This is a genomic window from Pseudomonas spartinae (genome assembly GCF_965197125.1).
Classification (GTDB): Bacteria; Pseudomonadota; Gammaproteobacteria; order Pseudomonadales; family Pseudomonadaceae; genus Aquipseudomonas; species Aquipseudomonas composti_A.
Genome location: NZ_CBDAMB010000005.1, coordinates 55526 through 167944 on the forward strand (window position 1 = coordinate 55526; position 112419 = coordinate 167944).

The following is a 112419-nucleotide window of genomic DNA, read 5'->3' on the forward strand; positions in this document are numbered from 1 at the left end:
TGTCGGCGCCGGAAACTTCGATGATCTTGCGGATCAGCGAGTAGCCGTTGGAGTGCGGGCCGGAGGACGGCAGGGCGATCAGGGCGTCGCCAGTGACGACCTTGGAGCCGTCGATGATCTCGCTCTTTTCCACCACGCCGACGCAGAAACCAGCCAGGTCGTAGTCTTCGCCTTCGTACATGCCCGGCATTTCGGCGGTTTCACCCCCGACCAGAGAGCAGCCGGCCAGTTCGCAACCGGCGCCGATGCCGGTGACCACGGTGGCGGCGACGTCGACGTTGAGCTTGCCGGTGGCGTAGTAGTCGAGGAAGAACAGCGGCTCGGCGCCGCAGACCACCAGGTCGTTGACGCACATGGCGACCAGGTCCTGGCCGATGCTGTCATGCTTGTTCAGGTTCAGCGCCAGGCGTAGCTTGGTGCCGACGCCGTCGGTGCCGGATACCAGCACGGGCTGCTTGTAGCCGGCCGGGATCTCGCACAGGGCGCCGAAGCCGCCCAGGCCACCCATGACTTCCGGACGGGCAGTGCGCTTGGCCACGCCTTTGATGCGTTCGACCAGGGCTTCACCGGCATCGATGTCGACGCCTGCGTCCTTGTAGCTGATGGAGGGTTGCTTGCTCATAGATCCGGGCCTTTGGATGGGGAGTTCGTGTAGGCGCCGACGTGGCGCAGGCTCATCCAAGGAGCCCGGCGCGCGTACCGGCTGGCGAAGGCGCGCGATTTTATCAGGCTTGCCCGGTAGCGGCCACTCGCGTGCATGCGCTTCGTCGCAGGCGTGGGCTCTGGTTGCCGGGGCGCAGGCGGCTGTTTAAGGTATAGGCCTTTGCGCACGCCGTCAGGCATTTGAAAAACCAGCCGCGTTGCCATTGCTGCGTTGAAAACAGGTTCGTAATCCTCGTTTGCAACCCGTCAGGTCGAGTCCGACCCGATCGTTGCTCGCCTGTTTGATGCGTTGGCGCCCCCCCCATCGGGCCAGTCCTAGGCTGTGAACCCCGTTGGCCGTGGCGCCTTGCACTGGCTGCCTCGCCCAGGTTTTTCAGAGGTCGGCAAGCGTGCCGCCATCCTTCGCGAGAGCCCGCCCCATGCGTCTGTCTGTCCGCCTGCTGTTCTTCTGTCTGTCGCTCCTGAGCCTGTCGGCATTGGCCGCGCCGGTTACCGATCTGTATCAGGTGCGCGAGCCTGTGGCCGATCAGCAGCCGGAAAGTCGCGACGTCGCCATGCAGAAGGCTCTGCAGACGCTGGTGCTGCGTCTGACCGGTGATGCCAAGGCGGTGCAGAACGCCGGGCTGGAAGGGTTGCGCAAGGATCCGCAACAGATCGTCAGCCAGTACGGCTACGAAGGCGATGCACTGCTGGTCGAGTTCGATCCGGGCAGCACCGAGCGCCAGCTGCGCCAGGCCGGCCTGGCGCTGTGGGGCGCCAATCGTCCGGCCATCCTGACCTGGTGGCTCAACGATTCGCCCGAAGGCAGCCAACTGGTTGGTGAAAGCCAGAGTGCGTCGGCGCTGCTGCGCGCCGCCGCTCAACATCGTGGTCTGCCACTGCGTTTGCCGCTGGCGGACCTGAGCGAGCAGGCGCTGGGCACTGCCGATGCGCTGCTGGCCAACGATCCGCAGGCCCTGCGTGAGGCTTCCGAACGCTACGCGGCCGACGCCTTGCTGGCCGTGCAGGCCACCGAAAGCGGCGGCAGCTGGCAAGCGACCTGGCGTCTGTGGCTGGGGGACGAGCGCGAGCAGGGCAAGGCGGAGGCCGCCGACCAGGCTGCACTGGCCGATGCCGTGATGCTGGCGGTGGCCGAGCGCCTGGCGCCGCGTTTTCTGGTCAAGCCGGGGGCCGCGCAAAGCCTGACGCTGGTGGTCGAAGGCGCCGATCTGGCGCGTTTCGCCGCGCTGGAGCGTCTGCTCGAACCCTTCGCCGCACGTTTGCAGGAAGTCGATGGCCAGCGTCTGGTCTATCAGGTCAGTGCCAGCCCGGAGCAACTGCGCGCGCAGCTGGCATTGGGGCAGCTGCAGGAAGTCAGTGAGCCGCTCGAGGCGACCGAGCCTGCAACCAACCCGGAGGCCGGCGCAACCGAGGCGCCGCAGGTGAAACCGAGCACCGATCAGCTGCGTTTTCGCTGGTAAGCTCTGCAGCGGCTGAATCAAGGCCCAGTTACGCGGCGCCTTCAAGGCGCCGTTTCGCATCGAGGACGCGAGCATGACCGATTCCACCCGTTGGCTATGGATGGCTGGGCTGTTTCTGCTCGGCTGGTTGCTGTACCTGCTGCACCCGATTCTTTCCCCATTTCTGATCGGCATCCTGCTGGCCTACATGGGCGACCCGCTGGTCGACCGGCTGGAGCGCCACCGGCTGTCACGCACCGGTGGAGTGATCGTGGTGTTCACGCTGTTCGCGCTGGTACTCCTCATCCTGCTGCTGGTGCTGGTGCCCATGCTGGGGCGGCAACTGGTACGTCTTTATCAGCTGGCGCCGGAAATGCTCGATTGGCTGCAGGGCACGGCCTTGCCCTGGTCACAGTCGCACCTCGGTTTGCAGAATGACCTGCTGCAGGTCGATCAGCTCAAACAGGTGTTCACCGACAACATCGGTAAGACCACCGATGTGCTCAAGGCGGTGCTGGCCCAGGCGACATCCTCCGGGCTGGCACTGCTGGGCTGGCTGGGCAACCTGCTGCTGATTCCGGTGGTGAGTTTCTACCTGATGCGTGACTGGGATGTGCTGGTCGAACGTGTGCGTCGGCTGCTGCCACGTCAGCGCGAAGGCCTGGTGGTCAAGCTGACTGGCGAATGCCACGAGGTGCTCGGCGCCTTCTTGCGCGGACAGCTGTTGGTGATGCTGGCGTTGAGCGTCATCTATGCCAGCGGGCTGATGCTGGTTGGGCTGGAACTGGGGCTGTTGATCGGTGTGTTGGCGGGCCTGGCGAGCATCGTGCCTTATATGGGCTTTATCGTCGGTATCGGTGCGGCGTTGACCGCTGCGCTGTTCCAGTTCGGCCTCGAGCCGTATCCGCTGATCGGTATCGGCGTGGTGTTCATGATCGGACAATTGCTCGAAGGCATGGTCCTGACGCCCATGCTGGTGGGGGATCGCATTGGCCTGCATCCGGTCGCGGTGATCTTCGCAATCCTCGCTGGCGGCCAGCTGTTTGGCTTTACCGGCGTGCTGCTGGCCCTGCCAGTTGCCGCTGTGATCATGGTTTTGCTGCGCCATGCCCATGATTTGTATAAACTTTCCGGCCTTTACGGAGAGACCAGCGGTTCCGACGAGCCCCCTGCATGAAACCAATCCAGCTGCCTCTGGGGGTGCGTCTGCGTGATGACGCCACCTTCGCCAACTACTATCCCGGCGCCAATGCCGCGGCCTTGGGCTATGTCGAGCGTCTGTGCGAGGCGGATGCCGGCTGGACGGAAAGCCTGATCTACCTGTGGGGCGCCGAAGGCGTCGGCCGCAGCCACTTGCTGCAGGCCGCCTGTCTGCGCTTCGAGCAGCGTGGCGAAGCCGTGGTGTATTTGCCACTCGGCGAGGTGGTGCAACATGGCCCTGAGTTGCTCGACAACCTTGAGCTGTGTGAGCTGGTCTGCCTCGATGACCTCGATGCGATAGCCGGACGCAGCGACTGGGAAGAGGGGTTGTTCCATCTGTTCAACCGCTTGCGTGACAGCGGCAGACGTCTGTTACTGGCCGGCACCATGTCGCCGCGCGAGCTGCCGATTCAACTGCCTGACCTGAAGTCGCGACTGACCCTGGCGCTGGTCTTCCAGCTGCATGAGCTGTCCGACGAAGACAAGCTGCGTGCCCTGCAGTTGCGCGCCTCGCGCCGTGGCCTGCAGATGAGCGACGAGGTCGGCCGATTCATCCTCACCCGTGGCGAGCGCAGCATGAGTGCGCTGTTCGAGTTGCTGGAGCGCCTCGACCAGGCCTCGTTGCAGGCTCAGCGCAAGCTGACCATTCCTTTTCTCAAGGAAACCCTGGGCTGGTAGACGCAAGAGGGGCGAGGTAGCGAAGTGACCTCACCCTTGTCGCGTTTCATCCGGCGCCTGTTCCGCCATGAAGGTGCGAATCGCTGCCGCGCAGGCTTGTGCTTGCGTCTGCAGGATGAAGTGCGGGCCTTTCAGGCGCACCTGACGCAAGTCGTCGCAGTGCTCGGCCAGGCTCTTGGCGCTATGGGGCGTGACCAGTCGATCCTGCTGTGGCCACAGATGCAGGGCCGGTAGGGCGAGGCGCTGTTGCGGGGCGTGCAGTGTTGCCAGGCTGGCGAGGCGAGCACGTAGCAGCGACCGATCCAGACGACGGATTTCCCCTTGTACAAGCCTGAGCGTTTCGTCGTTGGCCCCGTCGCCGAGGCACAGGGTGCGGAGCATCCAGGGGCGCGTCGCCAGAGCCAGGGGGATGGGCAAGTGCCTGAGCAATGCCAGAGGTGCGAAAGGGTTGCTCAGAAATGACGCCGCGAAGATAACGCCGCGCAAACCTTCGGGGTTTCGTAACGCCAGGCGATAGGCCAGCGGGCCGGAAAAGGACTCGCCCAACAGCATGAAAGGCCTGTTGCCCAGGTGTTGGATCAGCATGTCGGCCAGGCTGTCGTAGTCCTGCGGCCCGTGATCAGGCAGGCTCAGGGCCTGGCAATCGATGTCCTGGAGTTCGTCGAGCAGTGGTGCGAAGAGGTGGCTGCTGCCGTTCAGACCGGGCAGCAGCACCAGACGCATCAGGCTTCCCCAGCCAACTTGCGGTCGTACTGGAAGCGCCAGCGGGTGTAGAGCAGGGCGCAGCAGAACAGGCCGAAGCTGATCACCGCCTCCAGTGCGCCGAACAATGCACGCGCCGGGTCGATGGCGGCGAGTACGCCCTGGATGAAGTAGAGGTTGACCACGAAGCAGACCCAGGCATGAGCGCGGGCGTTGCCCATCAGTATTCCGGGGGCGAGCAGCGCAAGTGGCAGCAACTGGATCGCCAGCACCACGCCAATCCGCGCGCCATGCAGGTCGGCGAAGGCCAGGTTCCACACCAGCAGCAGGGTCAGCAGGGCGATGAAGCTGAACAGGCTCAGCGCTCGGCTGAGTTTTACCCGCGGCTGCAGCCATTCGAGACTGGGCAAGGGTTTCTTCGCTCGGGCCACGTTCAGCGCTCCAGTTTGCTGGCTGTTTGCGCCAGGCGTTGACCCAATGCACGGCACAGGGCGATTTCATGTTCGTCCAGCGCACGTTTGCCGTCGCCGCCGGCATGATGGCTGGGGCCGTAAGGCGTACCACCACCACGGGTTTCGAGCAGAGCCGCTTCGCTGTAGGGCAGGCCGCAGACCAGCATGCCGTGGTGCAGCAGCGGTAGCATCATCGACAGCAGGGTGGTTTCCTGGCCGCCATGCAGGCTAGCAGTGGAGGTGAAGACACCGGCTGGCTTGCCGACCAGCTCGCCGGTCAGCCACAGGTTGCTGGTGCCGTCGATGAAGTACTTCAGCGGCGCAGCCATGTTGCCGAAACGGGTCGGGCTGCCCAGCGCCAGGCCCGCGCAGTTCTTCAGATCGTCCAGGGTGGCGTACATGGCACCTTCTTCCGGCACGCTCGGCGCTACGGCTTCGCATTCGCTGGAGACTGCCGGTACGGTGCGCAGGCGAGCTTCCAGGCCGGCCATTTCGACACCACGGGCGATCTGTCTGGCCATCTGCGCGGTGGCGCCATGGCGGCTGTAGTAGAGCACCAGGATGTAGGGCGCACTCATGCCAGCAGCTCCAGCACGTTCTCCGGTGGGCGACCGATGACCGCCTTGTCGCCAGCGATCAGGATCGGGCGCTCGATCAACTTGGGATGCTTGACCATCGCCTCGATCAGCTGCGCTTCGCTCAAGCTGGCGTCGGCCAGGCCCAGTGCCTTGTATTCGTCTTCACCCGTACGCAGCAGGTCGCGCGCAGCGATGCCCAGCTTGCCGAGCAGGCTCTTGAGTTCAGCGGCGCTGGGGGGCGTTTCCAGATAGCGCACTACCTTCGGTTGCAGGCCGCGTGCTTCCAGCAGCTCCAGAGCACCGCGGGATTTCGAGCAACGCGGGTTGTGATAGAGGGTCAGGTCGGTCATGGGGACTCGCATCCGGCTTGAGGTGGCGGCTATTCTAACCGCCTGATAGGCAGATGCACGCATAGCGCTAACGGGCTGTTGCTGCGACCTTTTCACGCGGTGCACTGTCTGAACGGTTTTGGGGCTAAGGAGAGGTCATGCGGGGGCGATTGAAGGACTGGCTGGGTTTCTGGGTGTGCCTGTATCAGCGTTTCATGGAGAACCGCGGTGCAGGTAACGCGGCAGCCTTGACCTATACCACTCTGTTCGCCGTGGTGCCGATGATGACCGTGACCTTCGCCATGCTGTCGGCGATTCCGGCGTTCCAGGGCGTGGGCGAGGAGATCCAGGGTTTCATCTTCCATAACTTCGTGCCCTCCACCGGTGAAACGGTGCAGGAGTACCTGCGTGAGTTCACCTCCCAGGCCCGGCAACTGACCTGGTTCGGCGTCGGGTTGCTGGCCGTCACCGCCTTTCTCATGCTGGTCACCATCGAGAAGACCTTCAACGTGATCTGGCGGGTGCGTCAGCCGCGCCGCGGTATGTCCAGCTTCCTGCTGTACTGGGCGATTCTCAGCCTCGGGCCGCTGCTGCTGGGGGCCGGTTTTGCGGTGAGCACCTATATCGCTTCGCTTTCACTGATCTCCGGGCCGGATGCCGTGGTGGGCGCCAAGACCCTGCTTGCGTTCGCGCCATTGTTATCCAGTATCGCGGCGTTCACCTTGCTTTATGCGGCAGTTCCCAACACCCGGGTACCCTTGCGCCACGCACTGCTCGGCGGCCTGTTCAGCGCCGTGCTGTTCGAGGTGGCCAAGGCGCTGTTCGGCCTCTACGTGCGCCTGTTTCCCGGTTATCACCTGATCTATGGTGCCTTCGCCACGGTCCCGCTGTTTCTGGTGTGGATCTATCTGTCCTGGCTGATCGTGCTGCTGGGCGCCGAGCTGGTGTACGGCTTGTCGCAACCACGGCACTGGCGCCGCGAGCCGATCCCCAAAGGGCTGATTCTGCTGGTGGTGCTGCGGCTTATGCTCAAGCGTCAGCAGAAGGGCGAAGCCCTGCATTACGGCGATATGCAGCGTGCTGGTTGGCGCTTGCCTGAGGACGAGTGGGCTCAGGTGATGGATTTTCTCGAGCGCGAGCGTCTGGCGTGCAAGGCCAGTGGCGGCGGTTGGGTGTTGAGCCGTGATCTGCACGCTTTTTCCGTACATCAGCTGTTCGAGTGCAGTCCCTGGCCGTTGCCGAGCCTGTCACAGTTGCCTGCCAAGCTCGATGAGCCCTGGTACCCGGCGTTGCGCGAGGGATTGGAACATTTGCAGGCCGAGCGTGAGCAGCAGTTCGGCGCCAGCCTGGCCGAATGGTTGCCGGGCAAGGGTTGAGCGCAGTGGATTGAGGCCGCCTGGCATTGGTCTGCTCGGTGTGACAAAAAACGTCAGTTTGCGGCGTCATCCCACCGCCTTGTGGCGTTGCGGCAAGACTGGGCGTCACTGATGGCGCTTTTAACGGGCTGGCACGCTTTTGGCAGTTGCAGGATCAGTTGCTATCGAACTGCCAGCAGGGCAGGGATCGCTGAGGACTCAGGCAGTAATGACGGGCAAGAACAAGGTCATCCACCTTCACCGGCGCGATCCGCAGGAAGCGCTCACGCGGCTCAACCGAATCACCGGGCTGCGTTTCGCGCGCTGGCCGGAGTCGCTGCTCGAGCATGTCGCTGCGGATGATCTGCAGCGTGATGCCGACGACTCAGCGGCGCAGCCTGCGCCCAGCCCAGGCATTTCCTCCGGCTAAAACGAAAACCCCGCGTCGATGCGCGGGGTCTTCGTTGCCGTTGAGGTTCAGGCCATGGCCTGCAGGCTCTCGCTGTTGGACAGTTCGACGGCCTGCACGAAGAATTCCTCGACTACCAGGCTCTGCGCCGGCACCGCCGAGCGCAGGCGTACCTGCATGTCTTCGATTTTATGCCGCACCGGCATGCGCGCGATGCCGGAGAGCAGGATCTTGCCATGGGCATTGACCTTGCCGTGGTCGACACTGACTTCGCGGCGTTTGTCACCGTCGCGATAGCTGATCAGCAGCGATACCGGCAGGTTGGCCAGGCCGGGCAATTGCAGCCAGGTAGCGACGTTGTATTCGGCCACACGGCCCTCGTAGGGCGTTACCAGCAGGCGAGCGACGTCGACGATGCGCGAGGGCACGGAGCCAATCAGCTTGTCTTGCACATGGGACATGGTGGAGTTCCAGGCTGGTGAGACTTCAGTGCCAGGAATTATAAGCAGCCACCTGCTGGTGAAACTGTGCACTCGGCAGACAGAGCGCGTGATTGGGGTCGCAGTTTCGCATATCAGGCCAGACGCAGAGGATGGCGGCTCACCGATGAGGTCTGCAGGTTGCTCTCGGGCAGCGGCAGGATCGCCTGGTTATTTACGCTGGCGAGCTGCAGCCAGAGATGTTCGCCGTAGGTGAACTGGCCATTGGGCAGCCATAGGCCGTGGTGCCAGCCATTACCCGGAGCGGGGGTGCTCTGCAGCACACCCGGGTGAGTCTGGGCATTGGGCGCACGGCGCAGCCACACCGGCCGTGGCAGGCCTTTGAGGTAGCGCAATCCCAGATGCAGGCCTTCGGTATTGAGGTGGCGCCAGCGTACCAGGGCGAGCGTCGGCGTGCCGTTGGTGAGCAGCAGGACCAGTTGCCCTACCTGCAGTTGCCCACCTTCGTCGGCGTTGCACAGCAGGCGCGCGCCGCCTGGGCTGGCATCGAGCAACTGCGCCTCGGTACGCTGCGGCAGCTTGTCCAGCAGTTGCGCATGGATGGCGGGCAGGCCAACCACCAGGCTGCATTGCCCGTCCAGCTCGGCGCGCTCATGGCGACGTTGCTGGCGTCCCAGCCAGTGCTGGCGTACGCGTTCGAGCAACTGGCGTTCCTGGGCACTTTGCAGGGGGGCCGGTTCGTGCAGGGCGATCAGCAACGCACCCAGTTCGAAGCGACGCAGATTGGCCGCTTCGCCTTCCACCGGTTGCTCGAAGCCCAGGCAGGCCTGCGATTCGCTGAGGTCGACTATCGGGCCTTCGCTTTCGTCCTCCTCGTCCCAGGCTTGCAGCCTGGCCAGCCCAGCTAGTGGAGCCAGTGCACCGAACAGCGTCAGGCATTCGCCTTCGTCAAGGTGGAAGGGATTGCTCAATGCCAGCAGCAACATCTGCTGGTACAGCCCGCGCAGGTCGCTGGCCGGCTTCGGCTCGAAGGCGGCAGCCACTGGCTCGTCCAGGCACTGCTGGTGCTCGCCGATCCAGTACAGCAGGTGGCTGTCGCGCCACAGTGCCGCCGGTGGCTCCTGATATAGCTGGTAGTGGCGCAGCAACTGCTGGGCGAGAAAATGCTGGGCCATGTACAGGCACCAGGCCAGGTGCGGCAGCGACGGCTGGCGACCTTGCAGGATTTGCAGCAGCAGGCGCTTGAAACCAGTCGCCAGCTCGCCGCACAGGCGCACGAACAGCGCGCTCGGCGAGTGCTGGTGAATGGCAAGGCTGGCGTAATGACGATACTCGTCACTGAAATTTTGCAGCGCACGCTGCCTTTCCAGTAAGGTCAGGCCGCTGCGATTGAGCGAAAACAACAGGCCGAGCACTTGTTGCAGGCCATGTTCGGGCTCCAGGTGGCGAGCTGCCGCGAGTCGCTGGGCGACCTCCGCTGGCGATACGCTGTTGTCCTCGCGGATGTCCGGTACTTCCAGGCGCAGGGCATCCAGCGTCATATCAACCCCGAGTGGACGAGGATCGAGTACATGGGCTTAGGGCTCCGGAATGTCGGCAAGGCTGTTTTGGGTATCTGCGCCGGTCTGCTGCTGACGGCTTGTGCCGAAGATTTCGGCCCTGATCAGCATGGACGAAAGGTAACGGCTGACAGCCTGGATGGCCAGTGGCTGGTCATTAATTATTGGGCCGAGTGGTGCGCGCCGTGCCGCACGGAAATTCCCGAGCTCAACGCGCTCGAGGAAAAACTGAAAAACCAGTCGGCGCGTGTGATCGGCGTCAACTTCGATGCCTTGCAGGGCGAGGACCTCAAGCGGGCGGCGGACAGCTTCGACATCCGTTTCACCGTGCTGGCGCAGGACCCGGCGGCGCGCTTCGAGCTGCCGCACAACGATGTGTTGCCGGTGACCTACATCGTCGATGCTGACGGCAAACTGCGCGAACGCCTGGTGGGCGAGCAGACCTCCGCAGGGCTGCAGGAGCACCTCAAGCGCTTGCGCGGCCAGTAGAGAGACGACGAAAACCACTGCGGTGGGCGGTCGCATCAATAGGTAGCATGCTAAGCTTTTGCTCCGGCCGAACCTGCGCCGTGCTTCATGAGTCTGCCTGATGTCCGCTACCCATCTCACCCGCGGCAGCGCCGGTTACCGGCGCGCCACTCTGGCGTTGTTCTGCGCCGGCTTCGCCACTTTCGCCATGCTCTACTGCGTGCAGCCGCTGCTCCCGCTATTGGCGGCGCACTTTCAGGTTTCTGCTGCCAGCAGCAGTCTGGCGCTGTCGCTGACCACCTTGAGCCTGGCGCTGTGCCTGCTGGTATCCGGCGCGCTGGCCGAGAGCTGGGGGCGCAAGCCGGTGATGGCTGCGGCGCTGGGGCTGGCGGCGATACTGGGGATCGCCTGCGCACTGGTGGAGGAGTGGGGCAGCCTGCTGTTTCTACGGGCGCTGTTGGGTTTGGCTCTGAGCGGTTTGCCTGCGTTGGCCATGGCCTACGTTGGCGAGGAGTTCGATCCCGAAGCGCTGCCGGCCGCCATGGGCCTCTACATCGGCGGTACGGCGCTGGGTGGGTTGCTCGGGCGTCTGCTGGCGGGCCTGCTCAGTGACCTGGGCGGTTGGCCCTGGGCCCTTGGCGGCATTGCCGGGCTCGGTCTGCTGGCGCTGGGGCTGTTCCTCTGGCTGTTGCCGCCGTCGCGGCATTTCACCGCGCAGGCGCTTTCCGTGCCTGGCTTGCTGCGCAACTTCGCCCAGCACCTGAGCAACCCGCGACTGCGCGTGCTGTTCGCCCTGGCGTTCCTGCTCATGGGCGGCTTCGTTGCCATGTTCAATTACGTCGGCTTTCGCCTGGCGAGTGCGCCATTCAATCTGTCGGCGACGGTAATCGGCCTGCTGTTCACCGTCTACCTGCTGGGTATCTTCAGCGCTGGTTGGGCTGGGCGTCTGGTCCCGCGTTTCGGCGCACGTCAGGTCCTGCACGGCGGTATCGGGCTGATGCTGCTGGGGGTGGCGCTGTGTGCGATGCCCTGGTTGAGTTCGGCGGTAATCGGTCTGGCACTGTTCACCCTGGGGTTCTTCGCCGCCCATGCGGTTGCCAGCGGGCAGGTCGGTATCCATGCGCAAGGGGCCAAGGCGCAGGCCTCGGCACTGTACCTGTGTGCCTATTACCTCGGCTCCAGCCTGGTGGGCTACGTGGGAGGGTATGTCTGGGAGCACGCCGGCTGGCTGGCGCTGCTGGCCGTTCTGGCTTCGTTGTTCGTTGTCGCAGGGGCTCTGGTACGGCGTATTTAGGCTGTTCGCCAGCCGTTCAGTGCAGGTTCAAGGAGGATTCAGCGGGTATTCAGTAGTCTTCCCGCAGACTCGTTGCCGAGTTGATCAAAACTGCAACGAGAGGAAGGATTCAATGAAAATCACCCTGAACCGTATTGCATTGGCAAGCTGCCTGGCGCTGGGCACAAGCGCTGCCCAGGCCAACGACAATTTCCTTGGGCTGACCTGGGGGCAGACTGACAACAACATTCAGAAGTCCAACGCGCTGAATGCCAATCTCGGCAATCCCAAGTTGGACAAGGTGATCAACGGCGAGGGTACCTGGGGCCTCCGTGCCGGCCAGAAAAGCGCCGATGGTCGCTATTACGCGACTTATGAGAATGTCTCGGACAGTCACAATGGCTACAAGCTGCGTCAGCAGAACCTTCTCGGCAGCTACGACATGTTCGTACCGCTGGGGGACAACAACACCAAGCTGTTCGGTGGTGTAACCGCCGGTCTGGTCAAGCTCGAGCAGGAAAGCCGCGGCTTTTCCCGCGACAGCGACATCGGATTTGCCGCGGGTCTGCAGGCCGGTATCCTGCAGGAACTGAACAGCAATACATCGATCGAAGCCGGCTATCGTTACCTGCGTACCAACGCCAGCACAGAAATGGCACCGCAGGGTGCAGGCAAGGCCGGGTCGCTGGATCTGCACAGCAGTTCGCAGCTCTACCTTGGCGCCAACTTTGCCTTCTAACGAGGGCTTCGCGTTACCGGGCCGGGCATCAGTCCGGCCTTCGTACTATTGAAAGGGGGAGTCTCATGAAATTGCTGGTGGTGGAGGATGAGGCGCTGCTGCGTCACCATCTGTTCACTCGCCTCAGCGAAAACGGGCACGTGGTGGATGCCGTACGCACCGCCGAAGAAGCACTGTATCGCGCTGAGTCCTTCAATCATGATCTGGCCCTGGTCGACCTTGGTCTGCCTGGCATGAGCGGTATCGACCTGATCCGTCAACTGCGCAGCCAGGACAAGAACTTTCCGATTCTTATCCTCACCGCGCGTGGCAACTGGCAGGACAAGGTCGAAGGCCTCTCCTGTGGTGCCGACGATTACGTGGTAAAGCCGTTCCAGTTCGAAGAGCTGGAAGCGCGCCTGAACGCGTTGCTGCGCCGTTCCTCCGGGTTCACCAAGTCGACCATCGAGGCCGGTTCGCTGGTGCTGGATCTCAACCGCAAGCAGGCCACGGTAGACGAGCAATCGTTGCAACTGACCGCTTATGAATACCGCATCCTCGAGTACCTCATGCTGCATCACCAGCAGGTGGTGGCCAAGGAGCGCCTGATGGAGCAACTCTACCCAGGCGATGACGAGCGCGACCCCAACGTCATCGAGGTACTGGTCGGTCGTCTGCGCCGCAAGCTCGAAGGGGTGATCGGCGGCAAGCCGATTGAAACCGTGCGCGGCCAGGGCTACATGTTCAACGAGCGCTGCAAGTGAGCCGAGCGCGCGTGGTTCTGCGCAAGCTGCGCATGCGTTTTCGCTCGTTGCGCCTGCGCCTGATGCTGGCCAGCGCAGCGCTGGCGATGCTGTTCATGCTGTTGCTGATGCCGGTGTTGCAGGGTGTGTTTCTCATGGCCCTGGAGCAGACCGTGGAGAAGCGTCTGGCCTCCGATGCGGCCGCGTTGATTTCTGCTGCGCGCATCCATGACGGCCAGCTGCATATGCCGGACAAGATGCCGGACGAGGAATTCGACAACCTCGATTCACACCTGCTGGGTTTCATCTTCGACCGTGACGGGCAGATGATCTGGCGTTCGCGCTCGTCCACCGACGAGCTGGTGCGCTACCTGCCGCGCTACGATGGTCGTGGCCACGAGTTCATCCGCATTCGCGATGACGGCGGCCAGGAATACTTCGTGTATGACATCGAGGTGGATCTGCTGCGGGGTGATGAAACCGCCCTGAGCATCGTCACCATGCAGCCCACGCGCGAGTACCAGGGGCTGTTCAACGGCTTTGCCTGGCAGCTGCGCTTGTGGCTGGGTATCGCCTTGCTGGTGTTGCTGGGCCTGCTCTGGTTTGGCCTGACCTGGGGCTTTCGCAGCCTGCGCGGTCTTAGCGACGAACTCGACGGTGTGGAGGCAGGCACTCGGCAGCGCCTGAGTGACGAGCATCCACGCGAACTGCTGCGCCTGACCAACTCCCTCAACCGCTTGCTCGACAGCGAGCGGCGTCAGCGCGAGCGTTATCGCGATTCGCTGGAAGATCTCGCCCATAGCCTGAAAACGCCACTCAGCGTGCTGCAGGGCATCGGTGAAACCCTCGCCGTGCACTCGGAGAATCGCGAGCAGGCGCAGCTGATGCAGGCGCAGATCGAGCGCATGAGCCAGCAGGTTGGCTACCAACTGCAGCGCGCCAGCCTGCGTCGCAGCGGCCTGGTGCGTCATCGTGAGCAGGTCTGGCCGCTGCTCGAAGGCTTGTGCCGTTCGCTGGACAAGGTCTATCGCGACAAGCGCGTGGAAGCGACGCTGGAAGTGCCCGAGCACAGCCAGATCACCATGGAGCGTGGCGCGTTGATGGAGCTGCTCGGCAACCTGCTGGAGAACGCCTACCGCCTTTGCCTGCGTCATGTGCGCGTCAGGCTGCAGCCTCAGGTCGGCGGTTGCCTGATCACCATCGAAGACGACGGTCCTGGCGTGCCACCGCATCAGCGTGCGCGGGTGCTGCAGCGCGGCGAGCGTCTGGACGTGCAGAATCCGGGGCAGGGCATCGGCCTGGCGGTGGTCGAAGATATCGTCGAAAGCTACGACGGCGAGCTGAGCCTGGAAGACTCCGAGTTGGGCGGCGCCTGCTTCAGGGTGCGTTTGTACGACTGAGCCGCAACGGCACTAACTTCATCCTTCCTGAGCTCGATAGGCCCCCGGCGTCAGCCCTGTCCATTTCTTGAAGGCGCGGTGAAAGGCCGAGGGTTCGGAGAAGCCGAGCTGCTCGGCGATATCCTGAATCGCCAGCTCGTCGCGGCCCAGGTGGTAGATGGCGAGGTCGCGGCGCAGGTGGTCCTTGAGTTCCTGAAAACTGGTGCCTTCTTCACGCAGGTGGCGACGCAGCGTCTGTGGGCTGGTGTGCAGTTGCTGGGCCGTGTGTTCCAGGTCGGGCCAGGTGCGGCAGTCGCGACCGAGCAGGCGACGAATCTGGCTGATCAAACTGTCGCCGCCGTCGGGCCGCGCCAGCAGGTCGGCAGGGGAGTGCTGGAGGAACTGCTTGAGGGTGCGTTCGTCCTGCAGTAACGGCATCGTCAGGTAGCGCGCGTGAAACAGCAGGCTGGTCTGCCCGGCAGCAAAACGGCGGCTGCAGGGGAACAGCAGTTCGTACTCGGCGGCGTGCTCGGGTTCGGGGTAGGCGAAGCTCGCTTCTTCCAGGCGGATACGCTGGCCGATCAGCCAGCTGCCGAGGCGATGCCAGATCACCAGCAGGCTCTCCAGCAGAAAATGGTCCGGGTCCCACAGCGTGCTGTCGTCCACGCTCAGTCGTGCCCAGTCGCCTTCGCGTTGCAGGCGGATTCTCGGTGCATCGGCGAACAGTCCATAGAACATCGCGCCGCGGCTCAGGGCTTTTTCCAGGTTGTGGCAGTGGATGATGGCGTGGCCCATCATGGCGAAGGTGCCGGGTCTGCTCGGCTGACGGCCGAAACCCAGGTACTCGTCGTCCAGTGTTTCCCACAACAGCTGCATCAGTCGGGCGAACTGCTCGGGGGCGATGCGCGCGCGCGGCTCGACCAGTACGGCGGGCTGAATGCCGGCCTGACGCAGAATCGCCTCGCAGGCCAGGCCGCGGCGATTGGCACCGCGCAAGGCGGCGCGGACGAAGTGGCTGGCGATGGTGCGTTCGCGCATGCTGGGCTTCCGCTGTCGAGGGAGGTCGATGGTAGGCAGTTGCTCTCGGCCACGGCAAGCCAGCCGAGCGATTGGGTCAAGCGAGGCTGAGCGTATGGGTCATTGAGGGAGGTAGGCGTGGCACTTAACCTCAGCGCCATAACAACAGCGGAGGACCCGCCTCATGCAACGCAACCATTTCGACACCGAGCACAACCTGTTCCGCGATGCCTTCGCGACGTTTTTGCAGAAGGAAGTGGTGCCCCATCAGCAGGCCTGGGAAGAGGCCGGCATGGTGGATCGCAGCGTGTGGCGCAAGGCTGGCGAGATGGGGTTTCTGTTGCCTTGGGCGGATGAGGAATATGGCGGCGCGGGGCTCAAGGATTTTCGCTACGAGCAGATCATGTGCGAGGAGTTGGCGCGCATCAATGAGCCCGGTTTCATGATTCCGTTGCACTCGGCGCTGTGTGGGCCCTATATCGCCGAATACGGCAATGCTGAGCAGAAAGCGCGGTTCATGCCAGGCATCATCAGCGGTGAGACCATCCTCGCCGTGGCCATGACCGAGCCTGCGGCAGGCTCGGACCTGGCCGGCATGCGCACCACGGCAGTGGACAAGGGCGATCACTGGCTGCTCAACGGTTCCAAGGTATTCATCTCCAATGGCTATCTGGCCGATGTGGTGATCGTTGCGGCCAAGACCGATCCAGCCAACAAGCACGCCATGGGCCTGTTCCTGGTGGAGCGCGGCATGCCGGGTTTCGAGCGCGGCAAGAAGTTGAAGAAACTTGGCATGCACAGCCAGGACACCGCCGAGCTGTTCTTCAACGAGGTCAGGGTGCCCAAGGAAAACCTGCTGGGCGACGCCAAGGGTGGCTTCTTCTACCTGATGAACATGCTCGCCCAGGAGCGTCTGACCAATGCCTGTGGTGCGGTGGCCGGCGCCGAGGCGGCGCTGCAGACCACCATCGAGTACGTCAAGGAGCGCCAGGCCTTCGGCCGCTCGGTGGCGCACTTTCAGAACACTCGCTTCAAACTCGCGGAGATGCGTACGCAGATCGATGTGGCTCAGGTGTTCACCGACCGCTGCGTGATGGATCACAACCAGAAGAAGCTCACCCCGGAGGTGGCCGCCGAGGCCAAGCTGTTCACCACCGAACTGCTCGGCAAGGTGGTGGACGAGGGCGTGCAGCTACACGGCGGCTGGGGCTACATGTGGGAATACCCGATCTGCAAGATGTACGCGAATGCGCGGATTCAGCGGATCTTCGCCGGCACCTCGGAAATCATGAAGGAGATCATCAGTCGCGCAATGAAGTTGTAGGTTTGCGCACGGTTGCGCCATCGAGGTCTATCGTCATAACGCTTACACCCCGATGACCTGGAGAAATCCAATAACAAGAAGATGCCTGGCCCAGGCCCTGCAACGGCCTCACACGTGTTTCAACCAGCTGCCGGCGGTCAAGGGCGTCCTGCATGACTGCCGCTGGTGCCAGGTCGACGGTCTGGGGGCGGGCTGATCGGCGCTACGTCATTCTTTGCAATCTGGAGTCGCCATGTCCGGTCCTTTGTCATCGCTGAAGATTCTCGATTTTTCCACGCTGCTGCCAGGGCCGTTCGCGTCACTGCTGCTGGCGGATATGGGCGCCGAGGTGCTGCGGGTGGAGTCGCCCACTCGCATGGACCTGGTGCGCGAGCTGCCACCGCACGATGGCGGCGTCTCCACCAGCCATGCCTATCTCAACCGCAACAAGCGCAGCATCGCCCTCGACCTCAAGCGGCCGGCAGCGGTGGAGGTGGTCAAGCAACTGGTCAGTGAGTACGACATCGTGCTCGAACAGTTTCGACCCGGTGTGATGGATAAGCTGGGTGTCGGCTATGAGGCGCTCAAGGCGATCAACCCACGGCTGATCTATGTCTCGATCACCGGCTACGGGCAGAGCGGACCTTATCGTGACCGTGCCGGACACGACATCAACTACCTGGCGCTGGCCGGCATCGCCAGCTACACCGGGCGTCGCGACAGTGGCCCGCTGCCCCTCGGCGTGCAATTGGCCGACCTGGCGGGCGGCTCGCTGCATGGCGTGATCGGCTTGCTCGCCGCTGTGGTGCAGCGCCAGGTCAGCGGTTTGGGTCAGCAGGTCGATGTGAGCATGACCGATTGCGCCTTCAGCCTGCATGGTATGTCCGGGGCGGGCTATCTCGGTGCCGGAGTCGAGCCGCAGATGGAAAACCAGGCGCTCAATGGTGGCAGCTTCTACGACTACTACCGCACCCGTGACGGTCGCTGGTTCTCCGTGGGCAGCCTGGAGCCGCAGTTCATGCAGCAGTTCTGCGCCGCCCTTGGTCGCCCCGAGCTGGCGGCGCGGGGGCTGTCGCAGACGCCCGGGGATCAGCAGGCGCTCAAGCGCGAACTCGAGATCGAGTTCGAGAGACGCGATTTCGCCGAATGGTGCGCGATCTTCGCTGAACTGGATGCCTGCGTCGAACCCATGCTGGCGCTTTCCGAGGCGGTCGAACATCCGCAGGTCAAGGCCCGTGGGCTGGTCGTCGAAGTGCCGCGCGAGGGTTTGCCGGCGCAGTCGCAATTAGCCTGCCCGCTGAAGTTCTCCGCAGGCTTGCCGCCTCCACGGCATGTCGGCACGGCAGTTGGTGCGCATACCGCCGAAGTGCTGGCGGAGCTGGGTTATGACACCGAGCGAATTGCGGCGCTACGCGAGGCCCGGGTGTTCGGTTGAACCCGCTATGGGGCCGGCTTAGGATGGGCGCCTTTGTCGCGGTGGAGCGTCATGTATGAAGGGAGTCGCAGGGAGGGTGCCAGGCATCGCGGGATGGATCTTGGCGGCGGGATTGGCCGTTGCCCTGATGCCAGTGCAGGCTGCTGAGGACCCAGACGATCCGTGCCAGCAGGGTAGCGCCATGGCGGCTTTCATGTGTCAGGGACCGGCCTGGAAGGCCGCCGAGCAAAGGCTGCAGGATACCTACGAGCGCGTGATGGCCTCGCTCAAGCAGTATGATCCGGCGCTCGCCAATGAACTACGGGACGCCCAGCGCCTGTGGATCAAGCTCCGTGAGCAGGATTGCAGCCTGTACGCTCGCAGCCGAGTGCAAGGATCGCCCTGGACCGGGTTCTGGGAGTCGGAGTGCCACGCGCAGCAGGCGCAAGCACGTACCCGCTGGTTGGAGTCTTTCGAGCCCTAGGCGCCGCTCTCGCTGCCTGCGCGCAGCGCATCACGCCTGACGCTGCTCCCCAGTGAAGGTCAGCGTCACCTTGCAGCGTCGGCAGTAATAGCGACGGCCCTTGGCGACCAAGGCGTGGCGCTGGGCGGAGAAGGGGAACTCTCCATCGGGGCAGCTGCAGCGGTAGATGAAGCGCTTGACCTCGCGTCGTTCGACTTCATAGCTGTGGCAGCGATGCGGGGGCAATTCGTAAACGCCGCGCATGATCAATTGCCACTCCTCGCCATGTGGCTGAATGCGCGGACCGAATAGCTGGTGGGCGATCATGTGGGCGACTTCGTGCGGCACTGTCTGGCGCAGGAAGTCCTCATGATTGGCTTGGTACAGCTGCAGATTGAAGCGCAGCTTGTTTTCCGTCAGGTGGGCGACGCCCGCCTTCTGCCCGCGCAGCTTGAAGCTGACCTCGGGGCGGGCAAAGCGTTGCTTGAAGAAGGCCTCGGCCTGTTGGTAGCAGGCTTCGACGCGGGCATGAATCTGTTCGGGCATGGCAGGTAGCGGCTGCGGTTCGACGGGGGATTATGCCGCAAGCGTCAGGGATACGGGGAAGTTGCCCTGACCTTCGGGCCGCACCGTCTTCCCGGCCGACGAATGGTTGCCCACATGCAAAAAGGGCCGACATCGCTGCCGGCCCTTCCGGTCGACGCGCGTCAGCGTTAGCTGGTGTAGACCGGACCGACCCCCATGCCCCAGAGGATCACCGAGCTGGCGATCATCGCCACCAGTACCACCAGACCAACTGCCAGCACCGAGCTGGAGAACATGAAGCCCTCGTCCTCGGGGATGTTCATGAAGGTCGGTATACCGACATAGAGCAGGTAGACGGTGTAGCAGATCGCCACCGTGCCGACGACCATCCCCAGCCACAGGTGTGGATATAGCGCTGCCAGGCCGCCGATGAACAGCGGGGTGGCGGTATAGGCCGCGAATACCACGCACTGGGTCAGGTTGGGATTGGCATCGTAGGTGCGCGCCATCCAGTGGATGAAAGCGCCCATCACGGCCACGCCAGCGAGCATCGCCAGGTAGGACATGATGGTCATCACCACCGCACTGCCTTCGGTGAGCATTACAGGTGCTCGGTCACCAATGGCCCAGCCAACCTGGGTGGTGCCGATGTAGGCTGAAATTGCGGGAACCGCTGCGAGAACCAGTACATGGGTCAGGTACATGTGACTGATGGATTCTTCCTCGCCACGGATTTCTTGCCATTCTTGGTCGGGATGGGTGAAGAGCCCCCAAACGTGGTGGATCATGCCAGACACCTCCTCATTCTTATGACGGTCGCCCCCCAGCGGACGCCCGGCGCGCGTGTACAGCGCTACCGGGTGTCAGGCCGAATCTATGCGACCTTATGTCGCAGTATAGGCAGGCCCTGGAGCAGGCGTGGTGTCTGGCTTTAGAGCAAATCGCTCTCTCGGGCCTAGCGGTAATAGCGCTCCAGAATTTCCATGGCCAGATTGATCGACTGCAACCGCTCTGTGCTGCCGCCTCGGTCCGGATGGTGCTCGCTGACCATCTGTCGGTAGCGCTGCTTGATACGGGGCAGATCGAGCAGCTGTTCATCGCTCAGTTCGAACAGTTCGAGCGCCGCCTGCTTCTCTTCGCCGCCTTGCATGCGCGTCCAGAAGCTGGTCAGCAGGCGTTCGACGTCACGCTCGTCGGTGTCTTGCAGGTTGCGCATGTCCAGGTAGTAGTCGCGCAGTTCGTCACGCTCGCTGAGCGCCGCGCTGCCTGGCTGGTAAGGCAGCAAGCGGATGCTCAGCGGGCTGATCTGCAGCAGGTGCGTGCGTTGTTGCCAGAGTTGGTCGCGCAGGCGATACAGGGCGTTGAACAGCAGGAAATGCGTGCGAAACAGCACCAGCTTGTCGGCCAGCGGCAAATTGGGGATGTGGCCGCTGTGGCGCTCCTTCAGCTGCTGGATCAGCGCGTATTCGGCAAGCCCCTCGGGAGCGGCTTGCAGCAATTGCAGCACCTGCTCGGCGAGGTCATGAGTGGGGTTTAGGTCGTCATTCATCGGCCGAGCCTAGCATTTCGTTGCTGGTGGGGTAGGGGCGAGACGCCATTGTGCGTAAAATGTCGCGCTTTCGTTCCCACTCCCTCGGATTTCGACGCACCATGGGCACCCTCTCGGTCAACCAGAACAAACTGCAGAAGCGCATTCGCCGCCTGGCCGGCGAAGCCATCACCGATTTCAACATGATCGAGGATGGCGACAAGGTGATGGTCTGCCTGTCCGGCGGCAAGGACAGCTACACCATGCTCGACGTGCTGCTGTATCTGCAGAAGGTGGCGCCGATCAAGTTCGAGATCGTTGCGGTGAACATGGACCAGAAGCAGCCCGGCTTCCCCGAGCACGTGCTGCCGGCCTATCTCGAAGCCCTCGGCGTGCCGTATCACATCATCGAGAAGGACACCTACTCGGTGGTGAAGGAAAAGATCCCCGAGGGCAAGACCACCTGCTCGCTGTGTTCGCGTCTGCGTCGTGGCACGCTGTACACATACGCCGACGAGATCGGCGCGACCAAGATGGCGCTGGGGCATCACCGCGACGACATTCTGGAAACCTTCTTCCTCAACATGTTCTACGGTGGCACGCTCAAGGCCATGCCGCCCAAGCTGCTGTCCGATGACGGCCGTAACGTGGTGATCCGCCCGCTGGCCTACTGCGCCGAGGCCGATATCGAGGCTTACAGCCAGCTCAAGGAATTCCCCATCATCCCGTGCAACCTCTGCGGCTCGCAGGAGAACCTGCAGCGCCAGGTGGTCAAGGAGATGCTGCAGGAGTGGGAGCGCAAGAGCCCGGGCCGGGTCGAGATCATGTTCCGTGCGCTGCAGAACGTGCACCCCTCGCAGCTGGCCGACCGCAACCTGTTCGACTTCAAGAGCCTGAAGATCGACGACAGCGCCACGCCGCGCTTTCTCGATGTGATGAGCCTGTAGGGTGGATCAAGCTTCACCGATCCACCGGTATGGGGATTGGTGGATGTAAAAGGCGACATCCACCCTACGCCCTGCACGAACCGTGGGAGGGGCTTTAACCGCGACGCTTGCCAGGCCGCAAAGGCCTGGAGTATGGTTCGGCCATCGCTTTGGAGAATGCCATGTCCACCAGTCTCAATCTTCTGTCCATGCTGCAAGCCGGTGCCTCGCGCGCCGCGTTGGCGCGTGCGCAGGTGTGCGTGGCGGCGGCGTATTATTTCTTTGGGTATTGGTTTAGCCACAGGCGCGCCTGATACCCACAGGCGGCCTGAGACACCAGGGTCGCCACCAGAGACGTTTTCCAGAAAACCCCCGGTCGGCAACCCGACCGGGGGTTTTGTTTTTTCCGGCCGAAAACGGCCACAGACCGAGGATTCACAGATGAACCGTTATTACCGCAACTACCGCTATGACTGGCGATTTAGCAGCGTCACCACCGCCCTGACACCTTTGCAACGAACACTCAGTTAGCGCCGCGCGGCGCAGACCGCGCCGGCCAAGGAACCGCCAGATCATGAACAGCTCCGCTCAACTCGCATCCACCGTCACCTCCATCGCCCGCCGCAGTGCTCAACCGCTGCCCAGTCCCGCCTTACTACGCCAACGCCTGCCACTGTCTGCGGCACTTGCCGAACGTATCGCCGCCGACCGCGACGCCATTCGCGCCGTGCTCGATGGCCGTGACCCGCGCCTGCTGGTGGTGGTCGGCCCCTGTTCCCTGCACGACCGCACCTCGGCCCTCGAATACGGCGAGCGCCTGGCCGAGCTGGCGCCACAGGTCGATGACCAACTGCTGCTGGTGATGCGCGCCTACGTGGAAAAACCGCGCACGACCGTGGGCTGGAAAGGGCTGTTGTACGACCCGCATCTCGATGGCAGTGGTGACATGGCCGAAGGCCTGCGCCAGTCGCGGCAACTGATGCTGGACATCCTCGAACGCGGCCTGCCGCTGGCCACCGAGCTGCTGCAACCGATGGCCGCCGGTTACTTCGATGATCTGCTCGGCTGGGCGGCGATTGGCGCGCGCACCAGCGAGTCGCAGGTGCACCGCGAGATGGTCAGCGGCCTGGATCTGCCGGTGGGCTTCAAGAACGGCACCGACGGCAGTGTCGGCATCGCCTGCGATGCCATGCGTTCGGCGGCGCATCCGCATCGGCACTTCGGCATCGACGATCTTGGCCACCCGGCGCTGCTGCACACCGCTGGCAACCCGGACACCCATCTGGTGCTGCGCGGTGGTCATGGCGCGCCGAACCATGATGCGGCCAGTGTTGCCGCCGCACGTGAGGCGTTGCAGCGTCAGGGCATCGAGCCGCGCATTCTGGTCGACTGCAGCCACGCCAACAGCGGCAAGGATCCGCTGCGTCAGCCGGCCGTACTGGACAGCGTGATCGAGCAGCGTCTGGCCGGTGATGCCAGCCTGCGTGGGGTGATGCTGGAGAGTCATCTGTTCGACGGTTGCCAGGCGCTTTCCGGCGAGCTGCGTTACGGCGTGTCGATCACCGACGGCTGCCTGGGCTGGAGTGGTACCGAGCTGGCGCTGCGTCAGGCGGCTGAGCGTTTGCGCGCTTGAGTCTTGCGAGAGGTGGGCATCTGCGTGCAGGCTTCGTCGTCCGTTTCATGAAGGATTCGATTCATGCGTGATTACAAGTGGCTGCACGAGTTCTGCCTTAATCGCTTCGGCTCGGCCAAGGCGCTGGAGGCCATGCTGCCGCAGCCGCGCAGCGATGCCGAGCTGCGCGCGTTGAGCGATGACCGCTACCTGTCGTTGATCAGCCTGCGCATCTTCCGCGCTGGCCTCAAACACAGCCTGGTGGACGCCAAGTGGCCGGCTTTCGAGGAGGTGTTCTTCGGCTTCGACCCGGAAAAGGTGGTGCTGATGGGCGGCGAGCGCCTGGAGAACCTGATGCAGGATGCGCGGCTGATCCGCCACCTGGGCAAGCTCAAGAGCGTGCCGCGCAACGCTCAGTTCATCCTCGATGTGCGCCGCGAGAAAGGAAGCTTTGGCGCGCTGATCGCCGATTGGCCGGTCAGCGACATCGTCGGTCTGTGGAAGTACCTGGCCAAGCACGGTAGCCAGCTTGGCGGCCTGTCAGCACCGAGGTTTCTGCGCATGGTGGGCAAGGACACCTTCATCCCCACCGATGACATGGTCGCCGCGCTCAAGGCGCAGGACATCATCGACAAGGCGCCGACCAGCTTGAAAGACCTGGCGGCAGTGCAGGCGGCATTCAACCAGTGGCAGGCCGAGAGTGGTCGACCGCTGTGTCAGCTATCGGTGATGCTGGCGCATACGGTCAATCATTGAGCGATTGCTGCAAGGCCTCCAGCCACTCCTTGGGCACATCGCGCTTCATCGCCAGTTGGCATTGCTGGCTGTCAGGGTCGAAAACGATCACCGCCTCGGCCTTGTCCAGAGCGCGGCGTACGCGCTGCACGCGGGTTTCCAGCGGGGTTTCATCGCCGTTGTCGGTACCGTCGCGGGTGACGAAGTCTTCGATCAGCGCAGTGAGAGTGTCGGCTTGCAGCAGGTCAGCGGGGATCAGCACAACGTATGACTCCAGTGTTAGCAGGCGGGTGAAAAACTACCTCGGCTTTGGCCTCCTGCATTCATGCAGTCGTCGCCTGGGTTTTTCAGCGGCCTGTTGGGCGCCCATGATAGAGCCATAGGGCGCCGCGCTGCGAGTGCGCTCAGTGCAAGTCGCTGGTGCGTTTGAGGTGGCGTTCCAGTGTGCTGTAGAGCAGCCCGCTATCCAACGGCTTACCGAGAAAGTCATCCATGCCGGCGTCCAGGCCGTGCTGGCGGTGCTCTTCGAGGATATGCGCGGTCAGCGCGATGATGGGCACGGCGGCCAGTTGCTGGCTGCGTTCCAGGCGGCGGATCTGCCGCGTGGCTTCGAAACCGTCCATCACCGGCATCTCGCAATCCATCAGGATCAAATGCACTGCAGCCGGGTCGCGGCCGTATTCCTGCACGGCCGCCTGACCGTCGGTTACCAGGCGCACGCTGTAGCCACGTTTCTTCAAGAAGCCCTGAACCACCAGCTGGTTCACCGGGTTGTCCTCCGCCACCAGGATGCAGGGGGCGCTGCTGTTGTCGTTGCGTATTTCTCTGACCAACTGATGTACCTGTGCTCTGGGTTCTTCGTACAGCTCGCTCAAGGCCTGCCGCAGTGCGTTGATCGCGACTGGCTGGGCCAGGTGTTGCAAACGCAGGCCGTGGCGCGCTGGCAGATGTTGGCAGGCCTCGGGTGGACAGACCAGTAGCACGCGTTGTTGCGGTTGCAGCTGGGGCCTGAGTGAATCGAGCCAGTGACTGACGCCGCCAGGCCAGGGCGCCATCAGCACCAGCAGCGGCGGTGCGGTGAAGTCCTCCAGATAATCCAGCAGTCGCTCCGGCGTTTGACAGCGCTCGGTGCGCATGCCCCAGCGCCCAAGCAAGCGGCTCAAGGCATCCAGCCCCAGGCCATCGAGAGAGGCGAGCAGGGCGGTACGTCCGGCCAACAGGCCGCCCAGCTCGTCGGGCGTATCCTGCTCGGCCAGCAGCGCTATGTCGAAGGCGAAGCGAGTGCCCTGGCCCAGGGTGCTCTGCACCTCGATTCTACCGCCCATCATCTCCACCAGCTCCTTGCTGATGGCCAGGCCCAGGCCGCTGCCGCCGTAACGACGGGTCGTGCTGGAGTCCCCTTGCGCGAAGGATTCGAACAGTTGCGCCAGGGCCTGCTCGCTGATGCCGATACCACTGTCGCTGACGGCGAACACCAGATGCGGATTGCCATGGCTGTCGCTGCGACGGCTGACGCTGACTGCCACATGGCCTTCTGCGGTGAATTTCAGGGCGTTGCTGAGCAGGTTCATCAGGATCTGCTTGAGCCGTGTCGGGTCGCCCTGAATGCGCCGCGGCACCCCGTTCTCCAGGCTGACGTAAAGGCGCAGGCGCTTATCCAGCGCCTGGCCGGTGAACAGGCTGAGCGTCTCGGAAATCATGTCTTCCAGGTCGAACTCGATCTGCTCCAGGCTGAGCTTGCCGGACTCGATGCGAGCGTAGTCGAGGATGTCGTTGATCACAGCCATCAGCGAACTGCCGGAGCTGGAGATGGTGTCGACATAGAAACGCTGGCTGCGATCCAGGCGGGTTTCGCGCAACAGTTGCAGCATGCCCAGCACGCCGTTGAGCGGCGTACGGATCTCGTGGCTCATCTTGGCCAGGAAACGGCTCTTGGCCTGGCTTTCGAACGCCGCCTGCTCGGCGGCGCGGCGCGACTTGAAGCCTTCTTCCTTGAGCAGGTTGATGCGGTCGGCCAGGCCGATTGACAGGGTGATCAGCTCGATGGTGACGCCGATCTTCACTACCGTGGCACCGAATACGCCGAACACCTCCAGGCCCAGCGAACCGGTGGTGGCCTGGATGAAGGCGAACAACAGAATGGCCCAGGCCAGGGTGTAGTAGGAGCCGTAGCGCACGCCCCGGCGCCAGATGTAGATACCTGTGAGCAGCAGAATCAGCGACACCACGGAGACGGTGACGCTGGCCAGGATGTTCCAGGCGGCGAAGCCGATCAGCGGCACCGACAGCAGGCAGCCGACGCAGATCAGCATCAGCAGGCGCAGGCCGGTGTCCAGGCGCGGGAAATACTGGCGTGCGTGCAGGAAATGGCGGCTGAACTGGATGGCCGTGAGGCAGTGCACATACATCAGGATGTAGATGCTGACCGACTGCAAGGCCACGTGCTCGGGCAGCAGTTTGAACAGCATGCCGTCGAAGCAGGCTGCCAGCAGGCCGACGTTGAGGTTGTAGGCCAGGTACCAGAGGTAGGCCGATTCACGTAGTGACAGATAGAGGAACAGGTTGTAGCAGAACATGGCGAACAGCACGCCATAGAACGCGCCGTTGAAGCCCATCAGGTTTTCCTGCGCAGCCGCGCTGGCGCCGTAGGTGGCGAAGAACAGCGGCACGAACACCGTGCTGGTGGTTTCCACGCGGACCAGCAGGGTGCTGGCGCCGGGCTCCAGCTGCATGGGAAACCAGAAATTACGCACCTGTACCGGCCGCTGGGAGAAGGCGAAGCTGTCGCCGCTTTCCTGTTCCAGACGTTTGCCCTGAGGGGTGATCAGATGAACCTGCAGATGATCGAGCAGCGGATAGTTGACTTCGAGATAGCCGCCCAGTGGATGGTTGAGGCCGTTGACCAGGCGAACCTTGAACCACCACACCGATGCGTTCTTGCCGAGGTTGGCATGTTCGCCGCTCAGCCCCTTGAAGGCGGCATCATCCAGTGCCTGCACCTGCTCGACGCTGAGAGTGCCGTTCACGTCCTCGTAATAGCCGGTGTAGGGGCCCAGGGACAGGCGCAGGTCGTCGCTATTCAGCGGCGCAGGGGTAAGGGCCCAACTTGGGCAGGCGAGCCAGAACAGCAACACAGCCAGAAAGACGCGAGGCATCCGTGAACCTCAGAAGGCCATGGAAAATGGCCGGAGTGTCATGTTCAACGTCGCTTGGCGACGGCCTGTAAGGTTGGCCACTGACTGCAGGCCAGAAAAAGGGGAGCTGGTGCTCCCCTGTCGTCCTTTCGTGTCACTTTGCCCTTATGCGCGGAGGCCTTCAAGTCTCCCGATCATGTTGGCCTACCAGGCTGTCCACGGGTGGGACACGGGTATCGCTTTCCATCTGCGCGTCGTGCTCCAGCTGATGGCTGAAGCGCTCCAGCGAGCCCTGCGCCGGTTGCGCATCGCTGGCGAATACCGGTGGGCTCATCATGTACGCCGTAAGCAGGCGGCTAAGGGCGTTGAGGCTGTCGATATGGGTGCGTTCATAGCCGTGAGTCGCATCGCAACCGAAGGCCAGCAGCGCGGTTCGAATGTCATGACCGGCAGTGACCGCCGATTGCGCGTCGCTGTGGTAATAGCGGAACAGATCACGGCGTGCCGGCACTTCCTGTTCGGCCGCCAGGCGCAGCAGCTGGCGTGACAGGTGATAGTCGTAGGGACCACCGGAGTCCTGCATGGCGACGCTGACGGCATGCTCGCTGGATTGTTGGCCGGGTGCGACCGGGGCGATGTCGATGCCGACGAACTCGCTGACATCCCAGGGCAGGGCAGCGGCGGCGCCGGAGCCGACCTCCTCGGTGATGGTGAACAGCGGGTGGCAGTCGATCATCGGTTGCAGGCCGTGATCGCGAATCGCCTTGAGTGACGCCAGCAGGGCCGCGACGCCGGCCTTGTCGTCCAGGTGGCGGGCACTGATATGACCGCTTTCGGAGAACTCCGGCAACGGGTCGAAGGCGACGAAGTCGCCGACGCAAACGCCCAGCGAGTCGCAATCGGCGCGGGTGGCGCAGTAGGCGTCCAGGCGCAGTTCGACGTGATCCCAGCTCACCGGCATGGTATCGACGGCGGTGTTGAAGGCATGCCCGGAGGCCATCAGCGGCAGCACGCTGCCACGGATCACGCCGTTGTCGGTGAACAGGCTGACGCGGCTGCCTTCGGCGAAGCGACTCGACCAGCAGCCCACCGGGGCCAGGCCCAGGCGGCCGTTGTCCTTGATCTCGCGGACGATGGCGCCAATGGTGTCCAGGTGCACGGAAACGGCACGGTCGAAGCGCTCGTATTCGCTCTGGCGCCCGCGCAGGGTGGCGCGGATGGTGCCGCGACGGGTCAGCTCGAAGGGGATTTCCAGCTCCTCCAGACGCTCGGCGACATAGCGCACGATGGTGTCGGTGAAACCGGTAGGGCTGGGTATGGCGAGCATTTCCAGCAGGACTTTCTGCAGGTAGTCGAGATCGGGTGCGGGAAGTGGCTGCATGGTGTCTCCTTGTCTATCGGGTGTAGCGCCCGGATCGGCACCTGCCGTCAGGTTCTCGGCAGGTGCGGACGCAGGTGCTGCTGCAGTCAGCCGTTGGCCTGACTCAGCGGGAACAGCAGGTCGACGAAGCGCTCGGCGGTCGGCTGCGGTTCATGGTTGGCCAGGCCGGCGCGCTCGTTGGCCTCGATGAACACGTACTCGGGCTGGTCGGCGGCCGGTACCAGCAGGTCGAGGCCGACCACCGGAATGTCCAGCGCGCGTGCGGCCTTGATGGCTGCGTCGCGCAGCGTCGGGTGGAGGATCGCGGTGACGTCTTCCAGGGTGCCGCCGGTGTGCAGGTTGGCGGTCTTGCGCACCGCCAGGCGCTCGCCAGCCGGCAGCACGCTGTCGTAGTCGAGGCCGGCACCGTGCAAGGTGCGCAGGGTTTCGGCGTCCTTGGGAATGCGGCTCTCGCCACCGGTGGCGGCCTGGCGACGGCGGCTCTGCGCGTCGATCAGTTCGCCGATGCTGTGGCGGCCGTCGCCGATGATCTCGGCGGGGCGGCGGATGGCGGCCGCCACCACTTCAAAGCCGATCACCAGTACACGCAGGTCGTGGCCTTCGTGAAAGCTTTCCAGCAGTACGCGTTGGTCGAACACGCTGGCGCGCTCGATGGCTTGTTGCACCTCGCCGGGGGTGCGCAGGTCCACGGCGACGCCCTGGCCCTGCTCGCCATCGACCGGCTTGACCACCACCGAGCCGTGCTCGGCGAGAAATGCTGCGTTGTCTTCGGCGCTGCCCGCCAGGCGCTGGGCCGGCACGCTGAGCTCGGCGCGCGACAGGGCGCGATGGGTCAGGCGCTTGTCCTGGCACAGGGTCATACTTACCGCGCTGGTCAGGTCGCACAGCGACTCGCGGCAGCGGATGCGGCGACCGCCGTTGCTCAGGGTGAACAGCCCGGCTTCGGCGTCATCGACCTGCACTTCGATGCCACGGCGCAGTGCTTCGTCGACGATGATGCGTGCGTAGGGGTTGAGTTCGGCCTGCGGCCCGGGGCCGAGGAACAGCGGCTGGTTGATGCCGTTCTTGCGCTTGAGGCTGAAGGTCTGCAGCTCGCGAAAGCCCAGTTTGGCGTAGAGCTTCTTGGCCTGCTTGTTGTCGTGCAGCACCGACAGGTCGAGGTAGCTCAGGCCACGGCTCATGCCGTGTTCGATCAGGTGGCGCACCAGCACTTCACCGACGCCTGGGCGACTGCACTGCGGGTCGACCGCCAGGCACCAGAGGCTGCTGCCGTTTTCCGGGTCACGGAAGGCGCGCTGATGGTTGAGGCCCATGACGCTGCCGATCACCGCGCCGCTGTCCTCGTCTTCGGCCAGCCAGTAGGTCGGCCCGCCTTCGTTGTAAGGGGTGAGCTTGGCCGGGTCGATCGGCAGCATGTTGCGGGTCTGGTACAGGCAGTTGATCGCCTGCCAATCGGCATCGTTTTGCGCACGGCGAATACGAAAACCGCGAAAGCTGCGGCGCGCCGGGCGATAATCGGTGAACCACAGGCGCAGGGTGTCGGAGGGGTCGAGGAACAGCTGCTGCGGCGCGTGGGCCAGCACCTGATGCGGCGCCGCGACGTACAGGGCGATGTCGCGCTCGCCGGGCTGCTCATCGAGCAGGGACTCGGCCAGCGCAGTGGCGTCCGGGTACGTGTGGCCGACCAGCAGTCGACCCCAGCCGCAGTGGATGGCCTGCGGCTGGCTCGGCTCGCTGGTGTGATCTTCGGCCAGGCGTGCCTGCAGGCGCTCGTAGGAGGGCGTCTGGCCGCGGATCAGGCGTTGTTTGAAGGCAGGGGAGCGCATGAGTTGTCCTTGATCGCTACGTCCGGTCTGAGCCGGATCGAGTGTTGAGTCGCGACAACCCCGGATGACATCCGGGCGACGACCGTGCATTGAACGCTCGGGAGCGGCTTGACCACCGAACTTGGTGGCTGAAGCCGCTCCTTTACCGTTACAGACCCTGTTCGCTCAGCCACAGGTTGAGCGCCGCCAGTTGCCACAGCTTGGAGCCGCGCAGCGGGGTGAGCTGGCTCTGCGGGTTGGTCAGCAATTGGTCGAGCATGGTCGGGTTGAACAGGCCGCGATCCTGGCTGGGGTCGAGCAGCAGATCGCGCACCCAGCCGAGGGTGGCGCCTTCCAGGTGCTTGAGGCCCGGTACCGGGAAGTAGCCCTTGGGCCGGTCGATCACCTCGCTGGGGATGACCTTGCGCGCCGCTTCCTTGAGCACGTACTTGCCGCCTTCGGGCAGCTTGAACTGCGCCGGGATGCGCGCCGACAGCTCCGCCACGCGGTAGTCGAGGAATGGCGTGCGCGCCTCCAGGCCCCAGGCCATGGTCATGTTGTCCACCCGTTTGACCGGGTCGTCGACCAGCATCACCGTGCTGTCCAGGCGCAGCGCCTTGTCCACTGCGGCACTGGCGCCGGGCATGGCGAAGTGTTCGCGGACGAACTCGCCGGCCATGTCGCCGGTCAGCCAGGCCGGTTGTACGCAGGCCGCGTATTCGTCGTGCTCGCGGTCGAAGAAGGCGGCGCGGTAGGCGGCGAAGGCATCCTTGGCGCCGTCGACCTGCGGGTACCAGTGGTAACCGGCGAACAGCTCGTCGGCGCCCTGGCCGCTCTGCACCACCTTGCAATGCTTGGCGACTTCACGCGAGAGCAGGTAGAAGGCGATGCAGTCGTGGCTGACCATCGGCTCGCTCATGGCGCGGAAGGCCTGCGGCAGCTGGTCGAGGATTTCGTGCTCGCCGATGCGCAACTGATGGTGGCGGGTGGCGAAGCGCTGGGCGATCAGGTCCGAATACTGGAATTCGTCGCCGCGTTCGCCGCCGGCGTCCTGGAAACCGATGGAGAAGGTCAGCAGGTTTTCTACGCCCGCCTCGCGCAGCAGGCCGACCAGCATGCTCGAATCGACACCGCCGGAGAGCAGCACGCCAACATCCACGGCCGCGCGCTGACGAATTTCCACCGCCTCGCGCATGGTTTCCAGCGTGCGGTCACACCATTCTTCGAAGCCGTAGTTCACTTCCTCGCCTTGCGGGCCGAACTGCAGCGTCCACCAGGTCTGTTGCTCGACCTTGCCGTCGGCGTCGACGCGCATCCAGGTGGCCGGCGGCAGCTTTTCCACGCCCGCCAGGATGGTGCGCGGCGCCGGCACCACGGCATGGAAATTCAGGTAGTGGTTGAGCGCGACGGCATCCAGCGTCTTGGCGATGTCGCCACCCTGCAACAGGGCGGGCAGCGACGAGGCGAAGCGCAGGCGCTCGCCAGTGCGCGACAGATAGAGGGGTTTTACGCCGAGACGGTCACGGGCAATGAACAGGCTTTGCTTGTCACGCTCCCAGACGGCGAAGGCGAACATGCCGTTGAGCTTGGGCAGCAGCTTTTCACCCCAGGCGTGATAGCCCTTGAGCAGCACCTCGGTGTCACCGCCGGAGAAGAAGCGATAACCCAGCGCCTCCAGCTCGGCGCGCAGTTCGGGGTAGTTGTAGATGGCGCCGTTGAACACCATCGACAGGCCGAGATCGCTATCGATCATTGGCTGGCCCGAGGCTTCGGCCAGATCCATGATCTTCAGGCGGCGATGGCCCAGGGCGATGGGGCCCTGGCTATGAAAGCCATGAGCATCGGGGCCGCGAGGGGCGAGGTGGTGGGTGATGCGCTCGACTGCCGCCAGGTCCGCGGGGCGTCGATCAAAACGTAGTTCTCCAGCTATTCCGCACATAATTCCTTACCGGTATTGCCGTTGGGGATGGGGTTCGGCTCAGCCGAACCTTTTACACCAAAACAAGAAAATGCTTTCATGTCAAAGTTTTGGGTAATGTGGGTTGGTGCTTGTGAGTGATAAAAAAGTTCCTGATGAAATAGATTTGTCATCTGTCATGGCCGTTGAAATGCCATTGTTCCAGGCCTTGCGCCGTTTGCAGCAGGCAGGTGAGGTGCATGCCAAGCGCCTGGCCCGTTTTGGCGGGCTCACGCCCGTGCAGTTGATGGTGCTGCAAGTGCTGGCCACCGAAACGCGGATGACCGCCAGCGTGCTCAGCAGTCGTGTCAGCCTTACCGCTGCGACGCTCTCCGGTCTACTCGACCGTCTCGAAGAGCATGGCCTGCTGCAGCGCCAGCGCGATGATCAGGATCGCCGGCGTCAGTGGCTGTTGATCAGCGATGCTGGGCGCGAGCTGATTCAGCAGGCGCCCTCGCTGATGCCGCCGGAATTCAACCAGCGTTTTGCCGCTTTGGCCGATTGGGAGCGCCATAGCCTGACCGCGGCCCTGTTGAGAGCGGCCGAGCTGTGCGGCGAGATGGACTGAGAACGGCGTGCTTTTTTCAGAAAAAATTCAAGCAGGGTGTTGACTTAGCGTCGCCGCCTGCATAAAGTGCGCGCCTCGCTAAGGCACACGGGTGATTAGCTCAGCCGGGAGAGCATCTGCCTTACAAGCAGAGGGTCGGCGGTTCGATCCCGTCATCACCCACCATAGCCTAGTGAGAAGGACGAAAGTCCACCGACGCGCAGCGGTAGTTCAGTCGGTTAGAATACCGGCCTGTCACGCCGGGGGTCGCGGGTTCGAGTCCCGTCCGCTGCGCCATTATTTCCCAGATCGACGTTTCGTCGGTTTGAGATGGCAAAACCCGCAAGGGCGCCATCAGACGCTACAGAGCTTCAAGAGTTTTATGGACGAAAGTCCAACCGACACGCAGCGGTAGTTCAGTCGGTTAGAATACCGGCCTGTCACGCCGGGGGTCGCGGGTTCGAGTCCCGTCCGCTGCGCCATATACGAAACCCGTCGATCGCAAGATCGACGGGTTTTTTATTGCCTTCTGTCCGGTCGAGCGCCCCTGCGGCGTTCCGTCATCTTGTCTTCATGCAGGCAAAGTAGCTTGCTAATGAGCAGATAAATGATCCAGGAGAACGCAGATGGATGACTACCAGGAAGAATTGCTCGAGCGCGATGCCTTCGATCAGGACGTGACCGAATCGGATGACGCCACCGAGCTCTGAGCGTCGCCAGTGGCCCTGCGCTGAGCGCGGCGATAGTCACCGGGCGTTTGCCCGAGCCAGCGCTTGAACGCGCGCTGGAAGGCTTCGGCCGAGGCAAAACCGAGCAGATAGGCGATCTCGCCGAAGGCCAGCTCGGTATCACGAATGTAGGCCGTAGCCAGGTCGCGGCGGGTATCGTTGAGGATGGTGCGAAACTGCGTGCCTTCTTCGGCGAGCTTGCGCCGCAGCGTCCAGCTCGGCAGGTGCAGATGCCGGGCCACTTCCTCCAGATCCGGTTCGTGGCCGTGCAGCAGCGGTCCGAGTAGCTGGATCACTCGTTCACGCAGGCTGCGGGTGCGAGTCAATTGCTCCAGCTCACGCTCGCACAGCTCCAGCAGGTGGCGCCAGGTCCCGGGGCAGTGGTGCGGATTGCGCAGAGCCAGGGTTTCGTTGCTCAGGCGCAAGCGATTGGCGCTGGCGGCGAACTCCACCGGGCAGCCAAAAAGGCTTTCGTAGCGCTCGCCGTATTGCGGTGCCGGAAATTCGATTTCGACCCTTTCCAGGTTGATGGCGTGGCCGGCCACATGGGCCAGATTGACCTGCCAGCCAGCTAGCACTGAATCCACCACGAAGCGGTTGTAGGCGTTGTACGGGCTGATGGAATAGAAGTGCAGCCAGGCGCCGCGCGGGTCCTCATCGAAGCTCGAGCGGCCGCGGTAGTTGGCGGCGTAGAGCGGCTCGAAGCGCGTCAGCGTGCGCGCCGCTTCACGCAGGTCGGGCGCTTGCATGGCGCAGACGCCGGCCAGGCCGATCTGGTTCGGGTGGCTGTGACGACCCATGTCCAGGCCCAGCGCAGGTTCGCCGCACAGCGCGATGGCGCTGTGGCCGAGGCGCATGAAGCGTGGGATCGACAGGCGTGCGCGCGCTTCGCTCAGGCGCGTGGCGTCGAGGCCGAACTGCTGTAGCAAGGGTCGTGGATCATGGCCATGTGCGCTCAGCGCGGCTGCCAGCGCCTGGGTGAAACCGACGGAGAGATCGCCCAGGCGAACGCGTGAGGCTTTCATAACCACAGATTGATCAGTTGCGCGCCACGGCTGCTGTCGCCCAGGCTGACCTGTCCGGCCGAGAAGGCCAGAGCTGGCGCCTGCCCGCTGCGTTCCCACAGGCGCCCGCGCGCGTGGACTTGCAGCGCTGCGCGGATGCCCTGGGCTTGCAGGTGCGCAGCGAACTCGGAGGCGTCTGGCTTGTTGTCGATATCGCTGGGCATGACCAGCAGCTCGATGGACTGCTGGTCGTGAGTGGCTATGTGTCGGGTATCGCCGCCGAGCACTATGCCCAGGCGGCCTGCCGGTGTGTCGACGGCCTGCGGTGTATCTGGCGCCAGGCTGCTGGCCGTGGCGGCGCTGAAAGCCTGGCGCTGTGGTTGCCCTAGTGGTTTGCCGGAGCGGTCGAAGACCAGGCTGGCGTTGTATAGCGGGCCGCTGGCGACCTGCAGCTGGCCATGCTCCAGGCGTGGTTCCGGCAAGACGATGGAGCCGGCCACCAGGGTCACGGCATAGTCACGTGCCAGGCCGCCGAACAGCTGCTGGTAGTCATGCGCCATACGCTTGGCCTTGGTGCGCAGCAGGGCGTCCTGCAGGTGAGCGTCGCCTTCGGCCGTGAGCAGCGCCGGGAGAAAATCCAGGGGGTTGCTCGCCGCTGACCATTGCAGGGCGTGCTGGCGGTCGCGAGCCTGATACAGCTCATCCTTCTCGCCGATGGCGAACAGCCAGGTGCCGATATGTTCGGGCAACACCACCACGGTGCGCGGATTGAGCAGGCCCAGGTCGCGGGCCAGGTCGAGGTAGGCCGACAGCTTCAGGTGCAGGCGCTCCAGGCTCTGATAGTCGCTGGTGACCAGTTCAGGCTGAATGCCCAGCAGGTTGCCGTCCGCGCCGGGACTACCCTGATTGAGGGCCAGATGGCTGCGCAGGTCCGACAGGTAGGGGACTTGCGGTCGCTGCCCGCACCAGTAGGCATAGGCCGTGAGGCTGCCGAGCAGCAGGCAGGCGAGGCAAAGGTTGATCAATCGACGCATGGGTGTCTTTCGCTGGTTGGTCTGTTCAGGGTAGGTCGGACGAAGCCCGAAGCCAAGCAAGGCTGTTAATTTTGATCATTATCTTGTCAGATTTGATCATTGAGCCTGTCGTTTGGCCTCTTTATCGTCTGGCTCCATAACCGACCGCGTGCCCATGAGACCGCGGCGATCCGTGAACTGCACCGCGATGTGGAGAATTCCATGACTGCTCGTTACCCGCACCTGCTGGCCCCGCTCGATCTGGGCTTCACCACGCTGAAGAACCGCACCCTGATGGGTTCGATGCACACGGGGCTGGAAGAAAAAACGGGCGGCTTCGAGCGCATGGCGGCCTATTTCGCCGAGCGAGCCCGGGGCGGCGCTGGCTTGATGGTTACCGGCGGTATCGGTCCGAACGAGGAGGGCGGTGTCTATGCCGGCGCGGCCAAGCTGAGCACGCTGGAAGAGGCCGAGAAGCACAAGGTCGTCACCCAGGCCGTGCACGAGGCCGGTGGCAAGATCTGCATGCAGATTCTGCATGCCGGGCGTTATGCCTACAGCCCCAAGTCCGTGGCGCCGAGCGCCATCCAGGCGCCGATCAACCCGTTCAAGCCGCGTGAGCTGGACGAGGAGGGTATCGAGAAGCAGATCGCCGATTTCGTCAATTGCGCGTCGCTGGCCCAGCAGGCCGGCTACGACGGTGTCGAGGTGATGGGCTCGGAAGGCTACTTCATCAACCAGTTCCTGGTGACCCACACCAACCATCGCAGCGACCGCTGGGGCGGCAGCTTCGAGAATCGCATGCGCCTGCCGGTGGAGATCGTCCGCCGCGTGCGTGAGGCGGTCGGGCCGAATTTCATCATCATCTATCGTCTGTCGATGCTCGATCTGGTCGAGGGCGGCAGCGCCTGGGATGAGATCGTGCTGCTGGCCAAGGCCATCGAGCAGGCCGGGGCGACGATCATCAACACCGGTATCGGCTGGCACGAGGCGCGCATTCCGACCATCGCCACCAAGGTACCGCGCGCGGCCTTCACCAAGGTCACCGCCAAGCTCAAGGGCAAGGTGTCGATCCCGCTGATCACCACCAACCGCATCAACACCCCGGAAGTCGCCGAGCAGGTGCTGGCCGAGGGCGATGCCGACATGGTCTCGATGGCGCGTCCGTTCCTCGCTGACCCGGACTTCGTCAACAAGGCCGCCGAGGGCCGCGCGGACGAAATCAACACCTGCATCGGCTGCAACCAGGCCTGCCTGGATCACACCTTCGGTGGCAAGCTGACCAGCTGCCTGGTCAACCCGCGTGCCTGCCACGAGACGGAGCTGAACTACATCCCCACCACGCAGGTGAAGAAGATCGCCGTGGTCGGTGCCGGCCCGGCTGGCCTGGCTGCCTCCACCGTCGCTGCCGAGCGCGGCCACAGCGTGACGCTGTTCGATTCGGCCAGCGAGATCGGTGGCCAGTTCAACGTGGCCAAGCGCGTGCCGGGCAAGGAAGAGTTCTTCGAGACCCTGCGCTATTTCAAGCGCAAGCTGGAAACCACCGGCGTCGATGTACGCCTGAACACCCGTGTTTCGGTGGACGACCTGGTCAAGGGCGGCTTCGACGAGATCATTCTGGCCACCGGCATCGCCCCGCGTACCCCGGAGATTCCGGGTATCGAGCATGCAAAGGTGATTGGTTATCTGGACGCCATTCTTGAACGCAAGCCGGTCGGTCAGAACGTGGCGGTGATCGGCGCTGGCGGCATCGGTTTCGATGTCTCCGAGTTCATCACTCATCAGGGCACGGCCACCAGCCTCGACCGTGACGAGTTCTGGAAGGAGTGGGGCATCGACCCCGCGCTCGAGGCCCGTGGTGGCGTGGCGGGCATTAAGGCCCATCCGCACCCGGCAGCGCGTCAGGTGTTCCTGCTGCAGCGCAAGAAATCCAAGGTCGGCGATGGCCTGGGCAAGACCACCGGCTGGATTCACCGTGCGGGCCTGAAGAACAAGAACGTGCAGATGCTCAACAGCGTCGAGTACCTGCAGATTGACGATGCGGGTCTGCATATTCGCATCGCCGGTGGCGAGGAGCAGGTGCTGCCGGTTGATACCGTGATTGTCTGCGCCGGCCAGGATCCGCTGCGTGAGTTGCAGGACGGTCTGGAAAGCGCAGGCCAGCGCGTGCATCTGGTCGGCGGCGCGGATGTCGCCGCCGAGCTGGATGCCAAGCGGGCCATCAACCAGGGCTCGCGCCTGGCGGCCGAACTCTGATCGGAACAGCGCCCCGCCCAGTGCGGGGCGTTGGCTATCTGGCCTGAAAATAACAAGGAGAAGCCGATGTCACTCGACGCCCAGCTCAACCCTGCAGCCGCAGCCACTCTGGCGCGCTGGCACCAGTTCGTCGCCGCCAAGGACCTGAGCGCCTTGCCCGAGCTGCTGCATCCGCAGGCGCTGTTCCGTTCTCCCATGGCACATACGCCTTATCCGGGGGCGCAGGTGGTCAACCTGATCCTCAATACTGTGCTCAAGGTGTTCGAAGACTTCGCCTATCACCGCGAACTGGCCAGCACCGACGGTCTCAATGTGGTGCTGGAGTTCTCCGCGCGGGTCGGCGGGCGCGAATTGAAGGGCATCGACATGATCCGCTTCGACGAGTCGGGGCGCATCGTCGAATTCGAGGTGATGGTGCGCCCGCTGAGCGGCTTGCAGGCGCTTGGCGCCGAGATGGCGCAGCGCCTGGCGCCCTTTCTCGCCGCCGTCAAGGGCTGAGTCAGGCGTTACTTGAGAACGCCCACTTCTCGGTAGAAGCGCTCCGCGCCAGGATGCAGCGGAATTGGCAGGCCATTGATCGCCCGTTCCAGCCTGATGGCCTTGGCGGCCGGGTGTGCTTCGGCCAGGCGATCGAGGTTTTCGAAGAGCAGTTTGGTCATCTGGTAGGCGATATCGTCGGAGACGCTGGTCTGGCTGACCAGAACGTTGGTGATGGTCGCTGTCGTCACGTCACTGGTCTGGCCTTTGTAGGTGCCGGCCGGGATGGTGCCTGACTGATAGGCGCTGCTGCCGATGCGCGACACCACTTGCTCTGGAATGGCGACGAAGTTGACCGGTACGCGTTCGGCCAGCTCACGAATCGCTGCCATGCCCAGGCCGGCCGATTGCAGGGTGGCGTCCAGCTGGCCCTTTTCGATCAAGTTTACCGATTCGGCGTAGGGCTTGAATTCGACATGCCCCATGTCGCTGTAGCTCAGGCCGGCGGCCTTGAAGATCGCCCTGGCGTTGAGCTCGGTGCCCGAGCGTGGCGCCCCGACGGAAATGCGCTTGCCGCGTAGATCTTCCAGACTGTTGATTCCCGATGCCTGGCTGGCAACGATCTGGATGTAGTTGGGATAAATCCCGGCGATGGCCCGCAATCGGTCACGAGGGGCTCTGAAACCGGCCTCTTCGTCGCCTTTCCAGGCATCGGCTACCGAGTCACCCAGCGCGAAAGCCAGCTGGCCGCGGGCGATCTGCAGCAGGTTGAGGTTCTCCACCGACGCCTTGGTGGCGCGCACGCTGGTGCTGGAGCCCGCGATGTTCTCGCTGTATAGCTCGGACAGGCTCATGCCCAGCGGGTAATAGACGCCACTGGTGCCGCCCGTGAGGATGTTGATCGAGGTTGGATTGGCGTGAGCGTTGGGGCTGGTGGCCAGGATTGCGGCAGCAGCGAGCAGGCCAAGAGACTTGGCTAAGCGCATGGGAATTCTCCATTGTTGTTATTTTGTTTGGCTAAGGCGGTGTCAGCGTTGCGTTGATGGTCTTCTTCGGCGGGCCGAGGTGAGAGGCAGGATGGGCAAACGATGGCAGAACATGGCTGACCTCTTGTCTTTTTTATCAGTCCGGCCCGCGCGACGGCTGTGCGAGCTCATTCGGCCCGAGCAGATGACGTGCCAGGTTGTCAGACCGCTGCCCTAGAGCCTGGCGACTGATCGCTCGCGGCTTCGCGTCGGCGGAAAGTTGCTTGTCTGCCTGGGGTAAATGGCAAGAATCCGCCGATTGGCTGGCTGCATGGGGGCTGAATCGGTCGAGAGATTTTCGGCCGCCGGCGCCTGGCAAAGGAGGCGATGCTGCGCTCTCGTCACATTTTGCTACTAGCTGTGATCTTTCCGGCCCGGCTCGCGGACTGACTGCCAACCCAGTCACATTGCTCTGGTTCGGTTTTCCCCTAGACTTGCCAGACGTGTCAGGGACGATATTTCGTGTCAGCGCATTCACTGCTCCGGCACGCGACTACGTGCGCGCGTACTCCCCGGTTGGTCCAGAGGGTCCTAAATGAGCATGCAGAACAAGCCGCAGATGGTGGAAGCCGTGATGTTCTTCAGTGAACGCGGTATCTGCAAACAGATGATGTTCCCCGAGTTCGAGGCGTTGCTCGACGGTGTGGTGAACATGCCTGAGTTTGCGGACGAGCAGATGCGCGCGGTGTTCGTGGTGATCAATCCGCGCCTGCTGGTCAGGGCTGCGGTGTTCTTCTTTCTGGATTTCGACGAGGACGGTCGTCCCGACAAGGGCTGGAACATTCCGCTGCAACACCTGGCCGAACGTGCCGGTCGAGGCCCCGACCTCGGCGCCGGGCCGATTCGCCTGGCCTGTCGTAGCCAGTGCCCGGTGTCCTGGCACCAGATGCATCTGTGGGACCCCAGTCTGGCGCCGGGGCAGAATGATCTGGTGCTGCTGCGTGATGCCGCCAAGCGCAACCAACTCGGCTTGCTCATCGAGGACGACAGTGCCCAGGCGGTGGTCGCCGAGCGTTTGCAGGTGGCTTCGGAAGACAAATGGTATGCGCCAGATCCGGCCAAGGAAGTGGCCGATCAGTTGGCCCAGAAGATGGACCAGGAACACCGCGCCAAGACCGCGCAACTGATTCAGCAGCAACGCCTGCGCATTACCAGCCTGACCCAGCAGCATGAGCAAGAGCTGGCCAAGCTCAAGTTGGCCAGTGAGGAGCAGAGCAAGAACCTGCAGGCCCAGCTGCATGGGTTGCACCAGGCCCTGCGTCAGCAGGAAGAGCTCAATGCCAATCTCAAGGCGCAACTGAGCGCGCAGGCAGAAAGCTTTCAGAGCAGCCGCGAGGAGATGACGCAGCAGCTGCGTGCGCTCGAGCGCCATGGGCGTACCGAGGGCGATATTCTGCGTGCGCAGTTCGAGGGCGAAATGCGCGCGAAGATCGCGGCCGCGGTGGCGGAGTACAAGGAGCAGATCGATGTACGTGATGTCGAACTGGCCTATCGCAACGAGCTGGATGCTCAGCGGCAGGCGGAAATCGAGCGTCTCAAGCGTGAACGTGACGCCTTCGCCAGTCAGGGCGGTGATCAGGTGCTGGAGCGCCTGGCCAAACTCGGCGTGGTGTTCGTGGTGTACCATCCTGGCGCCGGGCACCTGACCATTCCGCTGCAGGACGTTGCCCGTTACCAGGACAGCCCCATGGCCTACGCCGCTGGCAAGTGCTTCGTTTCCGAAGAGCAATACCGTCACTGGCTGGCGCATTATCAGCAGCCCAGTTGTGATGCCACCCTGCCCAGTGGCGAGCGCTGCGCCATTCCCATCGATCGCGTCGATACGCCCAGTCGCTTCACGCTGGGTGATTCGAATTGCTGTGCGCGGCACAAGACGAGTAGCCGCCTGCGTACTGTCGGCTGACGTTTGGCGGTACGGATTGCGCACTGGCGCCCTCAGGCGCCGCTGCAAACCTTCACGCTTCCCTGGCTCGACGCTGCCGGCGTCGAGCTTGCCTGCCTGCGTCTGGACCTGGTCGATCCGCTGGTTTCCGGCAACAAGTGGTTCAAGCTCGCGCCCTATGTCGAGCAGGCCGTTGCCGCTGGTGCGCAGGGCCTGATCAGTCTGGGTGGTGCACACTCCAATCACCTGCATGCGCTGGCCGCGGCGGGCCAGCGGTTTGGCTTCGCCAGCATCGGCCTACTGCGGGGGGAGCCGCAACGGACGCCCACCATCGACGACCTGCAGCGCATGGGCATGCAGCTGCACTGGTTGGGTTATGGCGGCTATCGCGCGCGTCATCAGGCGGATTTCTGGACGCCCTGGCTGAACCGGTATCCGGATTTTCAGGTGGTGGGCGAGGGTGGTCTGGGGCTTCAGGGCGCCCGAGGTTGCTGCGCGCTGGTGCAGATGGCCGAGGCGCAGTTGGCCGATATCGGCTGGGCTGATTTCGATGCCTGGTGGTTGGCGGCTGGGACGGGAACCACCATGGCCGGTCTGCTGCTGGGTGAGCCGCGGCGCAAGGTTTTCGCTGCGCAGGCGGTGCCCGGCGATCACGGGGTTGCCAGCCAGGTCGCCGCGCTGCTCGACGAGGCCGGGGTGTCGGGGCGCAGCTACCAACTGATCGAAGCCGCGCGCGGCGGTTTTGCGCGGCTCGATGAGCCGTTACGCCAATTCATCCTGCACACCGAACAGGCCTGCGCTCTGCCGCTGGAGCCTGTGTATACCGGCAAGGCGCTCATGGCGTTGCGCGATTTCTGCGAGCGTGGCCTATTCGCACGCGGCACTCGGCTGATCTTCATTCATACTGGCGGCTTGCAAGGTCGTCGGGTGTTGATGGGCGCCAGTGCCGACTACACTCAGGTCTGACCAGCGGAGCCTGGAAATCCTCATGAGCGAACCCCTTACCCCCGAACAGCTGCGCAGCCTGACCCCGCTCAATGTGCTTTCCGAGCAGCAGTGGCGGGAGTTGCGCAGCCAGTTGGTACCGCAGCCCCTGCTGGCCGGGCAGCTGCTGTTTCGCCAGGGCGACCAGGCTCGGCTGACCTGCTATCTGCTGGCTGGTGAGCTGCAGTTGCAGGATGCCGAGGGGCGTACGCAGACCCTGCAAGCCGGTAGCGAGATCAGCTGCCATCCGTTGTCGCCGAGCTTGCCACGGCTGCATGACGCCCGCGCCTTGACCGATGTCAGTGTGCTGATGATCGACAGCGCTACGCTGGATCGTCTGCTGACCTGGCGCCTGGCGCATCAGGACCTGTTGCTGGCGCTGCAGCAGGCTGGCGCCGATATGGAATGGCTGGAGCGGCTGTTGGAAAACCCGCTGTTTGCCAAGGTGCCGCCCGCTAATGTGCAGAACATGCTGGCGCGCCTGCAGCGGGTCGAGCTTGCTGCAGGCAGCCAGGTTCTCGAGGAGGGCGCCAGCGGTGATTGCTGTTATTTCCTGGAAAGTGGCCGCGCTGAAGTGATTCGCCGTGCCGGCAGCAATCATCAGGTGTTGGCGGAGCTCGAGGTAGGCGCCTGTTTCGGCGAGGAAGCGCTGCTTGCCGATCGGCCGCGCAATGCCACGGTAACCATGGTCGAAGCCGGTAGCGTGCTGCGCCTCGATCGCCAGGATTTCTTCGCCCTGCTCAAGGCGCCAGTGGTGGCCGAAGTGTCGCTGGGCGAGGCCGCCAGGCTGCTTGCGCAAGGCGCGCAGTGGCTGGATGTGCGGTTGCAGGAGGAGTACGAGAAGGCGCACGCCCCTCAGGCGTTGCATATGCCGCTGCAGTTGTTGCGCCTCAAGGCGCGCCTGCTGGAGCGTTCACGCACCTACCTCTGCTACTGCGACAGCGGCAAACGCAGTGGCAGCGCCGTGTTTCTCCTGGCGCAACTGGGTTACAGCGTTTACGCCTTGCGCGGTGGTCTGGATGCCTTGCCGGGCGTGCAGCGTGATGCGCTGCTGTGCGAAAGCGGTGCGGGGTACCTGGCGCGTTCCGGTGGTCGAACCGAGCGCAGTCGTTGAGCGGTTCGACGCCTGCAGCTGGCCGATGGCCTGGGCTATGACTGCACTGGCCAGTGATCGTTGACCAGAAAGACCCGCTCGATTTCCCGCCAGTCCCCGGCATCATCTGCTTCCAGCCTTACCAGCAACTGCGCGTTGGCCTCGGGCCTCAGCGTACTCAGCCATTGCTGGAACTTTGCGGCGGGCCAGATCCCGTCGGCACTTACCCACGCCGGTGCCAGCCAGGCCAGCCTCGGCAGTGGTTGCCAGCGGGTGTGCGTTTGCGTTGCGGCGAAATCAGCCCAGTCGCGCTGGCGTAACCAGCTGCCCCGACAGTGTTCGAGCGTGGCGCCGCGAGGTGGCGGGCAGGCATCGGGCCAGGGGTAGAACAGGTAGCCGCCAAGCCAGAAGGCGGATCGAGGCTCGGCTAACTGCAGTTCGTTCAAGGTTCCGCGTGCCTCGCGGCGTGATGACAGGGGCAGTTGGTGCTGCGCGAGGTGGCCGAGTTTCAGATCGAGACGATCATGGCTGCCGGGGCCCAGCCAATCTGCTGCCTCGCTGCCCTGCGTGCCCAGGTAGAACTTCACCGCCAGCTCCAGATGATGTTCGCCTTCGTCGTCGCGCAGCAACAAGTCCAGCTCGCCCAGGGTCTGGCCGCCCTGGCGGATCGGCAGGTTGGCGGCGATCACCTCGACATCAGGCGCAGCGTGCAGGGCAAACTGCCACAGGCGTTCGTAATAGAGGCCGAGGCGGCGCACCGGTTTTGCCGCCAGCCAGGTGTGAATGGCGCTGGGATCCCTGTCCTGCAGCGCAAGCCAGTCTGCCATCAGCTGCGGCTGGTGTGACCAGTAACTGGCCTGTAGCGGATGACGCTGGGTTTTCGTGGTCTCACCGAGCAAGGGAGGCGCACACAGCGCCCAGGCCAGGTCGCGCACGGCAGGGGTGCGCAGGCTCTGCAGAAGGTCATGCAGCGAGTCAGCAGGGGTCATGACCCCGAGCATAGCGCAGTAACAGCCTCGGTTTGCTGCGGCCCAGGCCTTTGGCCGATAATCCCTCATCGTTTCTTATCTGTCTGGCGGGAGTCCCATGGAGCAATTTCGCAATGTCGGCATCATCGGGCGCCTGGGCAGCACGCGGGTTCTGGAAACCGTGCGCCGACTCAAGCGTTTTCTGATCGACCGTCACCTGCATGTGATCCTCGAGGACACCATTGCCGACGTGCTGCCAGGGCATGGCCTGCAGACCTCCTCGCGCAAGATGCTTGGCGAGGTCTGTGACCTGGTGATCGTCGTCGGTGGCGACGGCAGCATGCTCGGCGCTGCCCGAGCCCTGGCGCGGCACAAGGTACCGGTGCTGGGGATCAACCGCGGCAGCCTGGGCTTTCTCACCGACATTCGCCCCGATGAGCTGGAGCTCAAGGTGGCGCAGGTGCTCGAAGGCCAGTACCTCACTGAAAACCGCTTCCTGCTGGAAGTCGAGGTGCGCCGCCAGGGTGAGGCCATCGGTCAGGGCGATGCGCTCAACGATGTGGTGCTGCACCCCGGCAAGTCGACGCGGATGATCGAGTTCGAGCTATATATCGACGGCCAGTTCGTCTGCAGCCAGAAGGCCGATGGCCTGATCGTCGCCACGCCCACCGGCTCGACGGCCTACGCGTTGTCCGCAGGCGGGCCGATCATGCATCCCAAGCTCGACGCGATCGTGGTGGTGCCGATGTACCCGCATACGCTGTCCAGTCGGCCCATCGTGGTCGATGGCCACAGCGAGTTGAAAGTGGTGGTGTCGCCAGACATGACCATCTACCCGCAGGTGTCCTGCGATGGCCAGAACCACTTCACCTGCGCGCCGGGCGACACCCTGCACGTGGCCAAGAAGGCGCAGAAGCTGCGTCTGATCCATCCGCTGGATCACAACTATTACGAGGTCTGCCGTACCAAACTGGGTTGGGGCAGCCGCCTGGGAGGACAGGACTGAATGTCCCTCGACCCCCATCGTGGCTATGACCTGATCGGTGATATCCACGGTTGTGCGCGCACCCTCGAACGCCTGCTCGAACGCCTCGGTTACAGCCTGCAGAGTGGCGTGTGGCGCCACCCGACGCGCATGGTGATTTTCCTCGGCGACCTGGTGGACCGCGGCCCTGGCATTCGCGAGGCCCTGCACCTGGTGCATGACATGGTGCGTACCGGTCAGGCGCTGTGCATCATGGGTAACCACGAATTCAACGCGCTGGGCTGGAGTACGCCGGCACCGCCGGGTAGTGGTCGTCAGTACGTACGCGAGCACAGCCCGCGCCACCAACGGCTGATGCGCGAGACATTGGCGCAGTTCGAGAGCCATCCGCAGGAGTGGCGTGAATTCCTCCGGTGGTTCTACGAGATGCCGCTGTTCATCGACGCCGGACGTTTTCGAGTCGTGCACGCCTGCTGGGATGCCGAGCTGATCACGCCGCTCAAGGCACAGTTTCCCGACGGCTGCATCGACGAGCATTTCCTTCAGGCGGCTGCCGTACCTGGCAGCTTCGCCAATATGGCGCTGGATCGCCTGCTGCGTGGTACCGACATGCGCCTGCCGCATGGTCTGACCTTGACTGGTGGCGACGGCTTCACGCGTTCCTTCTTTCGCACCAAGTTCTGGGAAGAAAACCCGCAAACCTACGGCGATATCGTGTTCCAGCCTGATGCCTTGCCAGAGCTGGCGGCGCAGACGCCGTTGACCGAACTGCAGAAAGACGAGCTGCTGAGGTATGGCGCGCACGAGCCGCTGTTATTCGTCGGGCACTACTGGCGGCGCGGCAAGCCCGCGCCGATCAGGCCCAACCTGGCCTGCCTGGATTACAGTGCGGTGGTCGGTGGCCGTTTGGTTGCTTATCGTCTGGATCAGGAAACACGTCTTGATGCGGGTAAATTCGTCTGGGTCGATGTCGATCCGCAGGAGGCACCACGATGACGGCAGTAGTGGTATTGCGCTTGCCGCTGGATACCGATTTGAGCGGCTTCGTCGCGCTGCTGCAGCGCTTGCGCGTACCGCACCGGGTGGCGGAAGAGGGCGGTGAGCAGGTGCTCTGGGTGCCGGGGCAGGAACTGGCCGAGCAGGTGCGCGAACTCTATGCCAGTCACCCGCAGGGCGACGTCGGCGCAGAATTGCCGGCAAGCGTTGCGCCTGTGCGCGACAGCTTCTTCACTCAGTTGCGCCGCAGCCCGGTCACGGCGCTGGTGCTGCTGGCGACTTTCATCGTCTTCGCCGTGACCCTGGCCGGCGAGAACCACGCCGCGATTCGTTGGCTCAGCTTCGTCGACTACCGTATCGATGGCGGCAACATCTACCTCAATTACCTGGACGCCACGCTGCAAAGCGGCCAGTGGTGGAGGCTGATCACTCCGATGCTGATCCACTTTGGCTGGCTGCATCTGGCGATGAACAGCCTGTGGTACTGGGAGTTGGGGCGGCGTATCGAGTTTCGCCAGGGCGCCGTTGGTTTGCTGGGGCTCACCCTGTTGTTCGGCCTTGCGTCGAATTTCGCCCAATACTGGTGGGCCGGCCCCTCGTTGTTCGGCGGCCTGTCTGGCGTGCTCTATGGCCTGCTCGGGCATTGCTGGATCTACCAGCGTCTGGCGCCTAACGCTGCGTATCGTCTGCCGCCCGGCGTGCTGGTGATGATGCTGATCTGGCTGGTGGTCTGCATGACCGGCATCTTCGAAACGCTGGGTGTGGGTGCTATTGCCAACGGTGCGCATGTCGGCGGCTTGCTCACCGGCTGCCTGACAGGCTTGCTTGGCGGTATGCTGGCCCGACGTAGCGCTTGATTCGACTGTTTTGACCTGCAGGGCGAGTACCACTCGCCAATGCAGCGTATAGGCGGGGCTACCCGCTCTACGATTTATCTGGAGACCTGAATGTCGTCCTTTCTCGATGCGATTGAAAACATCACCCCGGAAATCTACGAGAGCCTCAAGCTGGCCGTGGAGATCGGCAAATGGCCCGATGGCCGCAAGCTGACCCAGGAACAGAAAGAGCTGAGCCTGCAGGCGATGATCGCCTGGGAAATGCAGAATCTGCCCGAGGAAGAGCGCACCGGCTACATGGGGGAGCAGGCGTGCAAGTCCAAGTCCGAGCCGGTACCGAACCTGCTGTTCAGCTCTTCGGATACCCTGCACTGATGGCTGAGTTGGGACGTGGCTCGCTGAGCAAGATGAAGGCGCATCTGGAGGCGCCGGTGCAGTACGCCTTTCGCCTGGGCGATGAAGAGGTGCCGGTCAACCCGCTGGTGGGCAAGCACCTGCGCTTGGAGTACCTCGGCGCCATTCATTGCACGCACTGCGGGCGCAAGACCAAGACCAGTTTCAGCCAGGGCTACTGCTACCCCTGTATGCAGAAGCTGGCGCAATGCGACGTGTGCATCATGAGCCCCGAGAAGTGCCACTACGACGCCGGCACCTGCCGCGAGCCGAGCTGGGGCGAGCAGTTCTGCATGACCGACCACATCGTCTATCTGGCCAACTCCAGTGGCGTGAAGGTCGGCATCACCCGTTCCAGCCAGGTGCCGACACGCTGGATCGATCAGGGCGCGACCCAGGCGCTGCCGATCCTGCGCGTGGCCACCCGGCAGCAGTCCGGCTTCGTCGAGGATCTGCTGCGTACGCGCGTGGCGGACAAGACCAACTGGCGCGCGTTGCTCAAGGGCGATGCCGCACCGGTCGATCTGCCGGCGATTCGCGAACAGCTGTTCGACAGCTGTGGCGCGGGCATTGCCGAGCTGCAGCAGCGTTTCGGCCTGCAGGCCATCCAGCCGCTGAATGATGCCGAGGTGCTGGACATCCGCTACCCGATCGAGGCCTACCCGGCGAAGATCACCAGCTTCAATCTGGACAAGCAGCCGCTGGCCGAGGGTACTCTGCTCGGTATCAAGGGCCAGTACCTGATGTTCGACACCGGCGTGATCAATATCCGCAAGTACACCGCTTACCAGCTGGCTGTCCACGAGATCGCCGGCTGATACCTGATTGCTACCCGGCGCCGGACGGCGCCGCCGACAAGGGGCCGAGAGCCATGCGCACCGAACAATCCAAGACCATTTATCTGAAGGACTATCAGGTACCGGATTACCTGATCGACGAGACCCACCTGACCTTCGAGCTGTTCGAGGATCACAGCCTGGTGCATGCGCAACTGGTCATGCGTCGTAACCCCGAGGCCGGTGCCGGCTTGCCTGCACTGGTGCTCGATGGCCAGCAGCTCGAGTTGCTCGAGCTCAAACTCGATGACCGCGAACTGGGTGCGGGCGACTACACGCTGACCGACAGCCACCTGACCCTGCAGCCGACTCAGGAGCGCTTCGTGGTCGACAGCAGCGTGCGCATCCACCCGGAGAGCAACACCGCGCTGGAAGGCCTGTACAAGTCCGGCACGATGTTCTGCACCCAGTGCGAGGCCGAGGGCTTTCGCAAGATCACCTTCTACCTCGACCGCCCGGACGTGATGAGCAAGTTCACCACCACGGTCAGCGCCGAGCAGCATGCCTACCCGGTGCTGCTGTCCAACGGCAACCCGATTGCCAGCGGCTCGGAAGAGGGCGGTCGCCACTGGGCGACCTGGGAAGACCCGTTCAAGAAGCCTGCCTATCTGTTCGCCCTGGTCGCCGGCGATCTGTGGTGTGTGGAGGATAGCTTCACCACCATGAGCAGCCGTGAAGTGGCGCTGCGTATCTACGTCGAGCCGGAGAACATCGACAAGGTGCAACACGCCATGGACAGCCTCAAACGCTCCATGAAGTGGGACGAGGAGGTCTACGGCCGCGAGTACGATCTGGACATCTTCATGATCGTCGCGGTCAACGATTTCAACATGGGCGCCATGGAGAACAAGGGCCTCAACATCTTCAACTCCAGCTGCGTGCTGGCCAAGGCCGACACCGCCACCGATGCTGCGCACCAGCGCGTCGAGGCGGTGGTGGCGCACGAATACTTCCACAACTGGTCGGGCAACCGCGTGACCTGCCGCGACTGGTTCCAGCTGTCGCTCAAGGAAGGTTTCACCGTGTTCCGTGACAGCGAGTTCTCCGCCGACACCCACTCGCGCACGGTCAAACGCATCGAGGACGTGGCCTACCTGCGCACTCACCAGTTTGCCGAGGATGCTGGCCCCATGGCTCACCCGGTGCGCCCGGATGCGTACATGGAAATCTCCAACTTCTACACCCTGACCATCTACGAGAAGGGTGCCGAAGTGCTGCGCATGATCCACACCCTGCTCGGCCCGGAGCTGTTTCGCAAGGGCTCGGATCTGTACTTCGAGCGCCACGACGGCCAGGCCGTGACCTGCGACGATTTCGTCAAGGCCATGGAAGATGCCAGTGGCATCGACCTGACCCAATTCAAGCGCTGGTACACCCAGGCGGGCACGCCGCGTCTGCAGGTCAGCGAGGCTTACGACGCTGCCGCGCAGACCTACAGCCTGACCTTCCGCCAGAGTTGCCCGGCGACGCCGGGGCAGAGCGAGAAGCTGCCGTTCGTGATTCCGGTGGCGGTTGGCCTGCTCGATGCGCAGGGCAATGAGCTGCCGTTGCGTCTATTGGGCGAAGCGGCCGCACAGGGCAACAGCCGCGTAATGTCGGTCACCGAAGCCGAGCAGACCTTCACCTTCGAGGGCATCGCCGAACAACCGCTGCCGTCGCTGCTGCGTGGCTTCAGTGCGCCGGTCAAGCTGAGCTTCCCCTACAGCCGCGATCAGCTGATGTTCCTCATGCAGCACGACAGCGACGGTTTCAACCGCTGGGAAGCCGGTCAGCAGCTGTCCGTGCAGGTGCTGCAGGAACTGATCGGCCAGCACCAGCGTGGTGAGGCGCTGAGCCTGGACCAGCGCCTGGTCGCCGCGCTGCGTACCCTGCTGGAAGACGAGTCGCTGGATCAGGCCATGGTCGCGGAGATGCTCTCGCTGCCGGGCGAGGCCTATCTCACCGAGATCAGTGAGGTGGCCGATGTCGAAGCCATCCACACCGCGCGCGAGTTCGCTCGCAAGGCGCTGGCCGATGCGCTGTTCGCGCCGCTGCTCAAGCGTTACCAGGCCAACCGTGAGGTCTCCAAGGCCACGCCTTACGTGGCCGAGGCGGCGCACTTCGCCCGTCGCAGCCTGCAGAACATCGCGCTGTCGTACCTGATGCTCAGCGAGAAGCCCGAGGTGCTGGCGGCCTGCGTCGACCAGTTCGACAACGCCGACAACATGACCGAGCGCCTGTCGGCTCTGGCCGTGCTGGTCAACTCGCCGTTCCAGGAAGAGCAGGGCAAGGCCCTGGCGATGTTCGCCGATTTCTTCAAGGACAACCCACTGGTCATGGATCAGTGGTTCAGCGTGCAGGCGGGCTGTCCGCTGCCGGGCGGCCTGGAGCGTGTGCACGCGTTGATGCAACACGAAGCCTTCACCCTGAAGAACCCGAACAAGGTGCGTTCGCTGATCGGCGCCTTCGCCAACCAGAACCTGATCAACTTTCACCAGGCCGATGGCTCGGGCTATCGCTTTCTCGCCGATCAGGTGATCACCCTCAACGCCCTCAACCCGCAGATCGCCTCGCGCCTGCTGGCGCCGCTGACCCGTTGGCGCAAGTACGGTGCGGCGCGTCAGGCGCAGATGAAGGCTGAGCTGGAGCGCATCCTCGCTTCCGGTGAGCTCTCCAGCGACGTCTATGAGGTGGTGAGCAAAAGCCTGGCCTAAGACGGGTTTTGCTCTACAAGAAGTGTTACCGGCCTCTGGTTGGTAACACTTTTTTGTTACCCAATGAAATATGTATGCGATTCGTTATTCGTTTGCACACTTAAGTTAGGGCGCTGTGGCTTGACAGCGAATGTGTCTTCGCTGTCTTGCGCCGCTACAGGGCCCGTGGTGAGTGGCATAAAGCGTCGGATCGTAGGACAAAGTGCGCCATTTTTTCGTGGAATAGCTGACGCATTGGTCAGTGGCTGATCAGTCACGAAATGAAACTCGGCGATGGCTCTCCCAAGCCTGTTTGCGCTGATACAACTGTTTGAATTGGCACCATGGTTGCAGTGCTGAACAGGATTTGACCGCGAGTGCGCGCTCGTCGGTCGTTGGAACTCGTCGCAGCAAATAAAAAAGAAGCCGTCGCCAGTGCGGCATATCGCGACCCGGTTACGGGATCGCTCAAAAGAATGATCTGTCCACGGAGTGAGTCTCGATGGAAATTAAGTCCCGCAAGCCCGTTCTACGTTTTGCCCCGGCCAAGGCCGGCTTTGCGTTCGCTGGTGTTCTGCCGTTGCTGGTTGCCGCTCATGCTCAGGCGGTGGAGTTCAGCTTCGCCGATAACGAGATCACCGGTTCCATCGATACCACCGTCTCCTACGGTCAACTGTGGCGTGTACAGGGTCGGGACAAGACCAACGACGACATCAACACCAACGACGGTAATCGCAACTTCGATACCGGCCTGGTCTCCGAAGTGTTCAAGATTACCTCGGATCTGGAAGCGTCCTACCAGAACTACGGCGTATTTATCCGTGGTACCGCGTTCTATGACACCCAGATCATGGACAAGCGCAACGATTACTACGACGCCAACTCTCCCGCTCAGCCGAGCCAGAGCTATCCGCACGACAATACCTTCACCCGCGAGACGCGCCACAAAGCCGGTCGTGACGCGCAGATTCTCGACGCCTACGTCTATGGCAACTGGGATGTCGGCAACATGCCGGTCTCCGGTCGCCTGGGTAAGCAGGTGTTCAACTGGGGTGAAGGCCTGTTCTACCGCAACGGCATCAATACCACCAACCCGGTCGATGCTGCCAAGTTCCGTCTACCAGGCTCGGAAGTGAAGGAAGTGCTGGTGCCTGTCGAGGCGCTGAGCTTCAACCTGGGCCTGACCGACAACTTGTCGATGGAGGCTTTCTACCAGTTCAACTGGAAAGAAACCGCTATCGATCCGGTAGGTACCTATTTCTCCGAGACCGATTTGTTTGCTGATGGTGGTAATACCGCCTATTCGACTCAGACTGCTCTTGTTCCTCTGGCGGGACTGTATTCCGGGTTGAGCGCAGCGGGTGTAGGTGGGCTGCAGGGCGGCCGTACTGTCGATGGCAATGGCAATATCAAGGTGGCGAGCATTGGTCCTGACATCAATGCCAGGAACGATGGCCAGTTTGGCGTCGCTTTCCGTTATATCGCTGAAGAGCTGAACTCCACCGAGTTTGGCTTCTACTTCGTCAACTACCATGCCAAAGAACCCACGATCTACGCGGACCTGGGGAATTACCAAGGTCTCGATATGGCGACACTTATTGGTGCAGTAGGGGCTGTTGGTGCTGGAGGGCTAGCAACTATCGACGTTGCCAACCAAGTCAACGCTCGCCGCGAATACGCCGAAGACATTCGTATGTACGGCTTCAGCTTCAACACCACTGTCGGCAACGCGTCGGTATTCGGTGAGCTGTCTTACCGTCCGAACTTGCCGATTGGTATCGCTGCTACCAACGACCTGCTCGGCGATCTGCTGACCCAGGCACCTCAGTTGGCTGGCGGTAGCCGTGTAAATATCGGCGGCCAGCAAGTGCAGCTGGGTGACCAGATCCACAACTACACCCGTGTCGAAGCCTTCAATACCTCTCTGGGCACCATCTACAACTTCGGTCCGAGCTTTGGTTTCGATTCGCTGTTCGGCGTTGCCGAACTGGCCTCCGAGCACCTGCGTGGCGACAGCCTGCAGTACAACTCGCGCAACGGCACTCGCTACTACGCCGGCCGCGGTAACGGCTCCTACATCTCCGGCTATGATCGTGACGATCAGGTCAACAAGAACGCCTACGGCTATACCCTGGTGCTCTCCGGTACCTGGAACGACGTTTATGCCGGTGTGAACCTGTCGCCGTTCGCCGTGTTCAAGCACGATTTCGAGGGTAACTCGCACCAGACCGGCAACTTCATCGAGGGTCGCAAGGCGTACACCGTTGGTATGCGCGCCAGTTACCTGAACAGCCTGGAAGCCGAGATCCAGTACACCGAGTTCTATGGCGCTGGCCAGAACAACGGTTCGCGTGATCGCGACAATATTGGCCTGAACGTCAAGTACTCCTTCTAAGGGGGTCGTCTGCACATGGCTGCTGTATTGCTGTGCAGACACCCTGTGTACCTATAACCAGAAACACGCCGGGCGCTCTCGGGCGCCCGGCCAGACTCTTCACGGAGAATTACCCATGCTGAACAAGCACAGGCTGATGGCCGTAGCCGTTGCACTGGCGTTTTCTGCCGGTTCCGCTCTGGCTGCCGTTTCCTCGCAGGAAGCGGCCAAGCTCGGCGACACGCTGACCCCCTTCGGCGCCGAGAAGGCTGGCAACGCTGCCGGCACCATTCCGGCTTGGACCGGTGGCATCACCCAGGCTCCGGCTGGCTACACCCGTTCCGGCCAGCACCACATCGATCCGTTCCCGGATGACAAGCCGCTGTTCACCATTACCGCGGCCAACCTGAGCCAGTACGAGGCCAATCTGACCCCCGGTCAGATCGCCATGTTCAAGGCCTATCCGGAAACCTACCAGATGCCGGTCTACCAGACCCGCCGCTCCGGCTCTGCGCCCCAGTGGGTCTATGACAACACCATCAAGAACGCCACCACTGCCAAGTTGGTCGATGGCGGCAACGGCTTCTCCGATGCCTACGGCGGTATCCCGTTCCCGATTCCGCAAAACGGCGTGGAAGCGCTGTGGAACCACATCGCCCGCTACCGCGGCACCTACATCGTGCGGCGTGCCTCGGAAGTGGCGGTACAGCGCAACGGTGCCTACTCGCTGGTTACCTCCCAGCAGGAAGCGCTGTTCAAGTACTACCTGCAGAATGGCTCCTTCGCCGACCTGAACAACATCATGTTCTATTACCTGTCCTTCACCACCAGTCCGGCGCGTCTGGCCGGTGGTGCGGTGCTGGTTCACGAGACCCTCGATCAGGTGAAGGAACCGCGGCAGGCCTGGGGCTACAACGCCGGTCAGCGTCGTGTGCGTCGTGCGCCGAACCTGGCTTACGACACGCCGATCGCGGCGGCCGACGGCCTGCGTACTGCCGACGACACCGACATGTTCAACGGTGCCCCGGATCGCTATGACTGGAAACTGGTGGGCAAGAAGGAAATCTACATCCCGTATAACAACTACAAGGTCACCAGCCCTGACGTTAAGTACAAGGATCTGCTGCAGGTCGGTCACCTGAATCCGGCGCTGACCCGTAACGAGCTGCACCGCGTATGGGTTGTGGAAGGTACGCTGAAGTCCGGCGCCCGTCATATCTACTCCAAGCGCACTCTGTTCCTCGACGAGGACAGCTGGCAAGCCGCCGTGGTGGATCAGTACGACGGTCGTGGTGAGCTGTGGCGCGTTTCCATCGCCTACCTGAAGAACTACTACGATCTGCCGACCACCTGGTCTGCGCTCGATGTGTTCCATGACCTGCAGGCGCGTCGCTACCACGTACAGAACCTGGATAACGAAGAGAACAACACCATCGATTTCACCCAGGCGGTTCCGGACGACGGCTATTTCAAGCCGGCTGCCCTGCGTCGCCGCGGCACTCGATAATAGTTGTGTAGTCTCCAGCGAAGGCCGCTACAGTAGTAGCGGCCTTTTCGCATCAGCGTGGCGAATAGGCTTCTATAACGCGGCTTTTGCTTTAACAAAACATAACGTCGCGCCAATTGTCAGGGCTTTCCTAAGCTCGCTAGGATGGGCGTGATCAGTAGTACCGCCTATAACAAGAAAGGGGGAAGGTATATGAGTGAGCCCGTCATGCGGCGCACCCAGTCCGGTCTGGCGCCCAATCTGGCGCGCAAATCGGCGCTCCGTGTCCATTCGCCGCTGGCTAAAGCGCTCTCGCTGTGCAGTGTGCTTTCCATCCTGGCTTTCGCTGCCGCACCCTTGCAGGCCGAGACCACGGCCAAAGCCGAGGCCGGCTATGCCATTGAGTCGCCCAAGGCCGTACACAGCCTGCTGCTCGATGTCGTCAACACCGGCGAGCGCCTGGTTGCCGTAGGCGACCGCGGCCACATTCTCTATTCCAACGATCAGGGACAAAGCTGGCAGCAGGCCAAGGTGCCAACCCGGCAGATGCTGACGTCCCTGTTCTTCGCCGATGCCCAGCATGGTTGGGTGGTCGGTCACGATGCGCAGATTCTCGCAACGACCGATGGCGGCCTGACCTGGACCAAACAGTTCGAAGACCTCGAGCGCGAAGCGCCGCTGCTGGACATCTGGTTCAAGGACCTGCAAACCGGTTACGCCGTTGGGGCGTACGGCGCGTTGCTGGAAACCACCGATGGCGGCCAGAACTGGGAAGACGTCAGCGATCGTCTCGACAACGAAGACGCCTACCACCTCAATGCCATTGCCGCGGTGAAGGACTCCGGTCTGTTCATCGTCGGCGAGCTGGGGCAGATGTTCCGCTCCGCCGACTGGGGACAGACCTGGGAGCGCATCGAGGACGTACCTTACGAGGGCTCGCTGTTCGGCGTGGTTGGTACCGATCAGCCGGCGACCTTGCTGGTCTACGGTCTGCGCGGCCACCTGTTTCGCTCCACCGACTTCGGGCAAAGCTGGCAGCAGGTCATGCTCAACACGCCGAACAATGGCCCGCTGGAGTTCGGTCTGGCCGATGGCACGCTGCTAAAGGATGGCAGCGTCGTGGTGGTGGGACATGGCGGCACCGTGCTGCGCAGCAAGGATCATGGTCAGACCTTCAGCCTGATCAATCGCCCCGACCGTCTTTCCCTGGCCGGGGTAACTGCACTGGATAACGGCAACCTGATTCTGGTGGGTCAGGGCGGCGTTCACCTCGCCGCCTCGAATGGCGCCGATCTGGGCCAACAATAACAAGCCGGGAGCCTTTGCATGAGCAAGCATCAACAACAGCCAGCTTCCTTCCTCGAGCGGCTGATTTTCAACAATCGCCCGGCGGTTATCCTGATCTGCCTGCTGATCAGCATCTTCCTGTTCTATCAGGCTGCGCAGGTGCGCCCGCAGACCAGCTTCGAGAAGATGATTCCGCTGGGCCACCCCTACATCCAGAAGATGCTCGAACACCGTAATGACCTGGCCAACCTGGGCAACACGGTACGTATCTCGGTAGAAGCCACCAACGGCGACATCTTCAGCAAGGAGTACATGGAGACGCTGCGGCAGATCCATGACGAGGCCTTCTACATTCCCGGTGTCGACCGCTCCGGCCTGAAGTCGCTGTGGAGCCCCAGCGTACGCTGGACCGAAGTGACCGAAGAGGGCTTCGCCGGTGGTGAGGTGATCCCGCAGACCTACGACGGCTCTGCCGACAGCCTCGAGGATTTGCGCAGCAACATCCTCAAGTCCGGGCAGATCGGTCGCCTGGTGGCGAACAACTTCAAGTCCAGCATCGTCGACATCCCGCTGCTGGAGTCCTACCCGGACCCGAACGATCAGAGCAAGCTGATCAAGCTCGACTACCAGAAGTTCTCCCACGAGCTGGAAGAGAAGATCCGCGACAAGTACCAGGCGCAAAACCCCGATGTGAAAGTGCACATCATCGGTTTCGCCAAGAAGGTCGGTGACCTGATCGACGGCCTGATCGGTGTGGCGCTGTTCTTCGCCGTGGCCATCGGTATCACCTTCGTCCTGCTGCTGTGGTTCACCCACTGCTTCAAGAGCACGCTGGCGGTGGTCACCACCACGCTGATCGCGGTGATCTGGCAGCTGGGTCTGCTGCACACCCTGGGCTTCGGTCTTGACCCTTACTCGATGCTGGTGCCGTTCCTGGTGTTCGCCATCGGTATTTCCCACGGGGTGCAGAAGATCAACGGCATCGCCATGGCGTCGGGCGAGGCGACCGACGCCCTGTCCGCCGCGCGCATGGCGTTCCGTCAGCTGTTCATTCCTGGCCTGGTGGCGCTGCTGTCCGACGCCGTCGGTTTCGTCACCCTGCTGCTGATCGACATCGGCGTGATTCGCGAACTGGCCATCGGCGCATCGATGGGCGTGGCGGTGATCATTCTGACCAACCTGATCCTGCTGCCGGTGATGATCTCCTACATCGGCATCAGTCAGAAGGCGGTGAAGATCAGTCGTGAAGAGGCGGCCAAGGACCATCCGTTCTGGCGCGCCATTTCCAACTTTGCCCATCCGATGGTGGCGCCCATCTCCGTCGTGGTCGCCGTGGTGGCGCTGGCTGGCGGTGTCTGGTACGGCCAGAACCTGAAGATCGGCGACCTCGACCAGGGCGCGCCGGAGCTGCATCCGGACTCGCGCTACAACTTGGATAACGACTTCGTCATCCGCAACTACTCGACCAGTTCCGACGTGCTGGTGGTGATGATCAAGACGCCTACCGAAGGCTGTTCCACCTATGAAGCGCTGTCCGCGATGGACGAGCTGATGTGGAAGATGGAGAACACCGAAGGCGTGCAGTCGGCCATCTCCATGGTCACTGTGTCCAAGCAGGTGATCAAGGGCATGAACGAGGGCAACCTGAAATGGGAAACCCTGTCGCGCAACCAGGACGTGCTGAACAACTCCATCGCCCGAGCTGAAGGGCTGTACAACGCAGACTGTTCGGTGGCACCGGTGCTGGTGTTCCTCGAGGATCACAAGGCCGAGACCCTGTCGCGCGCCGTGGCCGCCGCCGAAGAGTTCGCCGCTCAGCACAGCACCGATGATCTGCAGGTGGTACTGGCAGCGGGCAACGCCGGTATCGAGGCCGCCACCAATGAGGTGATCGCGGCGTCCGAGACCACCATGCTGATCGCGGTCTATGCGGCGGTGAGCATCATGTGCCTGCTGACGTTCCGCTCGCTGGCTGCGACGCTGTGCGTGATCCTGCCGCTGGTGCTGACCTCGGTACTGGGCAACGCGCTGATGGCGTTCATGGGCATCGGCGTCAAGGTTGCCACGCTGCCGGTGATCGCGCTGGGTGTGGGGATCGGTGTCGACTACGGCATCTACATCTACAGCCGCCTGGAGACCTACCTGCGTCAGGGATTGTCCCTGCAGGACGCGTACTACGAGACGCTCAAGTCCACCGGCAAGGCCGTGCTGTTCACCGGTATCTGCCTGGCCATCGGCGTGGCGACCTGGATCTTCTCGGCCATCAAGTTCCAGGCCGACATGGGGCTGATGCTGACCTTCATGTTCCTCTGGAACATGATCGGCGCGATCTGGTTGCTGCCGGCACTGGCGCGTTTCCTGATCAACCCGGAGAAGTTGCGCGCCAAGGCTTGAAGCCTGGCTCGCAAGACCAGAACCGCGGCCCTCGGGCCGCGGTTTTTGTTTTTTGCGATGTAGTTGAGCGCTGGCCCCGGATTGCATCCGGGCCACGAGCCGTCGTGCGGCGATGGGGGGGAGGCGCTTTAGCGGCGAGCTTTGATCACGGCTAAAGCCGCTCCCGCAGGTGCCATGCGGCCATGCCGGGATACCCGCGCACTGTTGTGGGGGGAGTGGCCGGGCTGCAGCCGCGATACTGTTCAGAGCGCATGGTGGATGCGGCTTTGCTGTCGCTTGGATGACGCTTTTCCCATCCGCAATGCGTGGTGCGGATGCCTTGGCCCGTAGCCCGGATGCAACCCGGGGCGCGTGGATACCTTAGCGCGGATACAGCGGCGGTAGTGCGCTGCTGTCCTGCTGCGCCGCACTCGGTTCCTGCGCAGCGGGCAGGTTGCGAATCGCTTTCCACAGTTCCTCGCCTTGCCACTGCTGGCCCGTCTCGCTGTACAGCGCGCCGTTGAGACCATCGAGTGCGTCCGACAGCGGCACATAGCGCGCCGCCATGTCGGCGAGGGTTTCCGGTTGTTGGCGGGCCCAGGCGTCCAGGGCATGGCGGGTGGCCTGGGCATCGCCAGCCTGGCAGGCGCGCTTGAGATCATCGAGCAGCGTGCGCGGGCTGGGTCCGGCCTGTGCCGCGCGCTGGATTGCCGGTTGCCGGCGGGCATGCCACCACAGGCCGAAGCCGAGCAGGGTGGTCAGGCTCAGCAGCGCACAGGCCAGTTGCCAGGGCCAGAGCTCCGGCCCCTCGATCACCTGGGGCGTGACCATCGGCGTAGTGGGTTGTTCGTCGTTCTGCAGTAGCGGGTTTTCGGCGACCTGCAGGGTGCGGGCGGACAGGGTGGTGCGCTCCAGCGTGTCGGTCTGGGTGTTCCACCACAATATTTCCAGCGGCGGCAGTTCGAAGCTGCCGCTGCGATTGGGCACCAGTGCCTCGCGTTCTTCGCGGGTGCCGATGATGCCGTTCTCGCTCTTCTGGTCGCTCATCTGCGGCTGGTCCGGGTAGCGACGCAGGCCATCGACGCGGGTCGCCGGCAAGGGCGGCAGCTGTGCGCTGGACAGGCCATCGACCTTGAGAATCAGGCGGCGGGTCAGGGAATCGCCGACCTGGCTCTGCTCCGGTTGCGGGTTCCAGGTTTCCGCCAGGCCCAGCGCGCGTGCTGGCAGCCAGGGCGCGTCAGGCGGGTAGTCAGCCGGTTTGGGTTTGACCTGCAGCGGGATGTCGGGCGACTTGACCCGCGAAACCTTGCCGGCACGAGGGCCGAATGGCAGAAACTCATTGTTGCGCGAGCGGTCGACCAGGGTCGCGCTGAAGGTTTGCCCGGGAATGACCAGTTCGCCGCTGCGCTGTGGATAGATGGCGTACTGCAATTCGATCACGCCGTGCAGCACACCGCCGATGCTCTTTTCGTAGGTGCGCGGTTCGCCCAGTTGTTCGACGCGTGCATCGGGCAGTCGCAGCGGCGTCAGGCTGCTGTCGTCATACATGGACACCGAGTGGTAGATGCGCAGGGTCAACACGGCCTGGGCTTGCACGTAGACGCTGGGTTGATCGAGGCTGGCGTCGATGAACACCGGCGCCAGCTTGTCGCCGTCGCCGGCACTGACGGCTTCCTCGACGCTGAGCGTGATCGGCAGGCTCTGGGCATCCTCCAGGTGGATAGCCGGGATCGTCACCTCGCCGCTGCTGCGTGGTTGCAGGGTCAGGATCCAGCGGGTGCTGGCGCGTGGCGTATCGCCGATGCTGCTCAGGCGATTGACCTGGCGGCTGCCGAGCACTTCGAAGTCCTTATCCAGTGGGCTCAGGTCAGGTCGGCCGAAGCGGGTTGGGTCGGTCGACTCCAGCGTCAGCACCACGGTTTCGCCTTCGCTCAGGCGAGTGCGGTCGACGCTGGCGAAAAAGGCGTCGGCGTAGGCCTGCCCCGCGAGCAGTAGGAGAAGCAGGAAGACCAGACGGTTCATCGGTTCGAGTCCTGACGCTGTTGCTGTTCATACCAGAATTTGCGCCGCAGCAGTTCGGCCGGGTCGTCCGGGATCTGCCGCAACCATTGTTCCAGCGCTTGCCGGCGTTCTGCCGCAGTGCCCAGGTCGGCCTCCGTGCGTGGTTGCTCGACGGGCTCGAGGTCGTCCAGGCTTCTATTGCCGGGGGCGGGCTGCACGTCGTCCTCACTGGCGCCGTTGGCGCTGCCCTGGGTCTCGTTGCTCTCACTGTGTTCGCCAGCGCTGCCTGGCTTGGCCGGTTGCCCGGTGTCCTTCTCGGCGGGCTGTCCGGTGGACGATTCGTTCTCCTGCGGCGGCTCCTTGGCGGGCTCCTGCTGCTCGTCCGAATCGCCTTCGGCGGACTGCTGCTGGTTTTCGCGCTGGCGCAACGCTTCTTCCACCAACGCCTTGTTGTGTTGTGCGGCAGCCAGTTCAGGCTGGCGCTCCAGGGCCTGCTCGTAGGCGTCGAGCGCAGCCTCCAGTTCGCCGCCCTTGGCCAGGGCGTTGCCGCGGTTGTAGTGGTCGACTGCGCTGTCGCCCTTGGCGAAGCGTTCAGCCGCGGCGGCATAGTCCTCGGCTTCATAGAGCGCCTTGCCTTGCCACTGCGGATCGACGAAGCGCTGTGCCGCCTCGTCCGGGCGCTGGGCTTCGAGCAGGCGTTGACCCTGCTGATCGGGGCGCAGCCAGAGGTCCTCGAACTCGAAGGCCTGGCTGCTTTGTGGCGGCAGCATCAGCAGCAGCGGCAGGCAGAACAGCCAGCCACGGCGGCCGGCACAGGCCGCCAGCAACAGCAGGGGCAGCAACAGCCAGTAGCCCTGGTCGATGTGGCTATCGAGCAATGTCGGCTCACCCGCAGCGCGCATGGCCTGCGGGCCGTCGAGCAGGCCCAGGCGACGCAGGTCCTCGTCGTCCAGGCGGATCGGCGCGTAGCGGCCGCCATGGGCTTCCGCGGTTTCCCGCAGGCCACGCGCATCGAGGCGAGGAATCTGAATGGCGCCGCGCTGGTCCTTGAGGAAGCTGCCGTCCTCCTGCACCACCGGAGCGCCTTCGCGGCTGCCTACACCGAGAATCAGCAGCGGCACCTTGCGCTTTTCCAGTGCCTGCTGGATACCGCTGCGTTCCTCTGCATCGAGGGCGCTGGTGATCAGCAACAGGCGACCCTGGCCCAGTTGCGCCTGGTCGAGCAGTTGCAGCGCGCGGGCCACTGCCAGGTCGGCGCGACGGCCCGGTTCCGGCATCAACGATGGTTTCAACGCCTCCAGCAGGTTGCGACTGGTGGCCAGGTCGTCGGAAAGCGGCACCAGGCTGTGGGCGCTGCCGGCATAGACGATGATGGCCGTCTGCGCGTCGCGACGTGCCTCGAGCAGATCGAGCAGCTTGCGCCGGGCCTGCTCCAGTCGATTGGGGCGGCCGTCGGTGGCAAGCATTTGCGGGGTCAGTTCGAGCAGGATCAACAGCGGATCGGCCGGTTTCTGCGGGCTCTGTTCCACGCGCTGCCAGCTCGGGCCGAGCAGCGCCAGCACGGCCAGCAACCAGGCCAGGCCAAGCGCCAGCCAGGGCAGCTTGCTGGAACGGCCACTGCCGCCTGTAAGCAGCGCCTGATGAAAGGCTGCCGGCAGCAGCAGTTGCCAACGTCCGCTCTGGCGCTCGCGATGCCACAGGCGCCAGAGCAACCAGGCCAGCACGGGCACCGCCAGCAACCACAACGGGCGCAGCCATTCCGGCCAGAGCATGCTCATGCGCGCCTCCGCAGCCGCTGCGGCAGATCAGGCCAAAGCACCTGGCCGACCAGGAACAGCGAGCCCAGCAGCACCAGTGCCAGTGGCCAGGCATAGAGGGCCAGGGCAGGGCGGGCCAGGGTGGGCTGCTGGGCAACCGGCTCTAGCCGATCGAGGGTCAGTTCGATCTGTTGCAGCTCGGCCTGGTCGCGTGCGCGGAAATACTCGCCGCCGGTGACATCGCTGATGGCGCGCAGACTGGTTTCGTCCAGGTCCAGGGCGCTGAAACCGAAGTTGCCGAACGCACCGCTTTGCTGCGGGTCGGCGCCGATGCCGATGGTGTAGATGCGTATCCCTTCGTCGGCGGCCAACTGCGCAGCTACCATCGGATCGATCTCGCCCCCGTTGTTCGCGCCATCGGTGATCAGCACCAGCACGCGACTCTGCGCCGGGCGCTGACGCAGGCGTTTCACGGCCAGGCCGATGGCGTCGCCGATGGCCGTGTTCTTGCCCGCGATGCCGATCAGGGCCTCGTCCAGCCAGGTGCGCACGGTGACGCGATCGAACGTTAGCGGGGCCTGCAGATAAGCCTGGCTGCCGAACAGGATCAGGCCAACTCGGTCGCCACGGCGCCCCTCGATGAAGTCACCGAGCAGGCGTTTGACCAGTTCGAGGCGGCTGATCGGCTCGTCGTCCCACTGCATGTCGGCGTAATCCATCGACCCCGAAACATCCACAGCGAGCAGCAGATCGCGGCCGCTGGCTGGCAGCGGCAGTGGTTCGCCGACCCACTGAGGCCGCGCCGCGGCGCACAGCAGCAGGCACCAGAGCAACACCAGGGGCGCCTGCTGACGCCAGCTGGGCAGGGCGGCACGAGCGCGCCGGCCGCTCAGGGCTTGCAGCTCGTCGAGAAAACCAACGCGTAACGCTGCGTCGCCACTGTCAGCGGGCGGCAACAGCAGGCGCAACAGCCAGGGCAGTGGCGCGAGCAGAAAGACCCAGGGCCAGGCGAACTCAAACATGCTTGCGAATCCAGGTGGCGACGGCCTGATCGAGCTCGGTGATGGCCTTGTCGCTCAGTGTGCACTGCGGCCTGTAGCTGCCGTCGACCAGGATCATCCAACGGGTCAGTCCGGCTGCGGGGCAACGATTGTCGAGAAACGCCAGCCAGGCGCGGCTGCTCAGGGTGTGGCTGGCGCTCTCGGGATAGCGTTCGCGGCACAGGCGCTTGAGCAGGGCGTTGAGTTGTTGCAGCCAGGGGCCGGCTGGTGCGCCGTCGTAGGGCTTGCTCAGGCGTGACAGCTCGTCGAGTGCGGCCTGGCGCAGTGGGTCTAGCGCTTGTTCCGCCTGTGAACTGGGCTGACGCCGCCGCCAGCTGCGCAGCAGACGCCAGAGTCCCCAGCCAAGCAGCGGCAGCAGCACGGCGAGCAGCCACCAGCCCGGTGCCGGCGGCCACCAGGGCACGGGCGCTGGGTCGATCAGCGGCTGCAACTGGTCGATGGGGTTCATAGCGACTTTCTCGAATGCAGGGTGCTGAGCTGCTCCTGCAATTGCTCGACCAGCTCGAACTGCGTGCTCAACGGTAGCAGCGGTACCCCCAGTTTCTGCGCTAGGCGCTGCCAGCGCGCTTCACGGGCCTGGGCCTGGGCGCGATAGGCCTGGCGCAGGTCGCCATTGTGGCTGTCGAGTTCCAGCTGCGCAGCGTTCTGGGTGAAGCGCAGCAGGCCGGCAGCCGGCAACGCGTGGTCGAGCGGGTCGGACAGCGGTAGCAGCAGCAGATCGGTGTGGCGCGCCAGCAGCGTCAGTTGCTGCTCGGCGTTGTCGCTGAGGGCGCGCTCATCGCACAGCACGATCACCAGGCTGCCCGGGCGCAACACCTCGCGAGCGCGGCGCAGGGCCAGGCCGAAATTGTCGCGTCCGGTGTTGGCCTGGCTCTGCGGACCGAGCGCCTGGTTGGCGCGGGCCAACAGGTTGAGCAGTTGCAGCAGGCTTTGCTTGCTGCGCCGTGGCTTGACTTCGTGATGCTCGTTGTCGGCGAACACCAGACCGCCGATGCGGTCGTTATGGCCCAGCGCAGCCCAGCCGATCAGCGCGGCGGCGCGCGCTGCGAGCACGGATTTGAAGCACTGGCCGGAGCCGAAGAACAGGCGCTGGCTCTGTTCACTGATGATGAAGATGGGGCGCTCGCGCTCTTCGTGGAACAGCTTGGTGTGTGGCTCCTGGGTGCGTGCGGTGACGCGCCAGTCGATGGTGCGCACGTCGTCGCCCGGTTGGTAGATACGCACCTGGTCGAAGTCCACGCCACGACCGCGCAGCTTGGAGTGATGCAGGCCAGTCAGCGGGCTGCGCCGGGCCGGGGTGGAAAACAGCGGCACTTCATGCACCTTGTGGCGCATGTCGATGAGCTCGCCGAGGGCGATATGGATGCCGGGTTGGCTGGCCGGGGTTTGCATGGGCTCAGCCCGTAGCCCGGATGCAATCCGGGGAGGCTGCGTGATCTGCCCCGGATTGCATCCGGGCTACGTGGGACAGGCGCATGGGGCGCGGCTGCATCAGGCCACCGCCACCACGTCGAGGATGCGCTGGATCACACGGTCCTGGTCGACGCCCGAGGCCTCGGCCTCGAAGGACAGGATGATGCGGTGGCGCAGCACGTCGAACAGCACCGCCTGGATGTCCTCAGGGCTGACGAAATCGCGGCCGGCCAGCCAGGCATGGGCGCGCGCGCAGCGGTCGAGGGCGATGGAGCCGCGTGGGCTGGCGCCATAGGCAATCCAGTCGGCCAGCTCGGTGTCGAACTTGGCTGGTGTGCGGCTGGCCATCACCAGTTGCACCAGGTATTCCTCCACGGCATCGGCCATGTACAGGCCGAGAATCTCCTTGCGCGCCGCGAACACAGCCTGCTGGCTGACCCGATGCTCGGGCTTGGCTTCACCGTTGAGCGCATCGCCACGGGCCTGGGCGAGGATCTTGCGTTCCACTGCCGCATCGGGAAAACCGATCTTCACGTGCATCAGGAAGCGGTCGAGCTGCGCTTCGGGCAGCGGGTAGGTGCCTTCCTGCTCGATGGGGTTCTGCGTGGCCATGACCAAAAACAGTGGCGACAGGTCGTAGGTCGAGCGGCCGACCGAAACCTGGCGCTCGGCCATGGCTTCGAGCAGCGCCGACTGTACCTTGGCCGGCGCGCGGTTGATCTCGTCGGCCAGCACCAGGTTGTGGAAGATCGGCCCCTGCTGGAACACGAAACTGCCGGTTTCCGGGCGGTAGATCTCGGTACCGGTGATGTCCGCGGGCAGCAGGTCAGGAGTGAACTGGATGCGATGAAACTCGCCTTCGATGCCTTCGGCCAGCTCCTTGATCGCCTTGGTCTTGGCCAGGCCCGGTGCACCTTCGACCAGCAGATGGCCGTCGGCGAGCAGCGCGATCAGCAAACGCTCGATGAGCTTTTCCTGACCGAGAATCTGGGTGGAGAGAAATTGGCGTAATGCAACCAGTGCTTCTCGGTGTTCCATCGTCGGGCTCTTCTGGCAGATGGGCGCGGCTTTTTATGGCTGCGCGTGCAGACCGCCGACTTTAATGCATTTGCCGCTTCAGCCGCTATCGGCGACGTTGGTGATGAACCGTCTGGCAACAGAAATGAGCAGGGCGTCGCTTGTGCTTCGATGGGCCCGCCCTTGGTGCAGGCGGGCCATCGAGGCCGCCGGCGCAGCGCTACTGCCACTGCGCCAGGAGTCGGCGCTGGGCGTGCAGGGCGCTGTCCTGGGTGGTGGGCGCAAGGCGCACGGTCTGCCCTGGCAGGCATTGCGCCAACAGCGCCACGGCCTGTGGTGTCAACGCCCCCAGGCGCGGGTAGCCACCGATGGTCTGGCGGTCGTTGAGCAGGATGATCGGCTGGCCGTCCGGCGGTACCTGTACGGCGCCCAGCGGTATGCCCTCGGAAATCATCGAGCCGCGCTGACAGTGCAATGGCGGGCCATCGAGACGAATGCCCATGCGGTCGGCGCGCTGGTCGATCAGCCATGGGCTGTTGAACGCGTCGAACAGACTCTGCCCGCGAAAGTCGCCAATCTGCGCGCCCAGCACCAGCTGCAGGCGCGGTGCATCCTGATACTCGGGAACCAGCTCGGCAGGCATCTGCCGCGTTGCACTGGCGCTCGCACGCCAGCCCAGCGAGTCACCGGTCGCGATGGCGCGGCCGTCGCCGTGCAGGCCGCCAAGACCTTCGCGCAGCATGCTGGCGCAGCTGCCGAGCACCAGGGGCGCCTGGAATCCTCCCGGCGCTGCCAGGTAGGCACGGGCGCCTTGGCGTGGCTGGGCAAAGCTCAGGCGCTGGCCTTTGCGTACCTCGACGCTGCGCCAGGGCGCCAGCGGCTGGTCATCCAGCCGAGCGCCAAGGTCGGCACCGGTCAGCGCCAGAGTCGCGTCGCGGCTGCATTCGAATTCGGCGTTGCCCAGGGTGATCTCCAGCACGGCGGCCGTCAGAGGGTTGCCCAACAGCCAGTTGGCCCAGCGATGAGCGATCCAGTCCAGGGCGCCGCACTGGGTCACGCCAAGATGGCGCACGCCGAAGCGACCGCCGTCCTGCAGCTGGATGAAAGGACTGCTGCGCAAGACCCGCAGGCCGGCGTCGATAGCGCTCATTGGCTGGCCTCCAGCGGACTGTCGTCGCCGCCCAGGCGGATGAATTCGGCGTGGTCGATGGGCACAAAACGTACGCGGTCACCGGGCTGCAGCAGGCTGTAACCCTCGATATCGCTGCCGAACAGGCGGCTTGGCGTGCGCCCGATCAGGTTCCAGCCGCCGGGTGATACCACCGGGTAGGCGGCCGTCTGCCGTTCGGCAATGCCGACGCTGCCGGGCGCGATGCGCTTGCGCGGTGTGCTCAGGCGTGGTGTGGCGAGGATTTCCTCGACCAGACCCATGAAGGCGAAACCGGGGGCGAAGCCCAGGGCGAATACCTGGTAGGCGTGGCCGCTGTGGCGGGCGATCACTTGCGCTTCGCTGAGGCCGCTGCGGCGCGCCAGCAGTTGCAGTTCAGGGCCGACGCTGCGGTCGTACCAGGTCGGCAACTGGTGCTCGCGGCCGCCTTGCAGGTCGGCGGGTTGCAAGCCGTCGAGCGCCTCGGCCACTTTCGCTCGCGCCTGCTCACTGCCCAGCTGGCACAGGTCGTAGTGCAACAGCAGCGTGGTGTAGGAGGGCACCAGATCGATCAGTGCCTCGCCGAACGCGTCCTGCAGGCGCGTGCGTGCTGCCAGCATCCACGGCATGTTGGCTTCATCGATCACGTCGAACAGGCGCAGGATCAGGCTGTCGATGCCGGCGACTTCCAGCCGCAGGTTGGGCGCCTTCATGCTTGAGTCAGGCTGTCGAAGGCCTGCCGGATACGTTGCACGGCGGCCACCGAACTGGCGTTATCGCCATGCACGCACAGGGTCTGTGCGGCCAGCGTCAGAGCACTGCCGTCGTTGGCTTGAAGAGCTTCGCCACGCGCCAGGGCCAGCGCCTGGCCGACGATCACCTCGCTGTCGTGATGCACGGCGCCCGGCAGGCTGCGGCCGAGCAGAAAACCGTCGGCGTCGTAGGCGCGGTCGGCGAAAGCCTCGAACCACAGGGTCAGGCCGAATTCGTCGCCCAGTGCCTGGGCGGCAGCGTTGTCGCGGGTGCACATCAGCATCAGCGGCAGCTGGCGATCGTACTTGGCCACGGCGCTCATCACCGCGCGCAGGGTGGCGGGCTTGCGCATCATGTCCTGGTACAGCGCGCCGTGCGGTTTGACGTAACTGACGTGCGCGCCCTGGCTACGGCAGATGCCTTCCAGCGCGCCGATCTGGTAGAGCATCAGGTCTTCGACTTCCTGGGGTGTGCAGTCCATCGAACGGCGGCCAAAACCGACCAGGTCCTGGTAGGCGGTGTGCGCACCGATGCGTACGTCGTGGGCCATGGCCAGGGCCACGGTCTTGCGCATCACGCTGGGGTCCGAGGCGTGGAAGCCGCAGGCGATGTTGGCGCAGTCGATATAGGGCATGACCTCGGCGTCCAGGCCCATGGTCCAGGCGCCGAAGCTTTCGCCGATGTCGCAATTCAAAAGCAGGCTGTTCAAGTGAGCATCCTAATCATGACGTGCATGGATGTGGTCCGACAGCTAGGGGCTGTTCTGCGGTGTGGCTTCATTTTTCCGCTGCCGCTTGAGGGCGTCCAACTAATAAAAACAGCCGCCGGAGATAGGAAAAGCTGATGGTGGCAGGCATCGGATTTTTCGATCGCCAGACGCTGGTTTTTCCCGTTGGACAGCCTTATCGCGGCCCTCGACAGTAGTTTGGGTGAGACGCTCCTTGGCGCCGTCCTGGCGCAACCCCCGGCGTCTCCCGTACCCGGGGGTTTTTGCGTTTCTTTCGAGTCGACTCAGTAACTGGCCATCAGTCTACGGGGGAATCCCAATGAAGACCGCACCTGGCATGCCCGCGCTCTGCGCATTGCTCGTCGCTCTACCTCTGGCTTTACCCCTGTACGGCGCTGAACGTTGGTCCATGTCCGTGGAACAGCCCGCCGGCAACTTCATCAGCCGAGTGGCGGTGGACTTCGCCAGGAATGTTCGTCAGGCCACCAATGGCCAGTTGGATATTCGCGTCCACCCCAACTCAACCTTGTATCGCCGTCCTGAAGTGAAGCCGGCAGTTGCCCGCGGCGATATTCAGATGGGTGATGTGTTCATGTCCGTGCTGGGCAGCGAGGATCCGATCTACGAGCTCGACAGCCTGCCTTTTCTCGCCACCGACTACGAGCAGGCTCGCAAGCTGTGGGCGTTGAGCCGTGCGGCGGTGGAGCGGCGCCTGCTTGCTGATGGCGTGCGTCTGCTTTACGCGGTGCCCTGGCCGGCGCAGAGCCTGTTCAGCAATCGCCCGCTGCGGGCTATCGAGGATGTTCGTGACCTGCGCTTTCGCAGCTACAACCCGACCATTTCGCGTCTGGCCCATCTGCTCCATGCGCAGCCGACGACCATCAACACCGAGGATGTACCGCAGGCGTTTCGCGATGGCCAGGTGGACATCATGCTCACTTCCAGCGCGACAGGCATGGACCTGCGCGCCTGGGACTTCGTCTCGCATTTCTACGATGTGCGCGCCTTCATTCCGAAAAACATCGTCATCGTCAACGAGCGTGCTTTCCAACGATTACCCAAGGCTCAGCAACATGCACTGCTGCATGCCGCTGAGCGCGCCGAGCGGGCCGGGTGGGAATTGTCCTGGGCGTTGACCGGTTATCAGACGCGGATGCTCGCCAGGCGTGGCATGACCGTGGTGCAGGACATCGAGCCGCAACTGCACCGGGGGCTGAGCGAGGTGGGGCAGCAGCTCACCGAGGAATGGCTGGCGCGTGCAGGCAAGGATCATGCGCAAATCATCGAAGCTTATCTCGACGCACAGCCACGTTAGCGCGCCTGTGCCAATGCCCACTCGGCACAGCGCCGAGCGGGTATTCGCTTTACTCAGGCCAGGCGGAACTGCCTGGCGCTGCGCCCCAGTGCGTCGACCTGGGACGACAACCCTTCGGTGTGGCCATCCAGGGCGTGGCGCAGATCCTTGCTCTGGCCCGTGTGCAGGTTGATGGTTTCCATCTTGTCGGCGATGTCCTCAGTGGTGGTGGACACTTCCTCGATGGCCACCACAACCTGGTTCATCTCGCCGGTCAGCCGCTCCATCGCCGAGGTGATGGAGGTGATCGCATCCGCCACCTGGGCGGCATGTCGCTCGCTGTCGGCGGCCAGGTTCAGGCCGTTGCTCATCAGCTGATGCATGTGCCGGGTCTGTTGCTGGAACTCGCCGACGATGGCGCTGATGTCGGTGGTTGCCGAGACGGTCTTCTGTGCCAGCGAACGCACTTCATCGGCCACTACCGAGAAACCGCGACCAGCATCGCCGGCGCGCGCCGCCTCGATGGCCGCGTTGAGCGCGAGCAGGTTGGTCTGATCGGCGAGGCTGTTGATCACATCGACGATGCCATTGACCCGCGCGCTGCTCTGGCCGAGGGCATCGACCTGGCTGTGGGTGTCCTGAATCAACTGCGCCAGGAGACTCATGCTGTCGACGCTGGCGGCGATCACTTCGCCGCCGTTACGCGCGGCATCGTAGGCGCTGGAGGTGGCGGTGCCGACTTGCGCTGTGCGCTGCGCCATGTCGTTGAGGGTGGCGCTGATCTGGTGCGAGGCCGAGGCAGCCTGCTCGGTCTGCATTTCCACTTGGTTACTGTTGTCACCCAACTGCTGCATGGCGTCGCCCAGGTGACTATGCAGGCGGCTCAGCTCGCCATTGGCACGCACCACCTCGGCAACGATACCGCCGATGCCCTGGATCATGCGGTTGGCGGCATCGGCCAGCTGGTTGAATTCGTCGCGCGGGTTGCTACCCACGGGCAACTTGCCGGTGAGATCGCCGGAGGCCACCTGGCTGAGCAACTGAATGACGTTGCGCAGGCGTGTGACCAGGGTGCGTGACGCTTGCAGCAGGGTGAAGCAGAGCAGGGCGGCGACGGCGAGGAAACTCAGGCCCATGATCCACAGTGCCGACAGGCGGGCCTGTTCGGCTTCCTGCGTACGGCGCAGCAGCAGGCCGCCTTGCAGGGCTTGCGCCTGCTCTTCGACGCGCGTCTGCAGCTGTTCGCCGAGCTCACGCAAACGCTGATTGGTCGCGTTGATACGCTCGATGTTGTCATGGATATCGGTGAACGCCTGGGCATAGCCCTGCACGTTCTTGCCGATCGGCGTGTCCTGCCATTCGAGATCCGCGATCTGCTCCTGCAGCTTGCCGATTGCCGTCAGGGCAATCTGGGCGAAGGCTGGATCGAAAGTCGACAGGTAGTCACGCTGGCTGCTCAGGGCGCTGCTGATGAAGGGTTTGATCAGATCGAAGCTGATCGCCTCCAGCGCCTTGCCTTTCTCGGTCAGCGTTTTGCGTTGGCCTTCGAAGGGCGTCAGGCCCAGCGCCTGGTTCAGGCTCAGCCACTGGCGCTGTTGCGCCAGTTCCTCCAGCAGTACGGCCTGGATCTGCCGGGCGTGTTGCACGGTCGCGTCATCGTCCAACGCTTGAGCTTGTGTTAACAGATGTCCGACAAGTTCTTGCAGTTCATCGAGGCCGTTGCCGAATGCGCCCTGCAGGTCAGGCGTGATCTGCTGGCGCAGTGCGTTCTGTTGCCACCAGTGGTTCATCAGCTGGGTACTCGCGCTGGCATAGGCAGCGGCCCGCTCCCTTGCCTGTAATGCGCTGCTGACGCTATGGCTGGCCCACAGAGAGGCGGCCGCCATGAGCATCAGGCTGATCAGGGTAAGCGCGACAAGGGCGCGGAATTTTTGTTGCCAGGACAGTAAAAAGCTCACGATAACGCCTCGCCATCTTCTTCGGGATGATGCTCAGGAATCGGCAAGTTGTCATACAACTTGATTAAAAGTCTATGGTCTTCTTGCTTTCCGAGAAATGCGAACGGGGCCGCAAGGGCCCCGTCATCGGTTTAATGCTTACCAAAGCGGCAGGGTGTAGCTGAGAATCAGGCGATTCTCGTCGAGATCGTTGCCGAAGTTGGAGCGAACGGTGGCGTTACGCCATTTCAGCCCCAGGTTCTTCAGCGGACCGTCCTGGACCACGTAGGCGATATCGGTATTGCGTTCCCATTCCTTGCCTTCGCTGCTGCGACCGGCGACCTCGACGTTGTCGCCGGAAATGTAGCGGGTCATGAAGGTCAGGCCGGGGATCCCGATGCTGGCGAAGTTGTAGTCGTAGCGCACCTGCCAGGAGCGTTCTTCGACGTTGGCGAAGTCGTTGATCTGCACGAAGTTGACCAGGAACGGGTCGCTGCTGGCGATGTACGGGAACGGATCGTCACCGCTCATGCGCTGGTAGCCGGCGCCGAAGGCATGGCCGCCCAGGCTGTAGGTGAACATGGCGCCGAAGGCCTTGTTGTCGAGGTCGCGGAAGTTGCCGTCCTCGCGGCTTTGCGAGTAACGCAGGTCGGTCTTGAGCGACTGGCCATCGCCCAGTGGCAGCACATGTAACAGGGTGCCGTAGTACTGCTGGTAGATATCCTCGAGGGTGCCGTAATGCAGGCCGGCGGTCAGCTGCGGGGTGATCTTGTACTCGCCGCCGCCGAACATGAAGGAGTCGCTGCTGCCGCCGATGCGGTTGCCGGTCATCTCGGTGTAGTCGGTGGAGCTGTTGGCCTTGATGCGGTTGATCTTGCCGCCCTGCAGGGTCAGGTTGTCGACTTCCTGCACGTTGAGCAGGGCGCCCTGGAAGGTCTGCGGCAACAGGCGCGAGTCGTTGGCCGAGACGATCGGGCTGCGGAACTGCAGAGCGCCGACTTTCAGCGTGCTGTTGGACAGCTTCACCTTGCCGGTCAGGGCGAGCTTGGAATATTCATCTTGCGAGCCGCCTGAGCGGTCGGCCGGCAGCAGGCCGCTGCCGGCGGTGCCGTCACCAGAGTCGAGTTTCAGGCCGAGCATCCCCAATGCATCGATACCGAAACCAACGGTGCCCTCGGTATAGCCCGATTCCATGCGCAGCAGAAAGCCCTGCGCCCACTCCTCGGCCTTGTCACGGGCGCCGCTCTGGCGGAAATCGCGGTTGAAGTAGAAGTTACGCATCTCGACGCTGGCCTTGCTGTCGTCGATGAGGTCGGCCAGTGCCAGCGTCGGCATGGCGCTGCCGAGCAGCAGCGCAGAGGCCAATGGGTAAGAGGTTTTCATGGTTGCAGTGTCTCCTGTTGGGAGCGCGCAGCGGCGAGAGCGGCTGCTTGGCAGAGCGCGTTTTGAATGATGTTGTTGTGGTCTGCGCAGAGCGCGGCGCCATTCTTCAAAGCGTTGTTCGGCGGCGTCCAACGAGAAAAAACAGGGGGCCAGCGATAGGAAAATTCATCGGCTGCGCGAAAAACCTCTGGCATACAACCTGCTACGCCTGAGGCTGCGTGGGCGCTGCAAATCGGCCCCTTATGAGAACATTGCGAAGAGGCGTTACGGCATGAATCTGAGATTTCTCGAGACCTTCGTTTGGGTGGCGCGGCTCAAGAGCTTCCGCCTGACAGCCGAGAAGCTGTTCAGCACCCAGGCCTCCATTTCCAGCCGTATTGCCGCGCTCGAGGATGAACTCGGTACCCGTCTTTTTCTGCGCGACTCCAAAGGTGTGTCATTGACGCCGGAAGGGCAGAAGGTGCTCGAATACGCCGAGCGCATGATCGACACCATGCAGGCCTTGAAGCAGTCGATCAGCGATACCGGCAACATTCAGGGACGCATTCGCGTCGGCGCGATGGATACCGTCATTCACACCTGGTTGAGTCCGTTCGTAACACGAGTGATGGAGCGCTACCCTGCGGTGGAGATCGAGCTGACCGCCGACACTGCGCGCAACCTCAACGAGCAACTGCTCAAGGGCTATCTGGATATCGTGTTCCAGACCGACATGGTCAACGGCGACAGCGTGCGCAATCTGGAACTGGCCGCATTTCCGGTGCGCTGGATCGTGCCGACCGGTTCGCTGTATCACCGCCGCTACGCCTCGATGGAGGAGCTGGCACGCGAGCGCATCATCACCTTCTCGAAGAACTCGCGGCCGCATCAGGACATTCTCAACTTGCTGCATGCTGGCAGCGTCAGCGCGCCGCGCATCAATTGCGTCAACTCCATCGCCGCGATGACGCGTCTGATCCGCGACGGTTTCGGTATCGGCGCGCTGCCGCCAGCGCTGGTGCATGACGAGCTCAAGCAGGGGTTGCTGACCACGCTCGACGAGGTGCCGGAGCCGCCGCCCTTGCCGGTGGTCGCCACCTGGCGCACGGGCGTGGGCCTGGAACTCAGTGAAGACATCATTGCCCTGGCCTGCGAGGCGCTGGACGTCTATGCCGAGGAGATGGGCGAGGCATGCATGGCACGGGTCGCGCCAACGCCGGAACAGCAAAGCGCCTGATCGCCGTTGCGCAACAGCCTGCGGACCCGTCAAGGGTGCCCGCTGCTGGTGCATTCGCCACTGGAATGCACCTATTCATCCCATAACGATTTCTGATCATGTGCCTCCGGTTTTTCTAGTTGGACAGGGTCGGGCGATGCGCTGAGACTCGAAATCGTCTTCCAGCCGCGCCTTGCGGCGCACAAACAAGAATGAACAGGAGAGCACCATGAAGAGCATCGCATCGCGTTTCGCCATGACCGCTTTGGCTTGTGCACTGGGCTTTGGCGCCCAGGCTGCCGAGCGTTGGAACATGACCGCCGAGAATCCCGACGGCAACTTCATCACCACCGTGGCCAAGGAATTCGCGCAGGACGTGGAAAAAACCAGTAACGGCGAGCTGCAGATCCGCGTGCACGGCAACTCGGTGCTGTTCAAGCGTCCTGAGGTCAAGCGTGCCGTACAGACCGGCCAGGTGCAGGTGGGTGACGTGCTGATGTCGGTGCTGGGCAATGAAGATCCGATCTTCGAAATCGACAGCGTGCCGTTTCTGGTGCGCAACTACGAGCAGGCTCAGGCTCTGTGGGATGCGAGTCGTCCTGCCGTCGAGGCGCGCCTGGCCAAGCAGGGCATCAAGCTGCTGTACGCCATGCCCTGGTCGCCGCAAAGCATCTTCACCAAGACGCCGATCTCCAGCATGGACGACTTCAAGGGCATGAAATTCCGTGCCTATAACCCGGCCACCTCGCGTATGACTGAGCTGATGGGCGCAGTGCCGACTGTGATCCAGACCGGTGAAATCGCGCAGGCCTTCAGCACCGGCATGATCAACGGCATGCTTACTTCGCCGACCACCGGTGTGGATTCCCAGGCCTGGGACTTCTCTTCCTATTACTACGACGTCAAGGCCTTCATTCCGAAGAACTTCGTCATTGTCAACGCCCGTGCCTTTGCCCGCCTGCCGGAGGCGACCCAGAAGGCGGTGCTGGATGCTGCCAAGCGTGCCGAACAGCGCGGTTGGGCGATTGCCCAGGAGAAGACTGGTGAGCTGGTCAAGATCTTGGCCGACAACGGCATGCAGGTATCCGAACAGGCGCCGGCGGCGGTAGAGAGCGGTTTCGCGCAGATCGGCCAGACCATGACCGAGGAGTGGCTCAAGCGCGCCGGCGCCGATGGCAAGGCGATCCTTGATAGCTACCAGCATTGATTCTGCTGCCCGCCGCCGTCCTGGCGGCGGGCTTTTCTGTGGCTTGCCCAGGGAGCCCGATGTTCATGACCCCACTGCACAAGCTCTACACCCTGTCCGGATGGTTGTCCGGTGTGTTTCTCGTCCTGATCTGCCTGCTCGTCGTGGCACAGATCGTCGCTCGCCAATTGGGCACCATGGTGCCTGCTGCCGATGAGTTCGCCGCCTACGCGATGGCCGCATCGGGCTTTCTCGCCTTGCCCTATGCACTGCAGCGCGGCGCGCACATCCGCGTGGAACTGATGCTGCGTCTGCTGCCCGCTGGCGGGCGCCGCGTGGTCGATGTGCTGGCCACGCTGGTGGGCCTGGCGATAGCCGCTTACATGGCCTGGTACTGCGCGTTGTTCGTGCTGGAGTCTTACGAGTTCAAGGAAGTGTCGTCCGGTCTGTTGCCGATTCCCATGTGGTTGCCGCAGCTGCCGATGTTGTTCGGCACGTTGATTCTGGTGGTGGCCATGGCCGAGCGCCTGGTGCTGAGCTGTCAGGGCAAACGCTTCGAAGCTGCCGAAGCCGGCACGGCGATGAGCGAGTGAGCCTGCGGGCTCGACCCCTAATTGCGGCCATCGCCGCACTGCATTCGTGAGTGAACCCGTGGACTACACAATTATTACAATCACCCTGCTGCTGACGCTGTTCGTTCTGCTTGGCGGCGGCGTCTGGGTTGCCCTGTCGTTGCTTGGCGTCGGCATCATCGGCATGGAGCTGTTCGGCGGTGCGCCGGCCGGCTCGATCCTCGCTTCCACCAGTTGGGCTTCCAGTGCCAGTTGGACACTGACGGCGCTGCCGCTATTCATCTGGATGGGCGAGATTCTCTATCGCACGCGTCTTTCCGAAGACATGTTCAACGGTCTGGCGCCCTGGATGCGTGGGCTGCCTGGGCGGCTGCTGCACGTCAACGTTTTCGGCTGCGGCATGTTCGCGGCGGTCAGCGGTTCTTCCGCTGCCACCGCCGCCACCATCGGTCGTATTTCCCTGCCGGAGCTGAAGTCGCGCGGCTACCCCGAGTCCATCGCCATGGGCTCGCTGGCCGGTGCCGGCACGCTCGGCCTACTTATTCCGCCGTCGATCATGATGATCGTTTACGGTGTGGCAGCGCAGGTGTCGATCTCGCGACTGTTCATTGCCGGCATTCTGCCGGGCCTGCTGCTGCTGGCGATCTTCAGCGGCTATTTGATGCTTTGGGCAGCTTGCAATCGCAGCAAGCTGCCGGAGGAGGGCGAGCGTCTGCCGTTTATGGTGAAGCTGCGTCGGGCCAAGCTGCTGATTCCGGTGCTGGGCCTGATCATCGCGGTTATCGGTTCGATCTATGGCGGCGTCGCCACGGCCACCGAGGCCGCTGCCGTAGGGGTAGTCGGTGCGCTGCTGATCGCGTTGTGCTCCGGCGCGCTGACCCGGGAAACCTTCATGGCCAGCCTGATGGGCGCGGTGTGCACCTCGTGCATGATCTTCTTCATCCTGCTCGGTGCGGCGTACCTGACCTCGGCCATGAGCTTCACCGGACTGCCGGCCGCGCTGGCTGACTGGATCATCGCCAAGCAGCTGTCGCCCTATCTGTTGCTGCTGGCGTTGACGCTGTTCTTCATCGCGCTGGGCTGCTTCCTCGATGGTATCTCCATCATCCTGCTGACCACCGCAGTGATTCTGCCGGCGGTTCAGGCCGCTGGAATCGATCTGCTGTGGTTCGGCATCTTCGTCATCCTGGTGGTAGAGATGGCGCAGATCACGCCGCCGGTGGGCTTCAACCTGTTCGTCATCCAGAACCTCACCGGGCGCAACCTCGGCGCGGTGGCGCGAGCCAGCTTTCCGTTCTTCATGCTGCTGGTCCTGGCAGCGGTGCTGATCACGGTGTTTCCGCAGATCGTCCTCGGCCTTCCGGAGGCCATGCGTGGGGCCTGAGGTCTCGCCACGGCCCGTTCCCTTCTCCGGTGGCGGGCCGTGGTTCTTTTCCCTTTGCACCGTGTCGGTGCAGCATTGAAAGAAAATGTCGCAGCGTCGCAAGCGGTCATGGGGCGTCCCTCGTTAAGCTCAACGGCTATATGTGACCCGTCGGTCGCTCCCTCACGCCGGTCCGCATGCGACTCGCAAGTGTCATTGTCGCTTCATGGACTAACGTTGAACTAACACCCAGCGACAGCGATCCAGACCTCCTGTCGAACCATCAGCCCAATGGAGCAAAACCATGGCGTTCTTTACGGCGGCCAGCAAAGCTGACTTCCAGCACCAACTGCAAGCAGCCCTGGCACAGCACGTGAGTGAGCAGGCGCTGCCACAAGTAGCCCTTTTCGCCGAACAGTTCTTCGGCATCATCGCCCTCGAAGAGTTGACCCAGCGACGCCTGTCCGACCTGGTCGGTTGCACGCTGTCGGCCTGGCGTATGCTGGAGCAGTTCGATCACGCCAGCCCGCAAGTACGCACCTTCAACCCCGATTACGAAAAGCACGGCTGGCAGTCCACCCACACTGCGGTGGAAATCCTGCATGGCGACATCCCGTTTTTGGTCGACTCCGTGCGCATGGAGCTGAACCGTCACGGTTACAGCATCCATACTCTGCAGAACAGCGTGTTCAGCGTGCGTCGCGACAAGAACGGCCAGCTGCTGGAAATCCTGCCGCGCGGCACTCAGGGCGAAGGCGTGTTGCAGGAAGCGCTGATGTTTCTGGAAATCGATCGCTGCTCCAGCGCTGCTGAACTGAAAACCCTGGAGAAGTCCATTAACGAAGTCTTCGGTGACGTGCGCATGAGCGTCGCCGACTTCCAGCCAATGAAGGCCAAGGCGCGCGAACTGCTGGCCTGGCTCGATCGCGCCAAACTGAAGGTGGACAAGGCCGAGCTGGATGAAATAAAGATTTACCTGAACTGGTTGCTGGACAACCATTTCACCTTCCTCGGCTACGAGGAGTTCACCGTCGCGCCAACCGCCGATGGCGGCAGCATGGTCTACGACGAGAAATCCCTGCTCGGTCTGTCCAGGCGCCTGCGCACCGGCCTGTCGGCCGAGGAGCTGCACATCGAGCCGGAGGCGGTGGCCTATCTGCGCGAGCCGCAGTTGCTGTCATTCGCCAAGGCTGCGGTTCCGAGCCGCGTGCACCGTCCGGCCTACCCGGATTTCGTCTCCATCCGCGAGCTCGATGCCAAGGGCAACGTGGTCAAGGAGTGCCGCTTCATGGGGCTGTACACCTCGGCGGTATATGCCGAGAGCGTATGGAACATCCCCTATATCCGCCGCAAGGTGGATGTGATCAAGCAGCGTTCGGGGTTCGACAGCAGCGCTCACCTGGGCAAGGAGCTGGCCCAGGTACTGGAAGTACTGCCGCGTGACGATCTGTTCCAGACACCGGTGGATGACCTGTTCAGCACGGCGCTGTCCATCGTGCAGATTCAGGAGCGCAACAAGATTCGCGTGTTCCTGCGCCGTGACCCCTACGGCCGCTTCTGCTACTGCCTGGCCTATGTGCCGCGTGACGTGTACTCCACCGAAACCCGGGTGAAGATCCAGCAGGTGCTGATGGAGCGTCTGCAGGCCACCGACTGCGAGTTCTGGACCTTCTTCTCCGAGTCGGTGCTGGCGCGCGTGCAGTTCATCCTGCGTGTCGATCCGAAGAACAAGACCCAGATCGACCCCTTGCGTCTGGAGAAGGAAGTCATCCAGGCCTGCCGTTCGTGGAAGGACGACTACGCCAGCCTGATGGTGGAGGGCTTCGGCGAGGCGCAGGGCACCAACGTGCTGGCCGAATTCCCGGACGGCTTTCCAGCCGGTTACCGCGAGCGTTTCGCCCCGCACTCGGCGGTGGTCGACATGCAGCACCTGCTCAGCCTGAGCAGCGACAAGCCGCTGGTGATGAGTTTCTACCAGCCACTGGCGCAGAACGGGCAGCAGCTGCACTGCAAGCTGTATCACGCCGATGCGCCGTTGCCGCTGTCCGATGTCATGCCGATTCTGGAGAACCTCGGGCTGCGCGTGCTCGGCGAGTTCCCCTACAAACTGCGGCGTGCCGATGGCCGCGAGTTCTGGATTCACGATTTCGCCTTCACCTATGCCGAAGGCCTGGACGTGGACATCCAGCAGCTCAATGACACCCTGCAGGATGCCTTCATCCATATCGTCGGGGGCGATGCCGAGAGCGATGCCTTCAACCGCCTGGTGCTGACCGCCGCCATGCCCTGGCGCGAAGTGGCGCTGCTGCGTGCCTATGCGCGCTATCTCAAGCAGATTCGCCTGGGGTTCTCGCTGAGCTACATCGCTGCGACCCTGGTCAACCATGCCGACATCGCCAAGGAGTTGGTGCGCCTGTTCCGCACGCGCTTCTACCTGGCACGCAAGCTCAGCGCCGAAGACCTCGACGACAAGCAGCAGAAGCTCGAACAGGCCATTCTCGCCGCGCTGGACAACGTTGCGGTACTTAACGAAGACCGCATCCTGCGGCGCTACCTGGACCTGATCAAGGCCACCCTGCGTACCAACTTCTATCAGAGCGGCGAGGGCGGTCAGGGCAAGGCCTACTTCAGTTTCAAACTCAGCCCACGTCTGATTCCGGACATCCCGCGGCCGGTGCCGAAGTTCGAGATCTTCGTCTACAGCCCGCGCGTCGAGGGTGTGCACCTGCGTTTCGGCGACGTCGCCCGTGGCGGTCTGCGCTGGTCGGATCGCGAGGAAGACTTCCGTACCGAGGTGCTCGGCCTGGTCAAGGCGCAGCAGGTGAAGAACGCGGTGATCGTGCCGATGGGCGCCAAGGGTGGCTTCGTGCCGCGCAAGATGCCGGTCGGTGGCTCGCGTGACGAGGTGCTGGCCGAGGGCATCGCCTGCTACCGCATCTTCATCAGTGGCCTGCTCGACATCACCGACAATCTCAAGGATGGCGAGGTGGTGCCGCCGCAGAACGTGGTACGTCACGACGCTGACGATCCCTATCTGGTGGTGGCGGCGGACAAGGGCACCGCGACCTTCTCCGACATCGCCAACGGCATCGCTGCCGAGTACGGCTTCTGGCTCGGCGATGCATTCGCCTCCGGTGGTTCGGCCGGTTACGACCACAAGGGCATGGGCATCACCGCCAAGGGCGGCTGGGTTTCGGTGCAGCGTCACTTCCGTGAGCGCGGCATCGACGTGCAGAAAGACAATGTCACGGTGATCGGCATCGGCGACATGGCGGGTGACGTGTTCGGCAACGGCCTGCTGCTGTCGCAAAGCCTGCAGTTGGTGGCTGCCTTCAACCATATGCACATCTTCATCGACCCCAATCCGGATGCGGCCAAGAGCTTCGTCGAACGCAAGCGTCTGTTCGAGCTGCCGCGTTCGAGCTGGGCCGACTACGACACCAAGCTGATCTCCGAGGGCGGCGGCATCTTCCTGCGCAGCGCCAAGAGCATCGCCATCAGCCCGCAGATGAAGGCCCGCTTCGACATCGCTGCCGACCGCCTGGCGCCGACCGAGCTGCTCAATGCACTGCTCAAGGCACCGGTCGATCTGTTGTGGAACGGCGGCATCGGCACCTACGTGAAATCCAGCAAGGAGAGCCACGCTGATGTCGGCGACAAGGCCAACGACGCCCTGCGCGTGGACGGTCGTGAACTGCGCGCCAAAGTGGTGGGCGAGGGCGGCAACCTGGGCATGACCCAGCTCGGCCGTGTCGAATTCGGCCTGGGTGGCGGCGCCAGCAACACCGACTTCATCGACAACGCCGGCGGCGTGGACTGCTCCGACCACGAGGTCAATATCAAGATCCTGCTGGGTGAGATCGTCTCGGGCGGCGACATGACCGAGAAGCAGCGCAACAAGCTGCTGGCGCAGATGACTGACGATGTTTCCGAGCTGGTGCTGGGCAACAACTACAAGCAGACCCAGGCGTTGTCGCTGGCCGAGCGCCGCGCACGTGAGCGGGTCGGCGAGTACAAGCGCCTGATGAGCGCGCTGGAGAGCGCCGGCAAGCTGGACCGCGCCCTGGAGTTCCTGCCCTCGGACGACGAGCTCAACGAGCGTACCAACAACGGCCAGGGCCTGACCCGGCCGGAGCTGTCGGTGCTGATCTCCTACAGCAAGATCGACCTCAAGGAATCGCTGCTCAAGTCCCAGGTGCCGGATGACGACTACCTGGCCCGCGAGATGGAAACGGCCTTCCCGGCCATCCTCACCGAGAAGTTCGGCGATGCCATGCGCCGTCACCGCCTCAAGCGCGAGATCGTCAGCACCCAGATCGCCAATGATCTGGTCAACCACGTGGGCATCACCTTCGTGCAGCGCCTCAAGGAGTCCACCGGCATGAGCGCGGCCAATGTCGCCGGCGCCTACGTGATCGTGCGTGACCTGTTCCGCCTGCCGCATTGGTGGGCGCAGATCGAGGCGCTGGACTACAAGGTGTCGGCCGACCTGCAGCTGCAGCTGATGGACGAACTCATGCGCCTGGGCCGTCGTGCCACCCGCTGGTTCCTGCGCAGCCGCCGCAACGAGCTGGACGCTGCGCGTGACGTGGCGCATTTCGCGCCGCGTATCGAGGCACTGGTCGGTCGCCTGGACGAGCTGCTCGAAGGCCCGGCGCGTGAGCAGTGGCTGGCGCGTTATCAGAGCTTCGTCGAGGCCGGCACGCCAGAGGAGCTGGCGCGCGTGGTTGCCGGTACCGGCCACCTGTACACCCTGCTGCCGATCATCGAAGCGGCGGATGTCACCGGCAAGGATGCCAGTGAAGTGGCCACCGCTTACTTCGCCGTGGGTGGCGCGCTGGAACTGTCCTGGTATCTGCAGCAGATCACCAGCCTACCGGTGGAGAACAACTGGCAGGCGCTGGCGCGCGAGGCGTTCCGCGACGATCTGGACTGGCAGCAGCGGGCGGTCACTGTCTCGGTTCTGCAGATGGTCGACGGGCCGCAGGAAATCGAGGCGCGCGTGGCGCTGTGGCTCGATCAGCATCAGCGTCTGGTTGATCGCTGGAAGGCGATGCTGGCCGACTTGCGTTCGGCCACCGGCACCGACTACGCCATGTATGCCGTGGCCAACCGCGAGCTGATGGATCTGGCGCAGAGCGCCTGAGTCGTTTGCTGAAATAAAAAAGCCCCGCCAAGTGCGGGGCTTTTTCATGTCATACGGTTGGATATGTTCCGTCGCGTAGCCTGGATGCAATCCGAGGTCAGGCACAAAGCGCCCCGGATTTCATCCGGGCTACGACACACGTTCTACGCAATATGCGCCCCTGGGGGCACGCTGGGGGAGAGGGTGGTAGCGCCGCGAGCCGTCTGTCGCGCTAGACGGAAATCCCAAGCCCGGATGCAATCCGGGATCAGGGAGGTAGGGTGCGTCGTGCACACCGCCACTATCAGGCTATTCGCTGCATTCCCGATCAGCGCAGCATCTGCTCGACCAGGCGCTTTTCCTCGGCGAGTTCGCGCTGACGCGCATCGATACGCGAGGCCAGCTGGAAGTTGTTGCTGGCGCGACGTTTGGCGAAGTCCAGCTGCTCGATGGCCTGGTTGTAATCACCGACCAGGGCGAAGTATTCCGCACGTGCCTGGTGCAGACCGATGGTGTTGCCGCTCAGGCCACGTACCTCGGCAACCTGGTACCAGACGTCCGGGTCCTTGTCGCGGCTCTTGAGCAGGTCGTCCAGGGCGCGTTCGGCGTCGGCGATGCGCTGCTGCTTGAGCAGCAGATCGACACGGGTCTGCTGCAGCGGGTAATTGCTCGGGTAGAGGGTGAACATGCGTTTCTGTCGACGCTCCGCCGCATCCAGGCGATTGGCCGCCATATCCAGTTCAATCTGCGCCAGGTTGTAAGTGATGTCGTCCGGGGCCTTGGCCAGCAGCGGAGCCAGGGTTTCACCAGCCTCGGCGAGCTGGCCGGTTTTCATCTGTGCCAGCACCAGGCCGTAGCGCGCAGCATCGAGGCCGGGATTTTCGTCGAGCATGGCGCGGAAACGCTTGGCTGCGAGGCCCGGCGTTTCTTCGTAGGTCAGTTGCACGCGGGCGCGCATCAACTGGTAGCGCAGGCTGTCTTCGCGGCCCTTGACCGGGTATTGCTCCGCGCGGTTGCGGGTATCGGCGATACGCGACTCCGACACCGGGTGAGTCAGCAGGAACTCCGGCGGCTTGGCGTCGTAGCGGTACTGGCGCATCAGCCGTTCGAACATCGACGGCATGGCACGCGGGTCATAGCCAGCCTTTTCCAGGTTGACCAGGCCGATGCGGTCGGCCTCCTGTTCGTTCTGGCGGGAGAAACGCCGCTGTTCCTGAATCGCGGCTGCCTGGGTCGACATGATGGTGGCGATACCGGCGTCGCCGGCACCCGCCGCCGCTGCGACGATGCCGGCGAGCATCGCGGCCATCAGCGGCAACTGCATGCGCTGCTGCGCCTCGACGCCACGGGCGAAGTGGCGCTGCGACAAGTGTGCCAGTTCGTGCGCCATGACCGAGGCGTACTCGGCCTCGGTCTGGGCATAGAGGAACAAGCCGCCGTTGACCCCGACGATCCCGCCAGGCGCGGCGAAGGCGTTGAGTTGCGGGCTGTTGAGCAGGATGAACTCGAGGCGTCGGTCCTGCAGCTGGCTGGTTTCCGACAGGCGATAGACGCTCGACTCGACGAAGTCCTTGAGTTGCGGATCGTCCAGTTGCGAGACCTGGCCACGCAGCAGGCCGAGCCAGGCACGACCCAGCTGGTGTTCTTGCTGGGGCGAGACGATCGAGGAGCTGGCGTCGCCAAGCGACGGCAGGTCACTGGCACCCGTGTGGGCGGCGAACAGGCAGGCCAGCGTCAGCAGGGTAGGGCGCAGAAAAGTCATGCACTCAGGACTCTCGGGAGGCAAAGGCGTTACTGTAGCCGGCCAGCTACCACGCTGGCCAGGGTTGTGGCGGCTTGGGTATCCTAGCCGACCGATCAGGAGTAGATGATGACAGACGTACCGGCCTTCGATGCCGAACTCGACGCCTGCGGGCTCAACTGCCCGTTGCCCTTGCTCAAAGCCAAGCTCGAGCTCAATCGCCTGGCCAGCGGCGCTGTACTCAAGGTCAGCGCCACCGATGCTGGCTCGCAGCGCGATTTTCGCGCCTTCGCCAGCCTGGCCGGGCATGCGCTGCTGCATGAAGAGGTCGACGCGGGTATTTATCGTTACTGGTTGCGTAAGGCCTGAGCCGTACTCCATCACGCAGGCTAAAAATAGAGAGCGCCGCTCTTTTGCAGATTAAGGATTGTTGATGGTCAAGGTTATTCGCGACTGGTTGCACCGTTACTTCTCCGATGAGCAGGCCGTGGTGCTGGCCGTGCTGCTGGTGCTGGGCTTTGCGCTGGTGCTGACGCTGGGCGGAATGCTGGCGCCCGTGCTGACTGGCCTGGTGCTGGCGTTTCTCATGCAGGGCCTGGTCAACGGTCTGGAGCGCCTGAAAGTACCGCAAGTACTGGCGGTCTGGCTGGTGTTCGCCCTGTTCATGGGCGGCCTGACGGTGTTCATGCTGGTGTTGATGCCACTGCTGTGGCAGCAGTTGAGCACGCTGTTCAATGAGTTGCCGCGTATGGCGGCCGAGTGGCAGTCGGTGTTTCTGCTGTTGCCGGAGCGTTACCCGAACCTGATCACCGATGCGCAGATCGTGCAGTTGATCACCAGCATGCGCGGCGAGGCCGGCAAGTTTGGCCAGTGGGCGCTGTCGTTCTCCCTGTCCAGCCTGCCGATGCTGGTCAGCGTGATGATCTATCTGGTGCTGGTGCCGATCCTGGTGTTCTTCTTCCTCAAGGACCGCGAACAGATCGGTCAGTGGTTCCGCAGCTACCTGCCGCGCGAGCGCGCGCTGATCACCCAGGTGGCGCAGGAGATGAACCAGCAGATCGCCAACTACATCCGCGGCAAGTTCATCGAAATCATCATCTGCGGCGTGGTCACCTACATTGCCTTCGCCTACCTGGGGCTCAACTACGCGGCACTGTTGGCTTTGCTGGTCGGGCTATCGGTCGTGGTGCCCTATATCGGCGCGGTGGTGGTGACGGTGCCGGTGGCGCTGATCGGTCTGTTCCAGTGGGGCTGGAGCGATCAGTTCCTCTATCTGATGGTGGTCTACGGCATCATCCAGGCGCTCGATGGCAACGTGCTGGTGCCGCTGCTGTTCTCCGAGGCCGTCAACCTGCACCCGGTGGCGATCATCTGTGCGGTGCTGCTGTTCGGTGGCCTGTGGGGCTTCTGGGGCGTGTTCTTCGCCATCCCGCTGGCGACGCTGTTCAAGGCGGTGATCAACGCCTGGCCGCGTACCGAGCCGGAACCTGCACAAGCCTGAGAGGGCCGGCCGTAGGAGCGGCTTCAGCCGCGAAACAGGTGCATGACTGGGCCGCTATCCCCGGTCAAACGAAAAAGGCCGCATTCGCGGCCTTTTTTATGCGCACTTCCCCGTTGGTACGGGATAGCCCGGCAGAGGTGCTTGTCAGCTTCGCGGCTGAAGCCGCTCCTACGGTGGCGGGTCTCAGCGCTTGTGCAGTTCCTGCGCCGCGGCCAGCACCTTGTCGACATGGCCGGCGACCTTGAGGTTGCGCCACTCCTCACGCAACACACCGTCCTTGTCGATCAGGAAAGTGCTGCGCACGATGCCCATGTATTCCTTGCCGTAGTTCTTCTTCAGCTGATAGACGCCGAACAGGTCGCACAGCTGGTGCTCCTCGTCGCTGATCAACTCGAAGGGGAAGGCCTGTTTGCACTTGAAGCTTTCGTGCTTCTTCAGGCTGTCCATCGATACGCCGAAGATCAGCGTATTGGCTGCCTTGAACTGCTCGAAGCGGGCACTGAAGTCCATACCCTCGGTGGTGCAGCCTGGAGTGGCGTCCTTCGGGTAGAAATACAGCACGACCTGCTTGCCCTTGAGGTCGGACAGCTTTACCTGCTGGCCACTGGTGGCCTCGGCCTGGAAGTCGGCGACGGCTTTGTCGAGTTCAACGGACATGGAAATTCCTTGTTTGCGGCTATCAGGGGTTTTGCGGGCGCCAGGGTTCGATCAGCGCATCAAGATTCAATGCATCGGCAAAGTCGAGAAACTGGTCGCGCAGCCAGCTGATCTGCGTGCCGGCCGGCAGCGTCACGGTCAGGGTGGCGTTGAGCATGGTGCCGCCGGTCTGCGGCGCCTGGTAGGTGTCGCAGGTCAGGGCTTCCAGTTCGACGCGGTTATCGATGAAGAACTGGCACAGCTCGTTGAGGATGTCCGGGCGATACACGGCGCTGACGTAGGCGACATAGGGCAGCGCTTGCGGGCGTACTTCGGCGGCGGCGCTGCGAATCAGATCGACGCTGAAATCGTGCTTCTTGGCCAGCAGCGGCAGGCTCGACTCCAGGCGCGCCAGTGCATCCCAGCTACCAGACACCTGCAGCACCAGTGCGCTGTACTCACCGTGACGGCTCAGCCGAGTGCTGATCACCGCGCAGCGATTCTCATGGCTGGTGCGACTGAGCAGGTTGGTCAGGGCCATGGCGTCGCGGCCGAGAGCACTGATAACGAGGAATTGTTCGCGAACGGGGGGGGTGGACATGCAGCCTTCCTAAAGCGATGAACGGTCCGCGCACGAGAAGCCGTGGACCAAAGGCAGCAGGTTAGCGAAAAGCACCGCCGAGGGGAATGGCGCAGCCGTGTACATCGGACGACGGCCAGCACCGATAAGCCCTTGTCCGTTGCTTGTGCCGGACTGGTGGCACCAGTACCATTACGGCTCAATTTTTCCGGCAGGAGCGGTTGCATGATTGCGGGCAGTATGGTGGCACTGGTCACGCCCATGGATGCGCAGGGTGGTCTTGATTGGGAGGCCCTGAGCAAATTGGTGGATTTCCACCTGCAAGAGGGCACCAATGCCATCGTCGCGGTCGGCACCACCGGTGAGTCCGCCACGCTGGACGTGGGTGAGCATATCGAAGTGATCAAGCGCGTGGTCAAGCAGGTTGCCGGTCGTATCCCGGTGATCGCCGGTACCGGCGGCAACTCCACCCGCGAGTCGGTCGAGCTGACCCGTGCCGCCCAGGACGTCGGCGCCGATGCCGCCCTGCTGGTCACCCCGTACTACAACAAGCCGACTCAGGAAGGCCTGTACCTGCACTTCCGCCACATTGCCGAAGCAGTATCCATTCCGCAGATTCTCTACAACGTGCCGGGTCGCACCGTGTGCGACATGCTGCCGGAGACCGTCGAGCGCCTGTCGAAGATCGACAACATCATCGGCATCAAGGAAGCCACCGGCGACCTGCAGCGCGCCCAGGACGTTCTGCAGCGTGTCAGCAAGGACTTCCTCGTCTACTCCGGTGACGACGCCACCGCCGTCGAACTCATGCTGCTCGGTGGCAAGGGCAATATCTCGGTTACCGCCAACGTTGCGCCGCGCGCCATGAGCGACCTGTGCGCTGCCGCGATGCGTGGCGAGGCTGCCATCGCCCGTGCGATCAACGACCGCCTGATGCCGCTGCACAAGGCACTGTTCCTCGAATCCAACCCGATTCCGGTGAAATGGGCGCTGCATGAAATGGGCTTGATGGGGGACGGTATTCGTCTGCCTCTGACCTGGCTCAGCCCGCGCTGTCACGAACCGCTGCGCCAGGCCATGCGCCAGTGCGGTGTATTGGCTTAACTCAAGGATTCTACGCATGAAGCGACTGGCCGGATTCTCCGCCCTTGCTCTGATCGTCTCCAGCACCAGCGGTTGTGGCTGGCTCTGGGGTGAAAACGGCTATTTCCGTGATCGTGGCAGCGACTACCTGGAAGCGCGACAAACCGCGCCCATGAAGCTGCCTGCCGATGTCGATGCCAAGCGCCTCGATCCCCTGTTGCCGGTGCCCGCGCAGATCGCCAGCACCACCGCGACCCCGGCCGAGTTCGAAGTGCCGCGCCCGCAAGGCCTGCAAGTGCGTGCCGACGAGCGCGAGTTCAGCCTGCAGCGCAGCGGTGATTCGCGCTGGGTCGTGGCTCAGCGCGTACCGGCCGAAGTCTGGCCGCTAGCGCGTCAGTTCTTCGAAGACAACGGTTTTCGTATCGCCAGCGAGCGCCCGCAGGTCGGTGAATTCACCACCTCCTGGCAGCGTTTCGACGAACTCTCCACCGGTATGGCCCGGCGCCTGAGCAGCCGCGTTTCCGGCGTTGCGCCGGATGCCGAAACCCGCGTGCGGGTACGCATCGAGCCGGGCGTACAGCGCAACACCAGTGAAGTCTTCGTCACTAGCGCCGAGCGTCCTGCGGGCAGCACTGCAGATGTCGATTTCGCTGCAAATAGCGGCAACGCCAGCCTCGAAGCCGCATTGCTCGACGAAATGCTGGTGAGCATGGCCCGTGGTGTGGAGCAGGGCGGTTCCGTATCGCTGCTCGCTGCACGAGACTTCGACGCTCCCAGCCGTGTGAGCCTGAGCGAAGACGGCAACGGCAACCCGGTGCTCAACCTTGGCGCAGACTTCGACCGTGCCTGGTCGGGCGTCGGTCGTTCGCTGGAGCTGGGTGACGTGCGCGTCGACGACCTCAACCGCAGCCTGGGTCTGTACTACATCAACCTGGCCGAAGGCGCTCAGGTCAACGAGGAGAAGCCGGGCTTCTTCGGTCGCATGTTCGGCAGCGCGCCGAGCAAGGAAGAGATCGATGCCCGCGCCGAGCGTTATCAGGTGCGTCTGACTCCGGTTGGCGATGGCGTACAGGTCACCGTGGAGAAAGACCTCAACACCGTTGCCCCGGCCGACGTATCGCGCCGCGTGTTGAGCCTGATCCAGGATAATCTCGGCTGATCGGCGCAGCGCGCGTCAGCTGTTAATCGATGGGCGAAACCCGCAAAGGTTTCGCCTGTTTTGTTTGCCAGAAACGGAAATGCCGACATGAGCACACCCACCACCCTGAGCCTGAAGAAGATCTACTCGGGCAAGGTCCGCGACCTCTACGAAATCGACGACAAGCGCATGCTGATGGTGGCCACCGATCGTCTGTCGGCATTCGATGTCATCCTCGAGCAGCCGATTCCGGAGAAGGGCAAGATCCTCACCGCCATCTCCAACTTCTGGTTCGACAAACTGGCAGGCGTGGTGCCCAACCACTTCACCGGTGACAAGGTCGAGGACGTCGTATCCGCCGCTGAGCTGCCGCTGGTCGAAGGCCGTGCCGTCGTGGCCAAGCGCCTCAAGCCAGTTGCCGTAGAAGCCATCGTGCGTGGCTACATCGTCGGTTCCGGCTGGAAGGAATACCAGAAGAGCGGCACCGTCTGCGGTATCTCGCTGCCGGCTGGTCTCAAGGAAGCGGCCAAGCTGCCGCAACCGATCTTCACCCCGTCGACCAAAGCCGCTGTAGGTGACCACGACGAGAACATCAGCTTCGAGCAGTGCGAAGCCATCATCGGCGCCGAGCTGGCCGCCAAGGTGCGTGACACCGCCATCGCCCTGTACAGCGCAGCTGTCGAGTACGCCGCTACCCGCGGCATCATCATCGCGGACACCAAGTTCGAATTCGGCCTGGACGAAGACGGCACCCTGACCCTGATGGACGAAGTGCTGACCCCCGACTCCAGCCGTTTCTGGCCGGCCGACAGCTACGCCGAAGGCAGCAACCCGCCGAGCTTCGACAAGCAGTTCGTGCGCGACTGGCTGGAATCCACCGGCTGGAACAAGCAACCTCCTGCTCCGGCCGTACCGGCAGACGTGGCCCAGAAAACGGCCGACAAGTACCGCGAAGCGCTGACGCGCTTGATGGCCTGAACCTGCTGAGCATCGCCAGAAAAGGCCGAGCACTGCTCGGCCTTTTCACAAGCGCCTGATAGAAAACGAAAAAATTTCAAAATAAGCTTCGCCAAAGCGTAATCAACTGTTATCATGCGCGCCGCTTGGGAAGATGCCGGAGTGGTCGAACGGGACGGATTCGAAATCCGTTGTGTCAGCAATGGCACCTAGGGTTCAAATCCCTATCTTCCCGCCATATCTCAAGCCTAAGCCCCTGAAATTCCTAGAGTTTCGGGGGCTTTTGCTATCTGCGGCATGCAAGGTGTCGAAGAAGTGTCGAAAGCGACTAGAGACTAAAGCTAGCTCTGGATCGGCGGCCACATCCTGGCGACGTGTACCAGGGCGAGAATCCAGACGGCGTCGCGCTCAGTCTGATAGACAAGGCGGTAGTTCTCGTGAGGAATCAGCTCTCTAGTACCGACGACCAAACCCAACCTGCCCTTGTCGGGAAGGTTAGCCAGCGAGGCTGCAGCAGCGCTGAATAGCTCGTCCATGTGTACGGCAGCGCGAGGGTTTTCAGTGGCGATGTATTCCCAGATATCCAGACGATCCTGCAGGGCCTCGGGCGTCCAAATAACCTGCATCAGTGACCCAGGGCCTTAGCACGGCGAGCGGCGAATTCGGCTTCCACATCATCATTGGAGCGGCCACGACCCGCCTCTACCGATGCTCTGGCAGCAGCGACCTTGCGTTGCACGAATTCATCATGCTCTTTGGCCTGTTGCTGCTGGCGAATGAAGTCGCGCATGAGGTCGCGCATGACCTGGGAGGCCGGCCGGTGTACGGCTTGAGCGGCTGCCATGAAGCCTTCGCGTAGCTCGGGCTCAAGCTTCAGATTGAAAACGGCTTCTTTGGCCATGATGGTCACCTCTCGGTCAATTCGTAACTACAACGTATATACGTCGTGCACATGCTAACCAATGCTCACTGTGCTGGAAAGCACACGCCATCAGATCGAATGCGAAGTGCCTAAAACTGAACCCGCCTAACCGCTAGCGATTTTTGTCTCAGAGCATTAGATTTGGCCGGCGAATTAATCGCGCTAAAGGGACTTTAAGCATGCTCGGGCACAGGATATTTCCGCTGGTACTGGCGGTTCTTGCCACATTTGCACACGGACAGGTGTACACATGGGTTGATGAGAATGGGCAGAAACATTTCGGCAGCCAACCTCCGGTAGCCCAACCCAATATCGAGCCCGTGAAAATCAATCATGGCTACATAGGAGAAGGCAACGTCGCGCCGCCTCCACCCCCTTCCTTTAGCACCTCATCCAATCCGGTTAAGGGTTCGAAAAAGCAGATGTGCACCAGTGCAATACGGTGGACAGCAGAAGATATTGAGAACCTGAAAGACATTGCGAAAGAGCAAATGCAGGCTAAAAAGATTTCTGCTGCGGACTATGCAGAAGGGCAGAAAAGCTTCAAAGGAATTGAAGAGCGCATAACCTTCCAGAACTGCATTACCAGCTCTGGAATGGATGAAAAACGCTACAGGTGCCTGTCCGAGGGCTTAGGCCTGATGGTGTGTTCGGGCTTGGCTGAAGAAGCGATCAGAGAAGGCATGAGTCGAGCTCAGCGGCGTTAGCCCTACGGCCACCCTTTGAAGAATGTCTCAAAGTTATCAACGGGATTGAACCGAACTGCATCCTGTAGATGATCCAGCGCAAGGTGTGTGTAGCGCATAGTCATTGAACGAAAAGGGGACAACGAAAAGGGGACAGATTTATTTTTAGGCTGATGGCGCTGCGCCATAAATAAATCCGTCACCTTTTTAGAACGTATATACGTTGTGTGCATGCTAACCAATGCTCGCGATACTGGAGAGCACATGTCACCGAATCGGGTGCTTGAATCGCCCTTTTTTCTAAAAGCCCCGAATCGTAATACTGTTCGGGGCTTTTTCGTGTCAGGGAATCTGCAGGCTTTGGTCCTGTTTTTTCCCGCCTCAGGTCTTAATCCAAATCAGCAGGCTGGTGCCGTTCCGGCACTTGCTCCGACTCCTCGCCCCAAGTGCGGTTGATCCGACGACCACGCTGTACTGCTTCGCGTTTGGCGATTTCTTCGGCCCAGCGCAGCACATGCGGATATTCGTGAACGGCCAGGAACTCGGCGGCGGAGTAGACGTTGTTCCTCACCAGTTCGCCATACCAGGGCCATACGGCGATGTCGGCGATGGTGTAGGTGTCGCCGGCCAGGTAGCGGTTATCGGCGAGGCGCTGGTTCAGCACGTCCAACTGGCGCTTGGTTTCCATGGTGAAACGGTTGATGGCGTACTCGAACTTTTCCGGGGCGTAGGCGTAGAAGTGACCGAAACCGCCGCCCAGGTAGGGCGCCGAGCCCATCTGCCAGAACAGCCAGTTGAGAGTTTCGGTGCGGCCTGCCAGATCCTTTGGCAAGAAGGCGCCGAATTTTTCCGCCAGGTAGAGCAGGATCGAGCCGGACTCGAACACGCGGATGGGGCCAGCCGTACTGCGGTCGAGCAGGGCGGGAATCTTCGAGTTAGGGTTTACGCTCACGAAACCGCTGGAGAACTGCTCGCCCTCGTTGATGCGAATAAGCCAGGCATCATATTCGGCGCCCTCATGGCCCTGCGCGAGCAGTTCTTCCAGCAGGATGGTCACCTTCACGCCATTGGGCGTTGCCAGGGAGTAGAGCTGTAGCGGGTGCTTGCCGACCGGCAATTCCGCGTCGTGGGTCGCGCCGGCGGTGGGGCGGTTGATCTTGGAGAACTGGCCGCCGGATGCTGTCAGGTGTTGCCAGACCTTCGGCGGTACGTAGGTAGATTGGGTCATTGAAACCTCGCGTGTCGACGTATGAAGTGGCAGTCGCAGTCAAGGCTATCTGGATTTCACCCGACATTTGAATGCCCGTGGCAAAAAAGGAACGAATTTATCTATTGCGCTCGCCAGTCTGAAAATAAATCTGTCCCCATTTTCGGTCGACTTCAGGGCGGAAGGAGTGGTTGAAAGTCTAAAGAAATGATAGAACCCTATTTTCCTATTTCGCGCAGAGCTTGGTCGTAGGTGTTGTATAGTTTATTAACACGCCCTGAAAGCTTCATTCCACCCCTAGTAGCTCTGTCAGTCCAATAATGGCCCTCAAGTTCCTCGACTGGAAGGCCATGTATTTCGAGTGAAAAAGAACCATGATGAATTTCACTCTTAACACCTTGCAGTTCGATCCTTGGCTCATTCCTATATACTCCGACAAGCTTAAAAAGATCATCGTCTTCTTGCTGTTCAATACTATGAGCGACAAGAATAGATTTGGATTCTTTAGTCAGCAGTCTTAGGCTTAAGAAGGTCAAAGACTGTCTAATGACCGCATATCCGTAGGTAGGTGGTATCGTTTCCCCTGTTTCCGGATCTTGCCAGTTGCTTTGTAGTTCGACCCTCCATGTGCCTCGTAAATCTGGCCTCTTAACATACCACCCCTTAAATATTTTCCAAGACCACATGTACTTATTGAATATCATTACAAAGAGCATTATGCAGCCAACAACAGTGCTGAACGGTTTAACAAAGTCCCAACTAAGAACCGGCATTCCCTGAAGCCAAAGGGCAAGAAGCCAAACCGAAATCGTAAGAGCAATAAATGATGAAACGTGAAGTCTGGTTGGCATTATTGGTAACCTATGTAATCCCAAGCGTCACTCAAAAACTGATGTGCGCTTTTTCTAGTCCATGGCTGACTCCCCCTAAATAGATACTTTAGCTCGCTAACCTCCCCCCATTCAGAGCAGAGCTCGTCTGATAACGTGTTGTTAAATAACTCCGCAAGAACGGCTCTAATCATCGATTTAAAAGTTTGGTATTGAAAGCAAAGATTTGATGCGTTGAATACTAGACATTCGATGAGAAAGCTAGGTGCATCTTTGGCGGATTGAATGCCAGCTAAAGCCATTTCATTAGAAAGGCTCTTAAGTATGCGCACAGTTCTCTTGTATCTTCTTTGTGTAGCATTGTTTTTTGATACGCCATTATTATAATGCTGCTCGGGCCAGTTTTTTACTCTAGGTGGGTTGTAATCATCCGGTATCATTTCCACTCCAGAGTGATAAAAACCCGTAGTGACATATCTGCGGTGTTCAAAAAAAGCAGCTACATCTGATTCTACGCGGTAAGTATTAGCCTTTATGTCGAATGCTTTACTTCCGCGTCTAACAGAAGACCTTCCAAACCTAGCAATCAGCGCTTCCTCTAATTCGTTCTTGAAAGTGGCATATTCATAGCTTGCAGGGACAACGCTCTTTGCAAGCTCCATCTTCACATTATCATCAGGATAGTCTGGGAAGTATGTATCAAAGCAGAGGACTCCAATATCTACATCACTATCTCTTCTGACATTCACTCTGTTTCTATATGATCCTTGAGTGAATACCCGAATATCTCTATTCTTAAGCTTGTCACTAGCCTGGATTGCTTCCCTTATCTGTCTCTCAGCATTCTCTGCCCTTGCTTGCTCTGTCTGGCTGGGCCCTTGCGACCAGCTAGAGAATACAGATTCCCAATCCCTACTCATGCTATTACTCCGAAACTTATAATTTATCTATCCTGGGTTGATTGCCGATCTTATGTGGGCCGCTAAAGAAGAAGCTAGTTCAATATAAGACTTTGCGTCACTTTCTTTAAGGTTTAGATCTTCCGCATGTGCGGCCTTGTTGCGTAATTGCTTTAATTTGTTAAATGTGTCTAGCTGCTTCCTGTCAATAACCGCACACTGAAATAAGTATTCCCCTAGCTTTGGGTGGGTTCTGAAAGTGGAACTTGGCGGCTCATTCCAAAAAGAGCTTGCAGCGGTTGTTGCCGCAGATTCAACTTCTAGCCAAGCCTCCATAATGGCAGCCCGAGCTGAAAAATCCACCAATTGAAGCAAGTGGTTTTTCTGAGAGTGCTGTGCTGGCTCTTGGTTTTCGATAGGCTGTATTGCATCAGCTACTTCAGCTTTGAGCTCGGCTACCTGCTTGGAAAACTCAAGCTCTAATTCTTTGTACTTTAGTCTCTGGAGGAATGGAATTAACTCTATGAGGGGCTTTTTCAGCATTAGAGCAAAAGCTAAAATCACAGCTGGCCATGCAAGAGAGTCAATTGCTTTGGATAGAAAGGTCAGGCCGTCCATTTTTTTGACTATTCCTTTGGTATGTGGCCAATAAAGGGATTGCATGGATTAAGCACGCAGGCGCTAGAGCGTGATGGCCAAAAGCTAGTCATAGCTGCCTGGCATGTCTAGTAGCACTGTCGAAAAAGTGTCGAAATCAACGGGCGACACAGGGCCGCAGTGGGCAAGAGGGAATGAGGCGGAAGCCCCGACTTTGCTAGCTTTGGGCAACGATGGCCAGCAACGGACACACGCTAAAACGGGTTCAAGAGCTCTATCTTCCCGCCATATCCCCAAATAAGCCCCCTGAAATTCCTGGGGTTTCGAGGCTTTTACTATCTCTCACCGCCTTCTGACGAACTGTCTCTGGTGAAAGCGCGTATCCAACCTCTCCCAGCCGGATAAACAAGCCAGCCGTTGCTGAGGCATCGGTTTGTAGATAGCGCTTGCTACTCCGCTCCCAAAGTCTCGATTCGCTCACATTCCTCGCATTCACTTCGGCCGCGCAAACATGAGGGCTGGGGTGTGTTTGGTCGTCTCTGCAGGCAAGGAATCGTTATGTGGCGAGGCAAAGGGCTGGGCGTTCAGTCGTCATAAGCTTATGGGTCAAAAAAATAGCGCCAAAATAGTGATAGATGGTCGCTAGACTCGAAGATAAGCTTGGTTGCACGCCGGAAGCCGCAGTCGCTCAGGTCGTGGGCCTATCTGGCGAGGCCTGCGATGACCGTTTTATCCATGGAGTTCTGTCATGATCGATCTAGCCACCTGGAACCTGACTATTCCCGTAGGTGTCCCTGCTGCTGTCATCGATACGCCCGTGCTGGCGGGTGGGTATCAGGATGATTACTTTCAGTCCCGCGAGGGGCGGATTTTCTTCTGGGCACCGGCCAATGGCTCTACCACCAGTAATTCGACGTTCCCACGCAGCGAACTGAGGGAAACCTACCCCGACGGCACCTTGCACAACTGGTCCTACACCGCCGCGAATGATGTGCTGAGCGCTACCGTCAGGATCACCCAGGTGCCGGCCAGTGGCATTCTGGCGTTCTCGCAGATTCACTCGAAGCAGGGCACCTCACCAGCGCTGATGCTGGGTTATCAGTATTTGCCGAAGAGTGGTTATGGCAACGTGGTGATCGCGTTCCGCGCGCATCCCGCCGACGCCGATTCGGCGAAGATCGTGCTGGCGAGCAAGATCAAGCTGGATCAGGACTTCAGCTATGAAATCCACCTGGCCAAGAATGGCACGCTGACTATCGGCCTGGTCGAGCCAGGCGGGGCAGTGAGAACCTGGAGCCGTAGTTATAAAAAGGCGTGGGCAAGCCATCCTTTGTATTTCAAGGCTGGGGTCTACACCCTCGACAACAGCGGCAACGAAACCAACGCCGGCGCGGCAAGCTTCAGCCAGCTGCAGGTCGAGCACCGCTAGCCGTCACTTGTGGTTTGGCCAGCGCTGCTTGCTGAGTATGCGGATTGGCTAGTTGTTGCAGACAGGGGCCTGGGCCACTTCGCTGGTGGTCTGGGAAATCTGCAGGTGGCAGTGACGGCGCACTGTGCTGTCGAGTATCTGGCTTTGCAGCGGCAGCAGGTCGCCTATCAGCAGGTTCTGCAGCAGCGGGGTGGCCTTGTAGTGGTTGTCACCCAGAACGGTGTTCTGCATGCCCTCCACTCGGATCATCGCCTTGCCGATGCTCTCCAGCGTATTGCCAGTGATCACGAGCTTACCGGCCGCAGGCTGGGCGTTGCGCAGGCTGATGGCGTATTCGGGAGTCGAGTGGATGCGGTTGTCGATAATCAGCGCGCCACTCAGTTCCGCTGCGTCGATGGCGCTCAGTTTGCTGTTGGCGATCAGGTTGTCCTGGATCAGCAGGCCTGAGCCGTCGCCGATCTGTCGCAGCATCATGCCGTAGCCCTGAGAGGCGCCCAGGCGGTTGCCCTGAATCAGCAGGGCGCCGTTCTGCGCGCTGACTTCGATGGCGCTCTTGCCGGCGTGCAGGATCAGGTTGTTCTGAATGCGCCCGCTACTGCTGCCGCTGACACGCACGCCACTGTTGTTCTTTACGCCGTCGATGCGGTTGTCGGCAATCAGAAAGCGGCTGTTGCCCAGGTCGATGGCATATTGTTGTTGCTTGGTGAACTGGTTGTTACGAACCAGCGCCTGGCTATGGTTCAGCTCCAGCGCGCTGGCCATTTCTTCGAAGCGGCTGTTGTCGATCTGGATCTGGGCAGGGGCGCTATTGGCCGACTGTTGAGAGCTCAGACCGCTGCTGACGCCGCGCGAGAGGTTGGCGTTATAGCCGATCTTGACCAGTTGCGAGTTGTCGATCAGTAGCCGGCTGCCAGCCCAGTTCATGATGAAGGGGCGGGTAGGGCGGTCGGTGGCAGCGGCGCGGCCGTCGCTCCAGCTTTGCAGGCGCGAGTTCTGCACGCGCAGCAAGCCCTGATTGATCAGCGCCGTGCCCGATGGGCCAAACAGGTAGAGGACCTGCTCATCGATCAGCAGCGCGGCATCGTTGGCGATCATCAGCGGGTAGCTGAGCAGGTAGCCATCGTCATGGCGCCTCAGGACCTTGGCGTCGTTCAAGCGTGCCCGCAGTTCTTCCAGGGTGACACTGCCGCCGCGGATGACCACCGCACGCGGGTGCTGCGCCTGATAGCCGGCAATCGCGCGGAACAGACCGTTGTGTACGAAGGGCTCGAAAGGCCAGCTGCCTGCCTGGGCGGAGTACATGGGCTCCAGGCTGACACTGCCGCGCTGCCTGGGAGCCTGGATGTCGAGTACAGGCGGCTGGCTGCGCTGCATGATCAGGGCACTGCTTTGCTGTTGCTGCTGCTGTTGCCACTGTGGGTCGAGGGTGTGCAAGGCTGCCGGGGCGCCAAGGGCTGCCAGGCTGACGGTACAGGTCATCAGCAGCATTACGCGAGATAGAGTCAGTGCCTGTGACATGGCGACATCCTGGGTCAGTTTAGCTGGGGGTAAAGCGGCTTGAGATCGCCGCCAACCTGGCTGTAGTTGTTGATCTCTTCACCCTCTGCCTGGTACAGGCGGCGGCCCCACTGGTGCTGCGGATAGCGGTTGAGGAAGGGCAACAGCCAGACCATCTTGTGCGGGCCGACATCGCTCTGCCGCTCGGTCAGCTCAGGCAAGGTCTTGGGTTCGAGCACGGCGCGGGCGGCGAAATTGGCCAGGCCGGCGAATTTGGCTCGTTCCTGTTCGGTGAGCGGGCGACCGTTGAACTCTGCCGCCTCGACCAGCAGCGTCAGCGGAACCAGTGCGTAATGGCTGTAGTCGGCGGCCAGTCGTCCTCTGGCCACTTCCAGTGGCAGGTACTGATAGTCGCCTGCGCCGGGGGTGAGTTGACTGAATGCTCGGCGCAAGGCGACGTCAGCCCAGGCCAGGCCCTTGTCGTCATCGAGCAGCATGGAGGTGGCGGCGACGGCCCAGGCGGCCCAGTAGTCATGGTTGTTGAAGTAGACGCCGGTGTCGTAGCGGCGTGGTTCGTACTCGGCGACGACCTTGGCGGACAGCTGTTGCAGCCAGCGAGTCTGAACAGCACTGAGTTGGTAGCGCTGGTCGCTCAGCGCCTGCACCTTGAGCAAGGTCGAGGCGATGGCGGCCAGGGCCCACTTGCGCGAGGCGACACCGGTCTTGCTGGCGTCATCGCTGAGCAGGGCCGATTTGCTGGCCCAGGCATCGAGCCACTGATCCAGGCAGGCCAGGGCGATGTTGGCTTCGTTGGCCTTGCGGGTGCGCTGGAAAACCTGGGCGGCCTTGATCAACCCGCCTATGTAGCCCTGTACCTGCTTGCGGATGCGCTGGGTGTCCTTGCTCTGCTGCGCGACCAGGCGACTCTTGCTGGCGTCGCTCTGGTCATACTTGCTGTCTAGTTGCAGGTGGCCGGTATAGGCGGCAGGTGGCGTCTTGGGGCAGCGCTCCTGTCGATAGTCGCCCACCAGCCCTGCAGCCACCGTTGATTGCGGCGCCCAGATCGACTGGGTGGCGTTGGCGCTCAGCGAACCGCAGAGCAATAGCAGCAGGGCTGTCAGGCGGGGGCTTACAGGCATAGCTTGGTCTCGACCTTGAAAGGCTGTTCAACGGTCTGCGTGGGCTCAAGCAGCACCGACAGCAGGTTGGCATCGCGAAACTCCGGAGCACGGCTCAGCTCCAGGTAGTACTGCCCACCGGTGACGATGGCCTCTCGACGGAACCACACTTTGTCGCGGGTGCCGTTGTCGTAGTAGGTGATGATGTAGAAGTTCTTGATGTTGGGGTCGCTGATCCGAATGTCGAGCACGGCATTGCGCCCTTTCAGATCCCGGCGTCCTTCGCCCGTGTTGCTGAGCAGTTCCAGGCGGTCGTTCAGACCCATGCTCGGGCGTTCCAGCTGGGCTTCGAGTACGCTGTCGCCGGCCTTGCAGCCACCGTTCACCGCCGGGATCAGCTGGCGGTAGGTCAGCTCTCCGTCCAGTGGGTAGTTGGCTGGCAGCTCCCAGATGATGAGCTTCGGCGCCTTGTCAGGTGAGTAGTTGCTCGACAGCAGGTATTCCAGCAACGAACCGTCCTGACCGGCGCCCGGCAGCGCGTAGTTGATCAGATCGGTACTCAGGTATTGCTTGAGGAATCCGTCGAAGTTGAACTGCTTGGTTTCGTCTTCACGAGCGGCGGAGTTACTGGTACCGACCAGCACCACTTCAGGGTCGGGTTGCTCCTCGAACAACTGTGCAGCGTCATTGCTTTCCGGCACGGTCTGGTAGCCGGGCACGAATTGATAGCCGAAGTGGTTGCCGCAGATTGCTGACAGCCCGAGGTTCAGCGTGCCGTCCTTGTAAAGCGTCAGGGTCTGCTCGGTGACGTAGTTCTTGCGCGGCAGCTTCGCAAAGACAGGGCTCTGGCGAATGGCCTCGGCGGTTACGCGAGCGGTGGACTCTGCGCCCACGGGCGTCCAGTGGTGGTCGCGGCGGAAGAAGAAGTCCTTCGGCGGGTTTTCCACCAGGGGCATGATGTCAGGCACGATGGCCCCGGCGTCGCGCATCTGCTGCAGGAACCGGCGCAGGTTGCCGCTGGCTTTCTGGTAGTCGAAGCCGTGCGCCTGTCCGGGGAGCAGCTGGGCACGGTGCATCAGGCCACGGGTCGGCTGTACGGCGACCGCGACCTGCGTGCCGTGCTTGGCGAAGGCCTGCATCAGGCGCGCAAATTCCGGCTGCGCGGCGGCTGGAATGCCGAAATTATTGGTCAGGTCGACCTCCGAGCGAAACAGCCAGCGGTCCTTTCCGGGAACGATCTGCTTGAGCGCCTTCATGTTGCCCTCGGCATACTCCTCGGGCGCGCTGAGACGCGGGCAGATCAGGCATTGCAGGTCCTTGCAGCCTTCGGCCTGCTCTGTTGGCGTAACGGCTGGAGTGGCGTGCGCGCCCGCGGCAATCAGGCTGCCGATGGCCAGTAGGAAATAGTGCTTCATGCTCTTGGAGGTCATCGTCCACTCACTTGTTTGACCAGGCCTTCGGGATTCATTCCGTAGGATCGATGCTGTTCGCCAGGGTTATCGCACGGAAGCCGCTACCAGCTGGCAGCAGGGCATAGCTGTAGGAGCGGCCCTTTTTCAAGAACAGCTCGTCGAAGTCGACCAGTTTGGCGTCGCCGGCGTAGGCGGCGAATGCGATTTTCAGCTCGTTGACCATACGGCTGCCGGTCTGGTCGTGCTCGATCGTGTCGACCACGACATGCTGGCCATCCAGGGTCTTGAGTGCTGCCGGCTTGTCGGTGAAGTTGTAGAAGGCGATCTGGGCTTTGCGTGGTTCGTTGACGAACTGGTCGGCAATCAGCAACAGCTGGCCGTCGCGATACACCACCGTGCTGGCGGTATTGGCCTTGAGTTCGCGCTCCAGTACCTGGCCGGCGGCGGCGATGCGCTGCATGCCGGGAGCGACGAAGCGATAGCCACCAAACTGCCCGGCAGTGACGGACTGCGGTTTGTTCTTGCCGCTGAGCGTGACTTCGATATTGCTATCGCTCAGGTTCAGGACCCTGACGAATGCCGAGTTGGCAGGGGCGACCGGGTCGTAGAGGTCGGCGTTGTTGTCCTGGGCGGCCTGGGCGACGGTGGCGCCGAGCAGCAGCAGGGTCAGGACTCGAAGAATGAACATGGGCATACGGATACCTCTTGCTAGTGTCTGGGTATGTCAGGGCGAAGGAATCTGGCGCTGGGCGAGGAGGGTACGCAGGGGGAACTCCCAGATAACCGTTTGCACCTCGTCGCCCGCGGCGGCAGGGCCGGCCAGGAACTCGTTCATGGACTCGAATGGGCCGCGTGCTTCCAGGGCGACCGTCACCAGGTCGCGTTGCAGGGCCTGCTTGAGAAAACCGGCAAAGTTCCAGTCATCGATGCGGGTGTAGCTGGTACCCACCAACGCCAGGGAAATGGCCTCTTCGCCGAACAGGCTGTCATCGAGGCCACCTTTCTCCTGTTTGAGGGTTTCATGCAGCTCGATGTATACCGGCTCGAAATAGCTGGGGGCCAGCCTCGGGTCGAATTTCAGGTAGTTGAGCAGGTCGCCGCTGATCTGTTTTTCGCCAGCGGCCTGGGTGATGTAGGGCGTGTCACCCAAGAGTTCGGGGAATTGCTGGGCCAGGGTCTGCGCCGCCAGTTCGGCGCCTTTCGGGCTCCAGTGGGTGTCGTTGCGCAGGAACAGTGGTTCGGAGGCAGCGACGCTCTGGTAGGTGCTGCGCAGGTCCACCGTGTCGATACCGCGCTCGGCCAGGCGCTGGCGGAAGTGCTGATAGAGGTCGCTGATGGGTTCGCTGGGCACGTAGGTCGAGTGCTCGGCGTAGGTGTCGAGTTTCATCGGCACCGGCAGCATGATCAGGCGCTTGCCCTTCTGCTCCAGCTGTTGATGAATCTTGTCGATCAGTGCCAGCTGCTTGTCCAGGTTCTGCTCCATATCACTGGGCACCAGGTATTCCTGGTTGGTGAACAGCCAGCCATCGCGGCCCAGCACCACGCCACTCGCACCCTCGCGGAAGAGGGCCTGCTGGATATTGGCCCACAGCTCGACCGATGGATCGCGCAGGAACAGACGCTTGTCGTAGAAATGCTCGAACTTGCGAACCAGCTTGCCGTCGAGAAACAGCGACAGGGCTTGTGTCTGGGTGCCGGAGAAGGCAATCACCGCGGGCAACGAGTATAGGAACATGCCGCACAGCAGCACGCAGAACAGGATGCCATTGATCTTGCTGGCCGAGCTCATTACCGGAAACATGTCGGCAACCTCAGAACTGGAAGTACAGGAAAGGGGAGAACGAATTCGCTGCCAGGCGGGTGATCGTCAGCAGGAAGCCGAGCCACAGCAGCAGCGTGCCGAAGCCGCTGACGTGTTGCATGAAGTAGGGTTCCTTGCCCGAGCTGGCGTAATAGCGGATGTTGATCGAGCCGGCAATGACGATCCACAGCAGGGCAATCAGGGTGAAGGTCATGGTCATGGCCGAGGTGCCGAACCAGTAGAGGTCCAGCGAGCCGAAGCCGTTGAGACCGATCAGCGCCTTGTAGATCTCCAGGGCCTGGGGCAGGGCACCGGTAAAGAACAGCGGCATGCAGGATGCCAGGACGAACATGCAGCGGACATTGCGCCAGAAGTTGTAGGGCGTATTGACCTTGGTGGCGATGCCCAACTGTCGTTCTATGACCATGGCTATGCCGAAGAACAGGCCCCAGAAGATGAAGGCGAAGCTCGGCCCGTGCCACAGGCCGGAAAGCACCATGGTGATGACCAGGCCGGTGAGCATGCCGACCAGGCGCTTGCGCACCAGTGGCATGTACACGTAATCGCGCAGGAAGTCGGCCAGGGTCATGTGCCAGCGTTGCCAGAATTCGGTGATGCTCTGCGCGATGTAGGGCTGGTTGAAGTTCTCCGCGAAGCGGAAGCCCATCATCATGCCCAGGCCGATGGCCATGTCGCTGTAGCCGGAGAAGTCGAAGTACAGCTGCAGTGCAGAGATCAGCAGGCCGAACCAGGCGTCCGCCATCTGCAGTTCGCCACCGCCGACGAACAGCGTGTTCATCGGCGCCAGGGAGTCGGCGATCAGCACCTTCTTGATAAAGCCGAGCATGAAGCGGCAGGCACCCAGGGAGAACAGCTCCAGGGAGTGGCTGCGTTGTTTGAGCTGCTTGTCGATCAGGCTGTAGCGCAGGATCGGCCCGGCGATCAGTTGCGGAAACAGGGCGATATAGGCGGCGAAGTCGACGAAACGCTCGGTGGGTTCGGCGTTGCGTCGGTAGATGTCGACGATATAGCTCAGGGCCTGGAACACATAGAAGGAAATGCCCAGCGGCAGGATGATGTGTTCCAGGGTGAAGGTATTGATACCCAGCGGCTCGAGCACCGCGACCAGCACGTCTGCGCCGAAGTTGGCGTACTTGAAATAGCCGAGGGTGGCCAGGTTGCCGATCACGCCGACGGTCAGCAGGCGGAAGGCGATCTTCTTCTCGCCTGCGTCCATGCGCGCCTTGATGCGCAGGCCGAACCAGTAGTTCCAGTAGGAAATCGCCACGAACAGCAACAGAAAGTCAGGGCGCCACCAGGCATAGAACAGGTAGCTGCCGAGCACGATCACGTAGGAACGCCAATGATCTCTGGCCAGGTAGTAGCACAGCAGAAACACCGGCAAAAACAGGAACAGAAAGACATTGGAGGCGAAGATCATGCTGGCGCTGCTCTCGGTCAGTAGGTCAGGGTGATGCCCAGCGTCACCTGGTAGTCATCACCGATTTCCAGTGCGCTACCGGCCCTGAAGTAACTCAGGCTGGTCAGGGTGTTGAGTTGGATGCGCTTGCCGTCGTAAGCCAGCGGGAACATGCGCCAGTAGTGGTTGATATCCATTACCTGGCCCAGGTGCGATGAGCCGGTGTCGCGCACCACGCCCTCGTTGGTGGTACGCAGCGGCAGTTGCGCGGAAGCGTTGCGCAGGCGCAGATCGCTCAGGCGTACGTCCAGCTGGCTGCGGTCGGTCGGCCGGGTTTCCAGACTGACGCCATAGAACGCCAGGTTGCTCAGGTTGACGCTGACCAGGTTGCTGACCAGGCGGCTGCTATAGCTGAACGGATCGTTGCGTCGGTCCGACTGGATGCGGTTGAGGCTGAAGCCGTCGCGGCCACTGTCGTCCGGGCGGTCGGTCAGGCCAGCGGTGAAGCCGACGCGTGGGGTCCAGGGCAGGCTCTCGAAGCGCTTGCCAACGTCGCCAACTACCGCCCAGCCGCGTTTGTCGCTGCGGTCACGCTGACCATTGTTCTGGGTGATGTCCTGCGTGCCGTCGAGCCTGACGACCTCCAACTGGTAGTCGCTGATCAGCGAGGTCAGCTCACGCGTGTCACCGCGCAGAAAGACGCCGTAGCGCAAGCCGTCGAAGTCCTGGCGGTCATCCGGCGAGCTGCCCGAATAATCGTCCTCGTGCAGCAGGCGGGCACCGATCCAGTGATCGGCATGCCAACGCCAGGCGTACTCGGCCATCAGGTAGCGAATGTTCTTGTCTTGCGGGTCGAGGCGGTTGTCGTCGGAGTTGTAGTAGTAGAACTTCTCGGCGATGGCGACGAAGCCGCTGGCGAAACTGTCGTTGTAGTCCAGACGCAGGGCTTCGATGCTGTCGTCCCACCAGATGCCGAAACGATCACTGAAGCGCTGACGCCCGAAGGTGGCGGAGAAACGTGGGTCGTCGCCCAGCAGGTTACGGCGTATGTAGAACTCGCGGGCCTCGCTGTATGCATGACGGCGGCGGCTCAGGTTCTCGTCGTTGCCCTCGTTGTCCTGCAGGGCGTTCGGATCGGTGTCGTAGTTCAGCCACAGGCGGCCGAAGGCTTCCCACTTGGCCCAGCGCTGCTCGGGCGAGAACCAGCGGTAGGACGGTTCGTAGCGCAGGCTGAAGAAGGTGCGACGATCTTCGCCAAGGCGGGTCTCGTCGGGGCCGTAGCCGGTGCGCATGAAGACCTTGTGGGTCAGCAGCGAGGTGACCGGTTCGAGCTCGGGTGACAGGGTGCTGGCTGCCACCGGCTGATTCTCGACTTCCTCGGCTTGCGCCAGGACGGGAGGCAGGCAAGCGATCAGCAGTGCGGCGCAGCGCAGGGTATTGGGGCGGATCACAGGGCGAACTCCTCGATGAGACGATTACCGTCACGGGTGGCGGTGGTGCGTTGCTCGGGTGTGAGCCTGGAGCCAAGTGCCTCCACCAGCGCCGCAGCGCGTTGATCGCCCAGTTCCTGGGCGGCGAAAGCAAAGGTGTAGGCCTTGGCGTTGTCACGGCAGATGGCGCGGCCGTAGGTGTAGAGGCGGGCAATGCGCATCAGCGCATTGATCGAACCGGCCTTGGCTTCCTGCAGGTACAAGGCCAGGGCGCGTTCCTGATCGGGTTCATTCAGGACGCCCTGGCTGTACATGTCGCCTTCGAGCAGGGTGGCTTCGGGGTAGTGCTCGGCCTGCAGCTCGGCGATCAGGCGCTGGCTCAGGTGCGGGTCGAGGGTGCGCCAGAGCACCATGTGCAGCCTGGCACGCAGTGCCTTGATGTTTTGCTCGGTGATGGGCTGTTCACGCTCGGCCATGCTCAGGCTGAGGTTCTGCCCCCGGCGCTGTTCCAGGCGCTGGACGAGGTCGACGACCGGCTCCGGGCCGTAGCGGTCCGGGGCGGTCATCAGGAAGTTGGCCTTGCTCATCATTGCCGGGCCGAAGTCCCGGGCGATGGCGTTGTCCAGCCACAGCAATACTTCACGGTCGAGCTGTTCGACGAGGCTGGCGTGCGCCTGGGCTTTCAGCTCGCGGGCCTGTTTTTCTTCGTCGGTCTGCGCGCGTGATTGCGGGCGGCTGTTGTTGTAGGCGCTGATCTCGGCGTTACGTATTTCCGTCAGCTGCTGGGCGATGCGCTGCACCAGATCGACCGGCAGCGTATCCATGCGCGGCGTCAGTTGTTCGGCGAAGGCGCGGAAACGCTCGTTACGCGCCTCACCGAGGAAGTCGTAGTAGCGGTAGACGGCGCGCGGGTCGTTTTCGACTGCCAGCCGGAACCATTTGTCCGCCGCTTCCGTGTCCCCGGCGCGTGCCGCCGCGACTGCGCGATAGAGCGGTGCGTGGCAGTACACCAGGCAGGCGCGGTCATAGAGCTCGATCAACTGCGCGACTTCCGCCTCGCTGAACAGGTCGGGAAAGACCAGAAACACTTCCAGACGGGTGTCGACGTTGACGAAGTCGCGTCCAGCCGTGAAACGTTGCAGCGCCTGGCGCATGTAGGCGCGGTTGGCCTGCTGCCAGCGCGGCTTGTAGTCCACCAGGCGTGCCAGTGGCACCAGGGCGCCGATGTCTCCGCGGCCATCGGCGAACGCCTGCTTGAACAACTCGATGGCGCGCGCGGCGTTTGCCGGGCTGCGGCCGGCCAGTACTTCACCGAGCAGCCGCGTCGCGCCCAGGTCGCCGCGTGCGGCCAGGGCCCGCAGATCCTCTTCGACTGCTGCCTGGTTGTCCTGGAACAGCGCGTAGCGAATCTGATCGAGGCTGCGGGCCGCGTGCGCCTGGCTGGCGATCGCCAGCGACAGGGCAGTGGTACAAAGGAGGGATCTGAGCGACATGGTGACCTCAGAATGTCCAGCGCAGAGGCAGGCCGAGTTTGAACTCGACAGCGGCTGGCAACTGATAGTCGCTGAGCGGCAGTTGGCGATCCGGCTTGATGGTCAGTTCGACCATCTGCCGTTGATCATCTACGCGGCTGGAGACGATCTCGCCGGAGAGGGTCTCGTCGCTGCCCAGTACGCGCATTTCGACGGCACGAACCCGCTCGAGCTTGTCCATGCGATCAAACGGGACGCTGGCCTTGATGTTCAAGGGCTGGTCTTTTGGAAGCAGGTGTACCAGCTCCTGCTGTTTGTAGGCGAAGCCGTCCAGACGCGGGGCCGGGAAGTACAGGCTGCAATCACAGGGGCTGGCGATTACGGTTTCTACCGTCACGCGGCCGAGCAGGGCGGCAGCGTCCTGATCACTGAGGTTGGCCATCGCGGCAATGTCGGCTGGGCTGGTGAGGCTGCTGGCCAGTTGCGTGGAGACGCTGGCCAGAGGTTGGCCGACGCTGACGCTGGTCTGACCGGGGTCGATCAGATAACGCAGGTTGCCGTTCTCCGGCATGCTGATGATATAGGCGTTGGCGCTGACGACCGCTTGTGCGGCAGGCATCTGGAAGAACAGCAGGTAGCTCTTGTAAACGATCAGGGCCAGCGCAGCGGCACCGGCGCAGAAGAACAACAACGAGCCGAGGGCCGCTTTCAGGCGCTCACCGGCCGTACGCGCATTGGCCTGCTTGGTCTTGCGCTCCTTGATGTAGTTCTCGCGCTGCATCACGTTGAACAGGCCATTGATGTCGGCAATGTCGCCGGACATGTAGGCGGAGATGATGTAGCGCAGGATGTCGCGCTTCTGCCGGTCGAGCTCGACGAACTCGGCGCCGACTTCACGACCTCGCTGCGAGACGATCTTCAGCTTGGTATCGATGTTCAGGTCGACCGTGTGCAGCTTCAGCTTGATCGAGCCATTGAACAGGCTGCCGATCTTCAGCGGTTGATCCAACAGCAGGCCGATCCCGCCCAGGGAGATATCCTGGATCTCGCATTCCATATCCTTGACGCCGCCACCTTGCAGGACCAGGCGGGCAGGGATCTTGGCGCGAACGAACTGGCGTTCATCGATCGCTTCATGAACAACGTTTGTAGGGAGGACAGTAGTGCTACTCATGGCATTCGCGCCTTCGCTTATGGTTGCGTGAGTTCCAACAGGACCGAGATGACCCCGAAGAAAATGGCAATGGAGGAAAACAACATGGTTTTCGACGTCCAGCGGTTGAGTGCCGCATCGAAGCTCACGTTGCCGTTACTGATCGTGGTCTTCTGTCGTGTCCAGCTTTGCTGGTCCATGTGGAACATGGTGTAAACCTTCATCACCGAGCCGACGATCTGGTTGTAATAAAGAACAAATGGATACATTGGATCGACCGGGTGTTTGGTGAAGAAGAACAACAGCGTCACCAGGGTGCGCGACAGCAGTACCCAGAACAGGTAGATCAACAGGTACTGAATGCCGAACAGCATGCCGGCCACCACCGAGGCGCTCAGGCCCATCAGGCAGGTCCACATGGACACGCGCTGGTCGTAAAGCACGTACATGGTGAACATGCCGAGGCGGTCGAGGCCCAGCAGGCGCGTCGCACGGAAGTTCTGCCGCAGCGAGTTGCCGTACCAGCGGTACATCAGTTGCCGCGTGGCACGCAGGAAGCTGTTGTCTGGTGGATGCTCGACGGTCAGGGTATGGCTGTCCGGTACGTAGAAGGTGTCCCAGCCGGCACGCATCAGGCTGAACCAGGAGGACTTGTCGTCGCCGGTGAGAAACTGGAAGCGGCCAAGACGCCAGTGGTCGAGGAAGTCAGCTTCGACGTCCTTGATGAAGGCCGGGTCGGTCATCACGCTGGCGCGGAAGAACGACAGGCGCCCGGTCATGGTCAGCACGCGTTTGCTCAGTGCCATCGAGCACATGTTGATGTGCCGCTGGACGAAACGCATGGTGTGCCATTCCTGCATCAGCTTGCTGCCTTCCACCTCGCAGAACTCGTTGGTGGTAATCCCGCCAACGCTGGGCAGATAGGCGAACAGGGTGACGGCGCGTTCCACGCAGCCTGGCAACATCATGGTGTCGCCGTCGACGACGCCGACCACGGAATTTTCCAGCGGCATCTGCCGTGACAGGGCGCGGAAGGCGTGTGCCAGGCCATCACGTTTGCCAGTACCGCGGGCGCGCACGATGATCAGCTTGATGTCATCGCGATCACGTACCTCCTGGCGCATGATGTCCTTGATGAAGTTCTCGTCTCCCTTCTCCACGATCGACGCGATGATGGTGCAGGGCACCGGCATGCGCTGCACTTCCTGGAACACCGACTGGTAGACCTTGAAGGTGGTGTGCGTCGGAATGCGGAAGCTGGTCACCACCATGAACATGTGCTCGGGCAGGGCGGCGTCGCCCATGCGTTCGACGGCCTTGCGCATGCGCGGGAACCGCCAGTGCAAGAAGTACATGCCGCGCAGGTAGTGGGTCGCTGCGTTGCCATAGCGCCACATGCCCAGAGCACCGATCAGAAAGATGAACTTCTGACTCGACGGGTCCAGGTAGCTGGGGTCGACCATCTCCGAGGCGAGTGCAATCAGTGCGAACAGGCAGAGCCAACCGCACAGTTTGACGAAGCCTGGTGAGGCCAAAGGTGCTGTAAAAAGCCTGAGCATGGGCGTGCTTCCTCCATTGAAGCCTTGTGGGCACGTCTAGCCGGGTTAGCTGATCGTCACGTCGCCGGTGCGGCCGTAGACATCCTCGAAACGCTCGATATCGTCTTCACCCAGGTAGCTACCTGACTGGACCTCGATGATTTCCAGGGGAATCTTGCCGGGGTTGGCCAGGCGGTGAACGGCGGCGATGGGGATGTAGGTCGACTGATTTTCCCAGAGCAGGAACGTCTTGTCGTCGCAGGTCACACGGGCCGTGCCGGATACCACGATCCAGTGTTCGGCGCGGTGATGGTGTTTTTGCAGGGACAGGCTGGCGCCCGGTTTCACGACGATGCGTTTGACCTGGAAGCGATTGCCACTGTCGATCGAGTCGTAGCTGCCCCAGGGGCGATACACCTGACAGTGGTTGTCCGCTTCGCTGCGACCCTTGCTGGTCAGGTTGTTGACCAGTTGTTTGACGTCCTGCACGCGATCCTTGTGCGCGACCATGACGGCGTCCTTGGTCTCCACGACTACCACATCGTCCAGGCCGACCAGGGTCACCAGTTTGCTCTGGCTGTGCGCCAGGCAATTGCGGCTATCGTGCAGGATCACGTCGCCGGACTGGCTGTTGCCGTTGCTGTCCTTGTCTTGCACGTCCCATAGCGCAGACCACGAGCCGACGTCGTTCCAGCCAGCGGCAAGTGGCACCACGCAGGCCCGGTCGGTTTTCTCCATCACGGCGTAGTCGATGGAGTTGTCAGGGCAGCACTCGAAAGCGCTCGGGTCGATGCGGATGAACTCCAAGTCCCGCGTGCTACGGCTCAGGGCCAGCTGGCAGGTGTCATAGATGTCCGGATCGTGACGCTGCAGCTCCTCCAGGTAGCGGCTGCAGCGGAACAGAAACATGCCGCTGTTCCAGACATAGTCGCCTTGCGCAACGAATTCACTGGCCGTCGCCAGGTCGGGCTTCTCCACGAATGCCTCGACCGAGAGGACGCCAGCCGGCAGGCCTTCAGCGTCGTGGCCGGTCTTTATATAGCCATAGCCAGTCTCCGGCCGTTCAGCCGGTACACCGAACAGCACCATCGCGCCCTCTAGCGCAGCCTTGCGAGCTATACCCAGAGCCTGGTGGAACACCGACACGTCTTCGATCACGTGGTCGGCTGGCAGGACCAGCAACAGTTCGTCGCGACCTTCGGCCAGCAGATGCATGGCGGCGATCGCCACTGCGGGGGCAGTGTTGCGGCCGAATGGTTCGAGCAGGATGGTCTGCGCGGCCTGATCGATGCTCGCGAGCTGTTCGCTGACGATGAAACGGTGATCTTCGTTGCACACCACGATGGGCTTGCTCATGCCCTCGATCGCCAGGCGCCCGAGGGTCTGCTGGAGCATCGTCTCGCCTCCGGTCAGGGCGAGAAACTGCTTGGGATACTGCTTGCGTGACAGGGGCCACAGGCGAGAGCCGCTGCCGCCAGACAAAATCAGAGGGATCATGGTGTCGCTCCTTGCAATCATCGATTCAGGGCTGTTGGCAGGAAACCGGCAGGCGCCGTAACCAGTCGAGCGGCACCGAGAAGTGCCGCCTACGTTGTTGTTAGCTTTTGCTTACCAGCAAATGCCTTCCTGGTTCGCCTGGGTGGCGTGCTCCATGAAACCGATCAGATCGACGATCTGCTTGTCCTTTCCAATGTTCTTCACCACCTCGGCGAAGCGTGGTTCGGCGTTGCCGATGATCACGACGTCGGAGGCCGCTACAACCTCGTCCAGCTCCTTGCACAGCAGCGAGGAGACGTGCGGGATCTTCGATTCGATGTATTCCTTGTTGGCGCCGAACACGCGGGCGTATTCAACGTTGCTGTCGAAGATCCTCAGCTCGTAACCCTTGCCGATGAGCATTTCGGCCAGCTCTACCAGCGGACTTTCACGCAGGTCATCGGTACCGGCTTTGAAGCTCAGGCCCAGCAGGCCGATACGGCGCTTGTCGTAGCCAGCGACGATGTCGAAGGCTCTTTTCACCTGGGCTGCGTTGCTGCGCATCAGCGAGCCGATCAGCGGCGCTTCGACGTCGAGGCTGCCAGCGCGGTAGGAGAGAGCGCGCACATCCTTGGGCAGGCAGGAGCCGCCGAAGGCGAAGCCGGGCTTCATGTAGTACTTGGACAGGTTGAGTTTGTGATCCTGGCAGATCACGTCCATCACTTCGCGGCCATCGACGCCGACGGCCTTGGCGATGTTGCCAATCTCGTTGGCGAAAGTGACCTTAGCGGCATGCCACACGTTGCAGGTGTACTTGATCATCTCGGCGACTTCGATCGACTTGCGGATGATCGGGGCGTCGAGTTCGCTGTACAGCTCCTGAAGCAGGTCGCCGGACTGTTCATCCAGTTCGCCGATTACGGTCATCGCCGGGAAGTCGTAGTCCTTGATCGCAGTACTTTCGCGCAGGAATTCGGGGTTGGTGGCCACGCCGAAATCGATGCCGGCTTTCTTGCCGGATGCCGCTTCGATCAGTGGAATCACGACATTCTTTACCGTGCCAGGCAACACCGTACTGCGCACGACGATGGTGTGACGTTCCTGCTTCTCACGCAGGGCGGTGCCGATCTGCTGGCACACCGATTCCATGTAGCCGAGGTCCAGATCGCCATTGCGCTTGCTCGGTGTACCGACGGCAATGAACGAGAGTTCGCTGGCCAGAACGGCTGCGCTGACGTCAGTGGTGCCGCGCAGCAGCTTGGAACGTACGCCAGCGTCGAGCAGTTCAGCCAGGCCGGGTTCGACGATTGGCGATTTGCCCTGGTTGATCAAGTCGATCTTGGTCTGAGAAACGTCGACCCCAATGACCTCGTGGCCACGGGCCGACAAACACCCGGCGCAAACAGCGCCTACATAACCCAATCCAAAGATGCTGATTCTCATGGTTCCATATCTCGCAGTAGTTGAGTCGGTCTATTTCAAAAGTGCTGACCAACATCCGTGTTCATGATCGCACCGATAAGATTGCAGGCTAATTACTGCAATATTACGTCGGGGGGATCTGA

The 112419-nt window shown here is 62.4% G+C and carries 98 protein-coding genes and 4 tRNA genes (1 of these 102 running past the window's edge); 50 read left to right on the forward strand and 52 right to left on the reverse strand.

Going from position 1 to position 112419, the window contains the following annotated elements:
* A protein-coding gene (gene purM / locus ACN8M7_RS13080; protein ID WP_061238103.1) for a phosphoribosylformylglycinamidine cyclo-ligase crosses the window boundary here: on the reverse strand, positions 1-622 show its 5' portion. It extends 437 nt beyond the left edge of the window; the window shows 622 of its 1059 coding nt (coding positions 1-622); the start codon lies at positions 620-622; its stop codon lies beyond the left edge, outside the window.
* A gap of 460 nt (positions 623-1082) precedes the next feature.
* On the opposite strand from purM, the gene ACN8M7_RS13085 reads away from it, so the two are divergent.
* From ACN8M7_RS13085 to hda, 3 genes are all read left to right on the forward strand, one after another.
* Positions 1083-2123: a DUF2066 domain-containing protein gene (locus ACN8M7_RS13085; RefSeq protein WP_490261035.1), complete on the forward strand. Its 1041-nt coding sequence runs from the start codon at positions 1083-1085 to the stop codon at positions 2121-2123.
* A 73-nt stretch (positions 2124-2196) separates the two neighbouring features.
* Positions 2197-3279 carry an AI-2E family transporter gene (locus ACN8M7_RS13090; protein WP_061238101.1) on the forward strand — a complete coding sequence of 361 codons (1083 nt, stop codon included), beginning with the start codon at positions 2197-2199 and terminating at the stop codon, positions 3277-3279.
* Positions 3276-3980 carry a DnaA regulatory inactivator Hda gene (hda, locus tag ACN8M7_RS13095; protein ID WP_061238100.1) on the forward strand — a complete coding sequence of 235 codons (705 nt, stop codon included), beginning with the start codon at positions 3276-3278 and terminating at the stop codon, positions 3978-3980. The genes ACN8M7_RS13090 and hda overlap by 4 nt, the downstream gene beginning before the upstream one ends.
* 30 nt (positions 3981-4010) lie before the next feature.
* On the opposite strand, the gene ACN8M7_RS13100 is transcribed toward hda, so the two are convergent.
* The 4 genes from ACN8M7_RS13100 to arsC are packed head-to-tail and all read right to left on the reverse strand — an operon-like array spanning position 4011 to position 6062.
* The gene (locus tag ACN8M7_RS13100; RefSeq protein WP_490261036.1) at positions 4011-4703 is read right to left on the reverse strand and encodes an alpha/beta fold hydrolase; all 693 of its coding nucleotides are present in this window, start codon (positions 4701-4703) and stop codon (positions 4011-4013) included.
* Positions 4703-5113 (reverse strand): DUF2069 domain-containing protein, encoded by a 411-nt coding sequence (locus ACN8M7_RS13105; protein ID WP_061238098.1) that lies wholly within the window; start codon positions 5111-5113, stop codon positions 4703-4705. Before ACN8M7_RS13105 ends, ACN8M7_RS13100 begins: the two co-directional genes overlap by 1 nt.
* A 2-nt stretch (positions 5114-5115) precedes the next feature.
* Entirely contained in the window at positions 5116-5712 is a 597-nt protein-coding gene (gene wrbA, locus ACN8M7_RS13110; protein ID WP_061238097.1) for an NAD(P)H:quinone oxidoreductase, read from the reverse strand.
* Positions 5709-6062: an arsenate reductase (glutaredoxin) gene (arsC, locus tag ACN8M7_RS13115; protein WP_061238096.1), complete on the reverse strand. Its 354-nt coding sequence runs from the start codon at positions 6060-6062 to the stop codon at positions 5709-5711. Before arsC ends, wrbA begins: the two co-directional genes overlap by 4 nt.
* 137 nt (positions 6063-6199) lie before the next feature.
* Between arsC and ACN8M7_RS13120 the strand changes: the two genes are divergently transcribed.
* Both ACN8M7_RS13120 and ACN8M7_RS13125 read left to right on the forward strand, forming a co-directional pair.
* Positions 6200-7417, forward strand: coding sequence for a virulence factor BrkB family protein (locus tag ACN8M7_RS13120; protein WP_490261037.1), 1218 nt, complete (start codon positions 6200-6202; stop codon positions 7415-7417).
* A gap of 208 nt (positions 7418-7625) precedes the next feature.
* On the forward strand, positions 7626-7826 hold the full coding sequence (locus tag ACN8M7_RS13125) for a hypothetical protein (RefSeq protein ID WP_490261038.1): 201 nt from the start codon (positions 7626-7628) through the stop codon (positions 7824-7826).
* A gap of 47 nt (positions 7827-7873) precedes the next feature.
* Here ACN8M7_RS13125 and ACN8M7_RS13130 read toward each other — a convergent pair whose 3' ends face one another.
* Both ACN8M7_RS13130 and ACN8M7_RS13135 read right to left on the reverse strand, forming a co-directional pair.
* Positions 7874-8266 carry a hypothetical protein gene (locus ACN8M7_RS13130; protein WP_490261039.1) on the reverse strand — a complete coding sequence of 131 codons (393 nt, stop codon included), beginning with the start codon at positions 8264-8266 and terminating at the stop codon, positions 7874-7876.
* Between the two features lie 113 nt (positions 8267-8379).
* Positions 8380-9786: a cyclic-di-GMP receptor FimW-related protein gene (locus ACN8M7_RS13135; RefSeq protein ID WP_061238092.1), complete on the reverse strand. Its 1407-nt coding sequence runs from the start codon at positions 9784-9786 to the stop codon at positions 8380-8382.
* A 30-nt stretch (positions 9787-9816) separates the two neighbouring features.
* Here ACN8M7_RS13135 and ACN8M7_RS13140 point away from each other — a divergent pair, with 30 nt between their 5' ends.
* The 5 genes from ACN8M7_RS13140 to ACN8M7_RS13160 all read left to right on the forward strand — a co-directional run bounded on the left by ACN8M7_RS13140 (position 9817) and on the right by ACN8M7_RS13160 (position 14406).
* Entirely contained in the window at positions 9817-10293 is a 477-nt protein-coding gene (locus ACN8M7_RS13140) for a TlpA disulfide reductase family protein (protein WP_061238091.1), read from the forward strand.
* A 100-nt stretch (positions 10294-10393) separates the two neighbouring features.
* Positions 10394-11566, forward strand: coding sequence for an MFS transporter (locus ACN8M7_RS13145; protein WP_490261040.1), 1173 nt, complete (start codon positions 10394-10396; stop codon positions 11564-11566).
* Between the two features lie 112 nt (positions 11567-11678).
* Positions 11679-12284: an outer membrane beta-barrel protein gene (locus tag ACN8M7_RS13150; protein WP_061238089.1), complete on the forward strand. Its 606-nt coding sequence runs from the start codon at positions 11679-11681 to the stop codon at positions 12282-12284.
* Between the two features lie 65 nt (positions 12285-12349).
* Positions 12350-13027 (forward strand): response regulator transcription factor, encoded by a 678-nt coding sequence (locus tag ACN8M7_RS13155; RefSeq protein ID WP_061238088.1) that lies wholly within the window; start codon positions 12350-12352, stop codon positions 13025-13027.
* Positions 13024-14406: an ATP-binding protein gene (locus ACN8M7_RS13160; protein ID WP_490261041.1), complete on the forward strand. Its 1383-nt coding sequence runs from the start codon at positions 13024-13026 to the stop codon at positions 14404-14406. The genes ACN8M7_RS13155 and ACN8M7_RS13160 overlap by 4 nt, the downstream gene beginning before the upstream one ends.
* A gap of 18 nt (positions 14407-14424) precedes the next feature.
* Here ACN8M7_RS13160 and ACN8M7_RS13165 read toward each other — a convergent pair whose 3' ends face one another.
* Entirely contained in the window at positions 14425-15423 is a 999-nt protein-coding gene (locus ACN8M7_RS13165) for an AraC family transcriptional regulator (RefSeq protein ID WP_490261042.1), read from the reverse strand.
* Between the two features lie 163 nt (positions 15424-15586).
* Between ACN8M7_RS13165 and ACN8M7_RS13170 the strand changes: the two genes are divergently transcribed.
* The 3 genes from ACN8M7_RS13170 (at position 15587) to ACN8M7_RS13180 (ending at position 18603) form a co-directional block, all read left to right on the forward strand.
* Positions 15587-16726 carry an acyl-CoA dehydrogenase family protein gene (locus tag ACN8M7_RS13170; protein WP_490261043.1) on the forward strand — a complete coding sequence of 380 codons (1140 nt, stop codon included), beginning with the start codon at positions 15587-15589 and terminating at the stop codon, positions 16724-16726.
* A gap of 232 nt (positions 16727-16958) precedes the next feature.
* The gene (locus ACN8M7_RS13175) at positions 16959-18140 is read left to right on the forward strand and encodes a CaiB/BaiF CoA transferase family protein (protein WP_490261044.1); all 1182 of its coding nucleotides are present in this window, start codon (positions 16959-16961) and stop codon (positions 18138-18140) included.
* A gap of 181 nt (positions 18141-18321) precedes the next feature.
* Positions 18322-18603: a lysozyme inhibitor LprI family protein gene (locus ACN8M7_RS13180; protein WP_231740105.1), complete on the forward strand. Its 282-nt coding sequence runs from the start codon at positions 18322-18324 to the stop codon at positions 18601-18603.
* Between the two features lie 30 nt (positions 18604-18633).
* On the opposite strand, the gene ACN8M7_RS13185 is transcribed toward ACN8M7_RS13180, so the two are convergent.
* From ACN8M7_RS13185 to ACN8M7_RS13195, 3 genes are all read right to left on the reverse strand, one after another.
* Positions 18634-19128: a SprT family zinc-dependent metalloprotease gene (locus ACN8M7_RS13185; protein WP_490261045.1), complete on the reverse strand. Its 495-nt coding sequence runs from the start codon at positions 19126-19128 to the stop codon at positions 18634-18636.
* A gap of 167 nt (positions 19129-19295) precedes the next feature.
* Positions 19296-19895, reverse strand: coding sequence for a Yip1 family protein (locus ACN8M7_RS13190; RefSeq protein ID WP_490261046.1), 600 nt, complete (start codon positions 19893-19895; stop codon positions 19296-19298).
* 167 nt (positions 19896-20062) lie between these two features.
* Positions 20063-20656, reverse strand: coding sequence for a DNA-J related domain-containing protein (locus ACN8M7_RS13195; RefSeq protein ID WP_490261047.1), 594 nt, complete (start codon positions 20654-20656; stop codon positions 20063-20065).
* Positions 20657-20757: 101 nt separating this feature from the next.
* Here ACN8M7_RS13195 and ttcA point away from each other — a divergent pair, with 101 nt between their 5' ends.
* From ttcA to ACN8M7_RS13215, 4 genes are all read left to right on the forward strand, one after another.
* Positions 20758-21582 (forward strand): tRNA 2-thiocytidine(32) synthetase TtcA, encoded by an 825-nt coding sequence (ttcA, locus tag ACN8M7_RS13200; protein WP_061238079.1) that lies wholly within the window; start codon positions 20758-20760, stop codon positions 21580-21582.
* A 161-nt stretch (positions 21583-21743) separates the two neighbouring features.
* Complete coding sequence (locus ACN8M7_RS13205) at positions 21744-21875, forward strand: hypothetical protein (protein WP_490261048.1); 132 nt, start codon at positions 21744-21746, stop codon at positions 21873-21875.
* Between the two features lie 260 nt (positions 21876-22135).
* Entirely contained in the window at positions 22136-23194 is a 1059-nt protein-coding gene (locus tag ACN8M7_RS13210) for a 3-deoxy-7-phosphoheptulonate synthase (protein WP_490261049.1), read from the forward strand.
* 63 nt (positions 23195-23257) lie between these two features.
* The gene (locus ACN8M7_RS13215) at positions 23258-23929 is read left to right on the forward strand and encodes a DNA-3-methyladenine glycosylase I (RefSeq protein ID WP_490261050.1); all 672 of its coding nucleotides are present in this window, start codon (positions 23258-23260) and stop codon (positions 23927-23929) included.
* Here ACN8M7_RS13215 and ACN8M7_RS13220 read toward each other — a convergent pair.
* The 5 genes from ACN8M7_RS13220 to ACN8M7_RS13240 form a co-directional block, all read right to left on the reverse strand.
* Positions 23919-24170, reverse strand: a complete 252-nt coding sequence (locus tag ACN8M7_RS13220; protein ID WP_061238077.1) for a YheU family protein — start codon at positions 24168-24170, stop codon at positions 23919-23921. The genes ACN8M7_RS13215 and ACN8M7_RS13220 overlap by 11 nt on opposite strands.
* Positions 24171-24312: 142 nt before the next feature.
* Positions 24313-27063: a hybrid sensor histidine kinase/response regulator gene (locus tag ACN8M7_RS13225; protein ID WP_490261051.1), complete on the reverse strand. Its 2751-nt coding sequence runs from the start codon at positions 27061-27063 to the stop codon at positions 24313-24315.
* 160 nt (positions 27064-27223) lie between these two features.
* The gene (locus ACN8M7_RS13230; RefSeq protein WP_061238075.1) at positions 27224-28423 is read right to left on the reverse strand and encodes an osmoprotectant NAGGN system M42 family peptidase; all 1200 of its coding nucleotides are present in this window, start codon (positions 28421-28423) and stop codon (positions 27224-27226) included.
* 86 nt (positions 28424-28509) lie between these two features.
* Complete coding sequence (gene ngg / locus ACN8M7_RS13235; RefSeq protein WP_061238074.1) at positions 28510-30249, reverse strand: N-acetylglutaminylglutamine synthetase; 1740 nt, start codon at positions 30247-30249, stop codon at positions 28510-28512.
* Between the two features lie 148 nt (positions 30250-30397).
* On the reverse strand, positions 30398-32167 hold the full coding sequence (locus tag ACN8M7_RS13240; protein ID WP_490261052.1) for an N-acetylglutaminylglutamine amidotransferase: 1770 nt from the start codon (positions 32165-32167) through the stop codon (positions 30398-30400).
* Between the two features lie 157 nt (positions 32168-32324).
* Between ACN8M7_RS13240 and ACN8M7_RS13245 the strand changes: the two genes are divergently transcribed.
* The 4 genes from ACN8M7_RS13245 (at position 32325) to ACN8M7_RS13260 (ending at position 33214) form a co-directional block, all read left to right on the forward strand.
* Positions 32325-32753 (forward strand): MarR family winged helix-turn-helix transcriptional regulator, encoded by a 429-nt coding sequence (locus ACN8M7_RS13245; RefSeq protein ID WP_394326846.1) that lies wholly within the window; start codon positions 32325-32327, stop codon positions 32751-32753.
* A gap of 89 nt (positions 32754-32842) precedes the next feature.
* Positions 32843-32918: transfer RNA gene (locus ACN8M7_RS13250), tRNA-Val, on the forward strand.
* Between the two features lie 34 nt (positions 32919-32952).
* Positions 32953-33029 (forward strand) — tRNA-Asp (locus tag ACN8M7_RS13255).
* A gap of 108 nt (positions 33030-33137) precedes the next feature.
* Positions 33138-33214, forward strand: a tRNA-Asp gene (locus ACN8M7_RS13260).
* A gap of 188 nt (positions 33215-33402) precedes the next feature.
* Here ACN8M7_RS13260 and ACN8M7_RS13265 read toward each other — a convergent pair.
* Both ACN8M7_RS13265 and ACN8M7_RS13270 read right to left on the reverse strand, forming a co-directional pair.
* Positions 33403-34485 carry an AraC family transcriptional regulator gene (locus tag ACN8M7_RS13265; protein WP_490261053.1) on the reverse strand — a complete coding sequence of 361 codons (1083 nt, stop codon included), beginning with the start codon at positions 34483-34485 and terminating at the stop codon, positions 33403-33405.
* Positions 34482-35498: a carbon-nitrogen hydrolase family protein gene (locus ACN8M7_RS13270; RefSeq protein WP_490261054.1), complete on the reverse strand. Its 1017-nt coding sequence runs from the start codon at positions 35496-35498 to the stop codon at positions 34482-34484. The genes ACN8M7_RS13265 and ACN8M7_RS13270 overlap by 4 nt, the downstream gene beginning before the upstream one ends.
* 201 nt (positions 35499-35699) lie before the next feature.
* Between ACN8M7_RS13270 and ACN8M7_RS13275 the strand changes: the two genes are divergently transcribed.
* Both ACN8M7_RS13275 and ACN8M7_RS13280 read left to right on the forward strand, forming a co-directional pair.
* Complete coding sequence (locus tag ACN8M7_RS13275) at positions 35700-37733, forward strand: oxidoreductase (RefSeq protein WP_490261055.1); 2034 nt, start codon at positions 35700-35702, stop codon at positions 37731-37733.
* A gap of 66 nt (positions 37734-37799) precedes the next feature.
* A complete protein-coding gene (locus ACN8M7_RS13280) occupies positions 37800-38231 on the forward strand; it encodes a nuclear transport factor 2 family protein (protein ID WP_490261056.1) in 432 nt (143 codons plus the stop codon).
* 8 nt (positions 38232-38239) lie between these two features.
* On the opposite strand, the gene ACN8M7_RS13285 is transcribed toward ACN8M7_RS13280, so the two are convergent.
* On the reverse strand, positions 38240-39196 hold the full coding sequence (locus ACN8M7_RS13285; RefSeq protein ID WP_490261057.1) for a TAXI family TRAP transporter solute-binding subunit: 957 nt from the start codon (positions 39194-39196) through the stop codon (positions 38240-38242).
* A 574-nt stretch (positions 39197-39770) separates the two neighbouring features.
* Here ACN8M7_RS13285 and ACN8M7_RS13290 point away from each other — a divergent pair.
* From ACN8M7_RS13290 to ACN8M7_RS13300, 3 genes are read left to right on the forward strand one after another with little or no spacing between them, the layout of a single operon-like run.
* Positions 39771-41138 (forward strand): chromosome partitioning protein ParA, encoded by a 1368-nt coding sequence (locus ACN8M7_RS13290; protein WP_490261058.1) that lies wholly within the window; start codon positions 39771-39773, stop codon positions 41136-41138.
* Positions 41139-41141: 3 nt separating this feature from the next.
* Positions 41142-42083 (forward strand): 1-aminocyclopropane-1-carboxylate deaminase/D-cysteine desulfhydrase, encoded by a 942-nt coding sequence (locus ACN8M7_RS13295; RefSeq protein WP_490261059.1) that lies wholly within the window; start codon positions 41142-41144, stop codon positions 42081-42083.
* A 22-nt stretch (positions 42084-42105) separates the two neighbouring features.
* Entirely contained in the window at positions 42106-43215 is a 1110-nt protein-coding gene (locus ACN8M7_RS13300; RefSeq protein WP_490261060.1) for a cyclic nucleotide-binding domain-containing protein, read from the forward strand.
* Positions 43216-43250: 35 nt separating this feature from the next.
* Here ACN8M7_RS13300 and ACN8M7_RS13305 read toward each other — a convergent pair whose 3' ends face one another.
* On the reverse strand, positions 43251-44183 hold the full coding sequence (locus tag ACN8M7_RS13305; protein ID WP_490261061.1) for a DUF1853 family protein: 933 nt from the start codon (positions 44181-44183) through the stop codon (positions 43251-43253).
* A 97-nt stretch (positions 44184-44280) separates the two neighbouring features.
* Here ACN8M7_RS13305 and ACN8M7_RS13310 point away from each other — a divergent pair, with 97 nt between their 5' ends.
* The 10 genes from ACN8M7_RS13310 (at position 44281) to ACN8M7_RS13355 (ending at position 58421) form a co-directional block, all read left to right on the forward strand.
* Complete coding sequence (locus tag ACN8M7_RS13310) at positions 44281-45168, forward strand: NAD(+) kinase (protein WP_061238064.1); 888 nt, start codon at positions 44281-44283, stop codon at positions 45166-45168.
* Positions 45169-46143 carry a metallophosphoesterase gene (locus ACN8M7_RS13315; RefSeq protein WP_490261062.1) on the forward strand — a complete coding sequence of 325 codons (975 nt, stop codon included), beginning with the start codon at positions 45169-45171 and terminating at the stop codon, positions 46141-46143.
* The gene (locus ACN8M7_RS13320) at positions 46140-47000 is read left to right on the forward strand and encodes a rhomboid family intramembrane serine protease (protein WP_490261063.1); all 861 of its coding nucleotides are present in this window, start codon (positions 46140-46142) and stop codon (positions 46998-47000) included. The genes ACN8M7_RS13315 and ACN8M7_RS13320 overlap by 4 nt, the downstream gene beginning before the upstream one ends.
* A gap of 90 nt (positions 47001-47090) precedes the next feature.
* On the forward strand, positions 47091-47354 hold the full coding sequence (locus ACN8M7_RS13325; RefSeq protein WP_125880259.1) for a YeaC family protein: 264 nt from the start codon (positions 47091-47093) through the stop codon (positions 47352-47354).
* A complete protein-coding gene (locus ACN8M7_RS13330) occupies positions 47354-48190 on the forward strand; it encodes a DUF2797 domain-containing protein (protein ID WP_490261064.1) in 837 nt (278 codons plus the stop codon). The genes ACN8M7_RS13325 and ACN8M7_RS13330 overlap by 1 nt, the downstream gene beginning before the upstream one ends.
* A gap of 53 nt (positions 48191-48243) precedes the next feature.
* Positions 48244-50901 carry an aminopeptidase N gene (gene pepN / locus ACN8M7_RS13335; protein WP_490261065.1) on the forward strand — a complete coding sequence of 886 codons (2658 nt, stop codon included), beginning with the start codon at positions 48244-48246 and terminating at the stop codon, positions 50899-50901.
* 481 nt (positions 50902-51382) lie between these two features.
* Positions 51383-53275: a DUF1302 domain-containing protein gene (locus tag ACN8M7_RS13340; RefSeq protein ID WP_490261066.1), complete on the forward strand. Its 1893-nt coding sequence runs from the start codon at positions 51383-51385 to the stop codon at positions 53273-53275.
* A 115-nt stretch (positions 53276-53390) separates the two neighbouring features.
* The gene (locus ACN8M7_RS13345; RefSeq protein ID WP_061238057.1) at positions 53391-54761 is read left to right on the forward strand and encodes a DUF1329 domain-containing protein; all 1371 of its coding nucleotides are present in this window, start codon (positions 53391-53393) and stop codon (positions 54759-54761) included.
* 192 nt (positions 54762-54953) lie between these two features.
* A complete protein-coding gene (locus ACN8M7_RS13350; protein WP_490261067.1) occupies positions 54954-56048 on the forward strand; it encodes a WD40/YVTN/BNR-like repeat-containing protein in 1095 nt (364 codons plus the stop codon).
* Between the two features lie 18 nt (positions 56049-56066).
* The gene (locus ACN8M7_RS13355) at positions 56067-58421 is read left to right on the forward strand and encodes an efflux RND transporter permease subunit (RefSeq protein ID WP_061238055.1); all 2355 of its coding nucleotides are present in this window, start codon (positions 56067-56069) and stop codon (positions 58419-58421) included.
* A 360-nt stretch (positions 58422-58781) separates the two neighbouring features.
* Here the strand turns inward: ACN8M7_RS13355 and ACN8M7_RS13360 are convergent, their stop codons facing one another.
* The 9 genes from ACN8M7_RS13360 to ACN8M7_RS13400 form a co-directional block, all read right to left on the reverse strand.
* Positions 58782-60422, reverse strand: coding sequence for a BatD family protein (locus ACN8M7_RS13360; RefSeq protein WP_490261068.1), 1641 nt, complete (start codon positions 60420-60422; stop codon positions 58782-58784).
* Complete coding sequence (locus ACN8M7_RS13365) at positions 60419-62179, reverse strand: VWA domain-containing protein (protein ID WP_490261069.1); 1761 nt, start codon at positions 62177-62179, stop codon at positions 60419-60421. Before ACN8M7_RS13365 ends, ACN8M7_RS13360 begins: the two co-directional genes overlap by 4 nt.
* Entirely contained in the window at positions 62176-63180 is a 1005-nt protein-coding gene (locus tag ACN8M7_RS13370; protein WP_490261070.1) for a vWA domain-containing protein, read from the reverse strand. Before ACN8M7_RS13370 ends, ACN8M7_RS13365 begins: the two co-directional genes overlap by 4 nt.
* Positions 63173-63667 carry a DUF4381 domain-containing protein gene (locus tag ACN8M7_RS13375; RefSeq protein WP_490261071.1) on the reverse strand — a complete coding sequence of 165 codons (495 nt, stop codon included), beginning with the start codon at positions 63665-63667 and terminating at the stop codon, positions 63173-63175. Before ACN8M7_RS13375 ends, ACN8M7_RS13370 begins: the two co-directional genes overlap by 8 nt.
* Positions 63664-64611: a DUF58 domain-containing protein gene (locus ACN8M7_RS13380; RefSeq protein WP_061238050.1), complete on the reverse strand. Its 948-nt coding sequence runs from the start codon at positions 64609-64611 to the stop codon at positions 63664-63666. The genes ACN8M7_RS13375 and ACN8M7_RS13380 overlap by 4 nt, the downstream gene beginning before the upstream one ends.
* A gap of 99 nt (positions 64612-64710) precedes the next feature.
* The gene (locus ACN8M7_RS13385; protein ID WP_061238049.1) at positions 64711-65670 is read right to left on the reverse strand and encodes an AAA family ATPase; all 960 of its coding nucleotides are present in this window, start codon (positions 65668-65670) and stop codon (positions 64711-64713) included.
* 199 nt (positions 65671-65869) lie between these two features.
* Positions 65870-66799, reverse strand: coding sequence for a 5-oxoprolinase subunit C family protein (locus ACN8M7_RS13390; RefSeq protein WP_490261072.1), 930 nt, complete (start codon positions 66797-66799; stop codon positions 65870-65872).
* Positions 66796-67509: a 5-oxoprolinase subunit B family protein gene (locus ACN8M7_RS13395; protein WP_061238047.1), complete on the reverse strand. Its 714-nt coding sequence runs from the start codon at positions 67507-67509 to the stop codon at positions 66796-66798. Before ACN8M7_RS13395 ends, ACN8M7_RS13390 begins: the two co-directional genes overlap by 4 nt.
* Positions 67506-68258, reverse strand: a complete 753-nt coding sequence (locus ACN8M7_RS13400; protein WP_061238046.1) for a 5-oxoprolinase subunit PxpA — start codon at positions 68256-68258, stop codon at positions 67506-67508. The genes ACN8M7_RS13395 and ACN8M7_RS13400 overlap by 4 nt, the downstream gene beginning before the upstream one ends.
* Positions 68259-68685: 427 nt before the next feature.
* Here ACN8M7_RS13400 and ACN8M7_RS13405 point away from each other — a divergent pair, with 427 nt between their 5' ends.
* Positions 68686-69591, forward strand: a complete 906-nt coding sequence (locus tag ACN8M7_RS13405) for a TRAP transporter substrate-binding protein (RefSeq protein WP_082768014.1) — start codon at positions 68686-68688, stop codon at positions 69589-69591.
* A 53-nt stretch (positions 69592-69644) separates the two neighbouring features.
* Here the strand turns inward: ACN8M7_RS13405 and ACN8M7_RS13410 are convergent, their stop codons facing one another.
* Positions 69645-71528, reverse strand: coding sequence for a methyl-accepting chemotaxis protein (locus tag ACN8M7_RS13410; protein ID WP_490261073.1), 1884 nt, complete (start codon positions 71526-71528; stop codon positions 69645-69647).
* A gap of 138 nt (positions 71529-71666) precedes the next feature.
* Entirely contained in the window at positions 71667-72890 is a 1224-nt protein-coding gene (locus ACN8M7_RS13415) for an OprD family porin (protein ID WP_490261074.1), read from the reverse strand.
* Positions 72891-73161: 271 nt separating this feature from the next.
* Here ACN8M7_RS13415 and ACN8M7_RS13420 point away from each other — a divergent pair, with 271 nt between their 5' ends.
* The 5 genes from ACN8M7_RS13420 to ACN8M7_RS13440 all read left to right on the forward strand — a co-directional run bounded on the left by ACN8M7_RS13420 (position 73162) and on the right by ACN8M7_RS13440 (position 82352).
* The gene (locus ACN8M7_RS13420; protein ID WP_490261075.1) at positions 73162-74106 is read left to right on the forward strand and encodes a LysR family transcriptional regulator; all 945 of its coding nucleotides are present in this window, start codon (positions 73162-73164) and stop codon (positions 74104-74106) included.
* A gap of 208 nt (positions 74107-74314) precedes the next feature.
* Complete coding sequence (locus ACN8M7_RS13425) at positions 74315-75292, forward strand: TRAP transporter substrate-binding protein (protein ID WP_490261076.1); 978 nt, start codon at positions 74315-74317, stop codon at positions 75290-75292.
* A 65-nt stretch (positions 75293-75357) separates the two neighbouring features.
* Complete coding sequence (locus tag ACN8M7_RS13430; RefSeq protein WP_061238246.1) at positions 75358-75864, forward strand: TRAP transporter small permease; 507 nt, start codon at positions 75358-75360, stop codon at positions 75862-75864.
* Positions 75865-75922: 58 nt separating this feature from the next.
* Positions 75923-77227 carry a TRAP transporter large permease gene (locus ACN8M7_RS13435; protein ID WP_490261077.1) on the forward strand — a complete coding sequence of 435 codons (1305 nt, stop codon included), beginning with the start codon at positions 75923-75925 and terminating at the stop codon, positions 77225-77227.
* A 283-nt stretch (positions 77228-77510) separates the two neighbouring features.
* Complete coding sequence (locus ACN8M7_RS13440) at positions 77511-82352, forward strand: NAD-glutamate dehydrogenase (RefSeq protein ID WP_490261078.1); 4842 nt, start codon at positions 77511-77513, stop codon at positions 82350-82352.
* 307 nt (positions 82353-82659) lie between these two features.
* On the opposite strand, the gene ACN8M7_RS13445 is transcribed toward ACN8M7_RS13440, so the two are convergent.
* Positions 82660-84093: a M48 family metalloprotease gene (locus ACN8M7_RS13445; protein WP_490261079.1), complete on the reverse strand. Its 1434-nt coding sequence runs from the start codon at positions 84091-84093 to the stop codon at positions 82660-82662.
* Between the two features lie 108 nt (positions 84094-84201).
* Between ACN8M7_RS13445 and ACN8M7_RS13450 the strand changes: the two genes are divergently transcribed.
* Positions 84202-84441, forward strand: a complete 240-nt coding sequence (locus ACN8M7_RS13450; protein ID WP_013716292.1) for a sulfurtransferase TusA family protein — start codon at positions 84202-84204, stop codon at positions 84439-84441.
* 64 nt (positions 84442-84505) lie between these two features.
* The gene (locus tag ACN8M7_RS13455) at positions 84506-85573 is read left to right on the forward strand and encodes an AI-2E family transporter (RefSeq protein ID WP_061238037.1); all 1068 of its coding nucleotides are present in this window, start codon (positions 84506-84508) and stop codon (positions 85571-85573) included.
* A gap of 183 nt (positions 85574-85756) precedes the next feature.
* Here ACN8M7_RS13455 and ACN8M7_RS13460 read toward each other — a convergent pair whose 3' ends face one another.
* A complete protein-coding gene (locus ACN8M7_RS13460) occupies positions 85757-86230 on the reverse strand; it encodes a peroxiredoxin (protein WP_061238036.1) in 474 nt (157 codons plus the stop codon).
* A gap of 22 nt (positions 86231-86252) precedes the next feature.
* The gene (locus ACN8M7_RS13465; protein WP_061238035.1) at positions 86253-86810 is read right to left on the reverse strand and encodes a glycine cleavage system transcriptional repressor; all 558 of its coding nucleotides are present in this window, start codon (positions 86808-86810) and stop codon (positions 86253-86255) included.
* Positions 86811-87014: 204 nt separating this feature from the next.
* Between ACN8M7_RS13465 and dapA the strand changes: the two genes are divergently transcribed.
* The 4 genes from dapA (at position 87015) to ACN8M7_RS13485 (ending at position 90205) form a co-directional block, all read left to right on the forward strand.
* Complete coding sequence (dapA, locus tag ACN8M7_RS13470; RefSeq protein WP_490261080.1) at positions 87015-87893, forward strand: 4-hydroxy-tetrahydrodipicolinate synthase; 879 nt, start codon at positions 87015-87017, stop codon at positions 87891-87893.
* A gap of 16 nt (positions 87894-87909) precedes the next feature.
* Positions 87910-89031, forward strand: a complete 1122-nt coding sequence (gene bamC, locus ACN8M7_RS13475; RefSeq protein WP_061238033.1) for an NlpB/DapX family lipoprotein — start codon at positions 87910-87912, stop codon at positions 89029-89031.
* Between the two features lie 87 nt (positions 89032-89118).
* Positions 89119-89988, forward strand: coding sequence for a phosphoribosylaminoimidazolesuccinocarboxamide synthase (locus tag ACN8M7_RS13480; protein WP_490261081.1), 870 nt, complete (start codon positions 89119-89121; stop codon positions 89986-89988).
* Between the two features lie 127 nt (positions 89989-90115).
* A tRNA-Ser gene (locus tag ACN8M7_RS13485) sits at positions 90116-90205 on the forward strand.
* 103 nt (positions 90206-90308) lie between these two features.
* Here the strand turns inward: ACN8M7_RS13485 and ACN8M7_RS13490 are convergent.
* Together ACN8M7_RS13490 and ACN8M7_RS13495 are read right to left on the reverse strand one after the other, a co-directional pair.
* A complete protein-coding gene (locus ACN8M7_RS13490) occupies positions 90309-90593 on the reverse strand; it encodes a type II toxin-antitoxin system RelE/ParE family toxin (RefSeq protein WP_490261082.1) in 285 nt (94 codons plus the stop codon).
* A complete protein-coding gene (locus tag ACN8M7_RS13495; RefSeq protein ID WP_490261083.1) occupies positions 90593-90868 on the reverse strand; it encodes an antitoxin of toxin-antitoxin stability system in 276 nt (91 codons plus the stop codon). The genes ACN8M7_RS13490 and ACN8M7_RS13495 overlap by 1 nt, the downstream gene beginning before the upstream one ends.
* Positions 90869-91068: 200 nt before the next feature.
* On the opposite strand from ACN8M7_RS13495, the gene ACN8M7_RS13500 reads away from it, so the two are divergent.
* Positions 91069-91596 carry a DUF4124 domain-containing protein gene (locus ACN8M7_RS13500; RefSeq protein WP_490261084.1) on the forward strand — a complete coding sequence of 176 codons (528 nt, stop codon included), beginning with the start codon at positions 91069-91071 and terminating at the stop codon, positions 91594-91596.
* Between the two features lie 367 nt (positions 91597-91963).
* On the opposite strand, the gene yghU is transcribed toward ACN8M7_RS13500, so the two are convergent.
* The 4 genes from yghU to ACN8M7_RS13520 form a co-directional block, all read right to left on the reverse strand.
* Complete coding sequence (gene yghU / locus ACN8M7_RS13505; protein WP_490261085.1) at positions 91964-92803, reverse strand: glutathione-dependent disulfide-bond oxidoreductase; 840 nt, start codon at positions 92801-92803, stop codon at positions 91964-91966.
* Between the two features lie 197 nt (positions 92804-93000).
* A complete protein-coding gene (locus ACN8M7_RS13510; protein ID WP_490261086.1) occupies positions 93001-93633 on the reverse strand; it encodes a Cap15 family cyclic dinucleotide receptor domain-containing protein in 633 nt (210 codons plus the stop codon).
* Entirely contained in the window at positions 93633-94532 is a 900-nt protein-coding gene (locus ACN8M7_RS13515) for a nucleotidyltransferase domain-containing protein (protein ID WP_490261087.1), read from the reverse strand. Before ACN8M7_RS13515 ends, ACN8M7_RS13510 begins: the two co-directional genes overlap by 1 nt.
* A gap of 27 nt (positions 94533-94559) precedes the next feature.
* Positions 94560-95129 carry a hypothetical protein gene (locus ACN8M7_RS13520; protein ID WP_490261088.1) on the reverse strand — a complete coding sequence of 190 codons (570 nt, stop codon included), beginning with the start codon at positions 95127-95129 and terminating at the stop codon, positions 94560-94562.
* A gap of 727 nt (positions 95130-95856) precedes the next feature.
* On the opposite strand from ACN8M7_RS13520, the gene ACN8M7_RS13525 reads away from it, so the two are divergent.
* Positions 95857-96537 carry a polysaccharide lyase family 7 protein gene (locus ACN8M7_RS13525; RefSeq protein ID WP_490261089.1) on the forward strand — a complete coding sequence of 227 codons (681 nt, stop codon included), beginning with the start codon at positions 95857-95859 and terminating at the stop codon, positions 96535-96537.
* 48 nt (positions 96538-96585) lie between these two features.
* Here ACN8M7_RS13525 and ACN8M7_RS13530 read toward each other — a convergent pair whose 3' ends face one another.
* The 12 genes from ACN8M7_RS13530 to ACN8M7_RS13585 form a co-directional block, all read right to left on the reverse strand.
* The gene (locus ACN8M7_RS13530; protein ID WP_490261090.1) at positions 96586-98055 is read right to left on the reverse strand and encodes a right-handed parallel beta-helix repeat-containing protein; all 1470 of its coding nucleotides are present in this window, start codon (positions 98053-98055) and stop codon (positions 96586-96588) included.
* A 14-nt stretch (positions 98056-98069) separates the two neighbouring features.
* On the reverse strand, positions 98070-99173 hold the full coding sequence (locus ACN8M7_RS13535; RefSeq protein ID WP_037001413.1) for a polysaccharide lyase: 1104 nt from the start codon (positions 99171-99173) through the stop codon (positions 98070-98072).
* The gene (locus ACN8M7_RS13540; protein ID WP_490261091.1) at positions 99164-100582 is read right to left on the reverse strand and encodes an alginate O-acetyltransferase AlgX-related protein; all 1419 of its coding nucleotides are present in this window, start codon (positions 100580-100582) and stop codon (positions 99164-99166) included. Before ACN8M7_RS13540 ends, ACN8M7_RS13535 begins: the two co-directional genes overlap by 10 nt.
* 34 nt (positions 100583-100616) lie before the next feature.
* A complete protein-coding gene (locus ACN8M7_RS13545; RefSeq protein WP_061241573.1) occupies positions 100617-101258 on the reverse strand; it encodes an alginate O-acetyltransferase AlgF in 642 nt (213 codons plus the stop codon).
* A gap of 30 nt (positions 101259-101288) precedes the next feature.
* The gene (locus ACN8M7_RS13550; RefSeq protein WP_179527310.1) at positions 101289-102365 is read right to left on the reverse strand and encodes an alginate O-acetyltransferase; all 1077 of its coding nucleotides are present in this window, start codon (positions 102363-102365) and stop codon (positions 101289-101291) included.
* A gap of 10 nt (positions 102366-102375) precedes the next feature.
* On the reverse strand, positions 102376-103806 hold the full coding sequence (locus ACN8M7_RS13555) for an MBOAT family O-acyltransferase (RefSeq protein WP_061241569.1): 1431 nt from the start codon (positions 103804-103806) through the stop codon (positions 102376-102378).
* Between the two features lie 17 nt (positions 103807-103823).
* Positions 103824-105236 (reverse strand): alginate export family protein, encoded by a 1413-nt coding sequence (locus ACN8M7_RS13560; RefSeq protein ID WP_490261092.1) that lies wholly within the window; start codon positions 105234-105236, stop codon positions 103824-103826.
* A complete protein-coding gene (locus ACN8M7_RS13565) occupies positions 105233-106708 on the reverse strand; it encodes a sel1 repeat family protein (RefSeq protein WP_490261093.1) in 1476 nt (491 codons plus the stop codon). The genes ACN8M7_RS13560 and ACN8M7_RS13565 overlap by 4 nt, the downstream gene beginning before the upstream one ends.
* A gap of 7 nt (positions 106709-106715) precedes the next feature.
* The gene (locus ACN8M7_RS13570) at positions 106716-107861 is read right to left on the reverse strand and encodes a PilZ domain-containing protein (RefSeq protein ID WP_490261094.1); all 1146 of its coding nucleotides are present in this window, start codon (positions 107859-107861) and stop codon (positions 106716-106718) included.
* Between the two features lie 17 nt (positions 107862-107878).
* A complete protein-coding gene (locus ACN8M7_RS13575; RefSeq protein WP_490261095.1) occupies positions 107879-109399 on the reverse strand; it encodes a glycosyltransferase in 1521 nt (506 codons plus the stop codon).
* Between the two features lie 45 nt (positions 109400-109444).
* Positions 109445-110875 carry a mannose-1-phosphate guanylyltransferase/mannose-6-phosphate isomerase gene (locus ACN8M7_RS13580; RefSeq protein ID WP_490261096.1) on the reverse strand — a complete coding sequence of 477 codons (1431 nt, stop codon included), beginning with the start codon at positions 110873-110875 and terminating at the stop codon, positions 109445-109447.
* 111 nt (positions 110876-110986) lie between these two features.
* Positions 110987-112297, reverse strand: a complete 1311-nt coding sequence (locus ACN8M7_RS13585; RefSeq protein ID WP_061241558.1) for a nucleotide sugar dehydrogenase — start codon at positions 112295-112297, stop codon at positions 110987-110989.
* Positions 112298-112419 lie beyond the last annotated feature (122 nt).

Coding starts and splice junctions, on each gene's coding strand:
- ACN8M7_RS13085 (WP_490261035.1), top strand. CDS start 1,083: ATGCGTCTGTCTGTCCGCCTGCTGTTCTTCTGTCTGTCGCTCCTGAGC.
- ACN8M7_RS13090 (WP_061238101.1), top strand. CDS start 2,197: ATGACCGATTCCACCCGTTGGCTATGGATGGCTGGGCTGTTTCTGCTC.
- hda (WP_061238100.1), top strand. CDS start 3,276: ATGAAACCAATCCAGCTGCCTCTGGGGGTGCGTCTGCGTGATGACGCC.
- ACN8M7_RS13100 (WP_490261036.1), bottom strand. CDS start 4,703: ATGCGTCTGGTGCTGCTGCCCGGTCTGAACGGCAGCAGCCACCTCTTC.
- wrbA (WP_061238097.1), bottom strand. CDS start 5,712: ATGAGTGCGCCCTACATCCTGGTGCTCTACTACAGCCGCCATGGCGCC.
- arsC (WP_061238096.1), bottom strand. CDS start 6,062: ATGACCGACCTGACCCTCTATCACAACCCGCGTTGCTCGAAATCCCGC.
- ACN8M7_RS13120 (WP_490261037.1), top strand. CDS start 6,200: ATGCGGGGGCGATTGAAGGACTGGCTGGGTTTCTGGGTGTGCCTGTAT.
- ACN8M7_RS13125 (WP_490261038.1), top strand. CDS start 7,626: ATGACGGGCAAGAACAAGGTCATCCACCTTCACCGGCGCGATCCGCAG.
- ACN8M7_RS13130 (WP_490261039.1), bottom strand. CDS start 8,266: ATGTCCCATGTGCAAGACAAGCTGATTGGCTCCGTGCCCTCGCGCATC.
- ACN8M7_RS13135 (WP_061238092.1), bottom strand. CDS start 9,786: ATGACGCTGGATGCCCTGCGCCTGGAAGTACCGGACATCCGCGAGGAC.
- ACN8M7_RS13140 (WP_061238091.1), top strand. CDS start 9,817: ATGGGCTTAGGGCTCCGGAATGTCGGCAAGGCTGTTTTGGGTATCTGC.
- ACN8M7_RS13145 (WP_490261040.1), top strand. CDS start 10,394: ATGTCCGCTACCCATCTCACCCGCGGCAGCGCCGGTTACCGGCGCGCC.
- ACN8M7_RS13150 (WP_061238089.1), top strand. CDS start 11,679: ATGAAAATCACCCTGAACCGTATTGCATTGGCAAGCTGCCTGGCGCTG.
- ACN8M7_RS13155 (WP_061238088.1), top strand. CDS start 12,350: ATGAAATTGCTGGTGGTGGAGGATGAGGCGCTGCTGCGTCACCATCTG.
- ACN8M7_RS13165 (WP_490261042.1), bottom strand. CDS start 15,423: ATGCGCGAACGCACCATCGCCAGCCACTTCGTCCGCGCCGCCTTGCGC.
- ACN8M7_RS13170 (WP_490261043.1), top strand. CDS start 15,587: ATGCAACGCAACCATTTCGACACCGAGCACAACCTGTTCCGCGATGCC.
- ACN8M7_RS13175 (WP_490261044.1), top strand. CDS start 16,959: ATGTCCGGTCCTTTGTCATCGCTGAAGATTCTCGATTTTTCCACGCTG.
- ACN8M7_RS13180 (WP_231740105.1), top strand. CDS start 18,322: ATGGCGGCTTTCATGTGTCAGGGACCGGCCTGGAAGGCCGCCGAGCAA.
- ACN8M7_RS13185 (WP_490261045.1), bottom strand. CDS start 19,128: ATGCCCGAACAGATTCATGCCCGCGTCGAAGCCTGCTACCAACAGGCC.
- ACN8M7_RS13190 (WP_490261046.1), bottom strand. CDS start 19,895: ATGATCCACCACGTTTGGGGGCTCTTCACCCATCCCGACCAAGAATGG.
- ACN8M7_RS13195 (WP_490261047.1), bottom strand. CDS start 20,656: ATGAATGACGACCTAAACCCCACTCATGACCTCGCCGAGCAGGTGCTG.
- ttcA (WP_061238079.1), top strand. CDS start 20,758: ATGGGCACCCTCTCGGTCAACCAGAACAAACTGCAGAAGCGCATTCGC.
- ACN8M7_RS13205 (WP_490261048.1), top strand. CDS start 21,744: ATGTCCACCAGTCTCAATCTTCTGTCCATGCTGCAAGCCGGTGCCTCG.
- ACN8M7_RS13210 (WP_490261049.1), top strand. CDS start 22,136: ATGAACAGCTCCGCTCAACTCGCATCCACCGTCACCTCCATCGCCCGC.
- ACN8M7_RS13215 (WP_490261050.1), top strand. CDS start 23,258: ATGCGTGATTACAAGTGGCTGCACGAGTTCTGCCTTAATCGCTTCGGC.
- ACN8M7_RS13225 (WP_490261051.1), bottom strand. CDS start 27,063: ATGCCTCGCGTCTTTCTGGCTGTGTTGCTGTTCTGGCTCGCCTGCCCA.
- ACN8M7_RS13230 (WP_061238075.1), bottom strand. CDS start 28,423: ATGCAGCCACTTCCCGCACCCGATCTCGACTACCTGCAGAAAGTCCTG.
- ngg (WP_061238074.1), bottom strand. CDS start 30,249: ATGCGCTCCCCTGCCTTCAAACAACGCCTGATCCGCGGCCAGACGCCC.
- ACN8M7_RS13240 (WP_490261052.1), bottom strand. CDS start 32,167: ATGTGCGGAATAGCTGGAGAACTACGTTTTGATCGACGCCCCGCGGAC.
- ACN8M7_RS13245 (WP_394326846.1), top strand. CDS start 32,325: ATGGCCGTTGAAATGCCATTGTTCCAGGCCTTGCGCCGTTTGCAGCAG.
- ACN8M7_RS13265 (WP_490261053.1), bottom strand. CDS start 34,485: ATGAAAGCCTCACGCGTTCGCCTGGGCGATCTCTCCGTCGGTTTCACC.
- ACN8M7_RS13270 (WP_490261054.1), bottom strand. CDS start 35,498: ATGCGTCGATTGATCAACCTTTGCCTCGCCTGCCTGCTGCTCGGCAGC.
- ACN8M7_RS13275 (WP_490261055.1), top strand. CDS start 35,700: ATGACTGCTCGTTACCCGCACCTGCTGGCCCCGCTCGATCTGGGCTTC.
- ACN8M7_RS13280 (WP_490261056.1), top strand. CDS start 37,800: ATGTCACTCGACGCCCAGCTCAACCCTGCAGCCGCAGCCACTCTGGCG.
- ACN8M7_RS13285 (WP_490261057.1), bottom strand. CDS start 39,196: ATGCGCTTAGCCAAGTCTCTTGGCCTGCTCGCTGCTGCCGCAATCCTG.
- ACN8M7_RS13290 (WP_490261058.1), top strand. CDS start 39,771: ATGAGCATGCAGAACAAGCCGCAGATGGTGGAAGCCGTGATGTTCTTC.
- ACN8M7_RS13300 (WP_490261060.1), top strand. CDS start 42,106: ATGAGCGAACCCCTTACCCCCGAACAGCTGCGCAGCCTGACCCCGCTC.
- ACN8M7_RS13305 (WP_490261061.1), bottom strand. CDS start 44,183: ATGACCCCTGCTGACTCGCTGCATGACCTTCTGCAGAGCCTGCGCACC.
- ACN8M7_RS13310 (WP_061238064.1), top strand. CDS start 44,281: ATGGAGCAATTTCGCAATGTCGGCATCATCGGGCGCCTGGGCAGCACG.
- ACN8M7_RS13315 (WP_490261062.1), top strand. CDS start 45,169: ATGTCCCTCGACCCCCATCGTGGCTATGACCTGATCGGTGATATCCAC.
- ACN8M7_RS13320 (WP_490261063.1), top strand. CDS start 46,140: ATGACGGCAGTAGTGGTATTGCGCTTGCCGCTGGATACCGATTTGAGC.
- ACN8M7_RS13325 (WP_125880259.1), top strand. CDS start 47,091: ATGTCGTCCTTTCTCGATGCGATTGAAAACATCACCCCGGAAATCTAC.
- ACN8M7_RS13330 (WP_490261064.1), top strand. CDS start 47,354: ATGGCTGAGTTGGGACGTGGCTCGCTGAGCAAGATGAAGGCGCATCTG.
- pepN (WP_490261065.1), top strand. CDS start 48,244: ATGCGCACCGAACAATCCAAGACCATTTATCTGAAGGACTATCAGGTA.
- ACN8M7_RS13340 (WP_490261066.1), top strand. CDS start 51,383: ATGGAAATTAAGTCCCGCAAGCCCGTTCTACGTTTTGCCCCGGCCAAG.
- ACN8M7_RS13345 (WP_061238057.1), top strand. CDS start 53,391: ATGCTGAACAAGCACAGGCTGATGGCCGTAGCCGTTGCACTGGCGTTT.
- ACN8M7_RS13350 (WP_490261067.1), top strand. CDS start 54,954: ATGAGTGAGCCCGTCATGCGGCGCACCCAGTCCGGTCTGGCGCCCAAT.
- ACN8M7_RS13355 (WP_061238055.1), top strand. CDS start 56,067: ATGAGCAAGCATCAACAACAGCCAGCTTCCTTCCTCGAGCGGCTGATT.
- ACN8M7_RS13360 (WP_490261068.1), bottom strand. CDS start 60,422: ATGAACCGTCTGGTCTTCCTGCTTCTCCTACTGCTCGCGGGGCAGGCC.
- ACN8M7_RS13365 (WP_490261069.1), bottom strand. CDS start 62,179: ATGAGCATGCTCTGGCCGGAATGGCTGCGCCCGTTGTGGTTGCTGGCG.
- ACN8M7_RS13370 (WP_490261070.1), bottom strand. CDS start 63,180: ATGTTTGAGTTCGCCTGGCCCTGGGTCTTTCTGCTCGCGCCACTGCCC.
- ACN8M7_RS13375 (WP_490261071.1), bottom strand. CDS start 63,667: ATGAACCCCATCGACCAGTTGCAGCCGCTGATCGACCCAGCGCCCGTG.
- ACN8M7_RS13380 (WP_061238050.1), bottom strand. CDS start 64,611: ATGCAAACCCCGGCCAGCCAACCCGGCATCCATATCGCCCTCGGCGAG.
- ACN8M7_RS13385 (WP_061238049.1), bottom strand. CDS start 65,670: ATGGAACACCGAGAAGCACTGGTTGCATTACGCCAATTTCTCTCCACC.
- ACN8M7_RS13390 (WP_490261072.1), bottom strand. CDS start 66,799: ATGAGCGCTATCGACGCCGGCCTGCGGGTCTTGCGCAGCAGTCCTTTC.
- ACN8M7_RS13395 (WP_061238047.1), bottom strand. CDS start 67,509: ATGAAGGCGCCCAACCTGCGGCTGGAAGTCGCCGGCATCGACAGCCTG.
- ACN8M7_RS13405 (WP_082768014.1), top strand. CDS start 68,686: ATGTCCGTGGAACAGCCCGCCGGCAACTTCATCAGCCGAGTGGCGGTG.
- ACN8M7_RS13415 (WP_490261074.1), bottom strand. CDS start 72,890: ATGAAAACCTCTTACCCATTGGCCTCTGCGCTGCTGCTCGGCAGCGCC.
- ACN8M7_RS13420 (WP_490261075.1), top strand. CDS start 73,162: ATGAATCTGAGATTTCTCGAGACCTTCGTTTGGGTGGCGCGGCTCAAG.
- ACN8M7_RS13425 (WP_490261076.1), top strand. CDS start 74,315: ATGAAGAGCATCGCATCGCGTTTCGCCATGACCGCTTTGGCTTGTGCA.
- ACN8M7_RS13430 (WP_061238246.1), top strand. CDS start 75,358: ATGACCCCACTGCACAAGCTCTACACCCTGTCCGGATGGTTGTCCGGT.
- ACN8M7_RS13440 (WP_490261078.1), top strand. CDS start 77,511: ATGGCGTTCTTTACGGCGGCCAGCAAAGCTGACTTCCAGCACCAACTG.
- ACN8M7_RS13445 (WP_490261079.1), bottom strand. CDS start 84,093: ATGACTTTTCTGCGCCCTACCCTGCTGACGCTGGCCTGCCTGTTCGCC.
- ACN8M7_RS13450 (WP_013716292.1), top strand. CDS start 84,202: ATGACAGACGTACCGGCCTTCGATGCCGAACTCGACGCCTGCGGGCTC.
- ACN8M7_RS13455 (WP_061238037.1), top strand. CDS start 84,506: ATGGTCAAGGTTATTCGCGACTGGTTGCACCGTTACTTCTCCGATGAG.
- ACN8M7_RS13460 (WP_061238036.1), bottom strand. CDS start 86,230: ATGTCCGTTGAACTCGACAAAGCCGTCGCCGACTTCCAGGCCGAGGCC.
- ACN8M7_RS13465 (WP_061238035.1), bottom strand. CDS start 86,810: ATGTCCACCCCCCCCGTTCGCGAACAATTCCTCGTTATCAGTGCTCTC.
- dapA (WP_490261080.1), top strand. CDS start 87,015: ATGATTGCGGGCAGTATGGTGGCACTGGTCACGCCCATGGATGCGCAG.
- bamC (WP_061238033.1), top strand. CDS start 87,910: ATGAAGCGACTGGCCGGATTCTCCGCCCTTGCTCTGATCGTCTCCAGC.
- ACN8M7_RS13480 (WP_490261081.1), top strand. CDS start 89,119: ATGAGCACACCCACCACCCTGAGCCTGAAGAAGATCTACTCGGGCAAG.
- ACN8M7_RS13490 (WP_490261082.1), bottom strand. CDS start 90,593: ATGCAGGTTATTTGGACGCCCGAGGCCCTGCAGGATCGTCTGGATATC.
- ACN8M7_RS13495 (WP_490261083.1), bottom strand. CDS start 90,868: ATGGCCAAAGAAGCCGTTTTCAATCTGAAGCTTGAGCCCGAGCTACGC.
- ACN8M7_RS13500 (WP_490261084.1), top strand. CDS start 91,069: ATGCTCGGGCACAGGATATTTCCGCTGGTACTGGCGGTTCTTGCCACA.
- yghU (WP_490261085.1), bottom strand. CDS start 92,803: ATGACCCAATCTACCTACGTACCGCCGAAGGTCTGGCAACACCTGACA.
- ACN8M7_RS13510 (WP_490261086.1), bottom strand. CDS start 93,633: ATGCCAACCAGACTTCACGTTTCATCATTTATTGCTCTTACGATTTCG.
- ACN8M7_RS13515 (WP_490261087.1), bottom strand. CDS start 94,532: ATGAGTAGGGATTGGGAATCTGTATTCTCTAGCTGGTCGCAAGGGCCC.
- ACN8M7_RS13520 (WP_490261088.1), bottom strand. CDS start 95,129: ATGGACGGCCTGACCTTTCTATCCAAAGCAATTGACTCTCTTGCATGG.
- ACN8M7_RS13525 (WP_490261089.1), top strand. CDS start 95,857: ATGATCGATCTAGCCACCTGGAACCTGACTATTCCCGTAGGTGTCCCT.
- ACN8M7_RS13530 (WP_490261090.1), bottom strand. CDS start 98,055: ATGTCACAGGCACTGACTCTATCTCGCGTAATGCTGCTGATGACCTGT.
- ACN8M7_RS13535 (WP_037001413.1), bottom strand. CDS start 99,173: ATGCCTGTAAGCCCCCGCCTGACAGCCCTGCTGCTATTGCTCTGCGGT.
- ACN8M7_RS13540 (WP_490261091.1), bottom strand. CDS start 100,582: ATGACCTCCAAGAGCATGAAGCACTATTTCCTACTGGCCATCGGCAGC.
- ACN8M7_RS13545 (WP_061241573.1), bottom strand. CDS start 101,258: ATGCCCATGTTCATTCTTCGAGTCCTGACCCTGCTGCTGCTCGGCGCC.
- ACN8M7_RS13550 (WP_179527310.1), bottom strand. CDS start 102,365: ATGTTTCCGGTAATGAGCTCGGCCAGCAAGATCAATGGCATCCTGTTC.
- ACN8M7_RS13555 (WP_061241569.1), bottom strand. CDS start 103,806: ATGATCTTCGCCTCCAATGTCTTTCTGTTCCTGTTTTTGCCGGTGTTT.
- ACN8M7_RS13565 (WP_490261093.1), bottom strand. CDS start 106,708: ATGTCGCTCAGATCCCTCCTTTGTACCACTGCCCTGTCGCTGGCGATC.
- ACN8M7_RS13570 (WP_490261094.1), bottom strand. CDS start 107,861: ATGAGTAGCACTACTGTCCTCCCTACAAACGTTGTTCATGAAGCGATC.
- ACN8M7_RS13575 (WP_490261095.1), bottom strand. CDS start 109,399: ATGCTCAGGCTTTTTACAGCACCTTTGGCCTCACCAGGCTTCGTCAAA.
- ACN8M7_RS13580 (WP_490261096.1), bottom strand. CDS start 110,875: ATGATCCCTCTGATTTTGTCTGGCGGCAGCGGCTCTCGCCTGTGGCCC.
- ACN8M7_RS13585 (WP_061241558.1), bottom strand. CDS start 112,297: ATGAGAATCAGCATCTTTGGATTGGGTTATGTAGGCGCTGTTTGCGCC.